Origin of the sequence: Streptomyces fragilis (assembly GCF_003112515.1) — a bacterium.
Classification (GTDB): domain Bacteria; phylum Actinomycetota; class Actinomycetes; order Streptomycetales; family Streptomycetaceae; genus Streptomyces; species Streptomyces fragilis.
Window position 1 is genome coordinate 455,846 of sequence record NZ_BEVZ01000005.1, and the last position, 84,186, is coordinate 540,031.

Consider the following 84,186-nt stretch of genomic DNA (forward strand, 5'->3'; position numbering starts at 1 on the left):
GACTTCGGCTCGCCCACCGCCGCCGCCGTCTTCGACGTGCCCGGAGCGATCCGCGGCATCCAGGAGAACGGCCTGCACTCCTACCTCGAGGGCGAGACCAACGAACCGGCGAAGATCGACGTCTGGCGGCAGACCGAGCACCCCGTGCTGCGCAACCGGCCCAACCAGGCCGGCCGGCTGGTGCTCTTCCCCGGCAACATCAGCGGCGGCGAGTTCGCCACCGACGACGACACCCTGGAACGCTGCGTCGACCTGCTGCTGCGGCTCAACACCGAGTTCGACCTGATCGTGGTCGACCTCAGCGCCGGCCGCAGCTACGCCATGGACATGGTCCTCGCGGCCACCGCGCACCCCCGGATGCGCCACGTGCCCTTCCGCTGGCTGGTCTTCCACCGCTGGACCCGCCAGCACGTCATCGCCGCCGCCGGCCTGGTCCACAAGGACCACGGCATCCTGGACTGCGGCGCCGGCCACGGCCACGACAGGGAGGCGCTGCGCGGCCACATCCGTTTCGTGCGCGCCGCCGTGCCCGACCCCGAATCGCCCCTGTGGTCGCAGGTCACCCCCGCGCAGGCCGCCTGGATGCAGGCCTGCGACGAGGCGCTGCGCCGCCTCGCCTCGGACAACCGCATCGGCGACAGCGTCGTCCTCGGCATCGTGCCGCTCGAACCCATCCTGCAGTGGCGCGAGCAGCTGATCACCGAGGAGGACGTCCTCTCCAAGCAGATCGCCAACAAGGAGACCCTCGAGGCGCTGGAGGAAATCGCCCGCCGCCTCACCGACGACGCCTGCTGGGGGCGGCCATGACGGAAGCAGTGTTCCGCGAGACCGCCGCCGAACCACGCACCCAGGCGGTGCCGCTCGCCCACCTCTCACTGGAGCTGGGCCACCTCTACATGGAGGATTTCGAGGCCGGCCCCGAGCGCCTGCGCCGCCACTTCGCCCAGGTCGTGCACTGGGCCGAGGCGGTGCGCGGCAGCACCGCCGCCGCCACCGGGAAGCGTCCCCGGATCTCCACCTGCTTCCTGATCGACGACTACTTCACCCGCTTCTCCACCCCCCGCGAGCTCGTGCCGCAGCTCCTGGAGGAGGCCGAGCGGGCCGGGCTGAGCATCGACTACCTGGCCCGCGAGTCCGGCTGCGCCGTGGCCGACGGCGCGCAGGTCGCCGAGGCGGTCGCCGGACGCCTCGTGGAGTCCCCGCCGCCCGGCGCCTACGGGGCCCGCCCGCCCGCCGGGCAGACCGGCTGGCTCGCCAACGGCGAACGCAGCCCCGTCGCCCGCACCCCGCAGGCCATGAAGAAGGCGATCCCCTGGCAGGCGCCCCGGGAGACCGCCGCCCGGCAGCACTCCGTCTTCCTCGACGTCGAGCTGTGGAGCGAGCGCCCCGGCGGCGGGAAGCTGTGGTCCTGCCCCTTCCTCGCCGCCGTCTGGCAGCTCGCCCGGCTCGGCCTGCTGCGCCACGAGGGCCAGGCCGTCCTCACGCCCCGCCCGCACGAGGGGCCGTTCCCCGACGACTGGGACGAGATGCCGCCCCTGCTGCAACTCCAGGAGCGCGCCGCCCCGTTCGCCGCCTACCGCACCTGCTCGGTGCTGCCCAACCGCTTCATGCCGGTCGAGCACGCGGTCCGCGTCGTCCTCGACCAGACCGAGGTCGACCCCGGGGCGCTGCAGCAGGTCGCCGCCCGCTCCGCCGGGGAGGGCGCCGCCGTCCCCGCCTCGGTGGCCGACCGGATCTCCTACGTCTTCTACGCGGGGCAGTGAGATGCGGCGGGGGCACGGGCAGGCACACAGGGGGGTGACGTCATGAGTCCGCGGGAGAGCCGGGACCACGACCAGGGCGCGGGGGCCGTCCTGCTGTGCGGGGAGGTCCGCACCTGCCTGCTCCCCGCGCACCAGGCCCTCGACGTCCGGGCCGCCGCCCAGCTGCTGCGGCTGCGGGCCGACGAACGCGTCCTGGTCTCCGAGCGGCCCAACCTCTACGCCCGCTCCCCGGACGCGCTGACCGGCGTCGACTGTCCGCTGCCCAGCGCCAGCGGGGCCAAGGTCCGTGCCGTCGGCACCGTCGCCGCCCGCGGCGCCCTCACCGAGGGCCGGGTGCTGCAGACCTCCGCCCGCCTCTCCCTCACCGCCCGCGGCCCCGACCACCGGCAGCCCTGGGGTCACTACCTGGTCCGTCCCGGCCTGCTCGAACCCTTCGGGCGGCTCCCCCGCGAAGCGGTCGCCGAAGGCGTCCTGGCGGGGGCCCGTCGCGGCGAACTCGACGTCGGCCTGATCGCCGACGGCCTGCTCACCCGGCTGCTGCGCCACCCGCTCCTCGACCAGCGGCCGCCCTTCAAGTCCCGCCCCACCAGACTTCGCTGGACCGCGCTGACGGCGGGCCCCGGCACCGACCGCCCCGTCATCGAACGCCTCACCCTGGCCGAGGACGAACTGCGGACCCTCGCCCTGCGCGTCCCGTCCGGCGCCGACCCGGCCGAGGTCGCCGCCCTCTGCGAGGACCTCGCCCTGCACGACTGGCTGCTCACCACCCTCGTCCGCCTCCTCGACGGCAGCCGGCTGGGCTCCGCCGACGGCACCGCCGTGGTGCGGGCGCTGCGGCCGGCCGTCGACCACCTGCTCCACCTCTGGATGCCCCGGGCCCGCCTGGACCCCGCGTTCGCCGCCCTCTGGGACGCCCTGGAGGAACGCCCCGGCTTCACCCGCCAGTGGGAGGCCCTCGTCCGGCGCATCCGCGACCAGCTCGCGCTCCACGCGATCCCCGCGCTGCACCAGGAGGCGGTGATGGCTCCCTGAGCAGACACCGACACCGGTACAGCTGACGCGCCCGTACAGCCGATCCCACGGACAACCCAACGGGGGGAGAAGCGAGATGAGCACCACGCAGTCACCTCAGCCCGACGACACCACGCGAGAGACCGGTCGCGTGGGCCCGACGCCCCTGCGGCTGCGGCGGGCCGGAGTGGGCCTGGCCCTGGCGGCGCTGGTCCTCGCCGTCGCCGCCGCCCTGGACATCGACGACACGCCGCTGCTGCCGATCGCGCTCGCCGTCGCCTGCGGCGCCACCGCCCTGGTCGTGCAGCACCTGGCCGGGCTGTCCCGGCAACTCGACGAACAGGCCCGGCAGACCCGCGAGACCCGCGAGGCCCTGGACGGCACGGCCGCCGCCGTCCGCGAGAGCCTCCAGCGGCAGACCGCCGGCACCCGCGGCGCGGACCGCGACCGCGCCGTGGCGACCGCGTCCGGGGCCGGCGCCCCGGTGGAGGCCGTCGTCCACCGCCTCGACAGCCAGGTCACCTCCGACTCGATCCCCGAGCAGTCCCGGCGCGCCATCGCCGAGGTGCTCACCACCGGCCCGGACATCCTGCAGACCTTCGCCCGCGCGGAGCTGGAGCGGGTCGTGCGGCACATGGCCGACCTGAACAACCTCACCGCCGAGTGCGCGGGGGAGAACCACGACTGGATGCTCTCCCTCACCCACTCCACCGAGCACTCCCTCCTCGCCACCAGCACCTCGGTGGACCGCGAGTTCTGGAACAGCGAGCCCGCATCCCGCTACCTCCAGGCCCAGCGCGAGGCCATCGAGCGGGGCGTGGTCGTGCAGCGGCTCTTCCTGCTGGAGTCCGCGGAGATGCTCGACGACAAGCTGCTGCGGCTGTGCGAGGAACAGGAACTGCTCGGCATCGAGCTGCGCGCCGCGGTCATGCAGGAACTCCCGCCGCACCTCCAGCGGGGCACGACCAGCGACTTCATCCTCTACGACGAGGGCGTCTCCTTCGAGATCGAGCAGGACCTGCGCGACGTCAACGTCAAGACCCGCCTGATCGCCCGTCCCGACCACGTCGGGCAGCGCCTGCGCCGCTTCCGCGAGCTGTGGGAGGCCGGGATGAACCTGCGGGACCTGGAGACCCGCGTCGACGACGAGGAGGACGGCGCCTGGATGGTCGACGTCTAGTCCGTGACCGGCTCGCCGGCGGGTGCGGGAGAATGGGGCCATGAGTCTCTTCCGGGACGACGGCGTCGTCCTGCGCACCCAGAAGCTCGGCGAGGCGGACCGGATCATCACGCTGCTGACCCGGGGCCACGGCCGGGTGCGCGCGGTCGCCCGAGGGGTGCGCCGCACCAAGTCGAAGTTCGGGGCGCGGCTGGAGCCGTTCTCCCACGTCGACGTGCAGTTCTTCGCCCGCGGCAGCGAGCTGGTCGGCCGCACCCTGCCGCTGTGCACGCAGAGCGAGACCATCGCCGCGTACGGCGGGACGATCGTGACCGACTACGACCGGTACACCGCCGGCACCGCCATGCTGGAGACCGCCGAGCGGTTCACCGAGCAGGAGGGCGAGCAGGCCGTGCAGCAGTACCTGCTGCTGGTCGGCGCGCTGCGCACCCTCGCCCGCGGCGAGCACGCCCCGCACCTGGTCCTCGACGCCTTCCTGCTGCGCTCGCTGGCCGTCAACGGCTACGCGCCCAGCTTCGGCGACTGCGCGCGGTGCGGGATGCCCGGGCCCAACCGGTTCTTCTCGGTGGCCGGCGGCGGCTCGGTCTGCGTCGACTGCCGCATGCCGGGCAGCGTGGTGCCCTCCACCCAGGCCCTGGGCCTGCTGGGCGCGCTGCTCGCGGGGGACTGGGAGACCGCGGACGCCGCCGAGCCGCGGCACGTCCGCGAGGGCAGCGGGCTGGTCGCCGCCTACCTGCACTGGCACCTGGAGCGGGGTCTGCGGTCGCTGCGTTTCGTGGAAAAGTAGGCACCCGCAAGACCGCAGGGGCACGAGGACGAGGAGCTGGGACAACATGGCCGTAGGCGGATTCCTGGGGCGGCAGCGCCGCGAGTACACGGCGCCGGAGCCGCACCCGTCGGGGGCGCGTGCGCCGAAGCTGCCGTCGGAGCTGGTGCCCGGGCACGTGGCGATCGTCATGGACGGCAACGGACGCTGGGCCAAGGACCGCGGGCTGCCGCGCACCGAGGGCCACAAGGTGGGCGCGGAGCGGGTCCTCGACGTCCTGCAGGGCGCCATCGAGGTGGGCGTCGGCTCGGTGTCGCTGTACGCCTTCTCCACGGAGAACTGGAAGCGCTCGCCCGACGAGGTCCGCTTCCTGATGAACTTCAACCGGGACTTCATCCGCAAGACCCGCGACCAGCTCGACGCGCTGGGCATCCGCGTCCGGTGGGTCGGCCGCATGCCGAAGCTGTGGCGCTCGGTCGCCAAGGAGCTGCAGATCGCCCAGGAGCAGACCAAGGGCAACGACCGGCTGACCCTGTACTTCTGCATGAACTACGGCGGCCGCGCGGAGATCGCCGATGCGGCGCAGGCGCTCGCCGAGGACGTGAAGGCCGGGCGGCTGGACCCGTCCAAGGTCAACGAGAAGACCTTCGCGAAGTACATGTACTACCCGGACATGCCGGACGTCGACCTGTTCCTGCGCCCCAGCGGCGAGCAGCGGACCTCGAACTACCTGCTGTGGCAGTCCGCCTACGCGGAGATGGTCTTCCAGGACGTCCTGTGGCCCGACTTCGACCGCCGCGACCTGTGGCGCGCCTGCCTGGAGTACGCGCAGCGCGACCGGCGCTTCGGCGGGGCCGTCCCCAACGAGCAGCTCCTCGCCATGGAGTCCGCGATGCGGGGCGGTCCGGCCGGGTCCTGACCACGACCGGACGCCTCCTCGTGGGGATCGGGGCCCGTCAGCCGACGAGGATGTCGGAGCGCCCGCTGCTCCGGTAACCCTCGGTCGCGACGATCATGAACTCGAAGCCGCCCAGGGTCATCCCCGCCCGCGACCAGGCGTCGAAGTGGTTGCCCGTGGTGACGGTGCCGCCCTGGGTGCGCGTGCCCCGGTTGACGCTCCAGTACTGCTGCAGGATCTGGGTGCCGCCGCTGGGGTACCGCACCGTCCGGTAGAGGTCGTAGACCTGGCCGTCGCTGCTGAGCGTGCCCCGGTGGTCGGGGTGGGCGGGGCGGTAGGAGCCGTACCCGTCGATGATGTAGTACTCGACCAGCGGGTTGCGCGCCCAGCCGTAGACGGACAGGTAGCCGTTGCCGGCAGGGGCGAAGCCGCCCGACCACTGGACGGTCCTGCGGCCGCCGGTGGCCCAGCCCTTGCCCGCCACGAAGTTCCCGCAGCCGGACCAGTCGACGCCGTACCGGCCGCCGGCGCCGAGCGTCATGGCGACCGTTCCGGTGCCGTCGGTCCAGAACTGGTAGTAGTGGCCGTCGTGCGTGCCGCTGCGCGGCGTCGTGACGGTCTGCGCGTGCGCGGTGCCGGGCAGCAGCAGGGAGCCCGAGCCGGCGGCGAGCGCCACGCCGGCGGCCCGCGCCAGGACGCTCCTGCGGCCCGGGCGGGATAAGTGGGGGACGTTCCGGTCGGGTGCCTGGTCCAGGTGCACGAGTACTCCTTCGGTGCGGGTCGACTGCGGGGATCCGGCGCCGCGACGTGCCCCCGCGGGCCGGACGCGGCCGAGGAGATGGGGAGCGGCCCCGGTCGGCGGGGCGGCTTCCCGGCAGTGTTGGCCGGGGCGTCCCGGGCTGTCAACGGCGCGCGGCGTCCGGCGGGCGGTTGCCGGCCACGGGGGCCGGAGCGGGGGGTCGCCGGTCCGGCCGGGCTGGACCGCCTCCGCGCCGTCCTGGACCGTCACCTGCCCCGGGCCTGACGAGCGGCCTCCGCCGGGGGCTGACCCGCCGGTGTACGGAAGCCGCCCTCGGGCGCGTCAGCCCGTGGACGCGCAGGCGGCGCAGGTGCCGAAGATCTCCACGGTGTGGTCGACGTCGACGAAGCCGTGTTCGGCGGCGACGGCGTCGGCCCACCGCTCGACGGCGGGGCCCTCGACCTCGACGGCCTTGCCGCAGCCGCGGCAGACCAGGTGGTGGTGGTGCTCCTCGCTGGAGCAGCGGCGGTAGACGGACTCGCCCTCGGAGGTGCGCAGGACGTCCACCTCACCCGCGTCGGCGAGGGACTGCAGCGTCCGGTAGACGGTGGTGAGGCCCACGGAGTCCCCCCGGTGCCGCAGCAGGTCGTGGAGCTCCTGGGCGCTGCGGAACCCCTGGACCTCGTCCAGGGCCGCCGCGACGGCCGCGCGCTGTCGGGTGGAACGGCCCCGTACGGGCGGTCCGGCGGTCGACGTCACCGTTGCCTCCTCACATTCGTGGGTCGCCGGGCCATTGTGCCAGCCCGGCGGTGCGGGGTCAGGGCCTCGGCCGACCGGAGGGCCCCGAGGGCCTGCCCGAAGGGCCCGCGGCGGGCGCGGCGTGAGCGCCGCCGGAGGTCCCCTCGGCCGTGGCGAGGTCGTACTCGGCCTCGTCCTGCGGCCCCGGCACCCGCGCGGCTCGAGCCCGCCGCGCCTCGGACGCCGCCCGGCGCCTGGCCAGCGGCGTCGCGGCCACCGTGAGCAGCACGAACGCGCCGATGGCCAGCAGCACGATGGTCGCGCCCGGCGGCACGTCGTTGTAGAAGGAGAGGGTCGTGCCGCCCAGCGCCGCGGTGACGCCGAGGGCCACCGCGATCGCGAAGGTCGCGGCGAAGGAGCGTGCCAGCTGCTGCGCGGCGGCGACCGGCACCACCATCAGGGCGGAGATCAGCAGCAGGCCGACGACCCGCATGGCGACCGTCACGGTGACCGCCGCGGTGACCGCGACCAGCAGGTTCAGCGCCCGCACCGGCAGCCCGGTGACCCGCGCGAACTCCTCGTCCTGGCTGACCGCGAACAGCTGGCGGCGCAGGCCCAGGGTGACCAGCAGCACCAGGGCGGCGAGCAGGCAGATCGCGGTGACGTCGGAGGCGCTCACGGTGGTGAGCGAGCCGAACAGGTAGGTGGTCAGGCCCGCGTTGGTGCCGCCGGGGGCGAGCGCGGTCAGCAGCACGCCGCCCGCCATGCCGCCGTAGAACAGCATGGCCAGCGCGATGTCGCCGCGGGTGCGGCCGTACCAGCGGATCAGCTCCATCAGCACCGAGCCGGCCACCGCGACGGCGGCGGCGACCCAGACCGGGGAGGAGTTCAGCAGGAAGCCGAGGCCGACGCCGGTCATGGCGACGTGGCCGATGCCGTCGCCCATCAGGGCCTGGCGGCGCTGCACCAGGTAGATGCCGACGGCCGGGGCGGTGAGGCCGACGAGGACGGCGGCGAGCAGTGCCCGCTGCATGAAGGGGTAGCTCAGGAGGTCCATCAGCTCAGCAGTCCCGTACGGAGGTGGTCGGCGTCCGCGTCGTCGTGCGGGTGGACGTGGTCGTGGCCGGGCAGCGCGTGCTGGCCGAGGGCCTTGGGCGGCGGGCCGTCGTGCAGCACGCAGCCGTCGCGCAGCACCACCGCGCGGTCGATCAGCGGCTCCAGCGGGCCCAGCTCGTGCAGGACGAGCAGGACGCTGACGCCGCGGGAGACCTGTTCGCGCAGGGTGTCCGCGAGGACCTCCTGGCTGGCGAGGTCGACGCCGGCCATCGGCTCGTCCATGATCAGCAGCTCCGGCTCGGAGGCCAGCGCGCGGGCGATCAGCACCCGCTGGTGCTGGCCGCCGGAGAGGGCGTCCACCGGGTCCTTGGCCCGGTCGGCGAGCCCGACCAGCTCCAGGGCGTGCCGGACCGCCTCGCGGTCGGCCTTGCGGAGCAGGCCGAAACGGGCCCGGGACAGCCGCCCGGAGGCCACCACCTCGGTGACGGTCGCCGGCACCCCGCCGGCGGCGGTGGTGCGCTGCGGGACGTAGCCCACGCGCGACCACTGCCGGAAGCGGCGGCGGGGGACGCCGAACAGGTCGATCTCGCCGGAGACCACCGGCACCTGGCCGATGACGGCGCGGACCGTGGTCGACTTGCCGGAGCCGTTGGCGCCGAGCAGCGCGACGACCTCGCCGCGCCGCACCGTCAGGTCGATGCCGCGGAGCACGGGCTTGGCGCCCAGTTCGGCGCGGACCGTGCGCAGCGAGATGACGGGCTCGTCCACGGCGCCCTTATGGATCTCGTCCACGGTGCCCTCCTGCATGGGGGTGTCCGGCCGGGTCACTTGGCCTCCAGGGCCTTCTGCAGGGCCGCGAGGTTGGCCTCCATGACCTGGAAGTAGTCGTCGCCGCGGGACTTCTCGGTGATGCCCTCCAGCGGGTCCAGCACGTCGGTGCGCAGCCCGGCGTCCTTCGCGACGGTGCGGGCCGTCCGGTCGCTGACCAGCGTCTCGTAGAAGACGGTGGTGACGCCGTCCTCCTTCGCGATGTGCTGGAGCTCCTTGACCCGGGCGGCGCTGGGCTCGGACTCGGGGTCGAGGCCGGTGAGGGACTCCTCGATCAGGCCGTACGCCTCGGCGAGGTAGCCGAAGGCGGAGTGGTTGGTGAGGAAGACGTCGGTCTTCCGGTCCTTCAGGCCGTCCTGGAACTTCTTGTCCAGCGCGTCGAGGCGGTTGACCAGGTCCTCGGTGTTGGCGCGGTAGTCGGCCGCGTGCTCGGGGTCGGCCTTCTGGAAGGCCTTGGAGACGCCTTCGGCCACCTCGCCGTACTTGGCGGGGTCCAGCCAGACGTGCGGGTCCTTGCCGCCGGCCTCGTGGGAGTGGTCGTGGCCCTCGTGCCCGTCACCGGACTCCTCGGCGTGCTCGTCCGCGTGCGCCTCGGAGGACTCCTCGGCGTGGCCGTCGACCTCGGCGCCGTGCTTCTCCAGGTCGGTGAGGGCGGCGGCGTCTATCTTCCGCGGGCCCTCGGTCTGGGCGACGGCCTCGTCGACGGCGGGCTGGAGACCCTGGAGGTAGAGGATCGCGTCAGCCTCGGTGAGGGAGGCGGTCTGGCGGGCGGTGATCTCCAGGTCGTGCGGCTCCTGGCCGGGCTTCACCAGGGTGGTCACGTTGACGTTCTTCCCGCCGATCTCCTCGGCGAGGAAGGCCATCGGGTAGAACGACGCGACGACATCGAACTTCTCGGTGTTCTTGGCGTAGGCCGCGGAGTCGCCGGAGCACGCGGTCAGGGCCGTGGCCCCCAGGGCGACGGCGGTGGCGGCGGCGGTCGCGGATATGAGTCGTCGGACGTTCATGACTCTCATTTTCAACTAATATGGAAACCGTTGTCAACAACGGAGGTCAAAGCGGCGCGAAGGGGCCGGATGGGGTGTGTCGGTCCCGGTTGGGCGTCCTGGGAGCGGAACCGATTTGATCGGGGGGCAGTCCCCGCCGGTAACCTGAGGCATTCGCTGTACAGCAAGCTCCGGGGGGCCGGCGCGGCAGTCGCCGGCACCGGTCCTTCGCCGCCGCCCGTCGTCGTAATGAAGAGAGCACCGTGGCCGCCGACAAGATCGACACCATCGTCAGCCTGAGCAAGCGCCGTGGCTTCGTATTCCCCTGCAGTGAGATCTACGGCGGTCAGCGCGCCGCCTGGGACTACGGTCACCTGGGTGTCGAGCTCAAGGAGAACATCAAGCGCCAGTGGTGGCGCTACATGGTGACCTCCCGCGAGGACGTCGTCGGTATCGACTCCTCCGTGATCCTCGCCCCCGAGGTCTGGGTCGCCTCCGGCCACGTCGCCACCTTCTCCGACCCGCTCACCGAGTGCACCTCCTGTCACAAGCGCTTCCGCGCCGACCACCTGGAGGAGGGTTACGAGGAGAAGAAGGGCCGCGCCCCCGAGAACGGCCTGGCCGACATCAACTGCCCCAACTGCGGCGTCAAGGGCCAGTTCACCGAGCCCAAGCAGTTCTCCGGCATGCTCTCCACCCACCTCGGCCCGACCCAGGACAGCGGCTCCATCGCCTACCTGCGTCCCGAGACGGCCCAGGGCATCTTCACCAACTACGCCCAGGTGCAGACCTCCGCGCGCCGCAAGCCGCCGTTCGGCATCGCGCAGATGGGCAAGTCCTTCCGCAACGAGATCACGCCCGGCAACTTCATCTTCCGCACCCGCGAGTTCGAGCAGATGGAGATGGAGTTCTTCGTCAAGCCGGGCGAGGACGAGAAGTGGCAGGAGTACTGGATGGAGCAGCGCTGGAACTGGTACACCGGCCTGGGCCTGCGCGAGGAGAACATGCGCTGGTACGAGCACCCGCAGGAGAAGCTCTCCCACTACTCCAAGCGCACCGCCGACATCGAGTACCGCTTCCAGTTCGGCGGCAGTGAGTGGGGCGAGCTCGAGGGCGTCGCCAACCGCACGGACTACGACCTGACCGCACACTCCAAGGCCTCCGGCCAGGACCTGGTGTACTACGACCAGGAGGCCAACGAGCGCTACACGCCCTACGTCATCGAGCCGGCGGCCGGTGTCGGCCGCACCCTGCTGGCCTTCCTGCTCGACGCCTACGTCGAGGACGAGGCGCCCAACGCCAAGGGCAAGATGGAGAAGCGCACCGTGCTGCGCCTCGACCCGCGCCTCGCGCCGGTCAAGGTCGCCGTGCTCCCGCTCTCCCGCAACCCCGAGCTGTCCCCGAAGGCCAAGGGTCTCGCCCAGGCGCTGCGCCAGCACTGGAACATCGAGTTCGACGACGCGGGCGCCATCGGCCGCCGCTACCGCCGCCAGGACGAGATCGGCACGCCGTTCTGCGTCACCGTCGACTTCGACACCCTGGACGACAACGCGGTGACGATCCGCGAGCGCGACACCATGAAGCAGGAGCGCGTCTCCCTCGACCAGATCGAGGGCTACCTCGCCTCGCGCCTGATCGGCTGCTGAGCGCTCAGCTCTCCACGCACCGGGCCCCGGTCCCGCCCCCTCACCAAGGGCGGGACCGGGGCCCGGTCGCGTCATCGGTCCAGGCGGTGCGCACGGCCCTCGTCGTCGAGGCCGACGGAGCCGTCCGGGCCGTCCGGGCCGTCCGGGCCGTCCGGGATGACGCAGAACTCGTTGCCCTCGGGGTCCGCCATCACCAGGAAGCCGCCGTCGTCGTACTCGTGCAGCCGGCGTCCGCCGAGCGCCTCGATCCGCCGCTGCTCGGCGGCGGGGTCGGGGGCGGCGATGTCGACGTGGACGCGGTTCTTGCCCGGCTGCCGGGGCGCCCCGGCCTGCTGGAAGCCCACGACGAGGTCGTCCTGGCGGCCCAGCCAGACGTAGGGGCCGGTGCGGCCCGCCACCGGCCGGCCGAGCACCTCGGACCAGAAGCCGGCGAGCCGCTCGGGGTCGGCGGCGTCCACGATCACGGCCTTGATCTGCATGGATGTCTTCGTCACCCCCGGCTTGTTCCCGCAAACGCACTCCGCACGGCCCGTGAGTACCTGCGCGCGTTCCGCGGGACCGGGTGACCGCCACGGCGTGGCCCCGCACCGCCGGGACCGCAGCCGTGGGCCGGCCGGACGGTGTCAGGGGGCGGAGGCGGCGCCCCGGGCGAACGCGGCGGCATGGTCGGCGGCCCACCGGCGGAACGACCGCGGCGGAACCCCCAGGACGTCGGACACCGCGGAGCTGACGTGGGCCGGCCTGCCGACCGCCGCGTTCCACGCCGCGAGCAGCATCTCGATCACCGGCCCCGGCGCCTGTCCCCGGCTCTGGCGGCGGAACTCCTGCGGGGTCATCTCCTCGAACCGGACGGGGCGCCCCAGGACCTCGCCGATGACCTCCACCTGCGCCGTCTGGGTCAGCGACTCGGCGCCCGTGAGGACGTAGTCGCCGCCGGCGTGCCCGTCCTCGTACAGGGTCCGCGCCGCGACGTCCGCGACGTCACGGTCGTCGACCGGTGCGGTCTCGGCGGCTCCGTAGGGCCACCGGACGGCGTCGCCCGCGCGGAGGGAGGGCGCCCACCAGGCCACGGCGTTCGACGCGAACATCCCCGGGCGGATGACCGTCGACTCCACTCCCGTCGCCGCGACGAGGCGCTCCAGCTCGGCGTGGAAGGCCGCCATGGGGTTGGGCTGCCGGAAGAACGGGTGCGGCGTCCGGTGCGGTGAGGAGAGGAGGACGACGCGCCGCGTCCGGGCCGCCAGGCGTTCGACGACCGCCTCGGCCGTCGTCGGCGGTGCGGTCCAGAGCAGGAAGACCGCGCCGGCGCCTCGGGCCGCCTCGTCGAGCGAGGCGGGCGCGGTGAGGTCACCCGTGACGACCTCCACGCCGGGCGGCAACGTGGCCGCCGCCTCCGGGCGACGTGTGAGGGCGCGCACGGGCACGCCCGCGTCGAGGAGGCGGTCGACGACCGCGCGGCCGATCCGGCCGGTGGCACCGGTGACCAGGACCGGCTGGGCAGGGATTCGTGTCATGAGCCGCAGAGTAATGCGTTACCGAGTAAAAAATAAAACCGGGTAACGAATGTTAGGCTCCTCAGGTGACAGAGCCGACGGGACTGCGCGCCCGCAAGAAGGCGCGGACCCATGACGCCATCGCCGACGCGGCGATCGGCCTCTTCCTCGCGCGCGGATTCGACGAGGTGTCGGTCAGCGACATCGCCGCCGCGGCCGAGGTCTCCAAGCCGACGCTCTTCCGGTACTTCCCGACCAAGGAAGACCTGGTGCTGCACCGGTTCGCGGACCACCAGGGCGAGGCCGCGCGCGTCGTGCGCGAGCGCGGTCCCGGCGTCTCACCGGTGGCCGCGCTGCACCAGCACTTCCGTGCCGGCCTCGACCGGTACGAGCCGGTGACCGGCCTCAACGACCACCCGGTCGTGGTGGAGTTCCACCGCCTGGTGTTCACCACGCCGAGCTTGGCGGGGCGCCTGGCGCAGTACATGCTGGAGGACGAACAGGCGCTGGCCCAGGCCCTCGACCCCGGCCCGGACCTCCCGGCCCGGCTGCGGGCGGCGCAGGTGATCGCCGTGCGGCGGGTGCTCGCCCGCACCAACTGGCAGCGGATCGCCGACGGACGCTCCGCCCGCGAGGCGCACGCGCAGGCCGTCGCCGACGCCGACCAGGCCTTCGCCCAGCTGCGCTGACGGCCCACGGGGCGCGGTGTCACAGGGCACGCGGGATCTCCGCCCAGACGTACTTGCCGAACGGTCGCGCGCCCACGCCCCACCGCCCGTCCGTGAGCGCCGCGACGATGTGCAGCCCGTTCCCGTGGTTGCGCCGCCGCCGGTCCGCCGCGCTGCGCAGCCGGGGGCGGGTGCGGTTCGGGTCGTGGACCTCGATCCGCACCCGGTCCGGGGTGACCCGCACCGTCACGCCGATCAGGTCGTCGTCGCGTGCGCCGTACTTGACGCCGTTCGTCGCCAGCTCGGACGTCACCAGGCGCACCCGGTCCAGCAGCTCGTCCGAGGGGTTCGGCACCTCCTGGTGGACGCGGTCCACGGCGAACCGGCGGGCCAGCGCGACGGACCGTGCCTCGCGGGGCAGCACCAGATCGACGGGGCGTGCGCCCGGCTCACTCGTGAGGCTGATTCGGCGGCGGGGCGGCAGGGCGGGCGACGCGGCGTTCTCCGGGCGTTCCTGCAGGTGCGGGGGGCTCTGGGGGGTGACCACGGCAACTCCTCTCCGTGACGGAGCGACTACCAAGGGGGTTCAGCGTGGCCTAGAGTCGGCGGCCTCTCAACTTGGCGAAAAGGGACGGAAGGTTGGTGGCGGTGCCGTGAACATCAAGGACCTGAACCCCGAGAGCTCCCCGGCGGCCGCCTTCGGCGCACGTCTGCGGACCGTGCGGGAGGCGCGCGGCTGGAAGCAGGAGGACCTGGCGGCTCGGATGGAGTACTCGAGCACGCACATCTCGTCCGTGGAAACTGGTCGCAAGCTTCCAACCTTGCGCTTCTCGCGCAGTGCCGACCGGGCCTTCGGCATCACCGACAGCGCCGAGTCGTTCGAGCGGCTGTCGCGTGAACTCCGGCACGGCAGTCTGCTGGAGGGCTTCCCCGAGTTCGTCGCCTACGAGGGCCGGGCCGTGGAGATCCGGCTGTACGAGGTGGGCGTGATCCCGGGGCTGCTGCAGACCCGGGAGTACGCGACGGTGCTGGCGGAGAGCGCGGTCAGACGGGGAGCCATCAGCCCCGAGCAGGCGGACGAGCGGGTGTCCCTCGTCGCCGAGCGGCAGGGCGCTCTCGACCGGCGGACCCGCCCGCTGGTGTTCGTGGTGCTGGACGAGAGCTGCATCCGTCGGCCCATCGGGGACCCGTCGGTCATGGCCGCGCAGTTCGACCACCTGCTGGCCTTCGCGGAACTGCCCAACACGGTGCTGCAGGTCGCCGAGTTCGCCATGGGGGACCGGCGGCCGTTCGACCTGCCGGTCACGATCCTCACGCTTCCCGACAGGGCGCTCATGTCGTACGCCGAGTCCGCGCAGCGAGGCCATCTGGAGCGGGAAAGTGTCTCCGTGCTGCCGGTGCTGACGGCCTACCATCAGCTACAGGCCGAAGCGCTGTCCCAGGCGGACTCCGTCGCCTTGATCAGCCAGCTACGAAAGGGCATCCCGTGACGACCGAATCCCCTCGTTGGGTCACGTCCTCCTACAGCAACAACGGCGGCCAGTGCGTCGAGGTCGCCGTGAACCTCGTCCCCTCCCGCGGCGTCGTGCCGGTGCGGGACTCCAAGGACCCCGCCGGCGCGGTCCTGTCCCTCCCCGCCGCCGCGTTCTCCGCCTTCGTCGCGGGCGTCAAGGCGGACGCGTTCCGCACCGTCTGACCGGACCTTCCCGCGAGGCCCCGCCGTGTACGCGACGCGGCGGGGCCTCGACGGCGTGAAAGCGTCCACGGTCGCCGGAGTGTCCAACTAACCTGTTGTTCCTGCTCCATCGAGGCTGGGGGGACGTCATGTTGGTGGAGGGGCTCGTCGCTGTCGCGGCCGCCGGGGGCGGTGCGATCGTGCAGGCTGCGGGAACGGACGCGTGGACCGGGATCCGTGGCGGTTTCGCGCGGCTCTTCGGGCGCGGGGAGACCGGACGCGAGCAGGTGGAGCTGGAGCGCCTGGACCGGACGCGGGCGGTGCTGGGCGCGGCGCAGGACGGCGCCGAGGCGGAACGGGTGCAGATCGCGCAGGTCGCCCGGTGGCAGACCCGTCTGGAGGCCCTGCTCGAGGAGCTGGCCGAAGCGGAACGAGAGAGGGCCGTCGCCGAGGTGCGGGCGCTGGTCGCGCAGGCCGAGGCCGCCGCGCCCGCGCAGGCCGTGCACAACGACTTCCGCGGCGCGACGTTCACCCGCAGCCAGGTCCTCGGCAGCGGCACCATGACCGTGAACAACCACCACGACGAGTAGGGCCGCGGGGTGGGCGGCAAGAACGGCGCCAAGCGCAAGGGGAAGAAGGGCAGCAAGGCGCAGGGGTCCGGACAAGGGCTGCCGGGTCGTGCCGTCCGCAACGACTACCGGCGGGCCGGGTTCACGGACAGCCAGGTAGTCGGACAGGGCACCCTGAAGATCAAGAACGTCCAGCGCTTCGCCCCGGTGCCCACCGCGCTGGACGCCCTGCCGCGGCTCCCGGCCGGGTTCACCGGGCGGGAGGACGACGTCGCCTTCACGCTGGGAGTGCTGGATCCCGATCGCCCCGACGACAGCCCCGCGACGGCCGTGCTGTCGGGCTGGGGCGGAGTCGGGAAGACCACGCTCGCATACGCCGCCGGGCACGCCGCGCAGAAGCGGGGCTGGTTCACCGGTGTCCTGCTGATCGACCTGCGCGGCTACGACTCCCACCCCGTCCAGGCCGACGACGCCCTGGAGGCGTTCCTCCTCTCGCTGGGCGTGCGGCCCAAGCACCTTCCTCCGCCGGGCCCGGTGCGCGAAACCCTGTACCGCTCGCTGCTCAGTGACCGCCAGGAAGCGGGGCAGCGGCTGCTGGTCGTCGCCGACAACGCCTCCCGGGCGGCGCAGGTCGAGCCGCTGGTGCCGCCCGGGCAGCACGGCATGCTCGTCACCTCCCGGCACCGCCTGGCGGGGCTCGGCCGGATGCGGACCGTCAACCAGCTCCGGCCCCAGGACGCCGTCGCCCTGCTGGACGCGGCACTGCGGAGCAACGACCCCGACGACCCGCGCGTGCAGGAGGACCCGCGGGCGGCCGAGCGGGTCGCCCTGGCGTGCGGGTACCTGCCGCTCGCCCTGCAGATCACCGCGGCACTGCTGGTCCAGGACCCCAGCCAGCCGCTGTCCGAGCGCGCCGACGCCCTCACCCGGGCGGAAGGCGTCCTGGACGGGCTGGACGACGGGGAACGCAGTCTGCGCTCGGTCTTCGGGCAGTCCCTCCAGCGCCTGCTGCCCCAGGAGCAGGATCTGTTCCGTCTGCTCTCCCTGAACCCGGGACCCGACGTCTCCACCGCCGCCGCCACCGTCCTGGCCGGCCAGCCCCAGCCGGCCACCGAGCGCCTCCTCGGCAGACTGGCCGCCAGCCACCTCGTCGAACGCAACCCGGCCGCCCGTGACCGCTGGCAGATGCACGACCTGCTGCGCGCCTACTCCCACGAGCAGGCACAGGGCGTCACCGCACGGGGCCGCGACGCCCGCCGCCGCTACGAGAAGGCCCGTGCCCACCTCATCGACCACTACGTCGACCACGCCAAGGCCGCCGCCACCCATCTCGACCCGCCCGGCAGTCCGGTGTCTCCCCGGTTCTCCGGCAGGGAACAGGCGCTGAGGTGGTTGGACTCCGAACGCGAGAACCTCATCGCAGCCGCCCGCACCACTCCCCTCGTCGGTCGAAGTCTCGGCTTCACGCTCCCCACCTACCTGAGACTGCGCCGTCGTCTCCAGGACTGTGTGGCGGTGTGCTCCCTCGCCCTTGATGCGTGCAAGGTCATCGAGGACCCTCACAACGAGGCTGTCGCCTGGAACAACCTCGGTACCGCGCTGCGTGAACTGCGGCGCTTCGAGGAGGCGCTGGAAGCGCACACGACCGGCCTCGGCCTCCACCGGAAGACCGGCAACACCGACGGCCAAGCCGTGGCCTGGAACAACCTCGGTAACGCCCTCCGTCCACTGCGGCGCTACGAGGAGGCGCTGCACGCGTACACGACCGCCCGGGGCCTCCACCAGAAGACCGGCAGCGCGAACGGCGAGGCCAAAGTCCTGAACAATCTCGGCGGCGCGCTGCACGACCTGGGGCGCTTCGAGGAGGCGCTGCAGGTGCACACGACCGGCCTCGGCCTCCACCGGAAGACCGGCAACACCGACGGCCAAGCCGTGGCCTGGAACAACCTCGGCGGCGCGCTGCACCACCTGGGGCGCTTCGAGGAGGCGCTGCAGGCGTACACGACCGCCCGTGGCCTCTACCAGGAGACCGGCGACGCGCACAGCGAGGCGGCGGTCCGGAACAACCTCGGCAGCACACTCGGTGCACTGGGGCGCTTCGAGGAGGCGCTGCAGGCGTACACGACCGCCCGTGGCCTCTACCAGGAGACCGGCGACACCCACGGCGAAGCCGTGGTCCGGAGCAACCTCGGCACCGCCCTGCGGGGCCTGGAGCGCTTCGAGGAGGCCGTCGAGGCCGGGCAGCGCGCTGCCGGCATGCTTGCCGCGACGCAGGACTGGTTCAGCACCGGTGAGGCATGGTGCGAGCTGGCCACGACCCTGGCTCTCGCCGGCGCGGACGGGACCCGGGTACGTGACGCGTGGCACGAGTCCGCCTCGGCGTACGCGCGGGCGGGGGCGGAGGAGGAGGCAGCCGTCTCCCGTGCGCATGCGGAGGGTGCGGACGCCCGGGATGCCGCAGCCGACACGGGCGACGCGACCGCCCCGGACGACCGGGGCGGCGCGGACGACCCGGCCGACCGGGACGGGGCTCCCGGCGGACGACCGGACTGAAGGCGTTCCCGCCCCACCCCCGCGGTGAGGGACAATGGGGCAATGCCCACGCCCGTCACCCCTCTGCAGATCGGCCCGCACACCGTCCAGCCGCCGGTGGTGCTCGCCCCCATGGCCGGAATCACCAACGCGCCCTTCCGCACCCTGTGCCGGGAGTTCAGCGCCGGCAAGGGCCTGTTCGTCAGCGAGATGATCACCACGCGCGCGCTGGTCGAGCGCAACGAGAAGACCATGCAGCTGATCCACTTCGACGCGAGCGAGAAGCCGCGGTCGATCCAGCTGTACGGCGTGGACCCGGTCACCGTGGGCAAGGCGGTCCGGATGATCGTCGACGAGGACCTCGCCGACCACATCGACCTGAACTTCGGCTGCCCGGTGCCCAAGGTGACCCGCAAGGGCGGCGGCTCGGCGCTGCCGTACAAGCGGAACCTGCTGCGCTCCATCCTGCGCGAGGCGGTCTCCGAGGCCGGGGCGCTGCCGGTCACGATGAAGATGCGCAAGGGCATCGACGACGACCACCTCACCTACCTGGACGCCGGCCGCATCGCCGTGGAGGAGGGCGTCACCGCCATCGCCCTGCACGGCCGCACCACCGCCCAGCACTACGGCGGCACCGCGGACTGGGACGCCATCGCGCGGCTCAAGGAGCACGTGCCGGAGATCCCGGTGCTGGGCAACGGCGACATCTGGTGCGCCGAGGACGCGCTGCGGATGGTCCGCGAGACGGGCTGCGACGGCGTGGTCGTCGGCCGCGGCTGCCTGGGCCGCCCGTGGCTCTTCGCCGACCTGGTCGCCGCCTTCGAGGGCCGCGAGGACCGGGTCGCCCCCACCTTGCGCGAGGTCGCCGACGCGATGGTCCGGCACGCCACCCTGCTCGGCGAGTGGATCGGCGACGAGGCCCGCGGCGTCATCGACTTCCGCAAGCACGTCGCCTGGTACCTCAAGGGCTTCGCGGTCGGCTCCGAGATGCGCAAGCGCCTGGCGGTCACCTCGACGCTCGCCGACCTGCGCGCCGGGCTCGACGAGCTGGACCTCGACCAGCCCTGGCCGGTCGGGGCCGACGGCCCGCGCGGCCGCACCTCCGGCAACAACCGGGTCGCCCTGCCCGACGGCTGGCTCGACGACCCCTACGACTGCTCCGGCGTCACCGCCGACGCGGAATCCGACACCTCCGGCGGCTGACGGCGACGGGGCCCCGCCCCCCCCGCACCTTGATGGCGGCGGGGCCCCGGCTCCCCGCACCTTGATGGCGGCGGGGCCCCGGCTTCCCGCACCCGGCCGCACGGCACAGGGACGGAACGACGGACGGCCACGCCCCCGGGATGGGGCGGGGCCGTCCTGCCGTGCGGTGGGTGCGACGGGACGCGCGGCCCGGTCTACCAGTCGGTGTTGAACTTCAGCGCCGGGACCGCGTTGGCCGCCAGGCCGTGCGCCTGGTCCGGCCACCAGGCACCGGCCGCCGGGTCGACGACGCCGTACTCGGGGTCCTCGGGCCCGGCGGTGCCGCGGGTGCAGCTGCCGTCGGACTCACCGGGAACCTTGATCCACAGGTACGCGTCGAGCAGCGGGACGCCGGTCTGGCTGGTGGGGCGCACACCGAGGCCGCGGTTGGGCGGGTTGCACCACTCCTGCGGGTCCGGGTAGGTCGCGGTCGGCGTCCACGGACCCTTGCCGTTGCGGCTGGTGTCGATCACGAAGTGGGTCAGCCGCGCGTCGGCGGGCACGTGCGAGGCGTACCAGCTGTCGGCGTCGGCGGCCGGCCACCACTGGTTGGCGCAGTCACCCGGCGCGGCGCCCTCGGTGTTCTGCAGGTACCAGATGCACTTGGAGATCTGGGTGCCGTAGCGGATCAGCTCGCTGTCGGTGCGGTAGTTGGAGACGTTGAGGAAGAAGCCCTGCGCCCGGGCCACCCCGCCGTCGATGAGCAGCTCGGCGATCTCGCCGACGGCGTGCCAGGAGCTGTGACCGGCGTCCAGGTAGGTCACCGTGCCGGGCTGCTGGGCCAGCCGGTCCACCGCGTCGTTGATCTCGTCGAGCCGGGTGGCCTGCTGCTCGGCGGTGCCGCCGCAGAAGGCGGGGGAGAGGGCCAGGCCGTCCGGTTCGAGGATGACCACGGTCTTCCGGTCGCCGATGCCCTTGGCCAGGGCGTCGACCCAGGCGGCGTACTCCGCGCTGTTGGACGCGCCGCCGGCCGAGTACTGCGAGCAGTCGCGGCCCGGCACGTTGTAGGCGACGGTGACCGGGACCCGCTGCTGCGGCGCGGCCTTGGACTGGAGCAGGGCCATCGCGTCGGTCGTCTGCTTGAGCGTGGTGGAACCGGTGAACCACTCGGCGACCGGGTACGACGCCATCGCGTCCATCAGCTTGGCGTTCGCCGTGTCCCCCGCCTTGCGGTCGGCGAGGGCCTGCGCGAAGGCCTTGCTGTTCCCCTCGATGTAGAACTTGGTGCCCGGGGTGAGCGTGTGCCCGGACGAGGCGGCGGCGGGCGCGGTCCGCGGCTGGCCCGCGACGGAGGCGTCACGCGCCGCGGCCGGGGTCATGCACAGACCTAACAGTGCGGTGGCCGCGGCGGCGGCGGCGAAGCCGGAGCGGGCCCTGGGTATGAGGCGCACGGATCGGACCTTTCACAGTCGATGGCGACGACGACGGGAGCTGAACCGGTTTGGGAGCGCTCCCAGCGGGGTGCGCACGCCATCAAGCCAGGGGGCCTGTGCCCATGTCAAGAGATCGGACGTGTCCCAGGTGCCCGTCCGGCCACACCGGTCCCTCGCCGGGCAGGTCTGTCGCTCGCCGGACCCGTCCGACCCTCGCCGCACTCGTCCGTCCCTCGGCGTACTCGTCCGTCCCTCGCCGGACACGGGGGCCCCGGCACGGGAGCCGTGCCGGGGCGTGCGCCGTCCGGGACGGTGCCGGGGGTGCGAGCCGTGCCGGGAGGTGCCGGGGGTGTGAGCCGTGCCGGGAGGTGCCGGGGCGCGTGCGGGTGGGGGACCGCTGCCGGTCGCTAGACCGTGGGCGTCGCGGGTGCCGTGCCGGTGGCGGCGGGGGTGCCGGCTGTGGGCGCTCCGTGTGCGGCGGCCGCTCCGTGTGCGGTGGTCCGGTCGTGCACGGCCGTGCGGATGGAGCGGGCGATCTCCACGAACGCGTCCTCCGAGCGGTGCAGGAGGTCCAGGGTGAGCGCGGCGGTCCAGGAGAACTCCCGCGCGCCGCAGGCCTCGCCGGTGAACGGGTCCACGTACTCCGCGAAGTCGGAGGAGCCCGCCGTCGTGATCAGCGCCTCGCGCAGCCCGGCGGCGAGTCCGGTACGGTCGTGCATCCGCAGGCCGCGCTCCACCAGCCAGCCGACGTTGAACCAGGCCGGGCCGCGCCAGTACCGGTGCGGGTCGAAGCAGGCGCCGGTCAGGTCGTAGCTCGGCACCAGCCGGGTGGACGAGCCCAGCCCGAAGCGGGGGCCGGTGAGGGTGTCCACCAGGCGGGCGACGACCTCCTCGGGCAGCGTGGGCAGGATCAGCGGGAGCAGTCCGGCCACCCCGTGCTCCTCGACCAGCTCGTCGGTGAGGACGTCACGGCAGAGGAAGACGCCGTGGCGTTCGTCCCAGAGCCGGTCCACCAGGACGCGGGTCAGCCGCGCGGCGCGGACGTGCCGGGGGGCGGGGTCGATGCCGAGCTCGGCCTCGATCAGCCCCAGCGCGTGCTCGGAGGCGATCAGCAGCGCGTTGAACGACGGGTCCTCCACGGCGAACTCGCCGCCGCCGTCCACGTAGCCGCGGTCGCGGTAGTCCATGGCCAGCTTCACGTACCGGCCGTAGTCCAGGTCGGTGGGCCGGTCCTCGGGCGCGCCGTGCGCCAGGTCCGCGCGGGTGAAGGAGCCCGCCGGGGCCGGCGTCACCCGGGACAGGGGCGGGTCCCAGCAGGGGCTGTTGTCCATGCCCTGCTCCCACGGGTGCACCACGCTGACCAGGCCGCCGCCGCCCAGGTCCCGGTGGCGCAGCAGGTAGTTGTGCCAGGACACCAGCTGCGGGTAGGCGCGGCGCAGGAAGCCCTCGGTCCTCGACAGGCCCGGATCCGCGCGGTGCGTCAGCCACACGGCCAGCGCGTGCACCGGCGGCTGGACGATGCCCGAGGTCTGCAGGACCGGCGGTGCGCCCGAGGGCCGGCCGTCGGTGCGGGAGCGCCAGAAGTCGGGGCTGGGGAAGTAGGCGTCGTGCGGCACCGCGGGGTTGAAGACGATGTGCGGGATCCGGCCGTCGTCCCACTGGGAGGAGAAGAGCGTCCGCAGCTCGGTCTGGGCGCGCACGGGGGAGAGGTGGCGCAGGCCGATGGCGATGAAGGCGGAGTCCCACGACCACTGGTGGGGGTAGAGCGAACGCGAGGGCACGGTCGAGGCGCCCTGCCAGTTGCCGTCCAGGACCAGGGCCGCCCGGGCGTGCAGCGAGGCGGTGAGGGAGGCCGGGGCGAAGGGGACGGCGGCGCCGGTGGCGGGCTCGGCGACGGCGGCGCCGAAGCCGGTGAGGGTGCTCGCGGTCACGGCGGTCGCGGTCATGGCGGTGGCGGTCACGGCGGCGGTGGCGGTCGCGGTCATGGCGGTCGCGGTCTCGGCGGCGGTCGCGGCGGTCGTCGCGGGAACCGAGGAGGGCAGTGGGTGGACGGGATCCGCAGGCTCCGCGGTCTGTTCCGCGGTCTCCGCCCGTCGGGCGTGACCGACGTCGGCAGGGGCTGGGGTGTCCACGGGGGCTCTCTCCAACAAGATCACATCGAAGAGCAGACGTGACGTGACGGTGTGACGGGCGCCACACGCTTCGTCAGGTCTGCCGGAAGGTAGGTCTAGCAAGCACGCGAAACCATCATGTAATCGACATTTCACAAAGCACAAGGGTCGGCGTGTCCGGCGCTCGCCGCCCAACGGCTGCGAATGACCCCGCGGGTGGGTCTGACCTGCGGTAACTCCCCCGCGGGCGAAGGGCTGTGAGACGCCCCGCACTTCGCGCGGTGACCGTTCCTTCACGGGTCCACCGGGGTGTCGCCGCGGCGCACCCGGGGCGAGCGGAAGATCGTCCGAGATCTGTCCGGAACCGCACCCCTCTCCCTGCCGCTCCCGCCACCGGGGTGGGGTCGGCGTGCCCCGGCCGAGGACGCCGGCCTGCGGTCCGCCACCCAAGTGTGCAGGCGGGCGCCTTTCCGCGGGGCGTCCGGATGGTGAAATCCGGCACCCGTCGGGGCGTGATTCTCGCCACCCTTGATAGAGGGACCGCTCAGATGAGCGTAAAGCCGCTGACTGCACAACATCAAGCCGTGGCACTGGGTGCCATTCGATGATCGTTCATCGGTCAAATTCAGACGAGCTACAACCCTGCTCATGTGAGCGGCTACCCTGCTCCTTCTGGGCGTGTCCGTTCAAGAGTTGAACACATCCCGCAGCGGAAGCTTGCCAAGTCTTGACTTGGTGATCATCGGTCGAGACCCCTTCGCGGCAGGGGCTTCGAAGGTGGACGTACCCATAACCCCTGGATCTGGGTATGTTCCTCGCCGTCAGGGCAGTCATCGCGTCCTCGAGGAGTCGAGAACCGTGTTGGTAAACAAAGACCGCAGCGAGGCCCACCAGTCCGGTGCAAGCGTTGAGAAGGTGAAGTTCGTCTACGACTTCACCGAGGGGAACAAGGACCTCAAGGACCTCCTCGGTGGAAAAGGCGCGAACCTCGCGGAAATGACCAATCTGGGTCTTCCGGTGCCTCCCGGCTTCACCATCACCACCGAGGCCTGCAAGGTCTACCTGGAGAGCGGTCGCGAGCCCGTGGCACTGCGTGACGAGGTGAGTGCGCACCTCGACACACTCGAGCGCGGCATGGGCAAGAAGCTCGGCCAGGCCGACAACCCTCTCCTGGTCTCCGTCCGCTCCGGCGCCAAGTTCTCCATGCCGGGCATGATGGACACCGTCCTCAACATCGGTCTCTCCGACTCCTCCGTCGAGGGTCTGGCCCGCCAGGCCGGCAACGAGCGGTTCGCCTGGGACTCCTACCGCCGCCTCATCCAGATGTTCGGCAAGACGGTGCTCGGCGTCGAGGGCGACCTCTTCGAGGACGCCCTCGACGAGGCCAAGGAGGCCAAGGGCGTCGCCGTCGACACCGCCCTCGACGCGGACGACCTGAAGCGGCTGGTCGCCCGCTTCAAGGAGATCGTGCGCACCGAGGCCGGACGCGACTTCCCGCAGGACCCGCGCGAGCAGATGGACCTCGCCATCAAGGCGGTCTTCGACTCCTGGAACACCGACCGCGCCAAGCTGTACCGCCGTCAGGAGCGCATCCCGGGCGACCTCGGCACCGCGGTCAACGTCTGCTCCATGGTCTTCGGCAACCTCGGCGACGACTCCGGCACCGGTGTCGCCTTCACCCGCGACCCCGCCTCCGGTCACCAGGGCGTGTACGGCGACTACCTGCAGAACGCCCAGGGCGAGGACGTCGTCGCCGGCATCCGCAACACCGTGCCGCTCGCCGAGCTCGAGTCGATCGACAAGACGTCGTACGACCAGCTGATGGACATCATGGAGACCCTGGAGAACCACTACCGGGACCTCTGCGACATCGAGTTCACCATCGAGCGCGGCAAGCTGTGGATGCTGCAGACGCGTGTCGGCAAGCGCACCGCGGGCGCCGCCTTCCGCATCGCCACCCAGCTGGTCGACCAGGGCCTGATCGACGAGGCCGAGGCGCTGCAGCGGGTCACCGGCGCGCAGCTCGCCCAGCTGATGTTCCCCCGCTTCGACACCGACGCGAAGGCCGAGCAGGCCGGCAAGGGCATCGCCGCCTCGCCGGGCGCCGCCGTCGGCAGGGCCGTCTTCTCCTCCAAGGCCGCCGTCGAGTGGGCCGCGCGCGGTGAGAAGGTCATCCTGGTCCGCCGGGAGACCAACCCCGACGACCTCGACGGCATGATCGCCGCCGAGGGCATCCTGACCTCCCGCGGCGGCAAGACCTCGCACGCCGCCGTCGTCGCCCGCGGCATGGGCAAGACCTGCGTCTGCGGCGCCGAGGAGCTCGAGGTCGACGTCAAGGCGCGGAAGATGACCGTGCCCGGCGGCGGCGTGGTCGCCGAGGGTGACGTCATCTCCATCGACGGCTCCAGCGGCAAGGTCTACCTCGGCGAGGTACCCGTCGTGCCGTCGCCCGTCGTCGAGTACTTCGAGGGCAAGGCCGACCCGGCCGCCGCCGACGCCGACGAACTCGTCAAGGCCGTCGACCGGATCATGACCTTCGCCGACGGCGAGCGCCGCCTCAAGGTCCGCGCCAACGCCGACAACGCCGAGGACGCCGCCCGCGCCCGCCGCTTCGGCGCCCAGGGCATCGGCCTGTGCCGCACCGAGCACATGTTCCTCGGCGACCGCCGCGAACTCGTCGAGCGGCTGATCCTCGCCGAGGACAAGCAGGAGCAGGAGGACGCCCTAGCGCAGCTCCTGCCGCTGCAGAAGGTCGACTTCGTCGAGCTCTTCGAGGCGATGGACGGCCTCCCGGTCACCGTCCGCCTGATCGACCCGCCGCTGCACGAGTTCCTGCCCGACCTCACCGAGCTGTCGGTGAAGGTCGCCGTCGCCGAGGCCAAGGGCGAGGACGTCTCCGACTCGCAGCGCCTGCTGCACTGCGTGCAGCGCCTGCACGAGCAGAACCCGATGCTCGGCCTGCGCGGTGTGCGCCTCGGCCTGGTCATCCCCGGCCTGTTCATCATGCAGGTCCGCGCCATCGCGGAGGCCGCGGCCGAGCGCAGGGCGGCGGGCGGCGACCCGCGCGCGGAGATCATGATCCCGCTGGTCGGCACGGTGCAGGAGCTGGAGATCGTCCGCGAGGAGGCCGAGCAGGTCATCCGCGAGGTCCAGGAGACCTCGGGCGCCGAGCTCGGCATCACCATCGGCACCATGATCGAGCTGCCGCGGGCGGCGGTGACCGCCGGTCAGATCGCCGAAGCCGCCGAGTTCTTCTCCTTCGGCACCAACGACCTGACCCAGACCACCTGGGGCTTCAGCCGCGACGACGTCGAGGCCTCCTTCTTCTCCCAGTACCTGGAGAAGGGCATCTTCGGCGTCAGCCCGTTCGAGACGATCGACCGGGACGGCGTGGGCGAGCTGGTCCGCCTGGGCGTCGAGCGCGGACGGGCCACCCGGCCCGACATCAAGCTCGGCGTCTGCGGCGAGCACGGCGGCGACCCGGACTCGGTCCACTTCTTCCACGAGGTCGGCCTCGACTACGTCTCCTGCTCGCCGTTCCGGATCCCGGTGGCGCGGCTCGAGGCGGGTCGTGCGGCGACGGAGTCGGAGGGCAGCGACTTCCGCTGACGCGGACTCGCGCGGCCCTGCGCCGTCACGCTTCCGGTCCGGCGGGGATGTGCTCCCGCCGGCCCGGTCCCCCGCCCCGGGGCCGGAGCCGGTCACGTTCCGTGACCCTCACCCGGCCGGCTTCCTCCCGGCTCCGGAGCACCATGAGAGGCGGCACCCTGTGCGGGGGTGCCGCCTCTTCCGTGCACGGGGCGTCAGGTGCGGAAGGGGCCCGTGACCTCGTAGGTGATGCCGCCGGAGGAGGAGCCGGAGGTGCCGCGCTGGCTGGAGAAGTAGAGGCGGCGGCCGTCGGGGGAGAACGCGGGGCCGGTGATCTCCGAGGCGGACTGCCCCTCCACCCGGAGGAACGGGGCGACCACACCGGCCGGGGTGATCACGCAGATCTCCAGGTTCCCCCCGTCCTCCGCGACGTACAGGTCCCCGGACGCAGTGCCCGTGACGTTGTCCACGCCGGTGAGCGGCGCCGTGCCGCTGGTGACGAGGGAGTCGTCGTAGGCGAGGGAGATGGTCTGCGCCGCCGCGTCGTAGGCCCAGACCCGGTTGTCCCCCTTGGTGGTGAACCAACACGTGCCGTTCGCGTAGTAGCAGCCCTCGCCGCCGTTGAACCGCTTCGTGCCGGAGACCTGGTTGCGGGTGGCGGTCGCCCCCGTCGGGTCCGGGACCCGCGCCCACGTGACCGAGCCGCTGGTGGCGGAGGAGCCGACCATCACCTCCAGCGTGCCGGAGGACAGGTCGCCCCACGTCGTCGGCCGGAAGCGGTAGAACGCGCCGTCGGAGACGTCCTCGGTCAGGTAGATGACCCCCCGCTGCGGGTCGCAGGCCGCCGCCTCGTGCTTGAACCGGCCCATCGCGTCCCGCCGCACCGCCGCCTTCACGCCCCACGGGTCGGTCTCGTACACGTAGCCCCGGTCGACCTCCTCGCAGGAGAGCCAGGTGTTCCACGGGGTCTTGCCGCCGGCGCAGTTGACGTTGGTGTTGGACAGGATGCGGTACGCGCCCGTGACGGTGCCGGAGGAGCTGAACCTCACCGCGCCCGCGCCGCCCGTGGAGCTGATCTCCGAGTTGGAGACGTAGATCCAGCCGCTGCCGTCCGCGTAGCAGGCGCCGCCGTCGGGGGCGTCGTGCCAGGTGTAGTTGGTGCCGGAGACCTTCTGCCGGGAGCGGGCGATCACCCGGCTGGTGAAGCCGGAGGGCAGCCGGATGCCGTTCGCGTCCGCGGCGCCGAGCGCGCCGTAGGGGCCGGCGCCCGGCTGCGCGGGGGCGGCGTGGGCGGCCCCGCGCCACAGGGTCCCGCCGAAGGCGGCGGCCGTGCCGCCGAGGACGGCGGCGCGCAGGAGGTTGCGACGTTCCACGTGCACTCCAGGGGTGAGGGGTACGCGGCCCGGCCGCCGGACGGCGACCGGGGGTTCTGCCTCGTGCCGCAGGGGAGCGTAGGAGTGCCGCCCGGACCTGCCGTCCAACCCGCTGCGAACACCGCATGTACGGCCGATGACGGTGCGCCTGCCTCCGCCGCCCCTGCCGGCCGTCCTGGCCGAACGTCGGCCGGTGGCCGTCCCGCGAGCGCGTGGCCTGCCGCTCACCCCTCGGGTCCCGGGCCGCCCGCTCGCGAGGAGAGGGGGCCCGCCGCCACCTAGGCAAGGGTCAGCCGGTGGGAGATCCTCCGTAGTCGTGCCCCACACGACTAGCGACACCGCCTGACCCGGGAAGATCAGTGCCGTCACCCTGTTCGTGGAGGACCTGGAGGCCACGAAGCGGTTCTACCGTGAGGTGTTCCGCCTGCCGGTGACGTACGAGGACGACGACTCGGCCGTGTTCGGCTTCGGAGACACCCTCGTCAACCTGCCGCGGACCACCGCGGCGCACCCGCTGATCGGCCCCGCGCGCGCGCCGCCCCGGATGCCGTCGTCGACGCCCTCGACGCCCCCCAGGACGCCAGGCAGGTGGCCCCGACGTGCCGCACACCGAGGTGTTCGACCGGTACCGCAGGGAGGTGGACCTCGCGAACGCCGCCGTTGCCGCGGACGCGGACACCCCTCTGGCCTGGTGGCCGCACCACCTCTTCGGCGAACCGCACCTGCACACCGTCCGGGACGTCCTGCTGCACGTCATCACCGAGACCGCGTGCCACGCCGGACATCTCGACTCCGCCCGGGAGCTCATCGACGGCCGACGATGGCTGGTCCTGACCTGAACCGGACGTTCGCTGCCCGCCCGGCCTTCCGGGCCTGATCTCGGCAGGTCGGAGCGGGTGCCCGTGACCGCGTGGGCCTCTCGTGCCGGTGCCCCGGGTGTCCTACCGTGGGGGCACCGGAACCGGAACCGATGTCACGAGAGGCCTCGCTGATGACCCGCTGGACCGCGTCGCAGATCCCCGACCAGAGCGGCCGCGTCGCCGTCGTCACCGGCGCCAACGGTGGGCTGGGCCTGGTCACCGCCCTGGAGCTGGCCCGCCGCGGCGCCGAGGTGGTGCTGGCCTGCCGGGACGTGGCCAAGGGACGCCAGGCCGCCACCGGGATCGAGGCCGCCGTCCCCGCCGCGCGCGTCGACGTCGCCCGGCTGGACCTGGCCGACCTCGCCTCGGTGCGGGCGTTCGCGGACGGCCTCCCGCACGAGCGGCTCGACCTCCTGGTCAACAACGCCGGCGTGATGGCGCTGCCCCACCGCACCACCGCGGACGGCTTCGAAATGCAGTTCGGCGTCAACCACCTCGGCCACTTCGCCCTCACCGGCCTGCTGCTGCCCCGGCTCCTCGCCACGCCCGGCGCCCGCGTGGTCACCGTCTCCAGCTTCGCCCACGCCCTGTCCAACCTGGACATCCACGACCTCAACAGCGAGCGGGAGTACCGCCGTTGGGTGGCGTACGGCCGCTCCAAGACGGCCAACCTGCTCTTCACGCACGAGCTCGCGCGCCGCCTGGCCGCGGCCGGCTCCGACGTGGTCGCGGCGGCCGCGCACCCCGGCTACTCCGCCACCAACCTGACCGCCGCGGGCCCCGCGATGGAGGGCCGCCACACCCTGGGCCGCCTGCTGCGCCTCGCCGACCGTGCCGTCGCCCAGACCGCGGAGGCCGGTGCCCTCCCCACCCTCTACGCCGCCACCGCCCCCGGCGTCCGCCCCGACTCCTTCACCGGCCCGTCCTTCCTCATGTGGCGCGGCGTCCCCGCCCCGTCCTGGCGCGCCCCCTGGACCCTCGACGACCGCGCCTCGGCCCGGCTGTGGGCCGCGTCCGAAGAGCTCACCGGCGTCACCTGCACCGCCCTCAAACCGTGAGCAGCCGCTGCCCGACCGTCAACTGCGGTCCGACGGTGGGTGTGCGCCGTGAAGGTCATGCGGGTCTCAGCGCGGAAATCGCATGCCGGCCGGGGTCGGACCGCGGCGAGCGAGGAAAGAGGTCCGGATGGCCCCGTTCGCCTGGCGGCGGCCATGAAACGCCGCAGCTTCCACTGGTATCGGTGGTGGACGGAGGCCCGGACGGGTGCCCTGGTGAGCCACGAGCCGTCCCCCGGCCGTGATCAGCGACTGGCGAGACCTCGACCTCAGACGCCGATGAGCCGGACTCGGCCGCCGCACAGCCGGGCCATGTCGTCAACGTCCGACGTCAGCATGGCCACCGGGCCCGGCTGGCGCAGCGCCACCTCGGCCACGGTCGCGTCGATCCCGTACTTGTGACCGTGCAGACCGGCCTCTTTGAGCAGTTCCGCAGAGGCCTTGGCCGCACTTTCCGTCACCGGCTCGATCTTGACCCGGGAGAGCGCCCACCGCAGTCGCGGCATGTTGACGCGCGCGTGACTGACTTCCACGACGGTGTTCGCGCCGACGACGAAGTCGGCACCCATGGCGTGAAAAACGTGGAACATCGCGAGAATCCCGCGGTCCTGGGCGATCCAGGCGGAGAGCCCTTCGGAGTCCAGGACAACGGTCTCGACGTGCTCGATCACGCGGCACTCGCCGATCCCCGGCCTTCCGCCGTGCCGAAGATCCTCGCGCCTGCCTCGGCCAGCTCCTCCTCGGAGAAGTCTCCCTGCTCCTGCTGGTAACGCAGCAGGTCGGCCCCGAGCAGCTGGTGCCGCAGTTGCCGCGCCACCGCCTCGGCAACGTAACCGGAAACGTTGTCGGTGAGTTTCTTGAGTTCGGCGACCTGATCGGTCGGTAGTGTCACCGTGATGCGCGTCGTGTCCGCCACAAGGAGAAGCATACTGCGGTATGCGCGCCCGCGCCGCTGTGGTCCCCGCTGAGTCACCTGATGCTCGCCCGGCTGCCGGAGGGCGGCCTGAGGGCCTTTGACGCGTACGAGAGCGCGGTGCTGCCCCTCCTCGCCTCGCCGAGTACGGCGGGCGTCTCGAGCGGCGGGTGCGCACCGCGGACGACCGGCTCGAGGCCCACCTCGTGTTCTTCCCGGCCGAGGATGCCCTCGACGCCTACCGCACGGACCCCCGCCGCTCTGCCGCCGCGCCCCTGCTGGAGTCCTCCGGCGCGGAGGTCCGGTTGCTCGCGGTCCGGGACGTCGGCGACAGCGACGGCACCCGCCGCCGGCGGTCGGCCCCTGGCACCGCTGACCGCTGAGGGGGGAGGGCCGCCCTCGTGGCTTACGGCTTGCGCCCGACGGCCCCGTACGAGTCGACGTGCGGGGCGGGGGTGCCGGGCTCGGGCCGCCACCGGGTGCAGGGGACGACGCCGGGGTCGACGAGGTCCAGACCGTCGAAGAAGGAGCCGATCTCCTCGGGGGAGCGGAGCCGGTACTGAACCGGGCCCCGGTCGTTGTGCTGCTCCTGGGCGGCGCGGAGTTCCTCGTTGGTGTCGGTGCCGTCGCAGATCAGGACATGGCTGCCGGAGGGCAGCGGGGCGACGAGACGGCGGACCAGGTCACGGGCCAGGCCGTCGTCCATCACGTGGCCCAGGATGCCGCTGAGGATGACCGCGACGGGCTTCTCGAGATCGAGGGTCCTGGCCGCCGCGTCCAGTACCGCCTCGGGCTGGTGGAGGTCGGCGTGCAGGTAGTCGGTGGCACCCTCCGGGCTGCCGACCAGCAGGGCGTGGGCATGGGCGAGGACGAGCGGGTCGTTGTCGACGTAGACGATCCGGCACTCGGGGGCCACCCGCTGGGCGAGCTCGTGGGTGTTGTCGGCGGTGGGCAGGCCGGTGCCGACGTCGAGGAACTGGCGGATGCCGGCGTCCGCAGCGAGGTAGGTGACCCCGCGGCGCAGGAAGGCGCGGAAGGAGCGGGCGTTCTCGGCGATCTGCGGGAACGCCGCCTGGAACTGGTCGGCGGCCTGCTGGTCGACCAGGTAGTTGTCCTTGCCGCCCAGCCAGTAGTTCCAGATCCTGGCCGAGTGCGGCACCGAGGTGTTGATCTCCGGTGCCGGTCCGCTGGAGCTTACGGGGGTGGTCGCCATGCGCTGCTCTCCTGTCCCACGAGTGATCGTCCGCCAACGCGCATGCTACGAGGTTGACTTGGGCGTACATCGGGGAAACGGGATGCCGACCGCGTCTTGATCCCGGGCGGGACCCGGAACGCGAGGGCGACGGCATGGTTCGGTCGACGGTGTGGTCGCTCCGTTCGGGGACCGGGCCGGCAGCCGCGGCGGGTGGAAGGCGGGCGCGCGGCTGTCCCTCGGGCACGCGCCCGCCTTGCTGGTGGGCCCGAGCCGGGCGCCGGGGCGTCGGCCCGGACGGCCGGTGGCGGGGGTGAACAGGCGGGCGGGACCGCCCGGCAGCGGTCCCGCCCGCCCGTCTCCGCGTCCCCCGCACGCGGCTCCCCGCGGGGCCCGGGCCTAGGCGGCCCGGACCTCGTAGGTCGTCAGGCGGACCGTCTCGTCGTCGAGGCAGACACCGGTGACGAGGTCGAAGCGCTGCTTCAGCAGGGGGGAGGCCACGAAGGGCTGGCCGGCCCGGCTGCCGAGGAGGCCGCGGGAGAGGACGGCGGCGCCGGTGAAGGGGTCGCGGTTGTCGACGGCGTGGAGGCGGCCCGCGCGGTCGAGGAAGACGGCGGCCTGGCGGCCGTCGGGGAGGAGGGCGGCGACCCCGCGGCCGGGGACCAGCCGGTCCAGGTCGCAGACGGTCAGCCAGTCCTCGCCGGCCCGCAGCCGGACGGCCGCGCGGGGCAGGGTGGCAGCAGGGGTGGCAGCAGCGGTGACGACGGCAGTGCTCATCGGGTCGCGGTCCCTTCCATCTGGCGGGTGCCGATCTGCAGCAGCGGCAGGTCGGGCTTGATCTGGCCGCGCTCGGGGACGAACGCGACCATCGGGTCGGGGGTCTCGGGGGCGTTCACGAAGGAGACGAAGCGCTCCAGCTTCTCCGGGTCGGCCAGCACCGCCGCCCACTCGTCGCGGTAGTGGGCCACGTGCGCGGCCATCAGCCGCTCCAGCTCGTCGCAGATGCCGAGCGAGTCGTGGACGACCACGTCACGGACGTGGTCCAGGCCGCCGGGGATACGGTCCAGCCACACCGAGGTGCGCTCCAGGCGGTCGGCGGTGCGGATGTAGAACATCAGGAACCGGTCGATGAGCCGGACGAGTTCGGCGTCGGAGAGGTCCTGGGCGAGCAGGTCCGCGTGGCGCGGGGTCGCGCCGCCGTTGCCGCCGACGCACAGGTTCCAGCCGTTCGCGGTGGCGATCACGCCGAAGTCCTTGGACTGGGCCTCCGCGCACTCGCGGGCGCAGCCGGAGACCGCGGACTTGAGCTTGTGCGGGGAGCGCAGGCCCCGGTAGCGCAGCTCCAGGTCGATGGCCATGCGCACGGAGTCCTGCACGCCGTAGCGGCACCAGGTCTGCCCCACGCAGGACTTCACGGTGCGCAGCGACTTGCCGTAGGCGTGGCCCGACTCGAAGCCGGCGTCCACCAAGCGCGCCCAGATCCGCGGCAGTTGCTCGACGCGGGCGCCGAACATGTCGATCCGCTGGCCGCCGGTGATCTTGGTGTAGAGGCCGAAGTCCCGGGCGATCTCGCCGATCACGATCAGCTTCTCCGGGGCGATCTCACCGCCGGGGATGCGCGGGACGACCGAGTAGGAGCCGTTCTTCTGCAGGTTGGCGAGGAAGTGGTCGTTGGTGTCCTGCAGGGCCGCCTGCTCGCCGTCCAGGACGTGGGCGTCGGCGCCGATCGCGGGCGCCAGGGTGGCCAGCATGTTGGCGACGGAGGGCTTGCAGATCTCGCAGCCGTCGCCGCCGCGGGCCTCCTCGCGGCCGTGGCGGTCCAGCAGCTCACGGTAGGAGGTGACGCGCAGGGCGAGGACGATCTCGTACAGCTCCTCGCGGGTCTGGGCGAAGCAGCCGCACAGGCCCTTGTCGACCTCGATGCCGCTCGCCTCCAGCTCCGCCTCGACGAGCTGCCCCAGCACCTTCACGCAGGAGCCGCAGCCGGTGCCGGCCTTGGTGCACTTCTTCACCTCGGGCACCGTCACGCACCGGTGGTCGGTGACCGCGCCGCGGATCGCGCCCTTGGTGACGTTGTGACAGGAGCAGATGATCGCCTCGTCCGGCAGCGCGGAGGGGCCGAGCTGCGCCCCGCCGCCCGCGGCCCCGGCGGGGAGCACCAGGCTCTCCGGGGAGACGGGCGGGACCGAGCCGGTGAGCGCGCGCAGCGTGCCGTAGGCCTCGGCGTCGCCGACCAGGATGCCGCCCAGCAGGGTGCCGTCCCGGCCGACGACCAGCTTCTTGTACAGGCCGGCCCGGGAGTCGGAGTACACGACGTCCAGGCAGCCCTCGGCGGCGCCGTGCGCGTCGCCGAAGGAGGCCACGTCCACGCCCAGCAGCTTCAGCTTGGTGGAGAGGTCCGCGCCGGTGAACGCGGCGGCCTCGTCGGAGGCGATCGCGGCCGCCGCGGTCTGCGCCATCTCGTAACCGGGGGCGACCAGGCCGTAGACCCGGCCGTCCGCGGCCAGCGCGCACTCGCCGATGGCGAAGACCCGCTCGTCGCCGACGGTCCGGCACTGCTCGTCGACCGCGATGCCGCCGCGCTCGCCGACCTGCAAACCGCAGTCGCGGGCCAGCTGGTCGCGGGGGCGGACGCCGGCCGAGAAGATCACCAGGTCGACGGCGAGTTCGGCGCCGTTGGACAGCTTCATCCCGGTGACCGCGCCGTCGTCGCCGGTCAGCACCTCCTGGGTGCCGGCGCCGGTGTGCACGGTCAGGCCCATCTGCTCGATGGTGCGCAGCAGGGCCGCGCCGCCGCCGTCGTCGACCTGCACCGGCATCAGCCGGGGCGCGAACTCCACGATGTGGGCGTCGAGTCCGAGGCCCTTGAGGGCGCCGGCGGCCTCCAGGCCGAGCAGGCCGCCGCCGACCACCGCGCCGGTGGTGGCGCGCGCCTTCGCCCACTCCTCGATGGCCAGCAGGTCCTCGATCGTGCGGTAGACGAAGCAGCCGTCCGCGTCCTTGCCGGGGACCGGCGGGACGAACGGGTAGGAGCCGGTGGCGAGGACGAGGGTGTCGTAGGCAACGGTCAGCCCGGAGCGGGCGGTGACGGTGCGGGCCTCGCGGTCGACGGACCCGGCCGGGTCGCCCAGGTGCAGCTCGATGCCGTGCTTCTCGATGAACTCCAGGTCTGTCATGGAGAGTTCGTCGGGCGTCGTGCCGGAGAAGTAGGAGGTCAGGTGCACCCGGTCGTAGGCCGGGCGGGGCTCCTCGCAGAGCACGACCACGCGGTGCGTGGCGGTGAGCCCGCGCTCCGCCAGGGCCTCCAGGAAGCGCTGGCCGACCATGCCGTGGCCGACGAGCACGATCGTGGGGACGGTCCCGTGGGACAGCGCGGCGGAGCCGGTGGTGGGCGTGGGCATCAGGAGCCTCCGTCGTTGGTGAGCAGGTGGAGCAGGGGGGCGCCGCCGGAGGGCAGCGGCTCTGCTCCCTCCCAGGCGCGGGCCAGCGCGCCGACCGTGCCGAGTTCGCCGACCAGGACGCCCCCGACCAGGCGGTCCTCACGGACCACGACCTTGCGGTAGGTGCCGCGGGTGGCGTCGGCCAGCTGGACCACGTCGTCGCCGGGCAGCGGGGTGAGCTCGCCGAACGCGGCGAGGTCGAAGGGGCGGTCGGAGAAGAGGGTCAGCCGGGTGAGGGCGCGGGTGCCGGTGTAGCGGGCGTCGCCGTCGCCGGCCAGGGACAGGGCGAGGACCTCCGCCTGTTCCAGCGCGGGAGTGGCCAGCCCGTAGACCTGGCCGTCGTGCTCGGCGCAGTCGCCCAGCGCCCGCACGTGCGGGTCGCTGGTGCGCAGCCGGTCGTCGACGACGATCCCCTTGCGGACGTCCAGCCCCGCGCCCCGCGCCAGGCCGGTGCGGGGGCGGACCCCGCAGGCCAGCACCACCACGTCGGCGCCCAGGGCGTAGCCGTCGGCCATCTCCACCGAGCGGACCGCGCCCTCCACCACCCGGATGTCGCGCACCCGCAGTTCGGTGTGGACCTCGACGCCGAGGTCCTCCAGGTGCCGCCGCACCAGCGCCGAGGCGGCGGGGTCCAGCTGGCGCTCCATCAGCCGCTCGGACTGCTGCGCCAGCACGACCTGCGCACCGCGCTCGGCCAGCGCCCGGGCCGCGGACACGCCGAGCAGCCCGCCGCCCACCACGACCGCCCGGGTGCCGGGGCGCACCGCCGCCGACAGCTCCAGGCAGTCGTCCATGGTGCGGAACGCGTGCACCCCGCGCGGCAGTTGGTGGTCGCCGACGGCGAACAGGCCGCGCAGCGGGGGCAGCACCGGGTTGGAGCCGGTGGCCAGGACCAGCGTCCCGTACTCCAGCTCGCGCCCGTCGTCGCAGAACACCCGCCGCGCGTCCCGGTCGATCTTCACCGCCCGGGCCCGCACCAGGCCGGCCGGCGCGGGCAGCCCGATCACCTCCGGGGCGTACCGCCCGGCCAGCACCTCGGCGAGCAGCACCCTGTTGTACGGCCGGTGCTCCTCCTCGCCGACCAGCACCGCCGGCACGCCCAGCTCGCCGAGCCGGCGGGCGAGGCGCACCCCCGCGGGACCGGCCCCGATCACCACCACACGCTGTTGCGACGTCATACCCGCAAGGGTGCGGCGCGGGTGTTACCCGACCGCATCCCTCCCGTTTCCCGCGAGGAACGCTGCCCTCAGCGGGGGAGGGGCGACGGTGTGAGGGGCGCGCGGACGGGAGGGACCGCCGGGTCCGGGGATCACCGGCGGACGGGGCGGCGGCCTGCGAGCATGGCGCCATGGACTCACGAGTGGTCGGGATACCCGGCGTGGACGGCACCGAACGGGTGGCCGTGGTGATCGACGTGATGCGGGCGTTCACCACGGCCGCGTGGGCCTTCCACCGCGGGGCGGACAGGATCGTCCTCGCCGCGGACGGGAAGGAGGCGTTGGAGCTCAAGGCGGACCACCCGGGATGGCTCGCGCTCAAGGACGGTGCGCCGGCCCCCGGATTCGACCTCGTCAACTCGCCCGGTGCGCTGCGGGAGTCGGACCTGACCGGGCGTACCGTGATCCAGACGACCACGGCCGGCACGGTCGGGGCCCTGGCGGTCGCCGGGGCGGACCTGGCCCTGTGCGCCGGCTTCGCGGTGGCCGGGGCGACGGCCCGGGCCCTCGCGGACCACGGGGCCGACGCGGTGACGTTCGTCGCCACCGGTGAGGACGGCCGCGCCGAGGAGGACCTGGCCTGCGCCGCGTACCTGGACCGGCTCCTGGCCGAAGGCCGCGTCGACCCCGCGCCCTACCTGCGGCGGGCCCGCACGTCCCGGGCCGCGGACGACCTGCGCGGCGGGCGGCGCGGCGGCGCCCACCCCGACGACGTGGAGCTGTGCCTGGAGGTGGACCGGTTCGACTTCGCCATGGCGCTCGGGGCCATGGACGGGCTGACCGTGCTCCGGCCCCTCCCGCGCGCGGGCGCGACGGGACGGGCGGCGGGGGCGGGCGCGACGGGAACGGTCGCCGCCGACCCGGCTCCCTGAGCCGCGGTGTCCCGGCGGACCACGGCGGCGGCCCGGAGGGACGGAGCCCGGGCCCGGACGGCCGGCCGGTCGGCACGGACGGGCGCGAGGTGTTCCCCCGGCGGGTCGACGAGGTCGGCCCCACCTCGGCCGGTCCGCGCGACGCGCCGCGGGCTCAGACCTTCTCGAGGGGCCGGTGCGGTTCCGCGGGGAGGGTGACCGTGATGGTGTCGCCGGGGCGGACGACGCCGCCGGTGCGGACCACGCCCATGACACCGGCCTTGCGGATGACGTCGCCGGACTCGTCGCGGCCCACCACGTGCCGCAGCAGGCCCCGCTGGTAGGCGTCGATCTGCAGGCAGGGGTTGCGCAGCCCGGTCACCTCGACGACCGCCTCCTCGCCGAGCCGCAGCAGCGTGCCGGTGGGCAGGCCCAGCAGGTCCACGCCGCGGGTGGTGACGTTCTCCCCCATCTCGCCCGGCGCGACCACGTAACCGGCGGACACGACCTCGTCGAACAGCTCCGTGTGGAGGAGGTGCACCTGGCGGAGGTTGGGCTGCGTGGGGTCCTGCGCCACGCGTGACCGGTGCTTCACGGTCACGCCCGCGTGGGCGTCGCCCTCCACACCGAGCCCGGCGAGCAGGGTGATGCTCTCCTCGTTGGGCTTGGTGAAGGTGTGCTCCTTGCTCCGGCTGACGGCGACTACGGTTCCGGTCACGGTCTCCCCTTGTTCGGCACGATGCTCGGGGAACAGCCAAGTTGAGCGGAGGGGAAAGGTCAATGGGAGTCTTCCCCGAGGTCAGGGGTTTCCCGCGGGGTGACTCAGCCCGGCGGACGTGCCCCGGCCCGGCCCCCTGCCGTGCGGGGGCCGGGCCGGGCCGGATCAGGAGGTGCGGCAGACCGTGCCGTTCAGGGTGAACGTCGTCGGGGCCGGGTTGGCCCCGTCGTTGGCGCCGACGAATCCGAAGGTGGCGGTGGAGCCGCCCTTCGGGGCGAGCACCGCGTTCTGCCCGTTGTCGGTCACGTGGACCCGGGTGCCGGAGCTGGAGAGCTTCGCGTTCCAGAAGCTCTGGACCGACTGGCCGGTGGAGGGCCAGGCGAAGTCCAGGGTCCAGCCGTTGATCGCGGTGTCGGCGAGGTTGGACACGGTGACCGTGGCGACGAAGCCGTTGCCCCAGCCGGTGTCCACCCGGTAGGTGACCAGGCAGCTGCTGTCGCGCGGCGCGGTGGTGGCGAAGGTCAGCGGCTCGGACGGGCGGGATAGCCGGCCGTCGGCGTCACGGGCGAGGACGTTGACGGTGTGCTCGGAGCCCGGCGGAAGGTTCCTGACCGTCGCCGAGGTGGAGGTCGAGGTCGCCAGCAGCTGGGCGTTCGTGCCCAGGCGCTCGTACACCTCGTAGCGCACCGCCTTGCCGCTGCTCGGCGCGGACCAGCTCAGCGTGGCGGTGGAGCTGTCCACCGCGGTGACCTTCGGCGCGCCGGGGGCGCCGACCGAGGCGGCCGCCGAGTGCGGGGAGACGGTCACCGTGGTGATCGAGTACGGCGGGAGCTCCTGGACGCCCCCGCCGGTGGCGGCGACCCGGGTGACATCGCTGTCACCGCGGCCGTAGCGGTGCACCACCGGGGCCTGGGTGGTGGGCGTGAACCCGGCGTAGCCGATCCGCGCGGTGTGGGTGGCGTCCTTGTCCTTGTTGATCAGCATGACGCTCAGGGTGCCGTCGGCGCGGCGCACGGCGTGGGCGGAGACCTGGTCGTCGGTGGTCGAGGAGGCGACCATGGTGTCGCCGGGCGTGCCCAGCTTGGTGAGGGACTTCAGGCCGAAGTAGGGGTGGAACGGCGTGTTGACGGCCGGCTGGCAGACGTCGCCGACGCAGCCGCCGCTGGAGAGCAGGCCGTAGTCGTTGAAGTCGGTGTCGCCGTCGACCGTGCTCACCTTGTCGGGCCCGTTGTGGGTGTTCCACCAGTCGACGTTGAAGACGCCGTTCTCCAGGGCCGTCATGTAGGTGTCCGCGGCGAACAGGCCGTTGGGGCGGCTGTTCATCTGGGTGTTGGAGTTGACCTCGGTGAGCGCGATGCCGATCTTCGAGGAGCGCTCCCCGGCGTAGCGGTCGATCTGGCGTCGGACCTCACGCAGCTGCCCGGGCAGCCGGGTCGTCCGGTCGAGGGCCTCGTCGGCGCTCGCACCGCCGGGGTAGGAGTGCACGATCACGAAGTCGACCGTGCCGGCCACGGCGGCGAGGACGGTGTGGTTCCAGTCGGCCGAGTCGCCCTCGCCGGTGATCCCGTCGGGCCAGTCGCCCGGGGTGGTCAGCACGGCGCCGATCTTGATCGTGGGGTCGACGGCCTTCATGGCCTCGGCGTAGGCGAGGACGTTGCGGGCGTACTCCCTGGGGCTCTTGTCCGCGTGGTCGTCGGCCTCCCAGCCGCTGCCGTAGTGGCCGTTGCCGTAGATCTCGTTGCCGATCTCCCAGTACTTCGCCCCGTACCCCTTGGTGACGTTGGCGTACCGGACCCAGTCGGCGGCCTCCTGCGGGGTGCCGGTGCCGTAGTTGGCGATGATCATCGGCTGGCCGCCGGTGGCGCGGACGGTGCCCATGAACTCGTCGAAGCTCGTGCCGGGGGCCACGTAGCCGCCGGGGGCGGTGTGGTCCTTCCAGTGGTAGATGTCGCCGTAGGAGCCGCCGGGGTAGCGCATGACCTTCACGCCCGCGTCGCTCATGAGGTCGACGACCTCCGGGTCGTTCATGTGGGAGTCCCAGATGGCGGTGTTCACCCCGAACGCCGCCTTGTCGATGGTGCCGAGGCCGATCCCGGCGTTGACGGAGACGTCCACGGTCGCCGCGTCGGCGGTCGCGGCCTCGGCGGCCTGGCCGGCGGCCGCCGGGCTCGGCGGGACCGCGGCCAGCGCGGCGACGGTGGCCAGTGCGCAGGTCAGCACGGCGACCGGGCGTCGGCGGCCGGACCGGACGAGACCGGCGCGGCCTAAGAGGCCGTGGGTGAGGCGATGGGCGAGCGGCATGGGGCGTGTTCCTCCTCGGGCGGCACCGACGGCGGGGCGCCCGGTGCCGATGGTGGTCCGCGCATCTGGGTACCTGTCATGTGGGAGCGCTCCCACGATGATGCGGGGGAGGCATGACCGCGTCAATGGGGCGGACGGGGGCAGTCCTGACCGCCCCGCGCCGCCTGCGGGCGGGCATCCCGGCTGTACCGGAGCCGCCCGGCGGGCGAGGGGTTCCGCGTGCACGGGAGCCGCCCGGCGGGGGAAGTGTTTCGCGTGCACCGGAGCCGCCGGGCGGGCATCCCGCGTGCACCGGAACTGCCCAGCGGGCGAGGCGTTCGCGTTCGCCGGAACCGCCGGGTGGTGGTGCGGCGTCCGCAGGGATGCGACTCGCGCGGGCAGCCCCCGGCGGGACTCGCGGGGCCCGCTCCGACCGGGCGGGCCCGTCACCGGAACAGGGGGCAGGGGGATCGGATGCTCTTTCTCTGCGTGCTGCTGCTCGTCGCGGCGGTCGTGCTGTACCTCGTCGGCCGCGCCCAGGACGGCGGCGGCTGGAAGCTGGGCGCGGCGATCAGCGCCGTGGCCGCCGTGCTGTCCGGGATATTCGCCTGCGTGCACGTGGTGAGCGCCTACGAGGTGGGCGTCCCGGTGACCTTCGGGTCGGTCGGCGAGCCACTGTCCTCCGGCGTCAACCTCTCGTCGCCGTTCACCGACGTCACGACCTTCTCCACCCGCCCCGTGGACCTGAACCTCGACGGCAAGGACCGCGTCGAGGTCCGCTCCGCGGAGGGCGGCGTGCTCTACGCCGACGTCACCGTGAAGTGGGCCGTGGTGCCCAAGGACGCGGTGCGGCTCTACCAGCTCGCGGGCAGCGAGGAAGGGGTGCAGGAGCGGCTGGTCACCCCTGACAGCCGGGAGATCATCCGCAACGTCTTCGCGCAGCACACCAGCGAGGAGGGCTACGCCTCGGCGCGTGAGCAGATCGGCACCGAGATCGCGGACCTCATCAAGAAGCGGCTGTCCCCGCGCGGCATCGACGTCACCGCCGTCAACCTGCGCAACGTCCGGCCCTCGGAGAAGCTGCAGGACCAGATCGACGCCAAGCTGCAGCAGGAACAGGCGACCCAGCGGGCCGAGGAGGCCGCGCGCACCGCGGAGGCGGAGGCCAAGCGCCGGCGGATCGAGGCGAAGGGCATCGCTGACTCCAACAAGATCCTGGAGCGCTCGCTGAGCGACAAGGTGCTGTACAACCAGTGCCTGGAGGCGTTCAAGGAGGCCGCCAAGTCGCACCCGGTGTACGCCTCGCCGTGCGGCGCGGGCTCGGGCGGCTCCCCGGTGATCGTCGACGGGACGAAGAACTAGCCGGGTCGCCGCCTGGCGTGCCTCTCGGGATTCCCGCCGCGCCGCCCCGTGGTGGTGTCGGTACTGCTCGGGGTGGCGCGGCGATCCGGTCGGATTCAGTAGTCGTACCGGGCCTTGATGATGACGAGTTCTTTCGCGTCGGCGCGATAGACGATCCGGTGTTCGTCGTCGATCCGTCGGGACCAGTAACCCGACAGGTCGCCCTTGAGCGGTTCCGGCTTGCCGATCCCCTCGAAGGGCTCTCGGCGGATCTCCTCGATCAGGCGAATCAGTCTGCGGAACAGTTTTTTGTCGGAGGACTGCCAGTAGAGGAAGTCCTCCCAGCCGGACGGGCGGAAGCGGACATCCCTCACTCGTCGTCCTCCGCGAGAGCCAGCAGTTCGTCGGCGCTCTTGGTGATCAGCGGGGTGTCGGCCGCCTTGTCCGCGGCCACGGCCTCCATGAGGCGCTGAGCGTTGGCCGGGGAGCGGAGCAGGTAGACGGTCTCCTGCCAGGAGCGGAAATCGTCGGCGGACATCAGGACGACATCGCCGTGCCGGGAAGAGATCTCCACCGGTTCGTGGTCGTCGTTCACCTGCTGGATCAGCGGGAACAGTCTCGCGCGAGCGTCGCTGGCGGATATGGGCATGAGTGCCTCCTGGTGTGGCCGTACAGGGATACGGTACCACTGGACTCGTACCGGATACCGGTACGGGAGCTGCGTAACAATGGAGGAGAGTTGTGTCGCGGCCCCCAGTGCCGGCCGGCCCCTGGGTCTCCGGGTCGGTCGGAGTTCGACACCGACTCCGTCCGGACTTCCGACCGCCGGGCCTTCCGCGCGGTCCGGCCGCTCGGCGGGCCTTCCGCGCGGTCCGGCCGCTCGGCGGGCACCAGGCGTTCCGGGTGCTGCCCGACGACCTGGGCGTCCGACGCGGCAAGCTCAGAAGCCACTCAAGTCCGTGGACGGTACATCTGTGCCCTCCCTAGGGTGGCGATCATGCCTGACATATCGCTGACCGCCGTCGTCCTGCTCTGCGTCGCCGCGCTGGCGGCCGGATGGATAGACGCCGTGGTCGGCGGCGGTGGGCTCCTGCTGCTGCCCGCTCTGCTGCTCGGCCTCCCGGCCGGCGGCCAAGCCGCGCAGTTCGCGCTGGGGACCAACAAGGCGGTGGCCATCGTCGGCACCACCGGCGCGGCCGTCACGTACGCCCGCCGCACCCCCGTGGACGTCGGCACCGCGGTGAAGATCGGGCTCGCCGCCCTCGCCGGGGCCGGCGGCGGCGCGCTGGTGGCGGCCGCACTCAGCGCCGACGTGCTCAAGCCCGTCGTGATGATGGTGCTGCTGGGCGTCGGCGCCTTCGTCCTCCTGCGGCCGGCGTTCGGCACCGTGCCGTCGGCCGAGCCGGCCTCCCGGCGGCGGGTGCTCGCCGCGATCGGCATCGGCGGCGTCGGCATCGGCTTCTACGACGGCCTGATCGGTCCCGGCACCGGCACCTTCCTGGTGCTGACGCTCACCGCGATCCTCCACCTCGACCTGGTCCGCGCCTCCGCCACCGCGAAGATCGTCAACTGCTGCACCAACGCGGGCGCGCTGGCGATGTTCGCCTGGGCGGGCACCGTCTTCTGGAAGCTGGCCGCGCTGATGGCCGTCTTCAACCTGGCCGGCGGCACCCTCGGCGCCCGCACCGCCCTCAGGCGCGGCAGCGGCTTCGTCCGGGTGGTGCTGCTCACCGTCGTCTTCGCGCTGGTCGTGAAGATGGCCTACGACCAGTGGCTGGCGTAGGGCCCGTCCGGCAGGCCACGCACAACGGGCACGGGGGCGTCGCAGCGGCGGGTGCCCGGAGGGCTCAGGCGTCGAGCCGTTCCGTGGTGATGGTGAAGCCGGCCGCCCGGAGCCGCCCGGTGAGGGCGTCGGCCATGGCGGTGGCCGGGGTGAGGACGCCCGCGGTGGCGGGGAGCCGTCCCCCGTCGAGGGCGAGCGCGAGGCCGCTCTCGCCGAGCATCACCGCCGTGGCCTGGTAGCCGGGGTCTCCCTGGGCGGCGAACACGGCACGGTAGCGGGCCCCGGTGGTGCTGCGGGTGATCGTGGTCATGGTGAAGTGCCCGGCGGCGCGTGCCTGTTCGTCCGGCCCGGTGCCGGGCGCGGGCGCGATGCGGCGCAGCGCCCGCAGACCCGGGCCGCGGGCGACGAGGGGCCCACAGGTCTGGAACGCCGCCAGCGCCACGGCGACGCCCGCCGCCACGGCCGGTGCCGCCGGTGACTTCCCGGTGTACATGACCTCGCGGTAGCGGAAGTCGCGCCCGTAGGCCCAGTCGAGCAGGGCGGCGCTGCGGCGCACGATCTTCGTGTTGTGCGGGGCCATGATGAAGGTGGTGACCCATCCGGACAGGCCGGGGTCGACGGTGCGGGCCCGGCGCAGCGCGTGGTCCCTCTGGGCCCCGAGGTCCGGCTCGCGCCCGCGGTCGGGGCTGAGGGCGTAGGGGTCGGCGAGGACCCGGCCCAGCGCCCGGTCGCCGGCGACCGCCTCCAGCTGGGTGATGCCGGAGTCGACGGTGCCGCCGCTCATGCCGCCCTTGAGGGCCGCCACCAGCGTGGTGTCGGTCATCCGTCCTGCGCCGTCGTCGGCCAGCCTGCGGTGGAGCAGGTAGGCGTTCAGGTCGGAGGGGACCGAGTCGAACCCGCAGGAGTTGACGATCTTCGCGCCGGAGGCGGCGGCGACCTCGTGGAACCGGTCGGCGCACTCGCGCACGAAGAGCGGCTCACCGGTGAGGTCGGCGTAGTGGGTCCCCGCCTTCGCGCAGGCCTCCACCAGCGGCAGACCGTGGCGGGCGTAGGGACCGACCGTGGTCACCAGGGCCCGGGTCCGCTCCGCCATCGCCGCGAGGTCGGCGGGATCGCCCGCGTCCGCGACGACCGTCCGCCACGCGGAGGCGCCGTCGCCGAGCGTCCGCAGCAGGGCGTCCAGCTTCTCCGGCGAACGGCCCGCCAGCGCGATCCGGGTGCCGGCGGGGGCCGCCCGCGCCAGGTACTCGGCGGTGAGCGCCCCCACGAAACCGGTGGCGCCGTACAGCACCAGGTCGAACTCTCGCCCGCTCATGCGCTGTGCTCCGTCTTCTCGCCCGCGGTCGGCCGCGGCGGTGTGGGTGGGGGCCGGTCCACGGAGTTTTCCACGGCACCGCGTTCCCGGACACCCCCGGCGTGGTCGGGGGCGCGACGGCGGGCCGGGCGGGCCGGCCGGCGAACGGGTGAGGGGGTGGTGCGGGACAATGGCGGCGACCGCGGCGAAGCCCGCACCCGCGCGGAGGGACGACGACCATGACCCAGTGGCTGACCGTGCTCACCACCATCGACTCCCCGGAGAAGGCGCAGGCGCTCGCCCGGGGCGCGGTGCGGGAGCGGGTCGCCGCCTGTGCGCAGATCTCCGGGCCGGTGACCTCGGTGTACCGCTGGCAGGGCGTGGTGGAGACGGCCTCGGAGTGGCAGGTGCTGTTCAAGACCACGGCGGCCCGCTACGAGGCGCTGGAGGCGCACCTGCGCGCGGCGCACGACTACGAGACGCCGGAGATCGTCGCCACGCCCGTCGTGCGGGGCGACGCGGCGTACCTGCGCTGGGTCGAGGACGAGACGACGCAGGAGGCGGGCCCGGGAACGGCGACGGCGACGGGGACGGGGACGCGGGACGGGGCGGCCGGATGAGCCCGCGGACCGAGCGGCTTCCGGTCTTCGTCTACGGCACGCTCCGCCCGGGCGGCTTCTACCACCCCTCCTACCTCCTCGGCCGCACCACCGCCGAGGAGCCGGCGACGCTGCGCGGCGCCGTCCTGCACGAAGGGCCGGGCTATCCGTACGCCCTGGAGCAGGACGGCGCGGAGATCGGGGCGGGCACGGACGCCGGGGCGGGCACGGACGTCGACGTGGAGCCCGGAGTCGTCCACGGGGAGCTGATGACCCTCGTCGAGGACGGCTACGAGCGGGTGCTCGACGCGCTGGACCAGCTGGAGGAGTACCGCCCCGGCGACCCCTCCAGCCTCTACCTGCGCGCGGTCCGCGACGTCACCCGCACCCGCGACGGGGAGACGGTGCGCGCCTGGGTCTACCTTGCCGCCCCGCGCCTGGCAGCCCGGCTGCGCGCCGAGGGGCGCGTCATCGCGGGCGGTGACTGGTTCACCCGCTGAGGGGTCGTGGGCAGCGGCCCTCCACCGCCCGCCCCCGTCAGGCGCGCTCCACGCGGACCGCGCAGGTCTTGAACTCCGGCATGCGGGAGACGGGGTCCAGCGCCGGATTGGTGAGGGTGTTGACGCGGCCCTCGCCGTACCAGTGGAACGGCATGAACACCGTGTCCGGCCGGATCGCCCCGGTGACCCGCGCCGGGGCCACCGCACGGCCGCGCCGGGAGACCACGGCGAGACGGTCGCCCTCCACGACGCCCAGCCGCTTTGCCAGCCGCGGGTGCAGCTCGACGAACGGTCCGGGCGCTGCCGCGTTCAGCTCGGCGACGCGGCGGGTCTGCGCGCCCGACTGGTACTGGGAGACCACCCGCCCGGTGGTGAGCAGCAGCGGGTACTCCTCGTCGGGCTCCTCCGCCGAGGCCCGGTGGACGACCGGCACGAAGCGGGCCCGGCCGTCCGGGTGCGCGAACCGGTCGAGGAACAGGCGCGGCGTGCCGGGATGCGGGGCGGAACCGCCGTCACCGCCGTCACCGCTGCCTCTGCCGTCACCGAGCCCGCCGTCACCGTCCCCGCGCCCGCCGTCGATCCGCTCCGGCGCGGGCCAGAAGACGCCGTTCTCCTGCGCCAGCCGCCGGTAGGTGATGCCCGAGTAGTCCGCGAGGCCGCCCGCGCTCGCCCGGCGGAGCTCCTCGAACACCTCCTCGGGAGAGTCGGAGAACCCCTTCTCCACACCCAGTCGGGCGGCCAGCTCCCGCATCACGTACAGGTCGCCGCGCACCCCGGCGGGCGGCGTGAGCGCCTGCCGCCGCAGCAGCACCCTGCCCTCCAGGTTGGTCGTGGTGCCGGTCTCCTCCGCCCACTGGGTCACCGGCAGCACCACGTCGGCCAGCGCGGCCGTCTCGGAGAGCACGACGTCGGCCACGGCGAGGAAGTCCAGCGAGCGGATCCGCTCCTCGACGTGCGCGGCGCGCGGAGCGGAGACGACCGGGTTGGAGCCCATCAGCAGCAGGGTGCGGATGTCGGTGCCGAGGGCGTCCAGGAGCTCGTAGGCGCTGCGGCCGGGACCGGGCAGCGAGTCCGGGTCGACGCCCCAGACCCCCGCCACGTGGCGGCGCGCCTCGGGGTCGTCCAGCTTGCGGTAGCCGGGCAACTGGTCGGCCTTCTGGCCGTGTTCGCGCCCGCCCTGGCCGTTGCCCTGGCCGGTGAGGCAGCCGTAGCCGGAGTACGGGCGGCCGGGGCGGCCGGTGGCCAGGCAGAGGTTGATCCACGCGCCGACCGTGTCGGTCCCCTTGGACTGCTGCTCCGGGCCGCGCGCGGTGAGCACCATCGCCGCCTCGGGTTCGCAGAACATCCGCACCGCCTCGCGCAGTTGCGGCACCGGCACGCCGGTGATCCGCTCCACGTACTCCGGCCAGTGCGCCATCGCCGCGGCCCGGGCCTCCTCCCAGCCGGTGGTCCGCTCCGCGATGTACTCCTCGTCGGTCCGCCCCTCGGCGACCACCAGGTGCAACAGGCCGAGCGCCAGGGCGAGATCGGTGCCCGGGCGGGGCGCGAGGTGCAGGTCGGCCTGCTCGGCGGTGCGGGTGCGGCGCGGGTCGATCACGATCAGCGTGCCGCCGTTGTCGCGCAGTTCGGTGAAGTAGCGCAGCGAGGGCGGCATCGTCTCGGCCGGGTTGGAGCCGACCAGGATCACGCAGCCGGTGCGCGGGACGTCCTCCAGCGGGAACGGCAGTCCGCGGTCCACGCCGAACGCCTTGGTGCCGGCGGCCGCGGCCGAGGACATGCAGAACCGGCCGTTGTAGTCGATCTGCGAGGTGCCGAGCGCCACCCGGGCGAACTTGCCCAGCGTGTACGCCTTCTCGTTGGTGAGCCCGCCGCCGCCGAAGACGCCCACCGCGTCGGCGCCGTGCTCGGCGCGGGTGCGCAGCAGGGCGCCGGCGACCCGGTCGAGGGCCTCCTCCCAGCTCGCCGGCGTCAGCTCGCCGTCGGCGCCGCGCACCAGCGGCTCGGTCAGCCGCGCCGTGCGGTCCAGCACCGCCGGGGCGGTGCGGCCCTTGCCGCACAGCGCGCCCCGGTTCACCGGGAAGTCCGCGCGCTCCAGCACCTGGACGCCGCCCCCCTCGGCGGGGGCCAGGTTCATGCCGCACTGCAGGGCGCAGTAGGGGCAGTGGGTGGGCGTGGACGCGGCGGTGTTCTGCATGGCGACCAGCGTGCGCGGGAGCTGTTACGAGGCCCGTCGCCGCCGGTTACGCGGCCGGGACGGTGACCTCCCGGCCCGCCGTGCCCCGCTGTGAGGCCGGGACCGCGATCTCCTCCCGGCCCGTCTCACTCCGCTGCGAGGGCCTGCTCCACGCCCTTCTCCCGGGGCCCCAGGAAGTGCGGGTCCGGTTCGAACAGGGCGTCCAGGCCGGCCTTGCCCGCCGCGAGGGTCTCCCGCACGACGCCGTAGTACCAGACGGCGTCGTGCCGGTCGCCGGTGGCCGCCACGCCGTAGGAGGCGATGCCCGCCTCCTCGCACAGCGCCACCGCCCGGCGGACGTGGAAGCCCTGGCTGATCAGGACCGCCTCGTCCACGCCGAAGATCCGCTTCGCCCGGGTGCAGGAGTCCCAGGTGTCGAAGCCTGCGTAGTCGCTGACGATCCGGGAGCCGGGCACGCCGCGCTCCACCAGGTAGGCGCGCATCGCGTCCGGCTCGTCGTACTCCTCGCGGCTGTTGTCGCCGGTGACCAGGACGACCCGGACGCGGCCGTCCGCGTAGAGCGCGGCCGCGGTGTCCAGACGGCGCGCCAGATAGGGGGAGGGCTCGCCGTCCCACAGGCCGGCCCCGAACACCACCGCGACGTCCGTGCGCGGCGCCTCGGCGGGGGAGCGGAGGCGGTCGTCCGCCGCCGTCCACACCCACGCGTACGGCAGCAGCGCCAGCGCGCACGCGGCCGCCGCGACCCGCACCGTCCGCCGCCGTCCCACCGTGTCCGGCGGCCACGCCACCCGACCCGCGGCCCGCACACCCCTGAGGCCCTGCCGCCACGTCCTGCGGGCCGCCGCCGCCCACACACCCGCCCGCATCCCCGACCGCACCGACTGCCGCCCCTCCCGTCGCGTTCCCGTTCGCCCCACCGGCCGTTCCTCCCGCCGCGTCCGCGCCCACGTCACCTCCCACGCCCGGGCGCACCGGGCGGTTCCCCCAGCCGCTCACAGCGCGCGCCGCCGCCCTGTGATCGGCGGGAAAACAAGGCGGACGCCGGGCGGCAACCGGGCGGCAACGTGGACGGGGGAGGATCGGTGGCATGTCCGAGACCTCACGCCCCGCCCTCGTGCTCGTGCCGCACGGCAGCCGCGACCCCCGGGCCCTGGCCACCGCGCGGGCCCTGGCCGGCCTGGTGCGCGCGGCCCGGCCCGGCCTCGACGTCCGGCTCGGGCACATCGAGCTCAACGAGCCGCTGCTGGCGGACACCCTCGACGCCCTCGGCGGCAGGCCCGCCGTGCTGGTGCCGCTGCTGCTCGGCCGCGGGCACCACGTCAAGCGCGACATCCCCCGGACCGTCGCGGCGCACGCCACCGGGCCCCTCCGGCTCGCGCCCGCCCTGGGCCCGCACCCGCTGCTGGTGCGCGCCCTGCACCGGCGGCTCGTCGAGGCGGGCTGGCCCCAGGACCCGGGCGCGGTGACCGCCCGGCACGGCGTGGTCCTCGCCGCCTCCGGCTCCCGCGACCCCGACGGGGCCGTGGACACCCGCCGCACCGCCGCCGCGCTGTCCGCCCGGCTGGGCGTGCCGGTGGTCCCCGCCTACGCCTCCGCCGCGCCCTCCGTCGCCGAGGCGGCGGCCGCCCTGGCCGGCGCGGGACGCACCGAGGTGGCCGTCGCCTCCTACTTCACGGCCCCCGGACGCTTCCACACCGAGACCGCCGAGGCCGCCCCCGGCATCGTCGCCGCACCGCTCGGCGCGCACCCCGACGTCGTCCGGCTGGTGCTGCGACGCCACGACGAGGCGGCCGCCGCCGCCGCGCCGGCGCGCCACGCGCTCGCCGCGGCATAGCCGATACGGGGCGGCTGTCGCCCACACCAATTACTGTCGTCGACATGGCAGGCAACGAACCGACCGCCGGATACGACGAGGCAGCCGTCGAGCGCTGGGCCCCGGAACCCGACAAGCGTCCCGGACGCACCGCCTTCCAGCGGGACCGCGCCCGGGTGCTGCACTCCGCCGCGCTGCGCAGGCTCGCCGGCAAGACGCAGGTCGTCACCCCGGGCACCGTCCGTCTCTGGGACGCCAGCCCCCGCACCCGGCTCACCCACTCGCTGGAGTGCGCCCAGGTGGGCCGGGAGCTGGGGGCCGCGCTCGGCTGCGACCCCGACCTGGTGGAGGCCGCGTGCCTCTCCCACGACCTGGGCCACCCGCCGTTCGGGCACAACGGCGAGCAGGTGCTGGACGAGTTCGCCGCCGACTGCGGCGGCTTCGAGGGCAACGCGCAGTCGCTGCGGCTGCTCACCCGCCTGGAACCCAAGCGGTTCGTCACCGACCGCACCACCGGCGAGATGACCAGCGTCGGCCTCAACCTGAGCCGCGCCGCGCTGGACGCCGCCGCCAAGTACCCCTGGGCGCGCGGCGGTCACCCGGCGGGCCCGGCCTTCCGGAAGTTCGGCGTCTACGAGGACGACCGCCGGATCTTCGACTGGGTCCGGGCCGACGCGCCCGCCCGCGACCGGGTCTGCTTCGAGGCGCAGGTGATGGACTGGGCCGACGACGTCGCCTACTCCGTCCACGACGTCGAGGACGGGCTGCACGCCGGTCACATCCAGCCGTCCCGGCTGCACAGCGCCGCCGACCGGCGTGAGATCTTCACGGTGGCGGTGCTGGACGCGCGGTACGTGCCCGCCGACACCGACCCGGAGGAACTGGGCGCGGCCCTGGACCGGCTCCAGGCCCAGGAGTGGTGGCCGCACGGCTACGACGGCAGCGCCGTCGACCAGGCCCGGCTCAAGGACGCCACCAGCCAGCTGATCGGACGGTTCTGCACCGCCGCCGAGACGGCGACCCGCGCCGCCTACGGGGACGGGCGGCTGACCCGGTACAAGGCGCAGCTGGTGGTGCCGCGGACCACCCGGATGGAGTGTGCCGTGCTCAAGGCGGTCGCCGACCTGTACGTGATGCAGCGGGCCGAGCAGGAGCGGCTGCGCGCCGACCAGCGGGTGGTCGTCGCCGAGCTGGCGGAGGCGCTCACGGCGCGGGCGCCGGAAGGGCTGGACCCGCAGTTCGCGGCGCTGTTCGACGCCGCCGCGGACGACCAGGCGCGCAAGCGGGTGATCGTCGACCAGATCGCCTCCCTCACCGACGCCTCGGCCAGGGCCCTGCACGCCCGCCTCACCATGCAGGCCTGACGGCCCGCCCCGGCCGAACGGTCCGCCCCCGCCGAAGGGCGCGGCCCGGCCGAAACGGTGCGTTACCGCCGGGACAAGGACCGCGTGGCCTCTTCGGCAGGTTCTCTTCGGGCACTAGCCTCCGTGCGGGACGCTCATCCGGCATCACCGGAGAAGGAGGCACATCGTGGTCGACGCGGACCAGACGTTCGTCATCGTCGGAGGAGGCCTGGCCGGCGCCAAGGCGGCGGAGACGCTGCGCGCCGAGGGCTTCCGAGGGCGGGTGATACTGATCAGCGACGAACGTGACCACCCGTACGAGCGGCCCCCGTTGTCCAAGGGCTACCTGCTCGGTGCCGCGGACCGCGACAGCGCGCTCGTGCACGAGGCGGCCTGGTACGCCGCCCACGACATCGAGCTGCACCTGGGGCAGACCGTGGACGCGCTCGACACCGCGGGGCGGACCGTGCGGCTCGGGGACGACGGCACGCTCGTCCACTACGACAAGCTGCTGCTGGCCACCGGCGCCGAGCCGCGCCGGCTGGACGTGCCGGGCACCGGCCTGGCGGGCGTCCACCACCTGCGGCGGTTCGCGCACGCCGAGCGGCTCAAGGGCGTGCTGGCCGCGCTCGGCCGCGACAACGGGCACCTGCTGATCGCCGGGGCGGGCTGGATCGGCCTCGAGGTCGCGGCCGCGGGGCGGCACTACGGGGCCGAGGTCACCGTCGTCGAACCCGCGCCCACCCCGCTGCACGGCGTGCTGGGCCCCGAGCTGGGCAACGTCTTCGCCGAGCTGCACCGCGAGCACGGGGTGCGGTTCCAGTTCGGGGCGAAGCTCACCGAGATCGTCGGCCAGGACGGGCTGGTCCTGGCCGCGCGGACCGAGGACGGCGAGGAGCACCCGGCGCACGCCGTGCTCGCCGCGATCGGCGCGGCCCCGCGGACCGCGCTGGCGGAGGCGGCCGGACTGGAGCTGGCGCCCCGCGAGCAGGGCGGGGGCATCGCCGTCGACGCCTCGCTGCGGACCTCCGACCCGCACGTCTTCGCGGCGGGCGACGTCGCCGCCTTCCCGCACCCGCTGTTCGGGGTGCGGCTGCGGGTGGAGCACTGGGCCAACGCCCTCAACGGCGGCCCGGCGGCCGCGCGGGCCATGCTGGGCCAGGAGGTCGTCCACGACCGGGTGCCGTACTTCTTCTCCGACCAGTACGACCTGGGCATGGAGTACTCCGGGTGGGCGCCGCCGGGCGCCTACGACCAGGTGGTCATCCGGGGCGACGCCGGCAAGCGCGAGTTCATCGCGTTCTGGATGAAGGACGGCCGCGTCCTGGCCGGGATGAACGTCAACGTGTGGGACGTCACGCCCGCGATCCAGGACCTGATCCGCGGCGGCGCGACCGTGGACCCGGACGCCCTGTCCGACCCCCGCGTCCCGCTGGACGCGCTCGTCCCCTGACCTGCCCGGGCCCGTGCCCGGCGGGGCCCCGACCCGGCCCGGCGGACCCCCGACCCGGCCCGCCGGGTCCGCCGCCGCGTGCCCTGCCGCCGCGGACCACGCCCGCGCCGCCCCGCGCGGCGCGGGCGGGTCCGGGCGTGCGGTGGAGCCGTGACGTCGGCGCGCGCCCGTACAATTTGCACGTGGCTGGCGGCGGCAGGATCAACGACGAGGACGTGAAGGCGGTACGGGACGCGGTCCCGATCGACTCCGTCGTGTCGGAGTACCTCCAGCTCAAGAACGCCGGCGGCGGCAACCTCAAGGGCCTGTGCCCCTTCCACGACGAGAAGTCGCCGTCCTTCCAGGTCAGCCCGGCCAAGGGCCTCTTCCACTGCTTCGGCTGCCAGGAGGGCGGCGACACCATTACGTTCGTGATGAAGGTCGACCACCTCACCTTCTCCGAGGCCGTGGAGCGCCTGGCCGCCCAGGCGGGCATCACGCTCCGCTACGAGGAGGGCGGCTACAACCCCTCCCACCAGCGTGGCGAGCGCATCCGCCTGATCGAGGCCCACAAGATCGCCGCCCAGTTCTACGCCGAGCAGCTGGCCACCAGCGCCGAGGCGGACACCGGCCGCGCCTTCCTCGCCGAGCGCGGCTTCGACCAGGCCGCCGCCGAGCACTTCAACGTCGGCTACAGCCCCCAGGGCTGGGACCACCTCACCCGCTACCTGCGCGGCAAGGGTTTCAGCGACAAGGAGATCCTCACCTCCGGCCTCGCCCAGGAGGGCCGCCGCGGCCCCATCGACCGCTTCCGCGGCCGCCTGATGTGGCCGATCCGCGACATCGGCGGCGAGGTCGTCGGCTTCGGCGCCCGCAAGCTCTACGAGTCGGACAACGGGCCCAAGTACCTCAACACCCCCGACACCCCGGTCTACCGCAAGTCGCAGGTCCTCTACGGCATCGACCTCGCCAAGAAGGACATCGCCAAGAGCAGCCGGGCCGTGGTCGTCGAGGGCTACACCGACGTCATGGCCTGCCACCTCGCCGGAGTGACCACCGCGATAGCCACCTGCGGCACCGCCTTCGGCGGCGACCACATCAAGATCCTCCGCCGCCTGCTCATGGACAACGGCACCTCGCGGGTGATCTTCACCTTCGACGGCGACTCCGCCGGCCAGAAGGCCGCGCTGCGCGCCTTCGAGGACGACCAGAAGTTCGCCGCCGAGACCTACATCGCCATCGCCCCCGACGGCATGGACCCCTGCGAGCTGCGCCTGGCCAAGGGCGACGACGCCGTCGCCGACCTGGTGCAGCCGCGCACCCCGCTGTTCGAGTTCGCGCTGCGCCAGATCGTGGCCCGCTACGACCTGGACACCCCGGCCGGCCGGGCCGCCGCGCTGGACGAGGCCGCCCCGGTGGTCGCCAAGATCAAGAACGTGGGCGCGCAGCACGAGGTGGCGGTGCAGCTCGCCGGCATGCTCGGCATCCTGGACACCCAGTTCGTGGTGCGCAGGGTCGCCCAGATCGCCCGCTGGGCCCGTGACCGCGGCGGCCGCGGCCCCGCCCCCGAGAACGGCCGCCACCCGCAGGACGGCCCGCGCCACCCGCAGGACGGTCCGGGCGCCGCCCACGCCCACCCCGCCGCGCACGGCTCCCGCGGGCCCTCGGGCCCGCCGCTCAACCTGCGCAACCCGGTGCACGCCACCGAGCGCGAGCTGATCAAGCTCGCCCTGCAGCGGCCCGAGCTGGTCTCCCCGGCCTTCGACGCGTACGGGGTCGACGAGTTCACCGCGCCGCCCTACGCGGCGGTCCGCCAGGCGGTCCTGGACGCGGGCGGCGCCGAGGCCGGCGCCCGGGACCCGCAGGAATACCTGATCCGCGTCCGCGACGCCGCCCCCGACGACACCGTGCGCTCCATGGTCACCGAGCTGGCCGTCGAGGCGATCATGGTGCGGCGCCCGGTGGACGAGAACTACGCGGGCGAGCAGCTGGTCGCCGTCCGCCGCCGTGCGGTCGACCGCCGCATCAGCGAGGTCCAGAGCAGCCTGGCCCGCCTGAGCCACCAGGGCGATCCCGCCCAACTCGCCGCCGTGCAGAACGAGTTGTGGGTGCTGCAGCAGTACGGCCAGGCGTTGCGGGAGCGCGGGGCGGCCGCGCTGTAGGGAGCGCCGGACGCGCCGTTCAGGCCAACTCCAGCCCCAGTGTGGGCTCCAGGGCGTCGAGCAGCCGGTCGACGTACTCCTGCCGGCGTCCCTCGAACCGTGGGTGGTCCACCACGAACTCCTCCCACTGGACGTCCGCCAGCTGCGCGGCCAGGTGCGCGCGCGTCAGCCGCCCCAGGCTCCGCAGGTACGGCCAGTCCTCGCAGGTCTCCAGCACCGGCCGCAGCAACTCCCGGGACAGCGGGACCTGTTCGGCCAGCAGCACCGCGTCGTAGAGGTCCTTCCCCTGCGGGTAGCAGTCGGAGAGCAGCCAGAGCACCTTCCAGGCCAGGGACAGTTCGAGCGTCGCCGCCCGCACCGTGCCGCCGCCGGGCAGGGCCACCGCCTCCGGCTCCTGGAACAGCGGCTCGTTGAAGACGAAGTCCAGCTGCACCGTCCCGCCGGGCAGGCCGGACGCCTCCGGAGCCGACCAGGGCAGCACCATGCGGCGGCCGGGCACCCGCTCGTAGGTCCAGATGTCCTCCGTCACCGCGCCCTGCGCGTGGAACTCCGGGCAGGCCGCCTCCCAGCCGGACAGCGCCTGAGCGGCCAGGGCGATCTCCTCCAGCATCCGGGCCGTGCCGGGGTCCTGAAGGCCCCAGGTGTGCGGGACGACCACGAAGTCCAGGTCGCCCGGCTCGCGGGCCTCCTGGCCGAACCGGAGCGCCATCAGCGCGCTGCCGCGCAGCACCAGCGCGTCGGACCACGCGGAGCCGGCCACCGCCTCCAGCACCAGATCCAGCGCACGCCGCCGCGCGGCGAGCCACCGCGCACCCTGCCGGGCGTGCTCGAACCGCGGCTCGGAGGCCCGGTAGGCGTCCGTGCGGTGCTTCATCGCCGGGTCGAACACCGGCTCCTGGGTCACCCCGTCCGCCTCCACCCAGCTCAGGGTGGCCGGCAGGTCGTGGTGCCGGGGGTTCGTCCACGGCTTCCCGGGCGTGCTCATCGCGCCCTCCCTTCCTCGCGCTCCCTGAGCCTTTCGAGCTCCTCCAGCTCCTCGTCGAGCCACCCCGCGTCCACCGAGGCGTCGCTGTCGTACAGCACGAACTCCCGCTCCACGTCCAGGACCTCCTCCCCCGACAGGACCCCGAGCAGGGCGTCCAGCGCCTGCCGCGCGCCCCGCGCGTCCACGCCCCGGCAGCGCTGGGTGATGAACCGCTCGTGGTGGCCGGGGCCGGTGACCCGCCGGGCGTTCCACGACAGGTGGGCGCCGTGCGGGGCGACCCGGGCCGCCAGGGCCGTCAGGTCCGCGGCGGCGTCCAGGCGGAGCTTCACGTGGTGCTCGAAGTGGCGTCCGTCGTCGCAGGGGCCGCGCGGGACCTCCGGGGCCAGCGGGTCCGACTCGATCTTCACCCTGGCCACCGCGAAGCCGTCCGCCTCCAGCTCCGCCCCCACGGCCCGGGCCCGGAACAGCTGGGCCGCGTAGGAGGAGGCGTCGCGCAGAGTCAGCATCGGCTGGGAAGGGGTGCGGCCGCGGGCGAGGACGACATGGGTGAGCTTGAGGCCGCGCGCCGCCGACCAGCGGCGCAGCCGGTCCAGTGCGGCGCCGTCCGCACATCGCACCGTGAGGTGCGCTTCGTAGGAAGAACGGGGCATCCGCTGATCATTACAGAGGGATTTCCGGGGGCGCACATGAGTTTTGCGTCACTTGGGTAATCACCCCGTCACGTACCGGTCGCAGAAAGTGGGCGCACGACCCTCGTGAGGGGACTGTGTCCTACGCCACACTGAGTCCGGCGCCCCGTACCTGGGACACGGCCGGCCCGCTTCCCGCCGCGCGGCCGGGCCGCCCGGCGTCACCCCCCGCAGTCGCCCACGGACGCAAGCGCTGCCGCACCCCCCAGCAGCGATCACCCTGGAGGTCGCACGCGTGCAGACCCAGACCCTCTCCCACACCGCCGGTCCCTCGCGCGCCCTCACCGGGGCGGACGCACCGGTCCTGTCGGCGGTGCCCCTGCAGGACCGCGCTGCGCACCACCCCGAGACGCAGACCTCGCCCTTCGACGAACCGGCCGAACCGGTGGAACCCGTGGGGCCGCGCGAGTCCGCCGAGCCGGTGGACGCCGTGGAGGCCGAGGACGCCGCGGAGGCCGGGTTCGCCACGGAGGCCGAGCCGGTCGAGCCGGTCGAGGCCGAGCCGGCCGACCTGGAGGAGCCGGTCGCGGCGCGACGCCGCGCGCAGACCGCGGGACCCTCGGCCGACCTGTTCCGGCAGTACCTGCGGGAGATAGGACGCATCCCGCTGCTCAGCGCTGCGGAGGAGGTCGAGCTGGCCCGCCGGGTGGAGGCCGGACTGTTCGCCGAGGAGAAGCTCGGCCGCACCCCCGACCTGGACAGCCGGCTCGCCCACGACCTGGACCGGCTGGTGGTGATGGGCCGCCTCGCCAAGCGCCGCCTGATCGAGGCCAACCTCCGGCTGGTCGTCTCCGTCGCCAAGCGCTACGTGGGCCGCGGGCTGACCATGCTGGACCTGGTCCAGGAGGGCAACCTGGGCCTGATCCGCGCGGTGGAGAAGTTCGACTACGCCCGCGGCTACAAGTTCTCGACCTACGCCACCTGGTGGATCCGCCAGGCCATGTCCCGCGCCCTGGCCGACCAGGCCCGCACCATCCGCGTCCCGGTGCACGTCGTCGAACTGATCAACCGGGTGGTGCGGGTGCAGCGCCGCATGCTGCAGGAGCGGGGCCACGAGCCGACCGCCGACGAGGTCGCCGCCCAGCTGGACCTGACCGCCGAGCGGGTCCGCGAGGTCCTGCGGCTCGCCCAGGAACCCGTGTCCCTGCACGCCCCGGTGGGCGAGGAGGAGGACGTCGCCCTCGGCGACCTCATCGAGGACGGCGACGCCGTCTCCCCGGTCGAGACGGCGTCGTTCATCCTGCTGCGCCAGCACCTGGACGCCGTGCTCTCCACGCTGGGCGAGCGCGAGCGCCGGGTGGTCCAGCTGCGCTACGGACTGGTCGACGGCCGGCCCCGCACCCTGGAGGAGATCGGCCGGCTCTTCGGCGTCACCCGGGAGCGGATCCGGCAGATCGAGTCCAAGACGCTGAGCAAGCTCCGCGACCACACCTTCGCCGAGCAACTGCGCGGCTACCTGGACTAGCCCGTTCCTCGGGCCGCCTTCCTCGGGCCGCTCCTCGGGCCGGGCCGGGCCGCGGCCGGGCACGGCGTCGGCGGCGGGCAGGTGGTGCGGCCTGCCCGCGTGCGGGAACACACGGGCAGGCGCTCCCCGGAGCTACGGTGTGGGCGTAGGGGCGACCAGGGCCTCCCGGTCGCCCGGACGGGACCGATGAGTTTCGCCCGGCCGCGCCGTCTGCACCTTTGAAGCGACCACGAGCTCGGAGGAACCCCATGCGCACCCTGATCAGCACCGCGTTCGTCTCCCTGGACGGCGTCGTCGAGGCGCCGGGCGGCGAGCCCGGGTACCGGAACTCCGGGTGGACCTTCAAGGACGTCGACTTCCTTCCCGAGGCGTACGAGATCAAGGGCAGGGAGCAGAAGGAAGCCGGCGCGATGCTGCTCGGCCGGGTCAGCTACGAGGCGTTCAGCGCCGTGTGGCCGGACATGGAGGACTTCGCCGACTACAAGGTGATGCCGAAGTACGTCGTCTCGACCACGCTCACCGAGGACGACCTGGTGGCGAACTGGGGCGAGACCACGATCCTGCGCTCGCTCGACGAGGTCGCCGCGCTCAAGGAGACCGAGGGCGGCCCGATCATCGTCCACGGCAGCGCCGCGCTGAACCGGAGCCTGTCCGACGCGGGCCTGATCGACCGCTACCACCTGCTCGTCTTCCCGCTGCTGCTCGGCGCGGGCAAGCGGCTGTTCAGCGCCACGGACAAGGACGCCCAGAAGCTGAGGCTCGTCGAGCACGAGGTGTACGCCAACGGCCTGCAGAAGAACGTCTTCGACGTCGTCCGCTGACCCGCCCCGCGCGCCGACGTCCCGTCGGGTCCGGGCAGCCGGACACCGCACCAGCCGCTAGGACGGCACCGCCGGTGTGACGGGCGCGGCGGGCCCCGCGAGTTCCTCGTCGGCCTCCGCCCGCCGGGGGTGGCTCTGCTCGACGAGACCTCGCCGGGCCGTCTCCAGCATGGTCCGGGCCTCCTCCTCGCGGCCGAGCCGGCGCAGCGTGATGGCGAGGTCGAGACGGGCCGGCTCGCTCCACGCGGCCATGCCGGCCTCCTCGAACACGGCCAGGGCGTGGCGCAGCAACGGCTCCGCCTCAGCCCAGCGGCCCAGCTCGCCGAGGTCCTGGCCCAGGTGGTGACGCGTGCTGGCCCGGAACATCGACAGCACCTCGGCCGACCGGCCCGGGATCCCCGCCTCGCACAGCTCCTCGCTCCGCCGGTGGACGGCGAGGGCCTCCTCCGCCCGGCCCATCGACCGCAGGTGCGCGCCCAGGGCGTTGAGCGTCGCGAGCTCGGCCAGCCGCGCCTGCGGCGTGGCGTTCTCCCGGTGGCAGGCCGCGGACTTCTCCAGCCACTGCACCGCCTCCTCGGCCCGCCCGAGGTGGTGCAGCGCCCCCGCCCCGTACCCGTACGCCCACCCGGCCTGCAGCAGGTCGCCCACCTCGCGCGCCACGGTCAGCGCCTCGCGGGCCGTCGCCAGCCCGGCGGCGCTGTCGTGGACGCACAGGTTGTACGACCAGGCCAGGTAGTTGAGGTGCACGGCCTCGTCGCGCCGGCTTCCCAGGGCCCGGGCGGCGGCCACCGAGCAGCGGAACACCTCCGCCCACTCCTCCCAGTGCTGGACGCGGTCGGAGAACCAGTGCATGGCCTCCGCCGCGTCGAGCACCTCACGGTGGTGTCCGTCCGCGAGCGCCTGGTGGAGGGCGTCCAGCCACTGCGCGCGTTCCGCCTCCAGCCAGGCGCGCGCCTCCTCGGCCCCGCGGGGCGCGGTGTCCGGCTCGGGATCTCCGGCGGGGGAGCGCTCGGGGTCGAAGTGCAGCGCGGCGGCACCGGCCCGGGCCAGCACCCAGCGGGCGGCGGCCTCCCGGGCACGGGCCTGCTCGGCGGGGTCGTCCTCGGACAGCTGCTCGGCGGCGAACAGCCGCAGCAGGTCGTGGAAGCGGTAGCGGTCGGCCACCGGATCCGGCTGCAACAGTCCGCGGTCGGCCAGCTCCCGGACGCAGTGCTCCGCCTGCCGCGGCGTCGTCCCGGCGAGCAGCGCGGCGGTCCGCGGGGAGAAGTCGGAACCGGCGGCCAGGGTGGAGCGCCGCAGCACCCGCCGGGCCACCGGGTCCAGCTGCCGGTAGGAGAGGGCGAAGGCGGCCCGCACCTGGAGGTCCCCGGCCTGGAGGGCGTCGAGCCGACGGCCCTCGTCGGAGAGCTGGGCCGCGAGCTTGGCGAGCCGCTCCTGCGGCCGGGCCGCCAGCCGCTGGGCGGCGATCCGCACCGCCAGCGGCAGCTGCCCGCACAGGTCGGCCAGATCGCGCGCCGCCTGCGCCTCCGCCGCCACCCGGTCGGGGCCGACGACCCGCGCCATCAGGGCGACGGACTCCTCGCGGCGCAGCACCCCGAGCGCCAGCCGGTGCACCCCCTCCAGCCCGGCCAGGGCGTTGCGGCTGGTCACCAGGGTCAGCGTGGGGCCGGCGGCCGGCAGCAGCGGACGCACCTGCGCCTCGTCAGCGGCGTTGTCGAGGAGCAGCAGCATCCGCCGGTCCTCGAGCAAGGCCGTGAACAGGCCGGACCGGCTCTCGAGATCCTGCGGCACGGCGGCGTCGGCGACCCCGCACGCGCGCAGCAGCGCGCCGAGGACCTCGCGGGGGTCGGCGGGCTCGGCCCGGGTGCCGTGCAGGTCGACGGCGAGCTGCCCGTCCGGGTAGCGGCCGGCGAGGCTGTGCGCCGCCCGTACCGCGAAGGCCGTCTTCCCCAGCCCCGGCTGGCCGGTGACCAGCACCACCGGTGGGTGCGCGGCGCCGGCCTCCTCGGCCACCGCCCGCAGCCGCTCCAGGTCCGCCTCCCGGGCGGTGAAGTCCCGCATGTCACGCGGCAGGCGCAGCCCGGCCGGCGCCGCGGGGACCGGCTTCGGACGGGGCCGGCCCGAGGCCGCGGCCCGCTCCAGCGCCCCGGCCTCCGCCTCGGCGGGCGCCAGTGCCGCCACCAGCGCGGCCACCGTGCGGCGCTGCGGGCCGCGGGTGCGCCCGCGTTCCATGTCGGCCACCGCCCGCACGCTCAGCCCGGACCGGTGAGCGAGTTCCTCCTGGCTGAGCCCGGCGCGCCCCCGCAGGGTGCGCAGCAGCGCGGCGAAGTCCCCGCGGGCCGGGTCGTCGGTGCTCATGATGCGTATCCCCCGGGCGTCGTGAGGCCGGTGACGGACCGGCAGAAGTGACCCCCCAGTTTACTTCTGCCGGTACGACTTCCTGGTGGCTTCCCGGTGACCGCTGGTGGACTGAACGTGCCGTCAGGCCACCTCACCGTCTCCTCTCCCAAGGGCTCCTCATGCGCACCCACGTTCCGCATCGCACGCTTCTCGCCGCCGCCACCGCGGTCCTGGCCCTGACCCTGACCGCCTGCGGCGGCGACGGAGCCGCCTCCGGCGCGGCGGACGGGGCGGGCGCGAAGGCCTCCACCGGGGCGCCGGTGGACGGGGCGGGCGCCGCGAAGGCCCCCGCCGCCGAGGCGGCGGCGGGCTCCTCGGCCGCCCCCGCCGGCGGGGAGGCGCCCCGGGCGCAGGGCTCCGCGCGGAAGACCGGCGGAGGTCCGGCGGACAACACGCCGGACTACGCCCACCGGCACCCCTGCGCGATGAAGCAGCTGTCGGTGACCGTCCGCACGGACGGGACGCGGCGGATCATCGAGGTCGCCAACACGGGTGCGAGCGCCTGCGGCCTGGACCTGCTGCCCGCCGTCGACCTCGGCACGGCGGACGACACCGACCGCAGCGGCAACCTGCACCCGCTGGTCCCCGGTGGCCTCGGCGGCCCCGACCACGCCCTGCTCGCGGGGACGAAGGCGTACGCGGTGCTCGACCTCGCCCCCGGCGGCGGTGCCGGCGCGGACGTCGACGAGATGCACGTCCTGGTCAGCCCGTCCCACATGCCCAACGCCGAGACCCGCGCGTTCGGTCTCGGCTCCGGCGTCCAGGTGTCCGGCCCCAGGCTCGGCCTGTACCGCGACACCGTCGCCGAGGCCGTCGCCTCGATGCGGCAGGCCGACACCACCCAGCAGTAGTAGCACCCGGCACCAGCACGGCCCACCCCCTTCCGCCCGGCCCGGTCCAGGACAGGAGTCCCATGTCCCATCCGCTTCTCCACCGCCTCCGCGTCGCGTCACGGCGCCGCCTGAGCCCGCTCGCCCACCTGGTGGCGGGCTGCGTCGCCGCGAGCTCGCTGATGCTCGCCTCGGCCCCCGCGCAGGCGGCCGGGTCGGTCAACGCCGACGCCTACAACTCCCTCGGCTCGGCTCCCCTCCGGCAGGACTGGATGAAGTCCCTCGACGGAGCCACCCCGCTGTCCCGGGTCTCGCTGCCCGGCACCCACGACACGCTCTCCATCCACGGCGGGTACAGCACCGAGACGCAGCAGGACTACGGCGACAGCGCCGCCACCCTGACCGCGCAGCTGGACCGGGGCATCCGCGCCCTCGACATCCGGGTCCGCGTGACCGAGAACCAGTACTTCACGGTCCACCACGGCGTGGTCCACCAGAACGCCAACTTCGACGACGTCCTCACCAAGGCCAAGGCGTTCCTCGCCCAGCACCCGGGCGAGACGATCGTGATGCGGCTGAAGGCCGAGTGCCCGGTCGGCAGCAGCGGCGGCATCGGCGAATGCACCAACGACCCGTCCAACGTGTCCGCGGGCGTGATCGCGACCATCTTCGAGCAGTACACCAAGAAGTACGACGGCCTCTTCCACAAGGCGTCCGTCACCAGGAACAGCCTCGCGCCCACGCCCACCCTCTCCCAGGTCCGCGGCAGGATCGTGCTCGGCACCTTCGGCGTCACGGAGAAGGACGGCAGCGCCTCCTACTCCTACGGGACGAGCGGCTTCCACTCCCACCTGGCGGACGACTGGAAGCCGAGCGACGACGACGCCAAGTTCGAGGGCGTCCGGCGCAACGTCGACGCGGCGATCGCCGACAAGGGCAACGACTGGTACGTGACGTACACCTCCGCCACCTCGCCGCTGCTCTCCCCGAGTCCGGCCGAGTGGGCGGGCGGCTACATCGACACCACGGCGGGCGTGACCACCTACGTCGCCGGACAGAACATCCGGCTGATGAACCACCTCAACAACACCGTCGCCCCGGGCCGCACCGGCATCGTCATGATGGACTTCCCCGGCTGGGCCCTCATCCAGAACATCGTCGACCGCAACAAGGGCGACATCGTCAAGGGCAGCCACCAGGGCCTCTGGCTGGTGAACGCCGACAAGAGCTACGTGAACACCAAGTACGGCCGGTGCCTGGTGCGCGGCCCGGAGTTCGACAGCTCGAAGACCGGAGGGCTGGTCACCCAGCGCGCGTGCCAGTCGACGCCGCCCGTCAGCCACCAGTGGCAGGCCGAACAGCCCACCTCCTTCGACCACAAGGGCTACTTCTGGATCAAGGCGAGCAACGGCACCTGCCTGACCGTCCCCTACAACAACGGCACCCCGCCGTCGGCCGGGACCCAGCTCTTCTGGTGGGGATGCGAGACCCGCTGGTTCTCCGGCAGCCAGATGTGGAACATCGTGCCCACCAAGGTCGAGGTCGCGGGCTCCTCCCGGACCGCCTACGCCTTCGTCAACCAGTGGACCGGCCTGTGCATGGCCGTCGACCCGGCCACCGCCACCGTCGCGGGCGGCCCGGTCACCCAGGACGTCTGCCCCAAGTGAGTCCGCACGACGTCCGCCCCGAGTGACCCCGCACGCGCGGGGGCCCGCACCCCGGTGGGGTGCGGGCCCCCGCGCGCTCACGTCGCCGGCCGCCTCAGACCCCGGCCGGGCCCTGCGACGCGTCCGACAGCACCACCAGCCGCTGCGTCGCCCGGGTCATCGCGACGTAGCGGTCCACCGCGCCCGTGACGCCCTCGCCGAACCGCTCGGGCTCCACCAGCACCACCAGGTCGAACTCCAGGCCCTTGGCCAGCTCCGGGGTGAGGGAGCGCACCCGGGGGGACTCGGGGAGACCGGGGGCGCCGATGACGCAGGCGACGCCGTCCTCGTCGGCGGCCAGCCACTCCTCCAGGACCGCGGGCAGGTCCGCGACCTTCCCGTGCGTGACGGGCACGCCCGAACGCCGCACCGAGGTGGGCACGTTGGCGTCCGGGATGGCCGCCCGGACGACCGGCTCGGCCTCCGCCATGACCTCCTCCGGCGTGCGGTAGTTGATGCTCAGCGAGGCCACCTCGGCACGGTGCAGCCCCACCCGCGCCAGCCGCTCCTGCCAGCTCTCGGTGAAGCCGTGCCGTGCCTGGGCCCGGTCGCCGACCACGGTGAAGCTGCGGGAGGGGCAGCGCAGGAGCAGCATCTGCCACTCGGCGTCGGTCAGCTCCTGCGCCTCGTCCACCACCACGTGGGCGAACGGACCGGCCAGCGGATCGGCCGCACGGGACGGCAGCGCCGACTCGTCGACCAGGCTCTCCCTGAGGTCCTCGCCGATCAGCATGGTCACCGCGCCCTCGCCGTCCGGGTCGGCGGCCACCACGCTGTCGATGACGCCCGCCATCCGCTCCCGCTCGGCGGCCACCGCCGCCTTCTGCCGCCGCTTGCGCACGGCCGTGCGCGGGTCGCCGAGCCGCTGCCGCGCCGCGTCCAGCAGCGGCAGGTCGGACAGCGTCCACGCGTCCGGCCTCCGGCGCCGCAGCAGCCGCACCTCGTCGCGGTCCAGCCAGGGGGCGCACAGCCGCAGGTAGGCGGGGACCGTCCACAGGTCGCCGACCAGGTCGGCCGCCTCGATCATCGGCCACGCGGCGCTCAGCGCGCCGGTCAGCTCGCCGTCGTTCGCGAGGGCCCGGCGGAACAGGACGGCGGGGACCTCACCCTTGACGCGGTCCTGGAGCATGGCGACCAGCTCGTCCCAGATCTGCTCGCGGGCCTCGTTGTGCGGGGTGCCGGGCTCGGCCGCGTCGAAGGCCTCCGCCCAGTCGGCGGCGCTCAGCGTCACCTCGCCCCAGGGCGTGGTCACCGTCAGGGCCTCGGTCGGCGGCGACTCGTAGAACCGCACCGCCTTCTCGATCGCCCGCACCATCTCCACCGACGACTTCAGCCGGGCGACCTCCGGGTCCGCCTCCGGCACCGCACGGGCCCCCTCGGCGACCAGGTCGCGCAGGGTGCAGGTGCGCACGCCCTCCTCGCCGAGGCTGGGCAGCACGTCGGCGACGTAGTTCAGGTACGGCTGGTGCGGGCCCACGAAGAGCACCCCGCCACGGCGGTGGCCCAGCCGCGGGTCGGAGTACAGCAGGTACGCCGAGCGGTGCAGGGCGACCACGGTCTTGCCGGTGCCCGGGCCGCCGTCCACCACCAGCGCCCCGCGGGAGCCCGCGCGGATCACCGCGTCCTGGTCGGCCTGGATGGTGGCCAGCACGTCGCGCATCCGCTCCGAGCGGTGGGCGCCCAGGCTCGCGATGAAGGCCGACTGGTCGTCCAGCGCCGCGTGCCCCTCCGTGAGGCCGCCGGAGGTGAACACCTCGTCCCAGTAGTCGTCGATCCGGCCGCCCGACCACCGGTAGCGGCGACGGCTGGCCAGCCCCATCGGGTGGGCGTGGGTGGCGGCGAAGAACGGCTCGGCGGCGGGGGAGCGCCAGTCCAGCAGCAGTCGGCGCCCCGAGCTGTCGGTCAGGCCGAGCCGCCCGACGTAGACCGGCTCCTCGGGTCCGTCGGGGCCCGCCGGCACCATCCGGCCCAGGCACAGGTCGAGGCCGAAGCGGCGCAGCGCCCGCAGGCGGGCCGAGAGCCGGTGGACCTCCAGGTCGCGCTCCATCGCCTCCCGCCCGGCTCCGCCGGGCGCCCGCCGCTGGGCGTCGAGCCGGTCGGACAGCTCGGCGATCGCCTGCTCCAGGCTCGCCGCGATGTCGGCGAAGTGGGCCTCGTCGCCGGCGATCAGCGCGGGGTCGGCCTTGGCGGCCAGCCGCTCGGGCAGGTCGAAGGCGTGGTCGGGCAGGGCAGGGGGGTTCAGCAAATCAGCTCCGTAGAAGGTCGCGCTCGCGGCTCCGCGCCCGTGGACACCGGCGTGGAGGAGCGATTGTGCGGCACCGAGGGGGCCTTGCCGCAAGGCCCCCCTTGCGCTATACCTTAGAAGTGGCAGGAGGTGCGTCCTCCCTCCGCCCCACTCGACACGTGAACGCGTCGGCCCCACCCGCTGCTGCGGGTGGGGCCGACGCGCGTCCCGGCCGGGCGAGCCGTCACTCCACCTCGGCGACCGCCTGGGCGAACTGCGCCTGGTACAGGCGGGCGTAGGCGCCGTCGGCCGCCAGCAGCTCCGCGTGGCGGCCCTGCTCGACGATCGCGCCGTCCTCCATCACCAGGATGGTGTCCGCGTCGCGGATGGTGGAGAGCCGGTGCGCGATCACGAACGAGGTCCGGCCGTGCGCCAGCTTGGCCATCGCCTTCTGGATCAGCACCTCGGTACGGGTGTCGACGGAGCTGGTCGCCTCGTCCAGCACCAGGATCGTCGGGTCGGACAGGAAGGCCCGGGCGATGGTGATCAGCTGCTTCTCGCCCGCGCTCACCCCCGAGCCCTCGCCGTCGACGACGGTGTCGTAGCCGTCGGGCAGCGTCCGCACGAACCGGTCGGCGTGCGCGGCCCGCGCCGCCTCCTCGACGTCGCCGCGGGTCACCTCGCCGGGCGCGCCGTAGGCGATGTTCTCCGCGATGGTCCCGCCGAACAGCCAGGTGTCCTGCAGCACCATGCCGATCGCCGAGCGCAGCTCGTCGCGGGACATGGTCGCCACGTCCACGCCGTCCAGCGTGATCCGCCCGCCCGTGACCTCGTAGAACCGCATCAGCAGGTTGACCAGCGTGGTCTTGCCCGCGCCGGTCGGACCGACGATGGCCACCGTGTGCCCCGGCTCCACCGTCAGCGACAGGTCCTCGATCAGCGGCTTGTCGGGGGCGTAGCGGAACGACACGTGCTCGAAGCCGACACGGCCGCGCAGTTCCTCGGGCCGCACGCCCGGGATCGGGTCCGGCTCCTGCTCCTCGGCGTCCAGCACCTCGAAGACCCGCTCCGCCGAGGCGACGCCCGACTGCACCAGGTTCGCCATCGAGGCCACCTGCGTCAGCGGCATGGAGAACTGGCGCGAGTACTGGATGAACGCCTGCACGTCACCGATCGACAGCGAGCCCGAGGCCACCCGCAGACCGCCGACGACCGCCACCAGGACGTAGTTCAGGTTGGAGACGAACATCATCAGCGGCTGCATCACGCCGCTCATGAACTGCGCCCTGAACCCGGCCTCGTACAGCTCCTCGTTGTGCTCGGCGAACTTCCGGGCCGACTCGTCCTGCCGGCCGAACACCTTCACCAGCGAGTGGCCGGTGTACATCTCCTCGATGTGCGCGTTCAGCTGCCCCGTCGTGCGCCACTGCGACACGAAGTGCGGCTGGGACCGCTTGCCGACCCGGGTCGCCACCACGAACGACAGCGGCACCGTCACCAGCGCCACCAGCGCCAGCAGCCAGGACACCCAGAACATCATCACCAGCACGCCGACGATGGACAGCAACGCGTTCACCAGCTGCCCCATCGACTGCTGCAGCGTCTGCCCCAGGTTGTCGATGTCGTTGGTGACCCGGCTCAGCACCTCGCCGCGCTGCCGCTTGTCGAAGTACGACAGCGGCAGCCGGGACAGCTTCGTCTGCACGTCCTCACGCATCCGCAGCATCGTCCGGTTGACCGCCCGGTTCACCATCCGGGTCGCCACCGCCATCAGCAAACCGGCGGCCAGGAACATGCCGAGCGCCACCAGCAGCACGCCGCCCACGGCCGAGAAGTCGATGCCCTGGCCCGGGTGGAAGTCCACGCCGCCGAGCATGTCCGCGACGCCGTCCTCGCCGCGGGCCCGCATCGTCTCCAGCACCTGCTCCTTGGAGGCCCCCGCCGGCATCTGCCGGCCGACGATGCCCGCGAAGACCAGGTCGGTCGCCCGGCCCAGGATCTTCGGCCCGGCCACCGTCAGGCTCACGCTCGCCACCACCGAGACGAGCATCACCCACAGCGACACCCGCTCCGGCTTGAACTGCGCCAGCAGCCGCCTGGTCGACCCCTTGAAGTCGATCGACCGGTTCTCCGGGCCCGTCCCGGCCATCATCCGCCCCGCAGGCCCGGCCATCAGGCTGCCTCCGCTTCCGTCAGCTGGGAGAGCACGATCTCCCGGTAGGTCTCGTTGCCGTCCATCAGCTCCGCGTGCCGGCCCGTGCCGACCACCCGGCCCTCGTCCAGGACCACGATCCGGTCCGCGTCCCGGATGGTCGAGACGCGCTGCGCCACGATCACCACCGTGGCGTCCGCCGTCTCCCGGGTCAGCGCAGCACGCAGCGCCGCGTCGGTGGCGTAGTCGAGCGCCGAGAAGGAGTCGTCGAACAGGTAGATCTCCGGCCGCTGCACCAGGGTCCGGGCGATCGCCAGACGCTGCCGCTGGCCGCCCGAGACGTTGGAGCCGCCCTGCGCGATCGGGGCGTCCAGGCCGCCCTCCAGCGCGGAGACGAACTCCCTCGCCTGCGCCACCTCCAGCGCGTGCCACAGCTCCTCGTCCGTGGCGTCCGGGTTGCCGTAGCGCAGGTTGGTGGCCACCGTCCCGGCGAACAGGTACGGCTTCTGCGGGACCAGCGACACCGTCCTGGCCAGCACCCGGGGGTCGATCTCCCGGACGTCCACCCCGTCCACCAGGACCTCGCCCTCGGTGGCGTCGAACAGCCGGGGCACCAGCCCCAGCAGGGTCGACTTGCCGGAACCGGTCGAACCGATCACCGCCGTGATCTCGCCCGGGCGCGCCGTCAGTTCGACGCCCTTGAGCACCGGCTCCTCCGCGCCCGGGTACCGGAAGCCGGCCCCGCGCAGCTCCAGCGTCCCGCTGGCCCGCAGCTCGGTCACGCCCGCCACCGGCGGCACCACGCTGGAGTCGGTCTCCAGGACCTCCTGGATCCGCTCGGCGCAGACCTCGGCCCGCGGGACCATCATGAACATGAAGGTCGCCATCATCACGGACATGACGGTCTGCATCAGGTAGGCGAGGAAGGCCGTCAGGTCGCCGATCCCCATGCTGCCCGAGTCGATGCGGTGCGCGCCGAACCAGAGCACCGCGATGGACGCCAGGTTCACCACCGTCATCACGATCGGGAACATCAGCGCCATCAGGTTGCCGGTGCCGAGCGCGACCTCGGTCAGCTCCTCGTTGGCCTTGCGGAACCGCTTCTGCTCGTACTCGTCGCGCACGAAGGCCCGGATCACCCGGTTGCCGGTGATCTGCTCGCGCAGCACCCGGTTCACCTGGTCCAGCCGCTCCTGCATCGTGCGGAACAACGGGCGCAGCGCCCGGATCAGGAAGGTCAGCGCCACCGCCATCACCGGCAGCACCGCCAGCAGGACGCCGGACAGCGGCACGTCCAGGCCCAGCGACATGATCACGCCGCCCACGCCCATGATCGGGGCGGACACCATCAGCGTGAACGTCATCAGCGCCAGCATCTGGATCTGCTGGACGTCGTTGGTGGTGCGGGTGATCAGCGAGGGCGCGCCGAAGCGGCCCACCTCGCGCGCCGAGAAGGACTGCACCCGGTCGAAGACCGCGGCCCGCACGTCACGGCCCAGCGCGGCGGCGGTCCGGGCGCCGAAGCGGACCGCGCCGATGTTGCAGACCACCTGCACCAGGGAGATCCCCAGCATCAGGGCGCCGAAGGCCAGGATGTAGCCGGTGTCGCCCTTCACCACGCCGTTGTCGATGATGTCGGCGTTGAGCGTGGGCAGGTAGAGCGTCGCGCAGGTCTGCAGGAGCTGCAGCACCACGACGACGGCGATGGGTTTGCGGTAGGGCCGCAGATGGGCCCTGAGAAGTCGTATGAGCACGCCGATACTTTCGAGAGGCCGACGAGGAGGAGGCGGGGTTCGCCGCCGCTGGGCGGGGAGGACCCCCATGCGTCCCTATCGTCGAACACTCCAGTGGTGTTACCTCAAGCCGATTGAGCCAAGCGCGGGCCAAAACGCGGTCATGGTTCAGCCGTGGGGGTATGTGGAGGGGTGGCCGGGGACCGGCCCGGCGGGACTGCGCCGTGCGGATGACACCGGTCCGCCGGAGCCGCCGCGCGCCGTCCCCCGCCCGTCCGGCGTGCCAGCCTGAGGCGTCCGTCAGTAGCCGCGATCCGCGATCCGCGATCCGCGATCCGCGGGACGACAGGTGCCAGGAGACAAGGTGACCACCATGCCCGCTCCCGCCGGAGAACCGACCCCCTCGCGCATGCCCGCGGCGTTCCTGGGCCACGGAAGTCCCATGAACGCGCTGGAGGCCAACCGCTACACCGAGGCATGGCGGGCCTTCGGGCGGGCCGTCCCCCGGCCCCGGGCCATCCTCATGATCTCCGCGCACTGGTACATCAACGCGACCGCGGTGACCGCGATGCCCCGCCCCCGCACCATCCACGACTTCTACGGCTTCCCCCGCGAACTCTTCGACGTCCAGTACCCCGCCCCGGGCATGCCCGGCCTGATCGACGAGATCAGCGAAGCCGTCGAACCCACCTGGGTCGGCGCCGACACCGACAGCTGGGGCATCGACCACGGGTCCTGGTCCGTGCTGCTGCACGCCTTCCCCGACGCGGACATCCCCGTCGTGCAGTTGAGCATCGACGCCGACAAGCCCCTGCAGTACCACCTCGACCTCGGCGCCGGACTCGCCCCCCTGCGCGACAGCGGGATCCTGATCATCGCCAGCGGCAACGTCGTCCACAATCTCCGCGGGGTCGACTTCCACCTGCCCGGCACCGGCTTCGACTGGGCCCACCGCTTCGACGACAGCGCCCGCGAGATCATGCTCGGCGAGCCGGCCGACTGCGCCCGCCTCCGGGACCACCGGGACTACGGCGTCGCCGTGCCCACTCCCGACCACTTCATCCCGCTGCTCTACCTCGCCGGACTGGCCGCGGCCGACGGCGGCGGCACCCGCGTGCTCGTCGACGGGTACACCTACGGGTCGCTGTCGATGACCGCCTACACCCTGGACGCCGACTGCCCGCCTCCCGGTCAGGGCACGGCTGCCGCGGCGCTGCCCGACGGCGTCCCCGCGGACGCCACCAACACCTGATCACTCACCCTCGGCGAGGAGCTCCTGCGGCCCGGCAGCGGGCGGCGTATCAGGAGGTGAAGGCGCCCGGGTGGGTCTGTTCGCGGACCGTGGCGTACTGGTGGCGGACCGCCTGGCCGACCGGCAGGTCGTCGCCCGGCTCCAGGACCTGCCCCATGGCGCCCTGCCAGGCCGGCGGCCGCTGCGGGTCCAGGGCGCCGCGCGCGACGCCCAGCGCCCAGGCGGCCTGCCGGGCCGCGCCCAGCGCCGCGTAGTCGGCCGGCTGCGGCACCACGACCTGCGCCCCGAACAGCGCCGGCGCGATCGCCCGCACGGCCGGCAGCTCCGCCGCCTGCCCCAGCAGGAAGACCCGCCGCACCTCGACGCCCCGGCCGCGCAACAGGTCCAGGGCGTCGGCGAGGGAGCACAGCATGCCTTCGAAGGCGGCCCGCGCCAGGTGCTCCGGCCGCATCGACTCGGTGCGCAGGCCGCTCAGGGTGCCTGCCGCGTTCGGCAGGTTCGGGGTCCGCTCGCCCTCCAGGTACGGCAGCAGCACCAGCCCGTGCGCGCCGGGGGTCGACTTCAGCGCCAGCTCCGACAGCGCCTCGGGACCCTCGAGGTCCAGCATGGCGGCGGTGGCGCGCAGCGCCCGGACCGCGTTGGAGGTGGAGACCGCCGGCAGGTGCATGCCGGTGGCGTCGGCCAGCGAGGTCACCGCCCCGCCGCCGTCGCCCACCGCCTCCGGGTGCACGGCCATCACCGAGCCGGAGACGCCCAGCGAGACGACCGCGTCGCCGATGCCGACGCCCAGACCGAACGCCGCGGCCATCGTCTCCCCGGTCCCGGCCGAGATGAGCAGGCCCTCCGGGGTGGTGCCGGCCGCCTCCCAGGGGGCGAGCACCTCCGGCAGCCCGGCCCGGTGGCCGAGGGCGAGTTCGACCAGGTCGGGGCGCCAGGTGCCGGTCGCGGCGGACCAGTAGCCGGTCCCGGAGGCGCCGCCGCGGTCCGTGGTGCGGCGGGCGGGGCGGCCCAGCAGCTGCCAGACCAGCCAGTCGTGCGCCTGCATCAGGAAGGCCGTGCGGTCGGCGTTCTCCGGCTCGGTGCGGCGCAGCCAGCGCAGTTTGGTGACGGGCTGCGCGGCCTGCGGCACCAGCCCGACGGCCCGCGCCCACGCCTCACGACCGCCGAACGCGTCCATCAGGTCGGCGGCGGAGGTCTGAGCCCGCCGGTCGGCCCCGGTCACCGCGGGCCGCACGAGGCCGCCGTTCCCGTCCAGCGGCACCAGGGCGTTGCGCTGCGCCGAGACGCCGATGGCCTGCACGTTCTCCAGCAGACCGCCGCCCGCCGCCTCGCCCAGGGACCGCAGCCACGCCTGCGGATCGACGTCCGCGGGACGCCCTCCGCCCTCGGCGGGCTCGATCGGATGCGGAGCGTACCCCTGCCGCAGCACGGCACCGGTCTCCGCGTCACAGACCACGATGCGAGTGGAATCGGACGAACTGTCCAAGCCGGCGACTATCCCCATGAGGGTGATTGTGCACCACGGACGACGCCTCACACCTGGGCGAAGCAGACCGACGGGAACGACATGGACCCGGCGCGGACCCGGCGTGGACCCGGCGTGTCCCCGCGCGGACCCGGCGCGGACACGACCAGGGCCCGTACCGCACGCGGCACGGGCCCGTGGCCGGGTTGCCGGGGACCGTGCCCCGGCCCTCGGCCTTGTCGTGGAGCGGGTCAGACGGTGCCGGTTCCCCAGTCGTCCGTGCCGCTCTGGCCGTTCGAGCCGGACCGGCTCCCGCGGACGGACTTCACCCGCTGGGACACCGAGTCGGGCATCCTGTCGCTCACGGTGTGGTAAGCCTTTCCCGCCACCTGACGGCCCTGCTGGGCCGCGGTCTCCGCGGTGTTGCGCACCGTGGGGTTCTGCGTGACCTGTCGCGCCTTCGCGACGATCTGTTCGTACCGCTCCCGCCCGGCTTTCGCGCCGAGCACGTAGCCCAGGGCCATACCGGACATGAATGTGAGCCGGTTCAGCATGGTCGGCCACCCTTCCTTCGGCTTCGGCAAGATCGCAGGGGATACCGATTGGCGGAGCACCCCCCTGCTTGCGCTAATGTATGTCTCGCAGCGAGCGCGCGCCCCCTGGCGAATACCCGGGAGGAGACGTTCGATGCAGCGAGGCATTCCTCCGTAGCTCAATTGGCAGAGCAGCCGGCTGTTAACCGGCAGGTTACTGGTTCGAGTCCAGTCGGGGGAGCTTCGGTCCTCCATAGCTCAATTGGCAGAGCAGCCGACTGTTAATCGGCAGGTTACTGGTTCGAGTCCAGTTGGAGGAGCACGCTTGAACGAGGGCCCCGACGGGGTCCTTTTTCATGCCCCCACCGCCCCGACCCGCCGTTCAGCATCCGTCATGGCCGGTCATGCCCATGCAGTTGACCTACCTGAGGCAGGAGATCGTATGAGCGGCTATGCTGCGGCAGACGGCGCGCACATATGTGCGCGACGCGCCGTGAAGGGGCGGTAGCTCAGCCGGTTAGAGCAGCGGACTCATAATCCGCCGGCCGTGGGTTCGAGTCCCACCCGCCCCACCACGGATCGGCGAAGCCCCCGGACGGGTCCGGGGGCTTTCGTCGTCCGGGCAGCGGGTGCGGAGCCGGCCGGTGCGGAGCCGGCCGGCGCGGGTCAGGACCGGTCGTCGGGCTCGTCGTCCGCCTCGCCCTCCGCCTGGGAGGGCGTCATGTGGGGCGGGTTGGTGTGCCGCTCGGGCGCCGCCTCCCCGGGCTCCGGTTCGCGCTCGCCCTCGGCCTGGGAGGACATCGGGATCGGCTCGTCGCTCATGGGGGTCTCCTTGGGGCTGCGGGTCTGGACCGGTGCGGGGGCATGCCGTGACACGGCCCACCGCCCCGGCGCCTCGCGCGGCGGGTACCCGCGCGGGGCGTGCCTGACGCGCGGCACCCGCAGGGGGGCCTGATGCGCAGCGCCCGCAGGGGCGCCCGGCGCGTGGCGGGCCTCCCGCCCGCGTGCCGGTGCGGGGACGGGGGAGTGCCGGAGGGCCAGGCATACTGGACCAGGCGCAGAAGCGACCCGGACAGGAGGCGGTGTGCACAGCCAGGAGAGGACCGCCGCGGCGGCGGGCCCCACGGCCGCGACCGCGGCACCGTACTTGGCGGTCCACCCGCTCCCCGAGGGGGACGGCGTGCGGCTCTCCGGTGAGGTGGGCCTCGTCACCCGTTCCGTCTGGACGGACGTGCTGGCCGGGGCCGTGCGGGCCCGCCGCTGCGCCTACGTGCTGGACCTGGCGGGAGTCGCCTTCGTGGACGTGGCGGGGGCCGAGGCGCTCGCCGCCGCGGCGGACCGGCTGGGGACCGGCCGCCGCATCGTCCTGCACAATCCGCCGAGGACCCTCGTCCGGGTCCTGGAGATGTACTGGCCCGGCTTGCCGGGGATCGAGGTGCCGACGTCGTGAGTACCGTGACCGAACCGTTCGTGCACCCTGCCCTGTTCTACGGCACCACCGAGGAGTACCTGGCCGGCTGCCTCGCCTTCGTCCGCGAGGGACTGGAGCGGGGCGAGCCGGTGGCCGTCGCCGTGCCCTCGCACAACCTGCGGCTGATCGAGGCCGCCCTGGGCGAGGACGCCGGGCGGGTGCGCTTCCTCGACATGCAGCAGGCCGGCCGCAACCCCGGCCGGATCATCCCGGGCGTGCTGCGCGCCTTCGCCGACGCGCACCCGGACGCCCCGCGGGTCCGCCTGATCGGGGAGCCGATCTGGGCGGGACGTTCCGAGACGGAGTACCCGGCCTGCGCCCAGCACGAGGCGCTGATCAACCACGCCTTCACCGGGCGCGAGGTCAGCATCCTGTGCCCCTACGACACCACCCGGCTCGACGAGCGGTCGCTCGCGGACGCCTACGTCACCCACCCCGTGGTGATCGACGGCTCGGGGCGGCGCGAGGAGAGCCCCGCCTACGACCCGGACGGCCTCGTGGCCCGCTACAACCTGCCGCTGCCGGAGGCCGCGGGCGGCATCCGGCTGACGTACGAGTACGACGCCGACTCGCTGCCGACGGCCCGGCACCGCAGCGTCGCCGAGGCCGCGCAGATGGGTCTCGCGGGCGAGCGGCTGGACGACTTCGCCCTGATCGTGGCCGAGCTCACCACGAACAGCGTGGTCCACGGCGGCGGCCGCGGCACCCTGCGGCTGTGGTCCGAGGACGGCAGCCTGGTCTGCGAGGTCCGCGACGCGGGCCTGCTGACCGACCCGCTGGCCGGACGCCGCCCGGCCGGGCGTGACCAGATCGGCGGGCGCGGCCTGCTCACCGTCAACCTGCTCGCCGACCTGGTGCGCATGCACACCGTCGGCTACGGGACCACGATCCGGGTCTACCTGGAGCTCCCGGCCGCCTGACCCGGTTCGCCCGGTCCGGACGCCCGTCCGCGGGGCCCGGGGCCGCCCGGACGCCCCGTCCGCCGGGGCCCGGGGCAGGCCCCGGCCCTTCAGCCGGCCAGCGGGTTCAGGACCAGCGGCTCGATCTTGCCGTCCAGCATCGCGCCGAGACCCTGCACCGCGCACACGTCGGGGCGCTCGGCGATGTGCACCGGCATGCCCGTGGCCTGGCGGAGCATCTGGTCGAAGCCCGGGAGCAGGGCGGTGCCGCCGACCATCATGATCCCGCGATCGGCGAGGTCGGCGACCAGGTCGGGCGGGCAGTCGCGCAGCACCTTCCCGATGCCGTCCAGCACCGCGGTCAGCGGCGTGAGGATCGCGTTGCGCACCGCCGCGGTGTCCACCTGCACCGACCGGGCCAGGCCGGTGGCCACGTCGCGGCCGTTGATCTCGGTGGTGGCCGGGCCGTGCGGGGTGAGCCCGTTGCCGGACAGGGCGAGCTGGAGGGGGCGCACCGACTGGCTGGGCAGCATCAGCTCGTGCTCGTGCCGCAGGTGCTGGACGATCGCGTTGTCCACCGCCTCGCCGCCCACCGGGATGCGCTCCGCCGTCACGATCGAACCGAGCGAGAGCACCGCGACCTGCGTGGCGGCCGCCCCGCACACCATGATCATGGTGGCCTCGGCGCGCTCCACCGGCAGGCCGCAGCCCACGGCGGCCGCGATCAGGGTGTCCACCAGTTCGACCCGGCGGGCGCCCATTCCCACCAGCGTCTCCACCGTGGCGCGCCGGGCCAGCGGGTCCGCGTCGTGCGGGGTGCAGGCGGCCGCCCGCAGCCGCGGCTTGCGCCGCAGGAGACGCCGCGTCTTCTCCCCGAGCAGGTGACGGAGCATCCGCTGCGCCATCTCGATGTCGACGACCGTGCCGCCGGAGACGGGGCGGACCGTCTTGATGTACTCGGGGGTGCGGCCGGTCATCTGCTCGGCGAACTCGCCGACCGCGATCAGCGCGCCCGTGCGGGTGTTCACGGCGGCGACCGAGGGCTGGTCGACGACCAGCCCGGCGCCCTTGACGTAGACGCGGGTACGGGCGGCGCCGAGGTCCACGGCGAAGTGGCAGCGGCGCAACTGATCGAGGTTGGCGGTCACTTGTGGATCCTCCCGGGTGCGGTCGGCGACGCCCGGCCGGCGTCCCTTCCCGCATCCTGCGAGGTTCCGTCACCGGGCGCCCCCCGGAGCCGCCCGGCCGGGTGCGGACCGGACGGGTGGTCCGCCCGGCCGCCGGGGGCCCGTCGGCCCGGCGGCTCACCGGCCCGGCGGCTCACCCGGTCACGGGGGCGGGGGAGCCGGTGTCCAGCGCACGCTTCATCACCTTGCCCATGTCGTTGCGGGGCAGCGCGTCGAGCAGGCGCACCTCACGGGGGCGCTTGTGCGGCGCCAGACGGCGCGCCACGTGGTCGGCGAGCTCGCCGGCCTCCGGCGGCGCCTGCGGGTCGGCGGGGACGATCCAGGCGACGATCCGCTCGCCCAGGTCCGGGTCGGGGGCGCCGGTGACCGCGGCCTCGGCCACCGCGGGGTGCTCCAGCAGGGCGTTCTCGATCTCTCCCGCGCCGATCTTGTAGCCGCCGCTCTTGATCAGGTCGGTGGCCCGGCGCCCCACGATCCGCACCGCGCCGCCGGGCTCCAGGACCGCCATGTCGCCGGTGCGGAACCAGCCGTCGTGGGTGAACGCGGCGGCGGTGGCGTCCGGGCGGCCCAGGTATTCGGTGAACAGGTTGGGGCCGCGCACCTGGATCTCCCCGACGCTCTCACCGTCCGCGCCGTCCGGGCCGTCCGCGCCGTCCGGGCCGTCCGCGCCGTCCGCGCCGGGGGTACGGTCCGCGCCCTCCGCGACGCCCGCGCCGTCCGTGCCGGGGAGCGGGGTGCCGTCGTCGTCCACCAGCCGCAGCTCCACGCCCGGCAGCGGGACGCCGACCGTCCCGACGGCCGCCGCGCCGGACTCCGTGCCGAGGCGGACGCTGGTGTTCATCAGCGTCTCGGTCATCCCGTACCGCTCGACGACGCGCCGGCCCGTGGCGGCCAGGATCCGCTCGTGGTCGTGGACCGGCAGCGCCGCCGAGCCGGACACCAGCAGGCGGGCCGAGGCCAGACCCTTCGCCAGTTCCGGTTCCGCGGCGAGCGACTCGGCGATCCGGTGGTACATCGTCGGCACGCCGAACAGCACGGTCGCGCCCGCGTTCAGCTCCCGCGCCACCCCGGCGGTGTCGAAGCGGCCCAGGTGACGCAGCGCGCCGCCGAGCCGCAGCGGGCCGAGCACGCCCAGCACCAGACCGTGCACGTGGAACAACGGCAGCGCGTGCACCAGGACGTCCTCGGCGGTCCACGCCCACACCTCGGCCAGCGCGTCCAGGGTGGCCGCGACCGCCCGGCGGGGGATCACCGCGCCCTTCGGCGGACCCGTCGTGCCGGAGGTGTAGACGACCAGCGCCGGGTCGAGGGGGCCGGCGGTGTCCGGGGGAAGAGGGGCGGGCGGGCCCCCGAGCACGACGTCCAGGCGCTCCGGGCCGGCCGCCGGCCCGGGCAGTTCGGCGCCGGGCGGGGCCAGCAGCGCGTCCGGGTCGCTGTCGGCCAGGACGTGGGCCAGCTCCTTGTCCCCCGACCGGGGGTTCAGCGGGACCACGCACAGCCCGGCGGCCAGGGCGCCGACCACCGCCACCGCGGTCTCCGGCCCGGGCGCCGCCCACACCGCGACCCGGCGGCTCGCTTGCCGCGCCCGCTCCCCGACGAGGGCGGCCACCGCCCCGGCCGCGCCCGCGAGCTCCCCGTACGTCAGGGAACGGTCCGGGAAGGCGAGCGCCGGGCGGGCGGCCGCGGCAGGGTCGTGCAGGGGAGGGGACGCAGCGCCGTGGAGGGCGGGGAAGAGCGGCAGGCGGGACGGCGGCAGCGGGGCCATCGGGGCTCCTTCGTTCGCGCTCGGGGCGGGACACCAGCGCCCGGAACCTACCCGGCCGCGGCCCCCGTCACCGCCAGCCGCTGCAGGAGCCCCCAGGTGAACTCCGCCACGCACGCCCAGCGGGCGCCGTCCGCGTCCGGCACCGTCAGCGCCAGCCCCCAGCGCGTCGGGGCGCTGCCCTGCAGCGGCCGCGCCCCGGGGAACGCGCGAGCGGCCTCGTCGACGGTGCAGGACCAGGGCGTCAGATCCTCCAGGGTGCGCAGGGCGGGACCGGGATCGCCCGGCGCGCGGACCAGCCACTCGTTCCAGACGGCTCCCGAAGGCCCGACCAGGACCTCGAACCTCAGGTCCGGCCACAGCGGCACCGGCCACAGCCGCGCCTCGCACTCCAGGTCGCCGAGCACCCGGCGCCGGGTCAGCTCCGGCTCGCCCAGCACCGAGCGGTACCGGGCGGCCGCGGACCGGCCGCGCGGCGACCGCACCATGGCCTGCCAGCGCTTGTTGGCCTCCCGCATGGCGGCGGCCGTGACGCCCAGCCGGCGGCGGGCCTCCTCCACCAGCTCCGGGTTGTGGTCCGCCATCCGGCGCAGCAGCACCAGCTGGAAGTCCAGCCGGGTGAAGGGGGCGCCGGAGCCGGGAGGGCCCGGGCGGCCGGGGCGGTCGGAACGGCCGGGGGAGGAGGTCATGCGGCTACCGGCCCGGGGAGTCGACGTCGGTCACCGGCGTCCCGCCCGCGGCCGCGCCGAGCAGCCTGAGGCCCACCTTGCCCGGGCCGGAGGGTGTGGTCCCGTCGGAGAGGACGGCCAGCGCCAGTGTGTTCTCCCCACGTGTGCGCAGCACCCCGTTCGGCAGCACGAACACCTGCTGGGGCCCCACATCGTTGACGTACAGGCCCAGGTTCCAGCCGTTGAGGAAGATCTGCACCCGGTAGGCCCGGCCGGGGTCGTCCTCCAGGGCCAGTCCGACGGAGGCGTCCACCGACTCCGGCAGGTCCAGGGTGAACGCGGTGCGATACCAGACGACGCCCTGCCGCCGTTCCTCCTGCCGCTCCTGCTCCGCCTCCTGCTCCTGCTCCCGCTTCTGCCCCTGCTTCTCCGGCTCCTCCTTCGCCGGCAGCTCGACGGCGCTCCAGCCCTTCCCGTCCACCGGTCCGGGCAGGTGCCAGCCCTCCCGCTCGCCGTACAGGCCGCCGTTGTTGAGCGGACCGCGCACCGGGTCCGCCCCCGCCGCGCCCTGCAGCCGCCACTCCACCTCGGGCCGCGCGCCCTCGAAGGTCACCGAGGTCAGGCCGCGCGCCGCCTTGTGGGCGCCGGCCGAGCCGCTGCCCTCCTCGCGGGCCATGGGGCGCACCAGCACCGACAGCACATGGGCGCCCGGGGTGCGCAGCTCCTCGGGCACCGCGAACTCCGCCGTGACCTCCCCGCCGGCCGGCGCGGTCCCCGCCTCCCCGGACGCGGCCTCCCCTGACGCTGCCGCCCCGCCGTCCGCCGCCCCGGCGTCCGTCCCCCCGGCGCCCGCGTCCTGCCCGCCCGCGTCCGCGGGCCGCCGGTGCGTGCCCAGCGGTTCGCCGTCCAGCCAGGCCATCACCAGGCCCTGCGGTCCCGCCCGGTAGGAGAGCCGCACCGAGGCCACGCCGCGGGCGTCGGCGACGCGGCCCCGGTACCAGAGGTCGCCGTAGTGGAAGCCGTAGTCGTCGGCGAAGAGCACCGGCTGCCCCTCGGGCACCGGCGTCGCGCCGGACGACTCCGTGCGGTCGGCGACCCGCCAGCGGCCGTCGTCGAAGCGGGGATCGGCCTCCGGGTTCTCCTCCCGGCGCCACCAGCCGGTCAGCGCGGGCAGCGCCACGGCCGGCGGCGGCTTCAGGTGCCGGGTCGCCACCAGCGCGTTGGCCCGCGAGACGGTGGTGCGCACCCGCTCCCCGTTCCAGGTCAGCGAGCCGATCCCGCCCGGCGCCCACACCTCCAGGCCGGTCGTGGTCCGCACGTCGCCGGTGAGGTCCACGCCGGACCCGTGCGGTGTCACCGTGCGCACCAGCGACGGGCCGTAGACCAGGAAGTCGCCCTTGCGGGTCTCCACCGGCCACAGCCGCGCAGCGTCGTCCTCGTCCGCGAGGATCAGCAGCAGGGGCCGGCTGCTGCCGCCGCCCTCGACCAGCACCCGGCTCAGGCCGCCCTTGCCCAGCGGCGCGGTCACCCGCAGCAGGTTGCGGTCCAGCGCCCAGGCGGGCTCCGGGTCCAGCCGCGTGGTCACCGGGGAGCCCGGGGTCTCCAGCACCACCTCGACCAGCTCGCCGCGGGTGCCGGTGAACACGGCGACGTCCATCGAGCCGATCCGCAGGAAGAGCATCGGCTGGGCCGTCGAGTGGCGCAGCCGCCGCTCGCCGAGCCGCAGCCCCGACATGATCAGGCGGGCGTCGCGCGGCGGCAGCGTGACGTTCACCGGCAGCCCGGCCCCGGCGAGCCGCAGCGAGGTGGTCACCTGGTCCTGGGAGTCGTTGCGCAGCACGTAGGTGTGCGAACCCGTGTCACGGTTGGTGAGGTGGTAGACCCGCACCCGGTCGTCGTCGGCCCGCACGTCCGCCGCCCGGTGCAGCTTCGCCAGGTCGGGGACGGTGCGCAGCATGTGCCCGATCTGCTGGAAGGCCGCCAGCTGGGGCGTCGGGGAGCGGGCCTCGTCGTGGCCGGCCGCGAGGTCGTAGGAGGTGACGGTCGACGGGCCGCCCTGCCAGCCCCAGTTGGTCCCGCCGAACGCGGTCCGGGTGTTGTGGACGGTGAGCCCGTTGGCGATGTCGGTCAGGCAGGTGCGGCGCACGTGCACGGCGTCGAACTGCCGGCGCACCGCCTCGAAGGCCTGCCGCCCGTCGCTGCCGCCGCCCCAGGGAACCGGCCGGCCGGCCGTGAACTCGGCGAGCACGCCGGCCGTGCGCGGGCGCGACCGCTCGGAGGTCGCCGCCCCGAAGTACAGGCCGCGGTCCGGCGGGACGTCCGCCGGGCCCTGCCCGGCGAGCCCGGCGGACGGGTCGAGCTCCTTGTGGAACACCGGGACCTCGATCCCGTCACCCCGCACCTTGGCGTACAGGTGTTCCCGGTAGGCGGTGGAGGCGGCGCCGCTGACGTCGGTGAACTGGTACAGCAGGACGGTGCCGCGGCCCTCGGTGTACTGGTGGCGGCGGGCGATCCGGTCCACCGCGGTCAGCCAGGCGTCGACGTGTTCCAGGTAGGCGGGGTCGTCGGCGCCGGGTCCGCCGCCGGTCCCGGCCAGCCAGCCCGGCAGCCCGCCCGCGTCCAGGTCGGCGCCGAGGAACGGACCGGGGCGCAGCACCACGTACAGCTGCTCCTCGGCGGCCGTGCGCAGCAGCAGGCCGAGGTCGCGCACCCCGGTGAAGTCGTACCGCCCGGGAGCGGGGGAGTGGTGGTTCCAGGCCACCGGCACCGTCACCGCGTTGTGGCCCGAGGCGCGGATCTTCTGCAGCGCGTCCCGCCACAGGGAGGGGCTGGGCAGCCGGAACGGGTGGAACTCGCCGGACCACAGCACCAGGCGCTGCCCGTCGACGATCAGCGAGTAGCCGTCGTGGCGCACCGAGTGCGGCCGCCGGTCCGCGCGCGGCGGGGCGGGCGGACGGCCGGTCGGCACGTTCCGCGAGGCGGACGCGGTCGGCGGCGCGGCCGTGCTGTCGGCCGCCAGCGCGACCCCCAGCACGGCCGTGCCGGCCAGAGCACCGAACGTACGCCTGGTGAACACCAACAGAACCTCCGCCGACTCCCGCGCCACATCGACGCGCGCGCCCCATTCTCCACAGGGGCCGCACCCGGCGAGGTCCGGCGGGCACCGGCGGCGTCCGGTTGCGGCGCTTATGACGCTTTCGCGCGGGCGCCGGGGCGCACCGATCGGACGCGACCGGGGAAAAGCCGCCCGGCGCCGTGCGCGGCAGCGGTAACTTCGGGCACCGCCCGGCAGTGCCCCGACCCCGGCGCCGGCCGGAGCTGTGCCGACCGAAGAGGCGCCGACCGCAGCCGTGCCGACCGGGGGCTGCGGCGGCCGAAGAAGGAGTGGGTGGGTTCGCGGTGCTGATGACCGGCAGGGTGCTGCGGTTCGACGAGGTGCGCGGGTACGGCTTCATCGCGCCCGACGAGGGCGGGGAGGACGTGTTCATGCACGCCAACGACCTGCTCGACGACAAGTACCTGTACGGGGAGGGCTGTCAGGTCGAGTTCCTCCTGGAGATGGGCGAGAAGGGGCCCAAGGGCTCGGAGATCCGGCTGCTCGCTCCGGCGCCGCGGGGCTCGACGGCGGGGGCGCAGGCGTCCTCGCGGATCGCAGCCGGGGAGTTCCGGACCGAGCTCACCGAGGCGCTGATCGAGGCGGTGCCCACGCTGACCGCCGCACAGCTGCGCCAGGTTCGCGGCTGCGTCGTGGAGCTCACCCGTGCCCGGGGTTGGCTGACCTGAGCCGCACTCGCCCCAACTGCGCGGACACACGCCGCTGTTGTGCGATCACGTGTTGTCGGGTTCCGGCGTGGGACGTGCCGGAGCCCGCCGACACCGCACACGATCTTCACCAAGGCCCCCCGGAAAGTCACCGGTCGGGCACCTACTCTTCCAGCCTCATGGACTATTGCTCGCGGTGCAGGCGGCATCTCAACCTGCAGTTCAACTGCCCGGGTTGTGGAACGCCGGCGTGGGAACTCCACAAGTACGCCGAGGCTGTCGACGAGACCGCCGAACCTCCCGAGCCGGTCGGCCACGACGCCGGCGGGGCGGCCGGTGAGGCGGACGTCGCGGCAGCGGTGGAGGAGTCCGGCGTGGAGGCGACCGGCGCCGGGGACACCAGGCGCGGAGGGGATGTCAGGAGCCCCGGAGGCCGCCGCGCCGGACTCCGCACACCGCGGACGGAACCGGCCGCGCCCGGGGCCGCCGCACGGCGGCGCGGCGGGCGTGGGCCGGGGCGCGTGCTGCTGATCGCCGTCTGTCTGCTCGGAGCCCTCGGACTGGGCGTGGTGGCCGTGACGGCCGTCGGCGGCGAGGAGCCCGTGACGTCCGCCGCCGCGGCGGATCCCACCCCCTCCGAGGACGTCCGGTCGGCCCCCTCGCCGCAGCGGGAGGCCGCGAGCGCCACGCCCGCCGGGGACGCGGTGTCCGCCTCGGCCTCCGTGTCCGCCTCGGCGTCGGCGTCCTCGAGCCCCTCTCCGTCGCTCCCGGCGGCGGACCCGGCCGGCCAGGCGTCCGCCGAGGCCGGCCAGGGCGAGCGGCCGCCGGGGGAGACGGACCCCGGGCCGGCCCCTTCACGGCCGGCCCCGAGCACCACCTCGGCCCCGCCCCGCCCGACGCCCACCCCCTCGCCCACCTGCGAGCGCGTGCTGTGGTGGTGTTCCTAGGGCTCCTACGGCT

General features: G+C 73.7%; 72 protein-coding genes, 3 tRNA genes and 1 pseudogene (1 of these 76 running past the window's edge). 39 read left to right on the forward strand and 37 right to left on the reverse strand.

The window, feature by feature from the left end; genetic code table 11:
* The 6 genes from Sfr03f_RS20405 to Sfr03f_RS20430 form a co-directional block, all read left to right on the forward strand.
* Positions 1–807 carry the 3' portion of an SCO2523 family variant P-loop protein gene (locus Sfr03f_RS20405; protein WP_108955395.1) on the forward strand. 111 nt of this gene lie to the left of the window's left edge, so the window shows 807 of its 918 coding nt (coding positions 112–918); its start codon lies beyond the left edge, outside the window; the stop codon is at positions 805–807.
* Positions 804–1,763, forward strand: a complete 960-nt coding sequence (locus Sfr03f_RS20410; protein ID WP_170145122.1) for an SCO2522 family protein — start codon at positions 804–806, stop codon at positions 1,761–1,763. Before Sfr03f_RS20405 ends, Sfr03f_RS20410 begins: the two co-directional genes overlap by 4 nt.
* Positions 1,764–1,805: 42 nt before the next feature.
* Positions 1,806–2,795: an SCO2521 family protein gene (locus Sfr03f_RS20415; RefSeq protein WP_108955397.1), complete on the forward strand. Its 990-nt coding sequence runs from the start codon at positions 1,806–1,808 to the stop codon at positions 2,793–2,795.
* 76 nt (positions 2,796–2,871) lie between these two features.
* A complete protein-coding gene (locus Sfr03f_RS20420; protein WP_108955398.1) occupies positions 2,872–3,954 on the forward strand; it encodes a hypothetical protein in 1,083 nt (360 codons plus the stop codon).
* 40 nt (positions 3,955–3,994) lie between these two features.
* A complete protein-coding gene (recO, locus tag Sfr03f_RS20425) occupies positions 3,995–4,741 on the forward strand; it encodes a DNA repair protein RecO (protein WP_108955399.1) in 747 nt (248 codons plus the stop codon).
* A 46-nt stretch (positions 4,742–4,787) separates the two neighbouring features.
* Entirely contained in the window at positions 4,788–5,639 is an 852-nt protein-coding gene (locus tag Sfr03f_RS20430) for an isoprenyl transferase (protein WP_108955400.1), read from the forward strand.
* A 37-nt stretch (positions 5,640–5,676) separates the two neighbouring features.
* Here the strand turns inward: Sfr03f_RS20430 and Sfr03f_RS20435 are convergent, their stop codons facing one another.
* The 5 genes from Sfr03f_RS20435 to Sfr03f_RS20460 form a co-directional block, all read right to left on the reverse strand.
* Positions 5,677–6,378 (reverse strand): glycoside hydrolase family 11 protein, encoded by a 702-nt coding sequence (locus Sfr03f_RS20435; RefSeq protein ID WP_245967658.1) that lies wholly within the window; start codon positions 6,376–6,378, stop codon positions 5,677–5,679.
* A 321-nt stretch (positions 6,379–6,699) separates the two neighbouring features.
* A complete protein-coding gene (locus Sfr03f_RS20445; RefSeq protein WP_108955402.1) occupies positions 6,700–7,116 on the reverse strand; it encodes a Fur family transcriptional regulator in 417 nt (138 codons plus the stop codon).
* A 58-nt stretch (positions 7,117–7,174) separates the two neighbouring features.
* Complete coding sequence (locus Sfr03f_RS20450; RefSeq protein ID WP_108955403.1) at positions 7,175–8,152, reverse strand: metal ABC transporter permease; 978 nt, start codon at positions 8,150–8,152, stop codon at positions 7,175–7,177.
* Positions 8,152–8,958, reverse strand: a complete 807-nt coding sequence (locus Sfr03f_RS20455) for a metal ABC transporter ATP-binding protein (protein ID WP_108955509.1) — start codon at positions 8,956–8,958, stop codon at positions 8,152–8,154. Before Sfr03f_RS20455 ends, Sfr03f_RS20450 begins: the two co-directional genes overlap by 1 nt.
* Positions 8,959–8,975: 17 nt before the next feature.
* A complete protein-coding gene (locus Sfr03f_RS20460; RefSeq protein ID WP_108955404.1) occupies positions 8,976–9,986 on the reverse strand; it encodes a metal ABC transporter substrate-binding protein in 1,011 nt (336 codons plus the stop codon).
* 242 nt (positions 9,987–10,228) lie between these two features.
* Between Sfr03f_RS20460 and Sfr03f_RS20465 the strand changes: the two genes are divergently transcribed.
* Positions 10,229–11,611, forward strand: a complete 1,383-nt coding sequence (locus Sfr03f_RS20465) for a glycine--tRNA ligase (protein ID WP_108955405.1) — start codon at positions 10,229–10,231, stop codon at positions 11,609–11,611.
* Between the two features lie 71 nt (positions 11,612–11,682).
* On the opposite strand, the gene Sfr03f_RS20470 is transcribed toward Sfr03f_RS20465, so the two are convergent.
* Positions 11,683–12,105 carry a VOC family protein gene (locus Sfr03f_RS20470; protein WP_108955406.1) on the reverse strand — a complete coding sequence of 141 codons (423 nt, stop codon included), beginning with the start codon at positions 12,103–12,105 and terminating at the stop codon, positions 11,683–11,685.
* 129 nt (positions 12,106–12,234) lie between these two features.
* Complete coding sequence (locus Sfr03f_RS20475; RefSeq protein WP_108955407.1) at positions 12,235–13,125, reverse strand: NAD(P)H-binding protein; 891 nt, start codon at positions 13,123–13,125, stop codon at positions 12,235–12,237.
* 65 nt (positions 13,126–13,190) lie between these two features.
* On the opposite strand from Sfr03f_RS20475, the gene Sfr03f_RS20480 reads away from it, so the two are divergent.
* The gene (locus Sfr03f_RS20480) at positions 13,191–13,793 is read left to right on the forward strand and encodes a TetR/AcrR family transcriptional regulator (RefSeq protein WP_108955408.1); all 603 of its coding nucleotides are present in this window, start codon (positions 13,191–13,193) and stop codon (positions 13,791–13,793) included.
* 19 nt (positions 13,794–13,812) lie between these two features.
* On the opposite strand, the gene Sfr03f_RS20485 is transcribed toward Sfr03f_RS20480, so the two are convergent.
* Positions 13,813–14,319: an ATP-binding protein gene (locus Sfr03f_RS20485; RefSeq protein ID WP_159105689.1), complete on the reverse strand. Its 507-nt coding sequence runs from the start codon at positions 14,317–14,319 to the stop codon at positions 13,813–13,815.
* 106 nt (positions 14,320–14,425) lie between these two features.
* On the opposite strand from Sfr03f_RS20485, the gene Sfr03f_RS20490 reads away from it, so the two are divergent.
* From Sfr03f_RS20490 to dusB, 5 genes are all read left to right on the forward strand, one after another.
* Positions 14,426–15,262, forward strand: a complete 837-nt coding sequence (locus Sfr03f_RS20490) for a helix-turn-helix domain-containing protein (RefSeq protein WP_108955410.1) — start codon at positions 14,426–14,428, stop codon at positions 15,260–15,262.
* Positions 15,259–15,468, forward strand: a complete 210-nt coding sequence (locus tag Sfr03f_RS20495) for a DUF397 domain-containing protein (protein ID WP_108955411.1) — start codon at positions 15,259–15,261, stop codon at positions 15,466–15,468. Before Sfr03f_RS20490 ends, Sfr03f_RS20495 begins: the two co-directional genes overlap by 4 nt.
* Before the next feature lie 128 nt (positions 15,469–15,596).
* On the forward strand, positions 15,597–16,037 hold the full coding sequence (locus tag Sfr03f_RS20500) for a hypothetical protein (RefSeq protein ID WP_108955412.1): 441 nt from the start codon (positions 15,597–15,599) through the stop codon (positions 16,035–16,037).
* A 9-nt stretch (positions 16,038–16,046) separates the two neighbouring features.
* The gene (locus Sfr03f_RS20505) at positions 16,047–18,569 is read left to right on the forward strand and encodes an ATP-binding protein (RefSeq protein WP_108955413.1); all 2,523 of its coding nucleotides are present in this window, start codon (positions 16,047–16,049) and stop codon (positions 18,567–18,569) included.
* Between the two features lie 42 nt (positions 18,570–18,611).
* Positions 18,612–19,751 (forward strand): tRNA dihydrouridine synthase DusB, encoded by a 1,140-nt coding sequence (dusB, locus tag Sfr03f_RS20510; RefSeq protein ID WP_108955414.1) that lies wholly within the window; start codon positions 18,612–18,614, stop codon positions 19,749–19,751.
* A 194-nt stretch (positions 19,752–19,945) separates the two neighbouring features.
* On the opposite strand, the gene Sfr03f_RS20515 is transcribed toward dusB, so the two are convergent.
* Both Sfr03f_RS20515 and Sfr03f_RS20520 read right to left on the reverse strand, forming a co-directional pair.
* Complete coding sequence (locus tag Sfr03f_RS20515) at positions 19,946–21,181, reverse strand: glycoside hydrolase family 6 protein (protein WP_245967659.1); 1,236 nt, start codon at positions 21,179–21,181, stop codon at positions 19,946–19,948.
* A 389-nt stretch (positions 21,182–21,570) separates the two neighbouring features.
* Complete coding sequence (locus Sfr03f_RS20520; RefSeq protein ID WP_245967660.1) at positions 21,571–23,148, reverse strand: MGH1-like glycoside hydrolase domain-containing protein; 1,578 nt, start codon at positions 23,146–23,148, stop codon at positions 21,571–21,573.
* A gap of 984 nt (positions 23,149–24,132) precedes the next feature.
* Here Sfr03f_RS20520 and ppdK point away from each other — a divergent pair.
* On the forward strand, positions 24,133–26,883 hold the full coding sequence (gene ppdK / locus Sfr03f_RS20530; protein WP_372514247.1) for a pyruvate, phosphate dikinase: 2,751 nt from the start codon (positions 24,133–24,135) through the stop codon (positions 26,881–26,883).
* A 194-nt stretch (positions 26,884–27,077) separates the two neighbouring features.
* Here ppdK and Sfr03f_RS20535 read toward each other — a convergent pair whose 3' ends face one another.
* Positions 27,078–28,235, reverse strand: a complete 1,158-nt coding sequence (locus Sfr03f_RS20535; protein ID WP_108955417.1) for an alkaline phosphatase PhoX — start codon at positions 28,233–28,235, stop codon at positions 27,078–27,080.
* A gap of 355 nt (positions 28,236–28,590) precedes the next feature.
* Here Sfr03f_RS20535 and Sfr03f_RS31715 point away from each other — a divergent pair.
* The 3 genes and pseudogenes from Sfr03f_RS31715 to Sfr03f_RS20550 all read left to right on the forward strand — a co-directional run.
* Positions 28,591–28,737, forward strand: a pseudogene (locus tag Sfr03f_RS31715) (VOC family protein); the annotation flags it as partial.
* Positions 28,738–28,834: 97 nt separating this feature from the next.
* Entirely contained in the window at positions 28,835–29,074 is a 240-nt protein-coding gene (locus Sfr03f_RS20545) for a mycothiol transferase (protein ID WP_108955418.1), read from the forward strand.
* A 152-nt stretch (positions 29,075–29,226) separates the two neighbouring features.
* Complete coding sequence (locus Sfr03f_RS20550; protein ID WP_108955419.1) at positions 29,227–30,153, forward strand: oxidoreductase; 927 nt, start codon at positions 29,227–29,229, stop codon at positions 30,151–30,153.
* A 266-nt stretch (positions 30,154–30,419) separates the two neighbouring features.
* On the opposite strand, the gene Sfr03f_RS20555 is transcribed toward Sfr03f_RS20550, so the two are convergent.
* Both Sfr03f_RS20555 and Sfr03f_RS20560 read right to left on the reverse strand, forming a co-directional pair.
* Positions 30,420–30,821, reverse strand: coding sequence for a DNA-binding protein (locus tag Sfr03f_RS20555; protein WP_108955420.1), 402 nt, complete (start codon positions 30,819–30,821; stop codon positions 30,420–30,422).
* On the reverse strand, positions 30,818–31,066 hold the full coding sequence (locus Sfr03f_RS20560; protein WP_108955511.1) for a hypothetical protein: 249 nt from the start codon (positions 31,064–31,066) through the stop codon (positions 30,818–30,820). The genes Sfr03f_RS20555 and Sfr03f_RS20560 overlap by 4 nt, the downstream gene beginning before the upstream one ends.
* Before the next feature lie 167 nt (positions 31,067–31,233).
* Here Sfr03f_RS20560 and Sfr03f_RS20565 point away from each other — a divergent pair, with 167 nt between their 5' ends.
* The gene (locus Sfr03f_RS20565; protein ID WP_218028162.1) at positions 31,234–31,446 is read left to right on the forward strand and encodes a hypothetical protein; all 213 of its coding nucleotides are present in this window, start codon (positions 31,234–31,236) and stop codon (positions 31,444–31,446) included.
* A gap of 23 nt (positions 31,447–31,469) precedes the next feature.
* Here Sfr03f_RS20565 and Sfr03f_RS20570 read toward each other — a convergent pair whose 3' ends face one another.
* The 4 genes from Sfr03f_RS20570 to Sfr03f_RS20585 form a co-directional block, all read right to left on the reverse strand.
* On the reverse strand, positions 31,470–32,276 hold the full coding sequence (locus Sfr03f_RS20570; protein ID WP_108955421.1) for an SAM-dependent methyltransferase: 807 nt from the start codon (positions 32,274–32,276) through the stop codon (positions 31,470–31,472).
* Between the two features lie 378 nt (positions 32,277–32,654).
* Positions 32,655–33,032, reverse strand: a complete 378-nt coding sequence (gene nirD, locus Sfr03f_RS20575; RefSeq protein WP_108955422.1) for a nitrite reductase small subunit NirD — start codon at positions 33,030–33,032, stop codon at positions 32,655–32,657.
* On the reverse strand, positions 33,029–35,656 hold the full coding sequence (nirB, locus tag Sfr03f_RS20580) for a nitrite reductase large subunit NirB (protein ID WP_108955423.1): 2,628 nt from the start codon (positions 35,654–35,656) through the stop codon (positions 33,029–33,031). The genes nirD and nirB overlap by 4 nt, the downstream gene beginning before the upstream one ends.
* Complete coding sequence (locus tag Sfr03f_RS20585; protein ID WP_108955424.1) at positions 35,656–36,873, reverse strand: NAD(P)/FAD-dependent oxidoreductase; 1,218 nt, start codon at positions 36,871–36,873, stop codon at positions 35,656–35,658. The genes nirB and Sfr03f_RS20585 overlap by 1 nt, the downstream gene beginning before the upstream one ends.
* Before the next feature lie 170 nt (positions 36,874–37,043).
* Here Sfr03f_RS20585 and Sfr03f_RS20590 point away from each other — a divergent pair, with 170 nt between their 5' ends.
* Positions 37,044–37,784: a 2-phosphosulfolactate phosphatase gene (locus Sfr03f_RS20590; protein ID WP_108955425.1), complete on the forward strand. Its 741-nt coding sequence runs from the start codon at positions 37,044–37,046 to the stop codon at positions 37,782–37,784.
* A 154-nt stretch (positions 37,785–37,938) separates the two neighbouring features.
* On the opposite strand, the gene Sfr03f_RS20595 is transcribed toward Sfr03f_RS20590, so the two are convergent.
* Together Sfr03f_RS20595 and Sfr03f_RS20600 are read right to left on the reverse strand one after the other, a co-directional pair.
* Positions 37,939–38,481 (reverse strand): MOSC domain-containing protein, encoded by a 543-nt coding sequence (locus tag Sfr03f_RS20595; protein WP_108955426.1) that lies wholly within the window; start codon positions 38,479–38,481, stop codon positions 37,939–37,941.
* A 165-nt stretch (positions 38,482–38,646) separates the two neighbouring features.
* Complete coding sequence (locus tag Sfr03f_RS20600; protein ID WP_108955427.1) at positions 38,647–40,782, reverse strand: cellulose binding domain-containing protein; 2,136 nt, start codon at positions 40,780–40,782, stop codon at positions 38,647–38,649.
* A gap of 453 nt (positions 40,783–41,235) precedes the next feature.
* On the opposite strand from Sfr03f_RS20600, the gene Sfr03f_RS20605 reads away from it, so the two are divergent.
* Complete coding sequence (locus tag Sfr03f_RS20605; protein WP_108955428.1) at positions 41,236–42,123, forward strand: prohibitin family protein; 888 nt, start codon at positions 41,236–41,238, stop codon at positions 42,121–42,123.
* Between the two features lie 95 nt (positions 42,124–42,218).
* Here Sfr03f_RS20605 and Sfr03f_RS20610 read toward each other — a convergent pair whose 3' ends face one another.
* Together Sfr03f_RS20610 and Sfr03f_RS20615 are read right to left on the reverse strand one after the other, a co-directional pair.
* The gene (locus tag Sfr03f_RS20610) at positions 42,219–42,476 is read right to left on the reverse strand and encodes a Txe/YoeB family addiction module toxin (RefSeq protein WP_108955429.1); all 258 of its coding nucleotides are present in this window, start codon (positions 42,474–42,476) and stop codon (positions 42,219–42,221) included.
* Positions 42,473–42,751, reverse strand: coding sequence for a type II toxin-antitoxin system Phd/YefM family antitoxin (locus Sfr03f_RS20615; protein ID WP_108955430.1), 279 nt, complete (start codon positions 42,749–42,751; stop codon positions 42,473–42,475). The genes Sfr03f_RS20610 and Sfr03f_RS20615 overlap by 4 nt, the downstream gene beginning before the upstream one ends.
* 348 nt (positions 42,752–43,099) lie before the next feature.
* On the opposite strand from Sfr03f_RS20615, the gene Sfr03f_RS20625 reads away from it, so the two are divergent.
* A complete protein-coding gene (locus Sfr03f_RS20625; RefSeq protein WP_108955512.1) occupies positions 43,100–43,885 on the forward strand; it encodes a sulfite exporter TauE/SafE family protein in 786 nt (261 codons plus the stop codon).
* A 64-nt stretch (positions 43,886–43,949) separates the two neighbouring features.
* Here the strand turns inward: Sfr03f_RS20625 and Sfr03f_RS20630 are convergent, their stop codons facing one another.
* Positions 43,950–45,200, reverse strand: a complete 1,251-nt coding sequence (locus tag Sfr03f_RS20630; RefSeq protein ID WP_108955432.1) for a saccharopine dehydrogenase family protein — start codon at positions 45,198–45,200, stop codon at positions 43,950–43,952.
* A gap of 218 nt (positions 45,201–45,418) precedes the next feature.
* Between Sfr03f_RS20630 and cutA the strand changes: the two genes are divergently transcribed.
* Both cutA and Sfr03f_RS20640 read left to right on the forward strand, forming a co-directional pair.
* Positions 45,419–45,799 carry a divalent-cation tolerance protein CutA gene (gene cutA, locus Sfr03f_RS20635; RefSeq protein ID WP_108955433.1) on the forward strand — a complete coding sequence of 127 codons (381 nt, stop codon included), beginning with the start codon at positions 45,419–45,421 and terminating at the stop codon, positions 45,797–45,799.
* Positions 45,796–46,278 (forward strand): gamma-glutamylcyclotransferase family protein, encoded by a 483-nt coding sequence (locus Sfr03f_RS20640; RefSeq protein WP_108955434.1) that lies wholly within the window; start codon positions 45,796–45,798, stop codon positions 46,276–46,278. The genes cutA and Sfr03f_RS20640 overlap by 4 nt, the downstream gene beginning before the upstream one ends.
* Before the next feature lie 37 nt (positions 46,279–46,315).
* On the opposite strand, the gene Sfr03f_RS20645 is transcribed toward Sfr03f_RS20640, so the two are convergent.
* Complete coding sequence (locus Sfr03f_RS20645; protein ID WP_108955435.1) at positions 46,316–48,472, reverse strand: molybdopterin oxidoreductase family protein; 2,157 nt, start codon at positions 48,470–48,472, stop codon at positions 46,316–46,318.
* Between the two features lie 125 nt (positions 48,473–48,597).
* Positions 48,598–49,338 carry a SanA/YdcF family protein gene (locus Sfr03f_RS20650; RefSeq protein WP_108955436.1) on the reverse strand — a complete coding sequence of 247 codons (741 nt, stop codon included), beginning with the start codon at positions 49,336–49,338 and terminating at the stop codon, positions 48,598–48,600.
* A gap of 221 nt (positions 49,339–49,559) precedes the next feature.
* On the opposite strand from Sfr03f_RS20650, the gene Sfr03f_RS20655 reads away from it, so the two are divergent.
* From Sfr03f_RS20655 to dnaG, 4 genes are all read left to right on the forward strand, one after another.
* On the forward strand, positions 49,560–50,306 hold the full coding sequence (locus tag Sfr03f_RS20655) for a sirohydrochlorin chelatase (RefSeq protein ID WP_108955437.1): 747 nt from the start codon (positions 49,560–49,562) through the stop codon (positions 50,304–50,306).
* 44 nt (positions 50,307–50,350) lie between these two features.
* Complete coding sequence (locus tag Sfr03f_RS20660) at positions 50,351–51,649, forward strand: deoxyguanosinetriphosphate triphosphohydrolase (RefSeq protein ID WP_108955438.1); 1,299 nt, start codon at positions 50,351–50,353, stop codon at positions 51,647–51,649.
* 166 nt (positions 51,650–51,815) lie between these two features.
* A complete protein-coding gene (locus Sfr03f_RS20665; protein WP_108955439.1) occupies positions 51,816–53,081 on the forward strand; it encodes an NAD(P)/FAD-dependent oxidoreductase in 1,266 nt (421 codons plus the stop codon).
* A gap of 182 nt (positions 53,082–53,263) precedes the next feature.
* Positions 53,264–55,222: a DNA primase gene (gene dnaG / locus Sfr03f_RS20675; protein ID WP_108955441.1), complete on the forward strand. Its 1,959-nt coding sequence runs from the start codon at positions 53,264–53,266 to the stop codon at positions 55,220–55,222.
* Between the two features lie 19 nt (positions 55,223–55,241).
* Here the strand turns inward: dnaG and Sfr03f_RS20680 are convergent, their stop codons facing one another.
* Together Sfr03f_RS20680 and Sfr03f_RS20685 are read right to left on the reverse strand one after the other, a co-directional pair.
* Positions 55,242–56,207, reverse strand: coding sequence for a nucleotidyl transferase AbiEii/AbiGii toxin family protein (locus Sfr03f_RS20680; protein WP_108955442.1), 966 nt, complete (start codon positions 56,205–56,207; stop codon positions 55,242–55,244).
* The gene (locus Sfr03f_RS20685) at positions 56,204–56,857 is read right to left on the reverse strand and encodes a hypothetical protein (RefSeq protein ID WP_108955443.1); all 654 of its coding nucleotides are present in this window, start codon (positions 56,855–56,857) and stop codon (positions 56,204–56,206) included. The genes Sfr03f_RS20680 and Sfr03f_RS20685 overlap by 4 nt, the downstream gene beginning before the upstream one ends.
* A gap of 232 nt (positions 56,858–57,089) precedes the next feature.
* On the opposite strand from Sfr03f_RS20685, the gene Sfr03f_RS20690 reads away from it, so the two are divergent.
* Together Sfr03f_RS20690 and Sfr03f_RS20695 are read left to right on the forward strand one after the other, a co-directional pair.
* Positions 57,090–58,361 (forward strand): RNA polymerase sigma factor, encoded by a 1,272-nt coding sequence (locus Sfr03f_RS20690; protein WP_174721622.1) that lies wholly within the window; start codon positions 57,090–57,092, stop codon positions 58,359–58,361.
* Positions 58,362–58,609: 248 nt separating this feature from the next.
* Positions 58,610–59,182 (forward strand): dihydrofolate reductase family protein, encoded by a 573-nt coding sequence (locus Sfr03f_RS20695; protein ID WP_108955445.1) that lies wholly within the window; start codon positions 58,610–58,612, stop codon positions 59,180–59,182.
* A 57-nt stretch (positions 59,183–59,239) separates the two neighbouring features.
* On the opposite strand, the gene Sfr03f_RS20700 is transcribed toward Sfr03f_RS20695, so the two are convergent.
* A complete protein-coding gene (locus Sfr03f_RS20700) occupies positions 59,240–61,540 on the reverse strand; it encodes an ATP-binding protein (protein ID WP_108955446.1) in 2,301 nt (766 codons plus the stop codon).
* Positions 61,541–61,701: 161 nt separating this feature from the next.
* Here Sfr03f_RS20700 and Sfr03f_RS20705 point away from each other — a divergent pair, with 161 nt between their 5' ends.
* Positions 61,702–62,433: a hypothetical protein gene (locus Sfr03f_RS20705; protein ID WP_108955447.1), complete on the forward strand. Its 732-nt coding sequence runs from the start codon at positions 61,702–61,704 to the stop codon at positions 62,431–62,433.
* A 62-nt stretch (positions 62,434–62,495) separates the two neighbouring features.
* Positions 62,496–64,079, forward strand: coding sequence for a phosphatidylinositol-specific phospholipase C domain-containing protein (locus Sfr03f_RS20710; protein WP_108955448.1), 1,584 nt, complete (start codon positions 62,496–62,498; stop codon positions 64,077–64,079).
* 94 nt (positions 64,080–64,173) lie between these two features.
* Here the strand turns inward: Sfr03f_RS20710 and helR are convergent, their stop codons facing one another.
* The 3 genes from helR to Sfr03f_RS20725 form a co-directional block, all read right to left on the reverse strand.
* Complete coding sequence (gene helR / locus Sfr03f_RS20715; RefSeq protein WP_245967662.1) at positions 64,174–66,363, reverse strand: RNA polymerase recycling motor ATPase HelR; 2,190 nt, start codon at positions 66,361–66,363, stop codon at positions 64,174–64,176.
* Positions 66,364–66,586: 223 nt separating this feature from the next.
* A complete protein-coding gene (locus Sfr03f_RS20720; RefSeq protein ID WP_108955449.1) occupies positions 66,587–68,515 on the reverse strand; it encodes an ABC transporter ATP-binding protein in 1,929 nt (642 codons plus the stop codon).
* Entirely contained in the window at positions 68,515–70,248 is a 1,734-nt protein-coding gene (locus tag Sfr03f_RS20725; protein WP_108955450.1) for an ABC transporter ATP-binding protein, read from the reverse strand. Before Sfr03f_RS20725 ends, Sfr03f_RS20720 begins: the two co-directional genes overlap by 1 nt.
* A 352-nt stretch (positions 70,249–70,600) precedes the next feature.
* Between Sfr03f_RS20725 and ygiD the strand changes: the two genes are divergently transcribed.
* Complete coding sequence (ygiD, locus tag Sfr03f_RS20735; protein WP_245967676.1) at positions 70,601–71,479, forward strand: 4,5-DOPA-extradiol-dioxygenase; 879 nt, start codon at positions 70,601–70,603, stop codon at positions 71,477–71,479.
* Positions 71,480–71,528: 49 nt separating this feature from the next.
* Here the strand turns inward: ygiD and Sfr03f_RS20740 are convergent, their stop codons facing one another.
* Entirely contained in the window at positions 71,529–72,983 is a 1,455-nt protein-coding gene (locus Sfr03f_RS20740; RefSeq protein ID WP_108955452.1) for a xylulokinase, read from the reverse strand.
* 212 nt (positions 72,984–73,195) lie between these two features.
* Positions 73,196–73,477: a YtxH domain-containing protein gene (locus Sfr03f_RS20745; RefSeq protein WP_159105690.1), complete on the reverse strand. Its 282-nt coding sequence runs from the start codon at positions 73,475–73,477 to the stop codon at positions 73,196–73,198.
* A gap of 168 nt (positions 73,478–73,645) precedes the next feature.
* Here Sfr03f_RS20745 and Sfr03f_RS20750 point away from each other — a divergent pair.
* From Sfr03f_RS20750 to Sfr03f_RS20760, 3 genes are all read left to right on the forward strand, one after another.
* Positions 73,646–73,718, forward strand: a tRNA-Asn gene (locus Sfr03f_RS20750).
* A gap of 6 nt (positions 73,719–73,724) precedes the next feature.
* Positions 73,725–73,797: transfer RNA gene (locus tag Sfr03f_RS20755), tRNA-Asn, on the forward strand.
* A gap of 178 nt (positions 73,798–73,975) precedes the next feature.
* Positions 73,976–74,052 (forward strand) — tRNA-Ile (locus tag Sfr03f_RS20760).
* A gap of 91 nt (positions 74,053–74,143) precedes the next feature.
* Here the strand turns inward: Sfr03f_RS20760 and Sfr03f_RS30335 are convergent.
* Positions 74,144–74,299, reverse strand: coding sequence for a hypothetical protein (locus Sfr03f_RS30335; protein WP_159105691.1), 156 nt, complete (start codon positions 74,297–74,299; stop codon positions 74,144–74,146).
* Between the two features lie 262 nt (positions 74,300–74,561).
* On the opposite strand from Sfr03f_RS30335, the gene Sfr03f_RS20765 reads away from it, so the two are divergent.
* Both Sfr03f_RS20765 and Sfr03f_RS20770 read left to right on the forward strand, forming a co-directional pair.
* Complete coding sequence (locus Sfr03f_RS20765) at positions 74,562–74,927, forward strand: STAS domain-containing protein (RefSeq protein WP_108955454.1); 366 nt, start codon at positions 74,562–74,564, stop codon at positions 74,925–74,927.
* Complete coding sequence (locus Sfr03f_RS20770; protein WP_108955455.1) at positions 74,924–75,868, forward strand: anti-sigma factor RsbA family regulatory protein; 945 nt, start codon at positions 74,924–74,926, stop codon at positions 75,866–75,868. Before Sfr03f_RS20765 ends, Sfr03f_RS20770 begins: the two co-directional genes overlap by 4 nt.
* A gap of 89 nt (positions 75,869–75,957) precedes the next feature.
* On the opposite strand, the gene Sfr03f_RS20775 is transcribed toward Sfr03f_RS20770, so the two are convergent.
* The 4 genes from Sfr03f_RS20775 to Sfr03f_RS20790 all read right to left on the reverse strand — a co-directional run bounded on the left by Sfr03f_RS20775 (position 75,958) and on the right by Sfr03f_RS20790 (position 82,543).
* Positions 75,958–76,995 carry a rod shape-determining protein gene (locus Sfr03f_RS20775; protein WP_108955456.1) on the reverse strand — a complete coding sequence of 346 codons (1,038 nt, stop codon included), beginning with the start codon at positions 76,993–76,995 and terminating at the stop codon, positions 75,958–75,960.
* Between the two features lie 172 nt (positions 76,996–77,167).
* Positions 77,168–78,799 (reverse strand): AMP-binding protein, encoded by a 1,632-nt coding sequence (locus Sfr03f_RS20780; protein ID WP_108955457.1) that lies wholly within the window; start codon positions 78,797–78,799, stop codon positions 77,168–77,170.
* Positions 78,800–78,846: 47 nt separating this feature from the next.
* Complete coding sequence (locus Sfr03f_RS20785; RefSeq protein ID WP_245967663.1) at positions 78,847–79,485, reverse strand: hypothetical protein; 639 nt, start codon at positions 79,483–79,485, stop codon at positions 78,847–78,849.
* Positions 79,486–79,489: 4 nt separating this feature from the next.
* On the reverse strand, positions 79,490–82,543 hold the full coding sequence (locus tag Sfr03f_RS20790; RefSeq protein WP_108955516.1) for a glycoside hydrolase family 35 protein: 3,054 nt from the start codon (positions 82,541–82,543) through the stop codon (positions 79,490–79,492).
* Positions 82,544–82,863: 320 nt separating this feature from the next.
* Here Sfr03f_RS20790 and Sfr03f_RS20795 point away from each other — a divergent pair, with 320 nt between their 5' ends.
* Positions 82,864–83,247 (forward strand): cold shock domain-containing protein, encoded by a 384-nt coding sequence (locus tag Sfr03f_RS20795; protein WP_108955517.1) that lies wholly within the window; start codon positions 82,864–82,866, stop codon positions 83,245–83,247.
* Between the two features lie 158 nt (positions 83,248–83,405).
* Positions 83,406–84,173, forward strand: coding sequence for an SCO2400 family protein (locus tag Sfr03f_RS20800; protein ID WP_108955458.1), 768 nt, complete (start codon positions 83,406–83,408; stop codon positions 84,171–84,173).
* Positions 84,174–84,186 lie beyond the last annotated feature (13 nt).

What these genes read in the sequence shown, in the direction of transcription:
- Sfr03f_RS20685 (WP_108955443.1), bottom strand. Translation starts at nt 56,857, where the DNA reads ATGCCCCGTTCTTCCTACGAAGCGCACCTCACGGTGCGATGTGCGGAC.
- Sfr03f_RS20785 (WP_245967663.1), bottom strand. Translation starts at nt 79,485, where the DNA reads ATGACCTCCTCCCCCGGCCGTTCCGACCGCCCCGGCCGCCCGGGCCCT.
- Sfr03f_RS20590 (WP_108955425.1), top strand. Translation starts at nt 37,044, where the DNA reads ATGGACTCACGAGTGGTCGGGATACCCGGCGTGGACGGCACCGAACGG.
- Sfr03f_RS20640 (WP_108955434.1), top strand. Translation starts at nt 45,796, where the DNA reads ATGAGCCCGCGGACCGAGCGGCTTCCGGTCTTCGTCTACGGCACGCTC.
- Sfr03f_RS20520 (WP_245967660.1), bottom strand. Translation starts at nt 23,148, where the DNA reads ATGACCGCGACCGCCACCGCCGCCGTGACCGCCACCGCCATGACCGCG.
- Sfr03f_RS20710 (WP_108955448.1), top strand. Translation starts at nt 62,496, where the DNA reads ATGTCCCATCCGCTTCTCCACCGCCTCCGCGTCGCGTCACGGCGCCGC.
- Sfr03f_RS20630 (WP_108955432.1), bottom strand. Translation starts at nt 45,200, where the DNA reads ATGAGCGGGCGAGAGTTCGACCTGGTGCTGTACGGCGCCACCGGTTTC.
- ygiD (WP_245967676.1), top strand. Translation starts at nt 70,601, where the DNA reads ATGCCCGCTCCCGCCGGAGAACCGACCCCCTCGCGCATGCCCGCGGCG.
- nirB (WP_108955423.1), bottom strand. Translation starts at nt 35,656, where the DNA reads ATGCCCACGCCCACCACCGGCTCCGCCGCGCTGTCCCACGGGACCGTC.
- Sfr03f_RS20415 (WP_108955397.1), top strand. Translation starts at nt 1,806, where the DNA reads ATGAGTCCGCGGGAGAGCCGGGACCACGACCAGGGCGCGGGGGCCGTC.
- recO (WP_108955399.1), top strand. Translation starts at nt 3,995, where the DNA reads ATGAGTCTCTTCCGGGACGACGGCGTCGTCCTGCGCACCCAGAAGCTC.
- Sfr03f_RS20475 (WP_108955407.1), bottom strand. Translation starts at nt 13,125, where the DNA reads ATGACACGAATCCCTGCCCAGCCGGTCCTGGTCACCGGTGCCACCGGC.
- Sfr03f_RS20660 (WP_108955438.1), top strand. Translation starts at nt 50,351, where the DNA reads ATGGCAGGCAACGAACCGACCGCCGGATACGACGAGGCAGCCGTCGAG.
- cutA (WP_108955433.1), top strand. Translation starts at nt 45,419, where the DNA reads ATGACCCAGTGGCTGACCGTGCTCACCACCATCGACTCCCCGGAGAAG.
- Sfr03f_RS20705 (WP_108955447.1), top strand. Translation starts at nt 61,702, where the DNA reads ATGCGCACCCACGTTCCGCATCGCACGCTTCTCGCCGCCGCCACCGCG.
- Sfr03f_RS20605 (WP_108955428.1), top strand. Translation starts at nt 41,236, where the DNA reads ATGCTCTTTCTCTGCGTGCTGCTGCTCGTCGCGGCGGTCGTGCTGTAC.
- Sfr03f_RS20460 (WP_108955404.1), bottom strand. Translation starts at nt 9,986, where the DNA reads ATGAACGTCCGACGACTCATATCCGCGACCGCCGCCGCCACCGCCGTC.
- Sfr03f_RS20720 (WP_108955449.1), bottom strand. Translation starts at nt 68,515, where the DNA reads ATGGCCGGGCCTGCGGGGCGGATGATGGCCGGGACGGGCCCGGAGAAC.
- Sfr03f_RS20450 (WP_108955403.1), bottom strand. Translation starts at nt 8,152, where the DNA reads ATGGACCTCCTGAGCTACCCCTTCATGCAGCGGGCACTGCTCGCCGCC.
- Sfr03f_RS20625 (WP_108955512.1), top strand. Translation starts at nt 43,100, where the DNA reads ATGCCTGACATATCGCTGACCGCCGTCGTCCTGCTCTGCGTCGCCGCG.
- Sfr03f_RS20410 (WP_170145122.1), top strand. Translation starts at nt 804, where the DNA reads ATGACGGAAGCAGTGTTCCGCGAGACCGCCGCCGAACCACGCACCCAG.
- Sfr03f_RS20550 (WP_108955419.1), top strand. Translation starts at nt 29,227, where the DNA reads ATGACCCGCTGGACCGCGTCGCAGATCCCCGACCAGAGCGGCCGCGTC.
- Sfr03f_RS20655 (WP_108955437.1), top strand. Translation starts at nt 49,560, where the DNA reads ATGTCCGAGACCTCACGCCCCGCCCTCGTGCTCGTGCCGCACGGCAGC.
- Sfr03f_RS20600 (WP_108955427.1), bottom strand. Translation starts at nt 40,782, where the DNA reads ATGCCGCTCGCCCATCGCCTCACCCACGGCCTCTTAGGCCGCGCCGGT.
- Sfr03f_RS20740 (WP_108955452.1), bottom strand. Translation starts at nt 72,983, where the DNA reads ATGGGGATAGTCGCCGGCTTGGACAGTTCGTCCGATTCCACTCGCATC.
- Sfr03f_RS20780 (WP_108955457.1), bottom strand. Translation starts at nt 78,799, where the DNA reads ATGGCCCCGCTGCCGCCGTCCCGCCTGCCGCTCTTCCCCGCCCTCCAC.
- Sfr03f_RS20695 (WP_108955445.1), top strand. Translation starts at nt 58,610, where the DNA reads ATGCGCACCCTGATCAGCACCGCGTTCGTCTCCCTGGACGGCGTCGTC.
- Sfr03f_RS20500 (WP_108955412.1), top strand. Translation starts at nt 15,597, where the DNA reads ATGTTGGTGGAGGGGCTCGTCGCTGTCGCGGCCGCCGGGGGCGGTGCG.
- Sfr03f_RS20800 (WP_108955458.1), top strand. Translation starts at nt 83,406, where the DNA reads ATGGACTATTGCTCGCGGTGCAGGCGGCATCTCAACCTGCAGTTCAAC.
- Sfr03f_RS20455 (WP_108955509.1), bottom strand. Translation starts at nt 8,958, where the DNA reads ATGCAGGAGGGCACCGTGGACGAGATCCATAAGGGCGCCGTGGACGAG.
- nirD (WP_108955422.1), bottom strand. Translation starts at nt 33,032, where the DNA reads ATGAGCACTGCCGTCGTCACCGCTGCTGCCACCCCTGCTGCCACCCTG.
- Sfr03f_RS20430 (WP_108955400.1), top strand. Translation starts at nt 4,788, where the DNA reads ATGGCCGTAGGCGGATTCCTGGGGCGGCAGCGCCGCGAGTACACGGCG.
- Sfr03f_RS20700 (WP_108955446.1), bottom strand. Translation starts at nt 61,540, where the DNA reads ATGAGCACCGACGACCCGGCCCGCGGGGACTTCGCCGCGCTGCTGCGC.
- dusB (WP_108955414.1), top strand. Translation starts at nt 18,612, where the DNA reads ATGCCCACGCCCGTCACCCCTCTGCAGATCGGCCCGCACACCGTCCAG.
- Sfr03f_RS20615 (WP_108955430.1), bottom strand. Translation starts at nt 42,751, where the DNA reads ATGCCCATATCCGCCAGCGACGCTCGCGCGAGACTGTTCCCGCTGATC.
- Sfr03f_RS20570 (WP_108955421.1), bottom strand. Translation starts at nt 32,276, where the DNA reads ATGGCGACCACCCCCGTAAGCTCCAGCGGACCGGCACCGGAGATCAAC.
- Sfr03f_RS20420 (WP_108955398.1), top strand. Translation starts at nt 2,872, where the DNA reads ATGAGCACCACGCAGTCACCTCAGCCCGACGACACCACGCGAGAGACC.
- Sfr03f_RS20585 (WP_108955424.1), bottom strand. Translation starts at nt 36,873, where the DNA reads ATGACGTCGCAACAGCGTGTGGTGGTGATCGGGGCCGGTCCCGCGGGG.
- Sfr03f_RS20645 (WP_108955435.1), bottom strand. Translation starts at nt 48,472, where the DNA reads ATGCAGAACACCGCCGCGTCCACGCCCACCCACTGCCCCTACTGCGCC.
- Sfr03f_RS30335 (WP_159105691.1), bottom strand. Translation starts at nt 74,299, where the DNA reads ATGAGCGACGAGCCGATCCCGATGTCCTCCCAGGCCGAGGGCGAGCGC.
- Sfr03f_RS20680 (WP_108955442.1), bottom strand. Translation starts at nt 56,207, where the DNA reads ATGAGCACGCCCGGGAAGCCGTGGACGAACCCCCGGCACCACGACCTG.
- Sfr03f_RS20745 (WP_159105690.1), bottom strand. Translation starts at nt 73,477, where the DNA reads ATGTCCGGTATGGCCCTGGGCTACGTGCTCGGCGCGAAAGCCGGGCGG.
- Sfr03f_RS20650 (WP_108955436.1), bottom strand. Translation starts at nt 49,338, where the DNA reads ATGCGGGCGGGTGTGTGGGCGGCGGCGGCCCGCAGGACGTGGCGGCAG.